The organism is Rhodococcus sp. 008, from assembly GCF_001682295.1.
Lineage (GTDB): Bacteria > Actinomycetota > Actinomycetes > Mycobacteriales > Mycobacteriaceae > Rhodococcus_F > Rhodococcus_F qingshengii.
In genome coordinates this window covers 3,203,529-3,318,871 of record NZ_CP012749.1, presented here as the reverse complement: position 1 = coordinate 3,318,871, position 115,343 = coordinate 3,203,529, and the positions used below count along the sequence as shown (strand labels likewise).

General features: G+C 62.9%; 93 protein-coding genes, 1 tRNA gene and 1 riboswitch (2 of these 95 cut by a window edge). Of the genes, 45 read left to right on the top strand and 49 right to left on the bottom strand.

What is annotated here, in order from left to right; all coding sequences use genetic code 11:
• Positions 1-660, bottom strand: partial view of an ABC transporter substrate-binding protein gene (locus AOT96_RS15435; protein ID WP_231917208.1) — the 5' portion only. It extends 423 nt beyond the left edge of the window; 660 of the gene's 1,083 nt are visible here — the first part of the coding sequence; its start codon is at positions 658-660; its stop codon lies off the left edge, out of view.
• A gap of 42 nt (positions 661-702) precedes the next feature.
• On the opposite strand from AOT96_RS15435, the gene AOT96_RS15430 reads away from it, so the two are divergent.
• Positions 703-1,215, top strand: coding sequence for a MarR family winged helix-turn-helix transcriptional regulator (locus tag AOT96_RS15430; protein WP_231917207.1), 513 nt, complete (start codon positions 703-705; stop codon positions 1,213-1,215).
• 73 nt (positions 1,216-1,288) lie between these two features.
• Here the strand turns inward: AOT96_RS15430 and AOT96_RS15425 are convergent, their stop codons facing one another.
• A complete protein-coding gene (locus tag AOT96_RS15425) occupies positions 1,289-2,857 on the bottom strand; it encodes a GMC oxidoreductase (RefSeq protein WP_007734403.1) in 1,569 nt (522 codons plus the stop codon).
• A 242-nt stretch (positions 2,858-3,099) separates the two neighbouring features.
• On the bottom strand, positions 3,100-4,356 hold the full coding sequence (gene purD / locus AOT96_RS15420) for a phosphoribosylamine--glycine ligase (RefSeq protein WP_007734401.1): 1,257 nt from the start codon (positions 4,354-4,356) through the stop codon (positions 3,100-3,102).
• A gap of 171 nt (positions 4,357-4,527) precedes the next feature.
• Here purD and AOT96_RS15415 point away from each other — a divergent pair, with 171 nt between their 5' ends.
• The 6 genes from AOT96_RS15415 to AOT96_RS15390 all read left to right on the top strand — a co-directional run bounded on the left by AOT96_RS15415 (position 4,528) and on the right by AOT96_RS15390 (position 10,933).
• Positions 4,528-6,150: an ABC transporter substrate-binding protein gene (locus AOT96_RS15415; RefSeq protein WP_054188023.1), complete on the top strand. Its 1,623-nt coding sequence runs from the start codon at positions 4,528-4,530 to the stop codon at positions 6,148-6,150.
• Positions 6,147-7,181, top strand: coding sequence for an ABC transporter permease (locus AOT96_RS15410; protein WP_083197708.1), 1,035 nt, complete (start codon positions 6,147-6,149; stop codon positions 7,179-7,181). The genes AOT96_RS15415 and AOT96_RS15410 overlap by 4 nt, the downstream gene beginning before the upstream one ends.
• A complete protein-coding gene (locus tag AOT96_RS15405; RefSeq protein WP_063314982.1) occupies positions 7,174-7,995 on the top strand; it encodes an ABC transporter permease in 822 nt (273 codons plus the stop codon). The genes AOT96_RS15410 and AOT96_RS15405 overlap by 8 nt, the downstream gene beginning before the upstream one ends.
• Complete coding sequence (locus AOT96_RS15400; protein WP_065351973.1) at positions 7,992-8,909, top strand: oligopeptide/dipeptide ABC transporter ATP-binding protein; 918 nt, start codon at positions 7,992-7,994, stop codon at positions 8,907-8,909. Before AOT96_RS15405 ends, AOT96_RS15400 begins: the two co-directional genes overlap by 4 nt.
• 1 nt (position 8,910) lies before the next feature.
• A complete protein-coding gene (locus tag AOT96_RS15395) occupies positions 8,911-9,558 on the top strand; it encodes an ABC transporter ATP-binding protein (protein WP_003945821.1) in 648 nt (215 codons plus the stop codon).
• Between the two features lie 70 nt (positions 9,559-9,628).
• A complete protein-coding gene (locus tag AOT96_RS15390; protein ID WP_065351972.1) occupies positions 9,629-10,933 on the top strand; it encodes an HNH endonuclease signature motif containing protein in 1,305 nt (434 codons plus the stop codon).
• A gap of 85 nt (positions 10,934-11,018) precedes the next feature.
• Here the strand turns inward: AOT96_RS15390 and AOT96_RS15385 are convergent, their stop codons facing one another.
• Positions 11,019-13,166, bottom strand: a complete 2,148-nt coding sequence (locus tag AOT96_RS15385) for a glycosyltransferase family 39 protein (protein WP_065351971.1) — start codon at positions 13,164-13,166, stop codon at positions 11,019-11,021.
• The gene (locus tag AOT96_RS15380; RefSeq protein WP_007734387.1) at positions 13,163-14,404 is read right to left on the bottom strand and encodes a glycosyltransferase; all 1,242 of its coding nucleotides are present in this window, start codon (positions 14,402-14,404) and stop codon (positions 13,163-13,165) included. The genes AOT96_RS15385 and AOT96_RS15380 overlap by 4 nt, the downstream gene beginning before the upstream one ends.
• An 87-nt stretch (positions 14,405-14,491) precedes the next feature.
• On the opposite strand from AOT96_RS15380, the gene AOT96_RS15375 reads away from it, so the two are divergent.
• The 3 genes from AOT96_RS15375 to AOT96_RS15365 all read left to right on the top strand — a co-directional run bounded on the left by AOT96_RS15375 (position 14,492) and on the right by AOT96_RS15365 (position 16,847).
• On the top strand, positions 14,492-14,920 hold the full coding sequence (locus AOT96_RS15375) for an HIT family protein (RefSeq protein WP_042449536.1): 429 nt from the start codon (positions 14,492-14,494) through the stop codon (positions 14,918-14,920).
• A gap of 238 nt (positions 14,921-15,158) precedes the next feature.
• Positions 15,159-15,794, top strand: coding sequence for a ScbR family autoregulator-binding transcription factor (locus AOT96_RS15370; protein ID WP_007734383.1), 636 nt, complete (start codon positions 15,159-15,161; stop codon positions 15,792-15,794).
• A 156-nt stretch (positions 15,795-15,950) separates the two neighbouring features.
• Positions 15,951-16,847: a serine hydrolase gene (locus AOT96_RS15365; protein WP_007734380.1), complete on the top strand. Its 897-nt coding sequence runs from the start codon at positions 15,951-15,953 to the stop codon at positions 16,845-16,847.
• A 71-nt stretch (positions 16,848-16,918) separates the two neighbouring features.
• On the opposite strand, the gene AOT96_RS15360 is transcribed toward AOT96_RS15365, so the two are convergent.
• The 7 genes from AOT96_RS15360 to AOT96_RS15330 all read right to left on the bottom strand — a co-directional run bounded on the left by AOT96_RS15360 (position 16,919) and on the right by AOT96_RS15330 (position 25,083).
• The gene (locus AOT96_RS15360) at positions 16,919-18,538 is read right to left on the bottom strand and encodes a PucR family transcriptional regulator (RefSeq protein ID WP_058039306.1); all 1,620 of its coding nucleotides are present in this window, start codon (positions 18,536-18,538) and stop codon (positions 16,919-16,921) included.
• A 47-nt stretch (positions 18,539-18,585) separates the two neighbouring features.
• A complete protein-coding gene (gene menC, locus AOT96_RS15355) occupies positions 18,586-19,701 on the bottom strand; it encodes an o-succinylbenzoate synthase (RefSeq protein ID WP_065351970.1) in 1,116 nt (371 codons plus the stop codon).
• Complete coding sequence (locus AOT96_RS15350; protein WP_042449804.1) at positions 19,698-20,570, bottom strand: GNAT family N-acetyltransferase; 873 nt, start codon at positions 20,568-20,570, stop codon at positions 19,698-19,700. The genes menC and AOT96_RS15350 overlap by 4 nt, the downstream gene beginning before the upstream one ends.
• Before the next feature lie 68 nt (positions 20,571-20,638).
• Positions 20,639-21,733 carry a M20 family metallopeptidase gene (locus tag AOT96_RS15345; protein ID WP_007734375.1) on the bottom strand — a complete coding sequence of 365 codons (1,095 nt, stop codon included), beginning with the start codon at positions 21,731-21,733 and terminating at the stop codon, positions 20,639-20,641.
• 143 nt (positions 21,734-21,876) lie between these two features.
• Entirely contained in the window at positions 21,877-22,734 is an 858-nt protein-coding gene (locus AOT96_RS15340) for a tryptophan 2,3-dioxygenase (RefSeq protein ID WP_007734374.1), read from the bottom strand.
• Between the two features lie 14 nt (positions 22,735-22,748).
• A complete protein-coding gene (locus AOT96_RS15335) occupies positions 22,749-24,029 on the bottom strand; it encodes an MFS transporter (RefSeq protein WP_037132270.1) in 1,281 nt (426 codons plus the stop codon).
• Between the two features lie 208 nt (positions 24,030-24,237).
• Entirely contained in the window at positions 24,238-25,083 is an 846-nt protein-coding gene (locus AOT96_RS15330; protein ID WP_007734371.1) for a M55 family metallopeptidase, read from the bottom strand.
• Positions 25,084-25,286: 203 nt separating this feature from the next.
• Here AOT96_RS15330 and AOT96_RS15325 point away from each other — a divergent pair, with 203 nt between their 5' ends.
• Both AOT96_RS15325 and AOT96_RS15320 read left to right on the top strand, forming a co-directional pair.
• Positions 25,287-26,762, top strand: coding sequence for an amidohydrolase family protein (locus AOT96_RS15325; RefSeq protein ID WP_007734370.1), 1,476 nt, complete (start codon positions 25,287-25,289; stop codon positions 26,760-26,762).
• 47 nt (positions 26,763-26,809) lie between these two features.
• Positions 26,810-28,120 carry an alanine racemase gene (locus AOT96_RS15320; protein WP_065351969.1) on the top strand — a complete coding sequence of 437 codons (1,311 nt, stop codon included), beginning with the start codon at positions 26,810-26,812 and terminating at the stop codon, positions 28,118-28,120.
• 24 nt (positions 28,121-28,144) lie between these two features.
• On the opposite strand, the gene AOT96_RS15315 is transcribed toward AOT96_RS15320, so the two are convergent.
• Positions 28,145-29,596, bottom strand: a complete 1,452-nt coding sequence (locus AOT96_RS15315) for a sensor histidine kinase (protein WP_003945873.1) — start codon at positions 29,594-29,596, stop codon at positions 28,145-28,147.
• Complete coding sequence (locus AOT96_RS15310; RefSeq protein ID WP_007734368.1) at positions 29,593-30,309, bottom strand: response regulator transcription factor; 717 nt, start codon at positions 30,307-30,309, stop codon at positions 29,593-29,595. The genes AOT96_RS15315 and AOT96_RS15310 overlap by 4 nt, the downstream gene beginning before the upstream one ends.
• Before the next feature lie 164 nt (positions 30,310-30,473).
• Here AOT96_RS15310 and AOT96_RS15305 point away from each other — a divergent pair, with 164 nt between their 5' ends.
• From AOT96_RS15305 to AOT96_RS15285, 5 genes are all read left to right on the top strand, one after another.
• Positions 30,474-30,974, top strand: coding sequence for a hypothetical protein (locus AOT96_RS15305; protein WP_063314994.1), 501 nt, complete (start codon positions 30,474-30,476; stop codon positions 30,972-30,974).
• A complete protein-coding gene (locus AOT96_RS15300; protein WP_042920408.1) occupies positions 30,961-32,232 on the top strand; it encodes a hypothetical protein in 1,272 nt (423 codons plus the stop codon). Before AOT96_RS15305 ends, AOT96_RS15300 begins: the two co-directional genes overlap by 14 nt.
• Positions 32,233-32,275: 43 nt before the next feature.
• A riboswitch (guanidine-III (ykkC-III) riboswitch) is annotated at positions 32,276-32,341 on the top strand.
• 14 nt (positions 32,342-32,355) lie between these two features.
• Positions 32,356-32,670 carry a DMT family transporter gene (locus AOT96_RS15295; protein ID WP_007734365.1) on the top strand — a complete coding sequence of 105 codons (315 nt, stop codon included), beginning with the start codon at positions 32,356-32,358 and terminating at the stop codon, positions 32,668-32,670.
• 47 nt (positions 32,671-32,717) lie between these two features.
• Positions 32,718-33,533, top strand: coding sequence for an ABC transporter (locus tag AOT96_RS15290; protein ID WP_065351968.1), 816 nt, complete (start codon positions 32,718-32,720; stop codon positions 33,531-33,533).
• 478 nt (positions 33,534-34,011) lie between these two features.
• Positions 34,012-34,809, top strand: a complete 798-nt coding sequence (locus AOT96_RS15285; protein WP_003945473.1) for a GAF and ANTAR domain-containing protein — start codon at positions 34,012-34,014, stop codon at positions 34,807-34,809.
• A gap of 70 nt (positions 34,810-34,879) precedes the next feature.
• Here the strand turns inward: AOT96_RS15285 and AOT96_RS15280 are convergent.
• Positions 34,880-34,951, bottom strand: a tRNA-Thr gene (locus AOT96_RS15280).
• Positions 34,952-35,073: 122 nt separating this feature from the next.
• On the opposite strand from AOT96_RS15280, the gene AOT96_RS15275 reads away from it, so the two are divergent.
• Entirely contained in the window at positions 35,074-36,501 is a 1,428-nt protein-coding gene (locus AOT96_RS15275) for a threonine/serine ThrE exporter family protein (RefSeq protein ID WP_007734361.1), read from the top strand.
• Positions 36,502-36,584: 83 nt separating this feature from the next.
• On the opposite strand, the gene AOT96_RS15270 is transcribed toward AOT96_RS15275, so the two are convergent.
• From AOT96_RS15270 to AOT96_RS15255, 4 genes are all read right to left on the bottom strand, one after another.
• Entirely contained in the window at positions 36,585-36,833 is a 249-nt protein-coding gene (locus AOT96_RS15270; RefSeq protein WP_003945538.1) for an MbtH family protein, read from the bottom strand.
• Positions 36,830-38,176, bottom strand: coding sequence for a lysine N(6)-hydroxylase/L-ornithine N(5)-oxygenase family protein (locus AOT96_RS15265; protein WP_042920410.1), 1,347 nt, complete (start codon positions 38,174-38,176; stop codon positions 36,830-36,832). Before AOT96_RS15265 ends, AOT96_RS15270 begins: the two co-directional genes overlap by 4 nt.
• A 150-nt stretch (positions 38,177-38,326) precedes the next feature.
• A complete protein-coding gene (locus AOT96_RS15260; protein ID WP_065351967.1) occupies positions 38,327-55,036 on the bottom strand; it encodes a non-ribosomal peptide synthetase in 16,710 nt (5,569 codons plus the stop codon).
• A gap of 85 nt (positions 55,037-55,121) precedes the next feature.
• The gene (locus tag AOT96_RS15255; RefSeq protein ID WP_065351966.1) at positions 55,122-55,706 is read right to left on the bottom strand and encodes a class I SAM-dependent methyltransferase; all 585 of its coding nucleotides are present in this window, start codon (positions 55,704-55,706) and stop codon (positions 55,122-55,124) included.
• 143 nt (positions 55,707-55,849) lie between these two features.
• On the opposite strand from AOT96_RS15255, the gene AOT96_RS15250 reads away from it, so the two are divergent.
• The 3 genes from AOT96_RS15250 (at position 55,850) to AOT96_RS15240 (ending at position 58,871) form a co-directional block, all read left to right on the top strand.
• Entirely contained in the window at positions 55,850-57,997 is a 2,148-nt protein-coding gene (locus tag AOT96_RS15250; RefSeq protein WP_073512094.1) for an MMPL family transporter, read from the top strand.
• A 103-nt stretch (positions 57,998-58,100) separates the two neighbouring features.
• Positions 58,101-58,511, top strand: a complete 411-nt coding sequence (locus AOT96_RS15245; protein ID WP_003945447.1) for a DUF302 domain-containing protein — start codon at positions 58,101-58,103, stop codon at positions 58,509-58,511.
• 90 nt (positions 58,512-58,601) lie between these two features.
• Entirely contained in the window at positions 58,602-58,871 is a 270-nt protein-coding gene (locus tag AOT96_RS15240) for a metal-sensitive transcriptional regulator (protein ID WP_007734349.1), read from the top strand.
• A gap of 59 nt (positions 58,872-58,930) precedes the next feature.
• Here the strand turns inward: AOT96_RS15240 and AOT96_RS15235 are convergent, their stop codons facing one another.
• Positions 58,931-59,734: an alpha/beta fold hydrolase gene (locus tag AOT96_RS15235; RefSeq protein ID WP_003945829.1), complete on the bottom strand. Its 804-nt coding sequence runs from the start codon at positions 59,732-59,734 to the stop codon at positions 58,931-58,933.
• 110 nt (positions 59,735-59,844) lie between these two features.
• On the opposite strand from AOT96_RS15235, the gene AOT96_RS15230 reads away from it, so the two are divergent.
• On the top strand, positions 59,845-60,780 hold the full coding sequence (locus AOT96_RS15230; protein ID WP_007734348.1) for a methionyl-tRNA formyltransferase: 936 nt from the start codon (positions 59,845-59,847) through the stop codon (positions 60,778-60,780).
• A gap of 44 nt (positions 60,781-60,824) precedes the next feature.
• Here AOT96_RS15230 and AOT96_RS15225 read toward each other — a convergent pair whose 3' ends face one another.
• Entirely contained in the window at positions 60,825-62,600 is a 1,776-nt protein-coding gene (locus tag AOT96_RS15225; RefSeq protein ID WP_065352855.1) for an ABC transporter ATP-binding protein, read from the bottom strand.
• Between the two features lie 23 nt (positions 62,601-62,623).
• On the bottom strand, positions 62,624-64,378 hold the full coding sequence (locus AOT96_RS15220; RefSeq protein ID WP_083197637.1) for an ABC transporter ATP-binding protein: 1,755 nt from the start codon (positions 64,376-64,378) through the stop codon (positions 62,624-62,626).
• Positions 64,379-64,534: 156 nt separating this feature from the next.
• Here AOT96_RS15220 and AOT96_RS35725 point away from each other — a divergent pair, with 156 nt between their 5' ends.
• Both AOT96_RS35725 and AOT96_RS15215 read left to right on the top strand, forming a co-directional pair.
• Positions 64,535-64,708 (top strand): hypothetical protein, encoded by a 174-nt coding sequence (locus AOT96_RS35725; protein ID WP_164490548.1) that lies wholly within the window; start codon positions 64,535-64,537, stop codon positions 64,706-64,708.
• 103 nt (positions 64,709-64,811) lie between these two features.
• Positions 64,812-66,275, top strand: coding sequence for an alpha,alpha-trehalose-phosphate synthase (UDP-forming) (locus AOT96_RS15215; RefSeq protein ID WP_085989962.1), 1,464 nt, complete (start codon positions 64,812-64,814; stop codon positions 66,273-66,275).
• Between the two features lie 88 nt (positions 66,276-66,363).
• Here the strand turns inward: AOT96_RS15215 and AOT96_RS15210 are convergent, their stop codons facing one another.
• The 12 genes from AOT96_RS15210 to AOT96_RS15155 form a co-directional block, all read right to left on the bottom strand.
• Positions 66,364-66,912, bottom strand: coding sequence for a hypothetical protein (locus tag AOT96_RS15210; RefSeq protein ID WP_007734345.1), 549 nt, complete (start codon positions 66,910-66,912; stop codon positions 66,364-66,366).
• Positions 66,909-67,727, bottom strand: coding sequence for a hypothetical protein (locus AOT96_RS34695; protein ID WP_083197636.1), 819 nt, complete (start codon positions 67,725-67,727; stop codon positions 66,909-66,911). Before AOT96_RS34695 ends, AOT96_RS15210 begins: the two co-directional genes overlap by 4 nt.
• Positions 67,727-69,121 (bottom strand): MCE family protein, encoded by a 1,395-nt coding sequence (locus AOT96_RS15200; RefSeq protein ID WP_065351964.1) that lies wholly within the window; start codon positions 69,119-69,121, stop codon positions 67,727-67,729. Before AOT96_RS15200 ends, AOT96_RS34695 begins: the two co-directional genes overlap by 1 nt.
• Positions 69,118-70,365, bottom strand: coding sequence for an MCE family protein (locus AOT96_RS15195; protein ID WP_007734342.1), 1,248 nt, complete (start codon positions 70,363-70,365; stop codon positions 69,118-69,120). Before AOT96_RS15195 ends, AOT96_RS15200 begins: the two co-directional genes overlap by 4 nt.
• Positions 70,365-71,669: an MCE family protein gene (locus AOT96_RS15190; RefSeq protein WP_007734341.1), complete on the bottom strand. Its 1,305-nt coding sequence runs from the start codon at positions 71,667-71,669 to the stop codon at positions 70,365-70,367. The genes AOT96_RS15195 and AOT96_RS15190 overlap by 1 nt, the downstream gene beginning before the upstream one ends.
• On the bottom strand, positions 71,666-72,724 hold the full coding sequence (locus tag AOT96_RS15185; protein ID WP_003945728.1) for an MCE family protein: 1,059 nt from the start codon (positions 72,722-72,724) through the stop codon (positions 71,666-71,668). Before AOT96_RS15185 ends, AOT96_RS15190 begins: the two co-directional genes overlap by 4 nt.
• On the bottom strand, positions 72,721-73,740 hold the full coding sequence (locus tag AOT96_RS15180) for an MCE family protein (RefSeq protein WP_007734337.1): 1,020 nt from the start codon (positions 73,738-73,740) through the stop codon (positions 72,721-72,723). Before AOT96_RS15180 ends, AOT96_RS15185 begins: the two co-directional genes overlap by 4 nt.
• Positions 73,740-74,924, bottom strand: a complete 1,185-nt coding sequence (locus AOT96_RS15175) for an MCE family protein (protein WP_003945815.1) — start codon at positions 74,922-74,924, stop codon at positions 73,740-73,742. The genes AOT96_RS15180 and AOT96_RS15175 overlap by 1 nt, the downstream gene beginning before the upstream one ends.
• Before the next feature lie 11 nt (positions 74,925-74,935).
• Complete coding sequence (locus AOT96_RS15170; RefSeq protein WP_065351963.1) at positions 74,936-75,787, bottom strand: MlaE family ABC transporter permease; 852 nt, start codon at positions 75,785-75,787, stop codon at positions 74,936-74,938.
• Between the two features lie 64 nt (positions 75,788-75,851).
• Positions 75,852-76,616 carry an MlaE family ABC transporter permease gene (locus AOT96_RS15165; protein ID WP_003945687.1) on the bottom strand — a complete coding sequence of 255 codons (765 nt, stop codon included), beginning with the start codon at positions 76,614-76,616 and terminating at the stop codon, positions 75,852-75,854.
• Positions 76,617-77,118: 502 nt separating this feature from the next.
• Positions 77,119-78,036 (bottom strand): 3-oxoacyl-ACP reductase, encoded by a 918-nt coding sequence (locus AOT96_RS15160; protein WP_065351962.1) that lies wholly within the window; start codon positions 78,034-78,036, stop codon positions 77,119-77,121.
• A gap of 109 nt (positions 78,037-78,145) precedes the next feature.
• On the bottom strand, positions 78,146-78,337 hold the full coding sequence (locus AOT96_RS15155; protein ID WP_007734330.1) for a ferredoxin: 192 nt from the start codon (positions 78,335-78,337) through the stop codon (positions 78,146-78,148).
• Positions 78,338-78,602: 265 nt separating this feature from the next.
• Between AOT96_RS15155 and AOT96_RS15150 the strand changes: the two genes are divergently transcribed.
• From AOT96_RS15150 to AOT96_RS15140, 3 genes are all read left to right on the top strand, one after another.
• Positions 78,603-79,784 (top strand): acyl-CoA dehydrogenase family protein, encoded by a 1,182-nt coding sequence (locus AOT96_RS15150; RefSeq protein ID WP_003945878.1) that lies wholly within the window; start codon positions 78,603-78,605, stop codon positions 79,782-79,784.
• 12 nt (positions 79,785-79,796) lie between these two features.
• A complete protein-coding gene (locus AOT96_RS15145) occupies positions 79,797-80,918 on the top strand; it encodes an acyl-CoA dehydrogenase family protein (protein WP_042920425.1) in 1,122 nt (373 codons plus the stop codon).
• Between the two features lie 61 nt (positions 80,919-80,979).
• Positions 80,980-82,611 carry a long-chain-fatty-acid--CoA ligase gene (locus AOT96_RS15140; RefSeq protein ID WP_065351961.1) on the top strand — a complete coding sequence of 544 codons (1,632 nt, stop codon included), beginning with the start codon at positions 80,980-80,982 and terminating at the stop codon, positions 82,609-82,611.
• A 9-nt stretch (positions 82,612-82,620) separates the two neighbouring features.
• Here the strand turns inward: AOT96_RS15140 and nagB are convergent, their stop codons facing one another.
• From nagB to AOT96_RS15095, 9 genes are read right to left on the bottom strand one after another with little or no spacing between them, the layout of a single operon-like run.
• Entirely contained in the window at positions 82,621-83,400 is a 780-nt protein-coding gene (nagB, locus tag AOT96_RS15135; protein ID WP_065351960.1) for a glucosamine-6-phosphate deaminase, read from the bottom strand.
• Positions 83,401-83,411: 11 nt separating this feature from the next.
• A complete protein-coding gene (locus tag AOT96_RS15130; RefSeq protein WP_065351959.1) occupies positions 83,412-84,593 on the bottom strand; it encodes an N-acetylglucosamine-6-phosphate deacetylase in 1,182 nt (393 codons plus the stop codon).
• Positions 84,593-85,285 carry an SGNH/GDSL hydrolase family protein gene (locus tag AOT96_RS15125; protein WP_007734318.1) on the bottom strand — a complete coding sequence of 231 codons (693 nt, stop codon included), beginning with the start codon at positions 85,283-85,285 and terminating at the stop codon, positions 84,593-84,595. Before AOT96_RS15125 ends, AOT96_RS15130 begins: the two co-directional genes overlap by 1 nt.
• A complete protein-coding gene (locus tag AOT96_RS15120; protein ID WP_007734316.1) occupies positions 85,282-85,989 on the bottom strand; it encodes an N-acetylmannosamine-6-phosphate 2-epimerase in 708 nt (235 codons plus the stop codon). The genes AOT96_RS15125 and AOT96_RS15120 overlap by 4 nt, the downstream gene beginning before the upstream one ends.
• Complete coding sequence (locus tag AOT96_RS15115) at positions 85,986-86,915, bottom strand: ROK family protein (RefSeq protein WP_007734314.1); 930 nt, start codon at positions 86,913-86,915, stop codon at positions 85,986-85,988. Before AOT96_RS15115 ends, AOT96_RS15120 begins: the two co-directional genes overlap by 4 nt.
• Position 86,916: 1 nt before the next feature.
• Positions 86,917-87,846 carry a dihydrodipicolinate synthase family protein gene (locus AOT96_RS15110; protein WP_054827935.1) on the bottom strand — a complete coding sequence of 310 codons (930 nt, stop codon included), beginning with the start codon at positions 87,844-87,846 and terminating at the stop codon, positions 86,917-86,919.
• A 46-nt stretch (positions 87,847-87,892) separates the two neighbouring features.
• Positions 87,893-88,951 carry a Gfo/Idh/MocA family protein gene (locus AOT96_RS15105; RefSeq protein WP_065351958.1) on the bottom strand — a complete coding sequence of 353 codons (1,059 nt, stop codon included), beginning with the start codon at positions 88,949-88,951 and terminating at the stop codon, positions 87,893-87,895.
• Positions 88,948-89,943 carry a Gfo/Idh/MocA family protein gene (locus AOT96_RS15100; protein WP_065351957.1) on the bottom strand — a complete coding sequence of 332 codons (996 nt, stop codon included), beginning with the start codon at positions 89,941-89,943 and terminating at the stop codon, positions 88,948-88,950. The genes AOT96_RS15105 and AOT96_RS15100 overlap by 4 nt, the downstream gene beginning before the upstream one ends.
• Positions 89,940-90,998 carry a Gfo/Idh/MocA family protein gene (locus AOT96_RS15095; protein ID WP_065351956.1) on the bottom strand — a complete coding sequence of 353 codons (1,059 nt, stop codon included), beginning with the start codon at positions 90,996-90,998 and terminating at the stop codon, positions 89,940-89,942. The genes AOT96_RS15100 and AOT96_RS15095 overlap by 4 nt, the downstream gene beginning before the upstream one ends.
• Before the next feature lie 274 nt (positions 90,999-91,272).
• On the opposite strand from AOT96_RS15095, the gene AOT96_RS15090 reads away from it, so the two are divergent.
• The 6 genes from AOT96_RS15090 to AOT96_RS35720 all read left to right on the top strand — a co-directional run bounded on the left by AOT96_RS15090 (position 91,273) and on the right by AOT96_RS35720 (position 97,815).
• Positions 91,273-92,898 (top strand): ABC transporter substrate-binding protein, encoded by a 1,626-nt coding sequence (locus tag AOT96_RS15090; protein WP_065352853.1) that lies wholly within the window; start codon positions 91,273-91,275, stop codon positions 92,896-92,898.
• Positions 92,899-92,941: 43 nt separating this feature from the next.
• Positions 92,942-93,901 (top strand): ABC transporter permease, encoded by a 960-nt coding sequence (locus tag AOT96_RS15085; protein ID WP_065351955.1) that lies wholly within the window; start codon positions 92,942-92,944, stop codon positions 93,899-93,901.
• The gene (locus tag AOT96_RS15080; RefSeq protein ID WP_065351954.1) at positions 93,901-95,979 is read left to right on the top strand and encodes a dipeptide/oligopeptide/nickel ABC transporter permease/ATP-binding protein; all 2,079 of its coding nucleotides are present in this window, start codon (positions 93,901-93,903) and stop codon (positions 95,977-95,979) included. The genes AOT96_RS15085 and AOT96_RS15080 overlap by 1 nt, the downstream gene beginning before the upstream one ends.
• Positions 95,976-96,794: an ABC transporter ATP-binding protein gene (locus AOT96_RS15075; protein ID WP_003945888.1), complete on the top strand. Its 819-nt coding sequence runs from the start codon at positions 95,976-95,978 to the stop codon at positions 96,792-96,794. Before AOT96_RS15080 ends, AOT96_RS15075 begins: the two co-directional genes overlap by 4 nt.
• A 60-nt stretch (positions 96,795-96,854) precedes the next feature.
• On the top strand, positions 96,855-97,592 hold the full coding sequence (locus tag AOT96_RS15070) for a FadR/GntR family transcriptional regulator (RefSeq protein ID WP_007734278.1): 738 nt from the start codon (positions 96,855-96,857) through the stop codon (positions 97,590-97,592).
• 67 nt (positions 97,593-97,659) lie between these two features.
• Positions 97,660-97,815, top strand: a complete 156-nt coding sequence (locus tag AOT96_RS35720; RefSeq protein WP_003945810.1) for a hypothetical protein — start codon at positions 97,660-97,662, stop codon at positions 97,813-97,815.
• 55 nt (positions 97,816-97,870) lie between these two features.
• On the opposite strand, the gene AOT96_RS15065 is transcribed toward AOT96_RS35720, so the two are convergent.
• Together AOT96_RS15065 and AOT96_RS15060 are read right to left on the bottom strand one after the other, a co-directional pair.
• The gene (locus AOT96_RS15065; RefSeq protein ID WP_007734277.1) at positions 97,871-98,986 is read right to left on the bottom strand and encodes an NAD(P)H-dependent flavin oxidoreductase; all 1,116 of its coding nucleotides are present in this window, start codon (positions 98,984-98,986) and stop codon (positions 97,871-97,873) included.
• A complete protein-coding gene (locus AOT96_RS15060) occupies positions 98,986-100,659 on the bottom strand; it encodes an acyl-CoA synthetase (protein WP_039973409.1) in 1,674 nt (557 codons plus the stop codon). The genes AOT96_RS15065 and AOT96_RS15060 overlap by 1 nt, the downstream gene beginning before the upstream one ends.
• Positions 100,660-100,738: 79 nt before the next feature.
• On the opposite strand from AOT96_RS15060, the gene AOT96_RS15055 reads away from it, so the two are divergent.
• On the top strand, positions 100,739-101,563 hold the full coding sequence (locus AOT96_RS15055; protein WP_007734275.1) for a crotonase/enoyl-CoA hydratase family protein: 825 nt from the start codon (positions 100,739-100,741) through the stop codon (positions 101,561-101,563).
• Positions 101,564-101,700: 137 nt separating this feature from the next.
• On the opposite strand, the gene AOT96_RS15050 is transcribed toward AOT96_RS15055, so the two are convergent.
• Complete coding sequence (locus tag AOT96_RS15050; RefSeq protein ID WP_065351953.1) at positions 101,701-102,675, bottom strand: hypothetical protein; 975 nt, start codon at positions 102,673-102,675, stop codon at positions 101,701-101,703.
• Between the two features lie 172 nt (positions 102,676-102,847).
• A complete protein-coding gene (locus tag AOT96_RS15045) occupies positions 102,848-103,885 on the bottom strand; it encodes an LLM class F420-dependent oxidoreductase (protein WP_019746980.1) in 1,038 nt (345 codons plus the stop codon).
• A 73-nt stretch (positions 103,886-103,958) separates the two neighbouring features.
• Between AOT96_RS15045 and AOT96_RS15040 the strand changes: the two genes are divergently transcribed.
• From AOT96_RS15040 to AOT96_RS15015, 6 genes are all read left to right on the top strand, one after another.
• The gene (locus tag AOT96_RS15040; RefSeq protein ID WP_019746979.1) at positions 103,959-104,936 is read left to right on the top strand and encodes a Zn-ribbon domain-containing OB-fold protein; all 978 of its coding nucleotides are present in this window, start codon (positions 103,959-103,961) and stop codon (positions 104,934-104,936) included.
• 10 nt (positions 104,937-104,946) lie between these two features.
• The gene (locus AOT96_RS15035) at positions 104,947-106,017 is read left to right on the top strand and encodes a thiolase domain-containing protein (RefSeq protein WP_003945801.1); all 1,071 of its coding nucleotides are present in this window, start codon (positions 104,947-104,949) and stop codon (positions 106,015-106,017) included.
• Positions 106,017-107,198: a thiolase domain-containing protein gene (locus tag AOT96_RS15030; RefSeq protein WP_007734272.1), complete on the top strand. Its 1,182-nt coding sequence runs from the start codon at positions 106,017-106,019 to the stop codon at positions 107,196-107,198. The genes AOT96_RS15035 and AOT96_RS15030 overlap by 1 nt, the downstream gene beginning before the upstream one ends.
• Positions 107,199-107,234: 36 nt before the next feature.
• A complete protein-coding gene (locus AOT96_RS15025) occupies positions 107,235-108,098 on the top strand; it encodes a TIGR03619 family F420-dependent LLM class oxidoreductase (RefSeq protein ID WP_019746978.1) in 864 nt (287 codons plus the stop codon).
• Positions 108,099-108,107: 9 nt separating this feature from the next.
• Positions 108,108-108,518 (top strand): nuclear transport factor 2 family protein, encoded by a 411-nt coding sequence (locus AOT96_RS15020; RefSeq protein WP_007734269.1) that lies wholly within the window; start codon positions 108,108-108,110, stop codon positions 108,516-108,518.
• Between the two features lie 173 nt (positions 108,519-108,691).
• Positions 108,692-109,072, top strand: a complete 381-nt coding sequence (locus AOT96_RS15015; protein ID WP_020906296.1) for a VOC family protein — start codon at positions 108,692-108,694, stop codon at positions 109,070-109,072.
• A gap of 194 nt (positions 109,073-109,266) precedes the next feature.
• On the opposite strand, the gene AOT96_RS15010 is transcribed toward AOT96_RS15015, so the two are convergent.
• Positions 109,267-110,517, bottom strand: a complete 1,251-nt coding sequence (locus AOT96_RS15010; protein ID WP_007734267.1) for a cytochrome P450 — start codon at positions 110,515-110,517, stop codon at positions 109,267-109,269.
• A 174-nt stretch (positions 110,518-110,691) separates the two neighbouring features.
• Here AOT96_RS15010 and AOT96_RS15005 point away from each other — a divergent pair, with 174 nt between their 5' ends.
• The 4 genes from AOT96_RS15005 (at position 110,692) to AOT96_RS14990 (ending at position 113,582) form a co-directional block, all read left to right on the top strand.
• Positions 110,692-111,855 (top strand): steroid 3-ketoacyl-CoA thiolase, encoded by a 1,164-nt coding sequence (locus AOT96_RS15005; protein ID WP_065351952.1) that lies wholly within the window; start codon positions 110,692-110,694, stop codon positions 111,853-111,855.
• A gap of 1 nt (position 111,856) precedes the next feature.
• Positions 111,857-112,345 (top strand): nitroreductase family deazaflavin-dependent oxidoreductase, encoded by a 489-nt coding sequence (locus AOT96_RS15000; protein ID WP_065351951.1) that lies wholly within the window; start codon positions 111,857-111,859, stop codon positions 112,343-112,345.
• Between the two features lie 57 nt (positions 112,346-112,402).
• Positions 112,403-112,816, top strand: a complete 414-nt coding sequence (locus tag AOT96_RS14995; protein ID WP_065351950.1) for a DNA-binding protein — start codon at positions 112,403-112,405, stop codon at positions 112,814-112,816.
• 94 nt (positions 112,817-112,910) lie between these two features.
• Positions 112,911-113,582 carry a GNAT family N-acetyltransferase gene (locus AOT96_RS14990; RefSeq protein WP_003945460.1) on the top strand — a complete coding sequence of 224 codons (672 nt, stop codon included), beginning with the start codon at positions 112,911-112,913 and terminating at the stop codon, positions 113,580-113,582.
• A 67-nt stretch (positions 113,583-113,649) separates the two neighbouring features.
• Here AOT96_RS14990 and AOT96_RS14985 read toward each other — a convergent pair whose 3' ends face one another.
• Positions 113,650-114,564, bottom strand: coding sequence for an SDR family oxidoreductase (locus AOT96_RS14985; RefSeq protein WP_065351949.1), 915 nt, complete (start codon positions 114,562-114,564; stop codon positions 113,650-113,652).
• Positions 114,565-114,666: 102 nt separating this feature from the next.
• Between AOT96_RS14985 and echA20 the strand changes: the two genes are divergently transcribed.
• Positions 114,667-115,343, top strand: partial view of a (7aS)-7a-methyl-1,5-dioxo-2,3,5,6,7,7a-hexahydro-1H-indene-carboxyl-CoA hydrolase gene (echA20, locus tag AOT96_RS14980; RefSeq protein ID WP_003945611.1) — the 5' portion only. 100 nt of this gene lie beyond the right edge of the window; 677 of the gene's 777 nt are visible here — the first part of the coding sequence; the start codon lies at positions 114,667-114,669; its stop codon lies beyond the right edge, outside the window.

Sequence of the window (115,343 nt, the reverse complement as noted above, 5' to 3'; positions counted from 1 at the left end):
CTGCTGCGTCTTACCTACCCCGTCGGCAACCAGCAGGAAGTCCTGCTTCCAGTAGACGCCGGTTCCCTGTGTTGCCACCGTGGGTGCGATGGCAGAAAGCTGGTCGTACAGCGAATCAGCGTCCTTTCCTGCAACATTCATCAAGATCAGGTCAGGATCGAGCGTGACGATCGCTTCGAAATTCGGTGTGAAGCGTCCACCTGCGTCAACGACATCACTTAGCTGAGTACGGAATTCGGGGTATGCAGACAACAAGTACGGAGGCACCAGGTCCGCACCGTCACCACGCGTCGAACCTGCGGGCACGACACCGAGCGACAGGAGAGCATCTGCTTGCCCGGTCGAGATGACGACAACCTTTTCGGGCTGCGATTCGATCGTGGTGTCCCCTTTGAAGTGTGAGACGGTACGAGGGAACTCGCCGTCCGACTTTCCGCTCCCCATTCCAACCGGGACTTCTCGCGGAGCGACAAACGCAGAGTCCGCCGGAGCCGACGCACTGATCTCGGCATCTGTGGGCGACGCGTCCTCGCTCGAGCAGCCACTGAGAGCTGCCACCAATGTCAGTGCGCCGATCAGCATTACACTGCGTGACTTCTTTCGAAAATTCATGATCGTGTCCCGTACGTCGTGAAGCATGACAGCTTCATCTTCCGTCATGGTTAGGTGACCCTACCCTTTGAAGAACTGTAAACTATATCTGTGTCAGATACAGTTCCAGGGCGTGGATCACACGAGGTCGATCGCTACTCCGATCGCGTGCCCACCGCGGAAGAAGCATCGAGATCACTCATCGCTGCGGCGTTCGAATTGCGTCGAGCGCTGCGGGAATACATGGATACGTCGGGTACCGACGCGACTCTGCCAGAGGCACAATCCGAAGTACTTCACGATGTCGCACACCATCCGGGCACTCGCATCGGGGCCGTGGCCGATCGCCTCTCCAGACGCCCGAACACCGTCAGCACGCTGGTGCGCATCCTCTCCGACAAAGACCTGATCGAGCGGCGACCCGATCCCACGGACGGCCGAGTGAGCACACTTTTCGTGAAGGACGAGCGAAGCGCGCGACGAGACCGTCGATCCGAACTACGCATCGGCGTTCTCGCCGAAGAATTGGCGGCCCTCGACGAGGGCGACCTCGACACATTGACCACTGCCGTCGGTATCCTCGACCGAGTCAATCGATCATTGCGAGATCACGCACCGCGGTGACACTCCGGGCATACAGAAGCGGTGCGGTGCAGCACCTGCCGCACCGCACCGCACCTGCTGACGAGTTACCGCCCTAGTTCATGTCGTTCGCAATGATGTTCTCGATATTCCGTTCGGCCAGAGCGGTGATGGTGACGAACGGATTGACTCCCACATTGCCCGGTACGAGGGATCCGTCCATGACGTACAGACCCGGGTACTCCGGCAGACGACCGTAGCCGTCGGTCGCCTTGCCGAGCACACAACCGCCGAGGGGGTGGTACGTCAACTGATCGCCCCACGTCTGCGTCGGGCCGAAGAGGTCGGTCCGGTAGATCGTGCCTTCCTTCTTGTTGATCTTGTCGAAGAGCTTCTTCGCCATGTCGATCGACGGCTGGTTCTGCGAGCGCTGCCAGTTCAATCCGACTTTGCCTGTTGCCGAGTTGAATTGGAACTGAGCACGTTGCGGATTCTTGGCAATCGCCAAGTACAGGCTGACCCACAGTTCGGTACCGGCCGGGAAGGGTGCGATTTCCGCAAAGACGGGAGCGGATGTGTCGGCCCAGTTGTCGATACCCATCACGGGGATCGCGGACTGCTTCGCACCGGTGGCGTCCCACATGTGATTGGCGCGGCCCACCATCACGTTGCCGTTGTGACCCCATTCCTGTCCAACTGCACCCGGCAAATTCGCCAGCTGCCCTTGCGCTTTCATCGCGACCAGGAGCTTGCTGGTCCCGATACTGCCGGCCGCGAAGAAGACCTTGTCCGCCGTCACTGTCTTGGTGCCGACGGTATTGCCCTGCTCGTTGATCTGGTTCATCACCACTTGATAGCCACCGCCGGTCGCGGCCGGGGCAACCGAGGTCACGACGTGCAGAGCTGAAATGGTGAGCTTGCCGGTGGCGGATGCCGCAGCGAGGTACGTCTTGTCCAGAGATTTCTTTCCGGCATTGTTGCCGTAGATGACCTCACTGACCAGAGCAGACTTGGTGACCTGGCCGGCAGCTTCCTGCTTCATGTAGTTGAAGTCGTAGACATTCGGCACGAACGTTGTTGTGTAACCGGATCTCTCAGCGGTCTTTCGCCCCGTCCGCGCGAACTTGTAGTACTCGGTCGATTCGAACCAGGCCGGGTCGATGTTGTTGACTCCGAGCGCAGCGTTCGCGCGCGGGAAATACGTCGAGTACATCTCGTTGGAATCGACACCGGGCAGGATCTCTTCGAAGTAGTTACGCTTGGGTGTGACGGCCATACCGCCGTTGACCAGCGACCCACCGCCGACCCCTCGGCCCTGGTAGACCTTGATCCCGCCGAAGTCCTCGGCGTCGAGAACACCGACGTAGCGGCTGATGTTCTTGTCCACCGAGCCGCCAGAGAAGTGTGAAACCGGTTGAACTGTACGGTCTCTGAGCCAGAAGGACCGACCGTCGGGCGAGAGCATCGGGCAGAAGATCTTGCCGTCGGACCCTGGTGTGGTCCACGACTTCCCCATCTCGACCATGTGCGTGTCGATACCGGCCTGTGTCAGGCGAAGTGCCGCAACGGCACCGCCGTATCCACTGCCGATCACGAGCGCGGGGACACGGTCACCGTCGTTCAATGCTCGTCTGGGCGCAGCGGCCGCCGTGGTCCACGAGGACGAGAGTGCGGCGGCCCCCACAGCTAATCCTGTTGCTGCCAAGAAGTTTCTACGCGAGAGCGTGGAATTGGTACGTGCGTGCCGTTCGTTGGATCCAGCGCGAATGCTCAAGTGTGCCCTTCTCTTTCCGTGACCCCCGCGCTGAGATATACCGGGAGAAACCGAACGAGAAGTCCATACTCGTGGGTAACTTCGAGGAACCGTTGATTTTCCATGAAAAGGGCCGATGAACAGAAAGTTCACCGGCCCTCCGAAAGAACGAGTCAGGGAATTGAGATGCGACCTTCGACGGCGCCGAGTCCGATGTCCTTGCGGAAATGACCGCCGGGAAGCTTGACGTCGGCGATCTTTGCGTAGGCGTCGTCGCGAGCTTCGGTCAGATCCTTGCCCACTCCGACAACACTCAGCACACGCCCGCCGGCCGAGACGACGGCACCGTCTTCACGCTTCTTGGTACCGGCGTGCAGGACTCCGTCGGCGTCGGCTCCGGTGATCACGTCGCCGGTGCGTGGGGTTGACGGGTAGTTCTCCGCGGCAATCACGACCGTGACAGCGGAACCGTCGCGCCACTGCAACGGACCGACCGAATCGAGTGTTCCGGTCGAGGCCGCATTGAGTAGACCGCCCAGCGGCGTTTCGAGGAGAGCAAGCACGGCCTGAGTTTCGGGGTCACCGAACCGGCAGTTGAATTCGACGACGGCCGGGCCGTCGACACCGATCGCCAGACCGGCGTAGAGAAGGCCGGAGAAACTGCTACCGCGCGCGACCAACTCGGCAGCGACAGGCTTGACGACGTCGTCGACGATCTGCGTGACCATCTCGTCGGGCAGCCACGGCAATGGGGTGTACGCGCCCATGCCGCCGGTGTTGGGTCCGGAGTCTCCGTCGCCTACTCGCTTGTGGTCCTGAGCCGGGAGCAGCGGGATCACAGTTTCGCCGTCGACGAGGCAGAAGAGCGAAACTTCCGGACCGTCGAGGAAGGACTCGAGGAGAACCGGGTGTCCGGTCTCGAGCAGTTCTGCGGCATGATCGCGCGCGGCGAGACGATCCGTCGTGACGACTACGCCCTTACCCGCGGCCAGTCCGTCGTCCTTGACCACCCAGTTGGGACCGAAGCGGTCGAGTGCTTCGTCGAGCTTGGCCGGATTGTCGACGATCTCGCTGTGAGCGGTCTTGACGCCGGCGACAGCCATCACGTCCTTGGCGAAAGCCTTCGATCCCTCGATGCGGGCGGCGTCGGCCGAAGGCCCGAAGCAGGCGATACCTGCTGCGCGCACCGCGTCTGCGACACCGAGGACCAGCGGAACCTCGGGTCCGATGACGACGAGGTCGGCTTCGACCTTCTGGGCCAGCGCGGTAACCGCGTCACCCGAAGCGACGTCGATGGGGTGCTGCTCGGCGATTTTTGCGATCCCGGCATTGCCAGGCGCGCAGATCAGGGCCGTGACACCTGGATCGCGAGCAAGAGAGAGAAGGAGGGCATGTTCACGGGCTCCGGAGCCGATTACTAGTACGCGCACGGTGAACAGACTACGGCCTGCGATAACAGGGCTCTCGGAGTGCCACTGGCGGGGCCAAGGTCCCAGCGTTCGGCCTTTGTGCGAAATATCCGTTTCGAGATGAGATCATATGAATACCTGAATAGGTGAACAGATGTTTTCGTACACCTGTCCACCAAGGAAAGGACACCCGTGAAACTCCACAAACCAGGCGTTCTGACGCTCACCGCAACCGCCGCAATCGGCGCACTTCTGATCACGTCGTGCAGTAGCCCGACTGGCACCGACTCCTCGGGCAACAGCGACGGCCTGGTCTTGGCCGACGGCTACGAGCTGGGCGGCTACAACCCGGTCGCAGGCTTCGGCGCTGCCGGTGAGGCCAAGATGTACGACGGCCTCGTCCGGCTCACCGGAGGGACCGGCATGCCGGGATTCGAGCCGTCTCTGGCCGCGGAGATGCCCACTGCCAATGCCGACGCGACAGTCTGGACGGTCAAACTCCGCGACGGCGTCACCTTCTCCGACGGATCGACCTTCGACGCCGACGACGTGGTTGCCACGTACAAGGCGATCCTCGATCCGGCTTCCGCCTCCGAAGCGCGGTCGTCGTACGACATGATCAGCGACGTCGTGGCCGTCGACGACAGCACAGTCGAGTTTCGTCTCGCCTACTCGTATGCGCCCCTGCTGACGAAGATGCTGATCGGCATGGTCCCGTCGGAATCCCTCGCGACACCCGGACTTGCCGCCGAATCGCCGTTGAACACCGCGCCTGTCGGTACGGGTCCGTACACACTCGTCGATCTCTCACCGGATCGAGCGGTCTTCGAGGCGAACGAGAACTACTGGGACGGTGCACCGGAGATCAAGAAGCTCACTCTCCTCTACGTTCCGGACGACAACACCCGCGCCCAACGTATGGTGTCCGGCGAGATCGACGGAACCAATCTCCCTCCACTGCTTGCCAATACGTTCTCGGGCAAAGACAACATGTCGGTGACTGCCCATCAGTCAGCGGACTGGCGCGGTCTCTCACTTCCGACGAACAATCCCGTGGCAGGCGACAAAGCCGTACGGATGGCGCTCAACCTCGCCGCCGATCGCCAGTCGATGATCGACAACGTCCTGGGCGGCCACGGCCGCGTCGCCGCCACTCCGATCCCCGAGGTCTACGGCGATTCGTACAACCCGAACGCAACCTTCGCCTACGACCCGGCCGAGGCCGAGCGAATTCTCACCGAAGCGGGCTGGATCGAAGGTGCCGACGGAATCCGTTCGAAAGACGGTCAGCGGGCGCAGTTCACGATCATGTACAACTCCGTCGACACCGTTCGACGTGATCTCGCTCAGGCATTTGCCTCCGATGCTCTCGCTGTCGGCATCGAGGTGGATCTCGAAGCGCTCTCCTGGGACCGCATAGACCCTCGAATCAACCAGGATTCGACGCTTCTCGGTGGTGGAGACGAACCTTTCGATCCAGACACACAGGCGTACGACGCGCTGAACTCGAAGTACATAGCGCCCGGGGTCGGCAGCATCTACGACAACGCCAGCGACTACTCCAATCCAGCAGTCGACGCAGGCCTGGAAGTAGGACGCCGCAGCCTGGATCAGGCAACGCGTGACGCCGCGTATCGCGACGTGCAGCAGGCGTACGTCGAGGATCCCGGATTTGTCATCCTCGTATTCCTCGACCATACGTACGTTTCGAAGGATTCCGACTGGCAGATGTCCGGACCTGTACTCGAGCCACACTCACACGGTGTGACCTGGGGCCCGTGGTGGTCACTGCAGACGTGGGCCAGAGGGCAATGACAGCGGTCGACGTTCGGGTAGACGCGCGGCAATCGCTCGACCACCGTGGCAACTCCCGCCGAAAGGCCATCCTCACGATGGTCGGTCGGCGGGCGTTGTTCATCGTGCCGGTGATCGCCGTGGTGTCCGCGGGACTCTTTGCCGCCGCCGCGGTCTCACCGTTCGATCCACTTGTCGGCTACCTGGGCACGCGATACATGACGACCAGCGACGCGGACAAAGCGTTGATCGCCGATCAGATGGGTTTCGACAACCCCTGGTACAGCACGTACTGGAATTGGCTCCAGGGCGTGTTCACCGGTGATCTCGGGATCTCCAGATCGTTCAATCAGCCTGTTTCCCAAGTTATCTCCGAGCGTCTGCCATGGACCCTGCTGCTGGTCGGTATCTCACTCCTCATCGCGATTCTCGCCTCGCTGACACTCGGTGTTCTCGCCGGAATACGCAGTGGAGGATTCTTGGACAAGACCGTGTCCGGGCTGAGCGTCGTGGTCCAAGGACTTCCGCCGTTTGTCTTGTCGCTGGGTGCCATCGCGCTCTTCGCGTTGACTCTCGGCTGGCTCCCGGTCGCCGGGTTGACCGACGGGGGTGCCGATCCCACACCGGGACAGGTGATCCGGCACTTGGTCCTACCGGTGACGGTCCTTTCCATCTCGCAGATGCCGTGGCTCCTACTCGCGGTCCGAGAATCCGTCGTGGGTTCGAAAAGTGAGGGATTTGTCGCGGGCGCCGTAGCACGCGGAATCCCGGCGCCGACCATCACGAAACGCCACATACTGCCGACCTCACTGGCGCCTTTCGTGAACATCGTCGGCGTGCGACTGCCCGAGCTGATAGTCGGGGCAGTGCTGGTGGAAGAGGTCTTCAGTTGGCCAGGGATCGCCGGCGCCATCGTCTCGTCAGCCCGTGACCTCGACATGGCACTGCTCGCGTTCCTCACCGTCGGTACGACATTGACGGTCATGCTCGGCTCACTGATTGCCGACGTCCTCGTTGCAGTACTCGACCCGAGAGTGAGTACCGATGGCTGAACGACGCTTCAAGATCGCCGTCGGCGTGCTGATCCTCGTGGCGCTGTACGCGGCGTTGGTCCCATGGTTGGCCGACGTCGACGACCGAGTCACAGACTTCTCGGCAGCTCGCCTGGCTCCGTCGTTCGATCACCCGTTCGGAACTGACTCGGCGGGCCGAGATCTATTCGTGCGCATAGCTGCAGGCATCAGAACCTCACTTCTGATCGCACTCGCCTGCGCGCTGCTCGCCACGGTGATCGGCGTCGCCGTCGGCACTACGGCCGGACTGGTCGGTGGCTGGGTGGACAGGTTCGTCATGCGCGGCACCGATGCCGTCAACGCACTCCCCCACCTGTTGCTCGGCATCGTCATCGTCGCGATGTTCCGTGGAAGCATTGCCGCCATCGTGCTTTCGATCGCACTGACCCACTGGACCCAAGTGGCCCGGATCATCCGCTCCGAGATCTTGAGTCTGCGCGAGCGTCCCTACATCGACGCCGCCATTCTCGCGGGAGCAAGTCGACGTCACGTGATCATGCGCCACCTCGTGCCGGCGACGGCGCCACAGGCTTGGATCGCAGTCGTTCTCCTGCTGCCCCACGCCGTCTGGCACGAATCGACGTTGTCCTTCCTGGGATTCGGCCTTCCCCCGCACAAGCCCAGTCTCGGGACGCTTCTCGAAGAGGCACGCAGTTCTCTGCTCCTCGGCGGTTGGTGGACGCTGGTATTCCCCGCCGCAGTTCTCGTGATCGCCACCGTCGCAGTTGCCGTCGCCGGTTCGGCCCTGCGGTCGATGCTCACGCCCCCTCGACCTTCGGAGTTGCGACTGTGAACCACGGCCTGCGCATCGAATCTCTCACCGTCAGGATCCCTCTACTCGGAGGATCGGTAGTTCACGCTGCGAGCGACATCGACCTCGACGTTCCAGCCGGCACGGTGACCGCACTTGTCGGGGAATCGGGGTGTGGCAAGTCGATCATCGCCACCTCGGTCATGAACATGTTGCCGCCGAATGCTTCTCGAACCGGAACGGTCACCGTCGGAACACCGGACCTCGAGATCGACGTCTTCTCCGGCACCGCGTTCCGTGGGCGGCACGTGGCTCTCGTTCCACAATCCGCCGCAACACATCTCACCCCTGTCCGCACTGCGCGATCGCAACTACAGGAGACGATCGACGCACTCGGCAGCGATCACACTTGCGATGCCTTGGCACTTCGCGTCGGACTCGAACCGTCGGCCCTGGACTGCTACCCGCACGAACTGTCGGGCGGCATGGCGCAACGCGTGGCCATTGCCGGTGCGCTGGCCGGGAATCCGTCGGTGATCGTCGCAGACGAACCCACCGCCAACCTCGACCGCGAACTCACCGACCACGTCGTGGGATTACTTCGAGAGTGCGCGGACGCCGGAGCGGCGGTCCTGCTCATCACCCATGACCTGGCATCCCTCACCCGCAGCGGTGTCGCTGATCGACTTGCCGTCATGTACGCATCACGCATCATGGAGACCGGTCCGGCCGCGCTGGTGTTCAAAGATCCGCTTCACGATTACACCCGAGACCTTCTCGGCGCCTTACCTTCCAGAGGTTTGACTCCCATGCCGGGATCGCCACCGCAACTCACCGATCTCCCCGAGGAGTGCGTCTATCACCTACGACGCCCGGAGTCGAAACAATCCGGTGGCCCGACCGAACTGGTCACGTTGGGTGACCGCACGTACCGAACGCTGCGGAAGGTGGGCTGACATGAGTCTGCAAGCTCTGGGAATCACCAGCGGTTACCGTCGCAACCGGCCAGTTCTCGAGAACGTCTCGCTCGAGATTCCGTCGGGAAAGCTGATCGGCCTGACCGGGCCTTCGGGCACCGGAAAATCAACACTTGCAAGGATTCTCGCTTCGCTGGATGCACCGTGGTCAGGCGAAGTGCGGATCGACGGATCACCCGTTGTGGGTACCAAATTCTCGGTACCCGCGGCACTACGCGGCACGGTGTCCATGCTGTTTCAGTCACCTCGCGCATCGACCGACCCTCGGCAGACGCTCGCCTCGATCATCGGCCAACCCGGTGACATTGCCAGTAGGTCAATCGATGTGGCCGCGCTGGCAGCAGAAGTGGGCCTCACTCCCGATCTCTTGTCGCGCAGACCACACCAGGTGAGCGACGGCCAACTACAGCGCGCCTGCCTGGCGAGATCGCTGGCGCAACAACCGAAATACCTCATCTGTGACGAGGCGACGGCGATGCTCGACGCCGCCACGACGGCCGCGCTCATTCGGTTGATCGAGAGTCGCGCCGCCGAAACCGGCGTCGGTGTATTACTCATCAGCCATGATCGCGAATTACTCGGCGCCTGCTGCGACGTGGTCCACGACCTCGACAGTATCAGCGCTTAGCCCCTGCGAAATCGACCCTTGACCCGAACGTATGTTCGAGTATGATTTGGGCAGGGGATCGGGGGATTCAATGAGTGTCTTGTTGTCGGATGTGGTGTCTGGTTCTGCGGTGGAGTTACGCGGACGCCTGTGGCGGTTGACTGCTGCCGAGTTGCGCGCTGCTGCTGTCGAGGCGAGTGCGGAGATTCTGCGCCTGGAAGCCGTTCGAGTGGCTGTGGTCGACGAACTCTCGTTGCGCCCGGATGATCAGGTGATCGCCAGCCGCGGGACGGGTGCGTGGTTGGCGGCCAACACCATGCTGCAGGTTCGGGACGGGAAGAAGATCGCCGCATTGGGTGCGGCTTTGCGGCCGTTTCCGGCGGTGGCTGCTCGGTTCGATGGCGGGGACTGCTCCTTCGATCATGCCGTGTTGATCGTGGCGTTCTGCGAGTCACCACCGAAGGGCATGCCAGACGCCGCGCTCCCTCGCTGTATCGACCTACTGCTTGCGGCTGCGTCGGGTGTGGAGGCGACGACGACGAAGGTGCGGAACGTGATCGCGACCTTGGAGCGGTTGTTCGAATCGGATGAGATTCCACCCGCCGAAGATGTCGACCGGAACGAGTTGCGGATCGCGTCGACATTGAACGGTCGGGTGGTGGTGCGTGGGGATTTCGACGCCCTCACCGGTGAAATGTTGTTGTCGGCGTTGTCGAATCTGACGATGCCCACCCCGGCACCCGATGGAACCCCGGATGCTCGGTCGACGGCGAAGCGCACGGCGGACGGGTTCACCGAACTGATCCGCCGTTACCTGGACTGCGCGAAAACCGGTACCGATGGTGGCCAACGCCCGCACGTGAACGTGCACATCAACGCGCGTGATCTCGCTGAGCACCGTGACTGCGCCGCAACACCCTCCACTGCTGATGGTGAAGAGTCTCAGTCGGATCTCGATGTCGGGCACATGCCCTGGCTCGGACCACTGTCCGTGTCGCAGACCAGACTCCTCGGCTGTGATTGTTTCCTGTCCACCGTCCTGCTCGACAGTCACGGCGCGCCGTTGGATGCGCAACCAGGAAAACGATTGGTCACCGCCGAACAGCGAGTGGCGTTGATCGCCCGGGACAGAGGCTGCGCGTTCCCCGGCTGCACATGTGTACCGGCCTGGACTGATGCGCACCATATCCGGCACTGGGCGAACGGCGGCCCGACGGTGATGAACAACCTGGTCCTGCTGTGCCGTTCGCACCACCGGCTGATGCACCGCAAATCCGGGTTCGTCGGGAAATGGGAAATCCGCATCGGCGCCGACAACAAACCCTGGTTCATCCCACCACCCTCGATCGACCCCGGCCAGCAACCGCGGCCGGCGAACACCACCTTCAAAACCTGAGGACGAACCTCAGGCATACAACTTCACGCCAGGTCCGCATCGGAGGAAGCACCTCCGATGCGGACCTGGCGTGCGTTCATTATGGTCAGCCTGCAACCGTCAAGTCGTAGAGGGTTACTCCGTCCACCGTTGTGGCGGTGAAGTTTTCGGTCACCCACGTCGAGATAGCGGTAGCGGTGCCTTCGGCGTTCATACCGCCACCCATCCCACCGCCGGCGATGAAGAAGTGAATCTTGCCCTCTGCCACGTACTGCTGGAACTGCGCGAGCGTCGGCGACGGATCGCTCCCGTTGAACCCTCCGATAGCCATGACCGGTGACTGCGTCGCAAGCTGATAACCCGATGCGCTGTTGGACCCGATTGCCGCGGCTACCCACGTGAACTGGTCGGAGTTCTCTTCGAGTGTGGACACAACAGCGGCTCCCGGCGTGCTGCCCTGCAGTAGACCACCGGCACCGCCTCCCATTGCGCCCCGCGTTCCGTCGGTGGTCGGCGTGGTACCGCCCGGAACTGTTGCACCACCGGGCATCTGACCCATTCCTACAGGGGGCGTGCCCGGCATTCCGGTCCCAGCCCCGTCAGTCCGACGGTTACCGCCATCAGCCGTGCCACCGAATCCACCGAAGCCTCCGCGGCCACCGCCGGGCCCACCCATTCCACCTTCGACGCTCGGTCCGGCCGAAACTATGGAACCGGTATGCGGAGTGTTGATCGTGTCGATCGCGTATGCAGTCGGACCTGCCAGACCGGTGAAGATCGCTGCGAGAATCACTGCCACAGCCAATCGACCTCGCGTCACTGCCGGAATCAGCACTGCCACGGCACTGACGATGCCGACCACCAGAATGGTCCAGCGAAGCCACGGTACGAACGTAGGCGAGCGTCCGAGCAGTACCCACGCCATCGCGACGGTTGCGGCCAAGGACACCGCCAGAATGATGCGAACCCAGAGGACGTCACGATGACGCCACGCCACTACCGATCCTGAACCGATCAGTGCGGCGATCGCCGGCGCCAGCGCAACGGTGTAGTAGGCGTGGAAGATTCCCGCCATGAAACTGAAGGTCAGTCCGGTCACCAACAGCCAGAGCCCCCAGACGATGAATGACGCACGCTGTGTGTCAGCGCGGGGTGCCTTGCCTCGCAGCACGATTCCAGCCACCAGAAGTATCAGTGCAGCAGGAATCAACCAGGCGATCTGTCCGCCCTGGGCCGATTCGAACAGTCGGGTAATGCCGGTACTCCCCCACATACCACCGCCGGCCCCACCACCTGGTGCCATACCTCCCCCGGCCATACCACCTGCGGCCTCGCCCATGCCGGGGAAACCGCCCGCAGCAGCGCCGGCCGCAGCATCACCAGCACCGCGCATTCCGCCGCCGCCGACGCTTCCGGTCTCGTTGCCGCTCAAGCGTCCGAGCCCGTTGTAGCCGAGCGTCAGTTCGAGAATCGAATTGTTCTGTGAACCACCGATCCACGGACGCGAGTCGGCCGGCCACAGTTCGACGATTGCCAACCACCCTCCGGCGGAGACGATCAGTCCGCCCAGTGCCGCGAACAGTTGGAGTACGCGCTTACCCAGTTTCGGCGGTCCGGCGATCAGATAGGTGAGCGCCAGCGGTGGAACCACCAACATGACCTGTAATTGCTTTGTCAGGAAACCGAATCCGCAGAAGATACCGACCAACACGAGCCAGCGGGTGCGGCCGTCCTGCACGGCGCGCATCATCGCCCACACTGCTGCGATCATCAGGAGCACCAGCAGAGCATCCGGGTTGTTGAACCGGAACATCAGCGCCGCTACGGGTGTGAGCGCAAGTACCAGGCCCGCGAGGAGGCCGGCGGCCGCACCGAAATACCGTCGAACCGTTCCCCACAACAGTGCAACCGATCCGACCCCGAGGAGTGCCTGCGGCACCAACATCGCCCAGGAATTGAGTCCGAAGATGCGAACCGACAGCGACATCAACCACAGGGACATGGGCGGCTTGTCGACGGTGATCGAGTTTGCAGCGTCCGAGGAGCCGAAGAAGAAAGCCTTCCACGACACCGAACCTGCCTGTACCGCAGCGGCATAGAACGAGTTGGCCCATCCGGACGCACCCAGGCCCCAGATGTAGGCGACTCCGGTGCCCACCAACAACACTCCCAGTGCCCACGGTTCCCAGCGCACCTGACGTTGCGGTTCCGGCGCCGGCAGCGGCGCGGCGAGTGTCTCTGCAGTGGCGGTCATCGATTGGCTCCTACGGATTGTGCGGTGCGAAACACCCAGCGCAGTGCGATGAATCGACTGACTGTGGCAACAAGATTGGCGATGACGAGTACGGCAAGCTCCACGTGCTTGGAAGCGTCGGGCGCCATGACGTCGAGCACGAACAACGATCCGCTGGTGAGCAGTAGACCGAACCCGAACACGAGCAGGCCCTGCATCTGGTGACGAGCGGATCCTTCCGACCCTCGGATCCCGAAGGTGAAGGCCCGGTTGGCGGCGGTGTTGAATACCGCGGTCACCAGCAATGCGACGGCGTTGGCCCACTGCGCACCCATGATCGAGTGCAGAGCGAGGTAGAGCAGCGCGTACGCGAGCGTCGAAATGACTCCCACCACGGCAAAGCGTGAGAGCTGCCCGACCATTCCTCGTGGAACTCCGGGAACCAACGGTTCACGTCCGAAACTTGCCCTGAGCTCGGCCAATGGAAGGGAACCGGTAGACAGTGCTCGCCCGACACGGACCACACCTTTGAGGTCGGCAACTGCCGTGGCGATGATGTCCACCCGACTGTCCGGGTCGTCCACCCAGTCGACAGGGACCTCGTGAATCCGCATGCCCGCTCGCTCGGCCAGCACCAGCAATTCGGTATCGAAGAACCACCCGGTGTCCTCCACCAGCGGAAGTAGTTGCCGTGCAACATCGACGCGCATGGCTTTGAATCCGCACTGGGCGTCGGAGAAGCGAGCATGCAGTGCGCTTCGGAGGATGAGGTTGTAGCTACGTGAGATGAACTCACGCTTGGGGCCGCGCACCACGCGGGACGATCGTGCCAGCCGGGAACCGATGGCGATGTCCGAGTGTCCGGAGAGCAACGGAGCAATCAACGGCATCAGGGCGTTGAGGTCGGTCGAGAGGTCGACGTCCATGTACGCGACCACGTCGGCATCGGAGTCGCTCCATACCTGCCGCAATGCTCGACCACGACCCTTCGCATCCAGGTGGACGACCCGGACGTCGTCGAATTCTTCGGCGAGGGAACGGGCGAGTGCCAACGTGCCGTCGACACTGGCGTTGTCCGCGATGGTAATTCGTGCAGAGAATGGCACCTGCGTGCGTAAATGCCGGCGCAGGCGCCGCACGCACGTCTCGAGGCCTGCCTCTTCGTTGTATACCGGGACGACCACGTCCAGCACTACAGTCGTCGCGGAGACCTCCTCTGCGTCCGTGCTGCCCGCGGTCTGCATGGCTTCTGTCGTCATGCGTCCTAGATTTGTCGGGCCGGCTCCGACGAACCTGCGTCCAGCCTGGGAGTTTCCTGGCAACCGGACGCGGGCTAATCTCGGGGTATGCCTTCAGTCTTCAGTGCCATCATCAACGGGGATCTACCAGGACGTTTCGTGTGGGAGGACGAGGACGTCGTCGCGTTCTTGACCATCGCGCCGGTAACGCAGGGCCACGTGCTTGTGGTTCCGCGAGCCGAGGTCGATCAGTGGCAGGACGTGGATCCTGAACTCTTTGCCAAGGTCACCGCTGTTGCCCGCAACCTCGGCCAAGCCGTGCGGAAGGCGTTCGACGCGCCTCGGTCGGGTCTCCTCATCGCAGGTCTGGAAGTTCCGCATCTTCACGTTCATGTTTTCCCCGCATACGACATGGGGAACTTCGACATCAGTGGCGCCGACACCTCGCCGTCACCCGAATCTCTCGACGAGGCACAGACCAAACTCAAGTCGGCGCTACGCGACCTCGGCTTCGAGGCAACTGTCTCGACTCGTTGATCGCATACCTTCGACCGAATTTCGCTGGCCGATAACTGGACTCCCCGCCGCAGCCTCCAACGGAGGTTGCGGCGGTCGCATTTGTCGCTCCTACCGACCGTGACCTGCGATTGCACACCGAACAGTCCGTTTCGCGCTGTCGCGCGAGCACGAGATTCGCTGCTACCGTGGGTCGCTGGTCCGGGACCTAGGGCCCTAAAACTGGTTCACGTGTTAACAGTCGGAGGACAAGGGAGCAATGCAGGAACGTGCCAAGATCAGTCGCCGACAGATTCTTCAAGGTGCTGCTGATCGGTTCGAAGTCACGGGGTACGGCAGCACGAGCATGAATGACATCGTGTCCGCGGCGCAGATGACCAAGGGCGCGGTCTATTTTCACTTCTCGTCCAAAGACGAACTGGCTCAGGCGGTGATCGAAGAACAGCACCAGATCTCGATCAGTGCCTTCACCGCAGTTGCAGCCACAGGCGCACCGGCACTGGAACAGCTCGTCATGGTGTGCCACGAGATGGGCCGCCAACTCGTCGCAGAGCCTATTGTTCGTGCGGGAATCCGACTTACCCTCGAGTTGGCCTCTGCCGACGGTTCGCAAGGCCCGTACGTCGCGTGGATCCGCGAGCTTCGAAAACTGGCCGAGGCCGCGAAGCTCGAAGGCGACATCCGCGACGATGTGGAGCCGGAATCGGTGGGTCGCGTGGTGATCTCGGCATTCACCGGCGTTCAACTGGTTTCGAACGTTCTCACCAGACGAAGCGATTTGAACGACCGTATCGACGAATTGTTCACCCTCCTGTTGGCAGGCGTGGTCTCCGACAAGCGACGCAGCGCCGTCGCCGAACTGGTCGGATGTCGCCTCGAAACTTATGCGTCCTGATCCGGAGAACACCCCGACGCCCGGATGATTCGGCGCAACAGCACCGAACCGTGCGCCAACCTTCGTCGATTCGTACAAGACCCCCCGTCGTCGACTCACTATCGTCAGATCCACGAATAACCCAGATACATGGATACCGACGAAAGGGCTTCTCGAATGACCGAAACCGCCACGTACGTTGAGAGCGCACAGCAGGAGATCGCTGCTGTACTCGCCGAAGCGAAGACCGATGCCTACGTCCACGCACGCGACATCGATTCCGGCGAAGAGTTCGGCTACGGCGCGGACGAAGGTGTCATCCTCGCCTCCGTTTTCAAGATTCCTGTTGTGCTTCAGTACGCCCGTGAAGTAGCGGCAGGCACCCTTGATCCGACCGAGCACGCCACGGTGACCGCCGAGTTCCGCTCCGGCGGCATCGGTATCGGCGGCTGCGCCGACGACGTGACTGCAAGCTGGCGAGACCTCGCTCTGCTCATGATGAGCTTCAGCGACAACGCCGCCACGGATTTCTTGTACGAGCGTCTCGGACTCGACAACATCGTCGCAACGCTGCGCGGGCTCGGTTTGGAGAAGACCAACTTGGTCCGTGACTGCCGAGGCCTCTTCAAGACGGTCTACGACGACCTCGGCGTCGACAAGGGCACCTTGCTGGAAATGCCCCCCATCGAAATTCTTCGGACAATTTCCGTCATGGATCCCGCCCGCTCCAATTCCAGTACTCCTCGTGAGATCACAATGTTGCTGGCTGCAATCTGGAGGGACGAAGCCGGCCCCGCATCGGCTTGTGAAGAGGTCCGAACCATCATGAGCAAGCAGGTCTGGCCGCACCGCCTTTCGTCCGGTTTCCCCGACGAGGTCACTGTCGCCGCCAAGACCGGAACGCTGGGACTGGTACGAAACGAAGCCGGCGTCGTGGCGTACCCGGACGGCAAGCGTTACGCCGTCGGTGTCTTCACCAAGTCCCACGAGCTCACCCACCGCGCCCCGAAGATCGACGCCTCCATCGGAACCGTCGGCCGCATCGCTGTCGAAGCACTTCGCAACAACAGCTGATCCGAACCCACTGACAAAGAATGCGGGTCGCGCTGAGAAATCAGTGCGACCCGCATTTTTCGGCTTTCGAGCTAGCGTGGACCGCGCAGACGAAGATGCACCATCAACCGGAAGCGGACGTTGGGGTCGTCGAGATCCAACGCGGCCATACCCTTCAACTTGCTGAGGCGATACCGAAAGGTGTTGGGGTGCACGTGCAATGACGCCGCGGCGTCACCGACATCACCGAACGCGTTGAGCCACGCATCGAGAGTGTCCACGAACGAGGTCGCATGAGCGGCGTCGTGGCTGGCGATCGCCTCGATCGGTCCGAGGTCCGAGAACCCTTCGGCTGCAGCTTCCGACGCGATCTCCAACAGGATGGCATCGACGTGGACGCTACTGAAGGTGGCGACGCTGCCCGACGCTCGTCCCGCCAACAACACTTCGAGGGCATGTTCGGCGTCGCGCTTCGATCGGCTCAGCTGCGCCGGTCTGGTCACGACCCGGCCGATCCCGATGATCGTGTCGCCGGACGCTCCGGTGCGGTCCAGGAAGTCCGAGGCCACACGGAACGCCTGCAACTCGGCTTCGGCCGGGGAATGCCCTCGTACAGACAGCACCGCGTAGCCGGTTCCGTTGACCAAGGCTGCCGCCGACTGCGAGTGGACGGCGCCGAGGTGCATGGCCAGAGCGTCGGTCAGTCGCACCACGTGGGCGGCATCGTCCGGCTTCGACGATCCCTCGAAAGACCTACGACCCAAAGCCATCACGAGTGCGGGGCCGGTCCCGAGACCGAGGCGATTCATCGCGTCGACCGCACCTGACCCACCGTCGAGAAGGGTTGCGATCAGGTCTGCGCGCAGTCGGCGCTCGGCGTCGGCACCGCCGCGCAACCGCAACATCTGCAGCGCGATCAACCCGGCAGAATCGCGCAACGCACGCATACGGTCGTCGGACATCGGCTCACCGGTTGCCACCCACATGGAGCCGAGGAACTCGTCGCCGGCTCTGATGGACACGGCGATACGACCCATTTTGGTACCGAGGGTCTCGGCCGAGACCCACACCGGATCGTCGCTGCGATAGAGCCGGTCGAAGACCCCGGCCTCTTCGAGCACTCGAATGTACTGGTCAGGAACTTGCCGCTCCAGAACGGTCGCGATACGTGGACCGTCTCCTTCTTCCTGGCGGCCGGAGAAGGCGATGACCCGTGAGCTTCGGTCCTCGATCGTGATCGGCGCATCGAGAAGTGCGCTGACAGCGTTGGCGAAGGCGAACAGATCGCCGGCCGGGCCACCTCCGCGTGAGTGGATGTGCCCGACTTCGTTTCGGGCCGAGAGCACCGAATGAAGCAGGCTTGTCAGCTGAACCCACGAGACTCCACGCGCCAAGGCCAACAGCACGACGCCCGAGGCGATGACGGATTCGCGGTCCGCATCGCTGACCTCGGCGGTCACTCGCGCGACCACCACGCGTACTCCGCGCTCGGCCAGGCCGGCCACGGACTCCGCGATACGTTCGCCTCCGGTGACGCCGACGAGCAGCACCATGGAGTCCGGTGTCGAGGGTGAGTCGTCGTCGGGGTCGTGAATGACCACCGAGGCGATCTCCTGGACCGCCTCCGGGTCGCCGACAACCGGATTCAGCACCGTAGTTCCCACGTCTTCGAGAAGCCGCACCAAACTGATGCGAGGTCGTACGGTGCCCACGTCTATCACTCCTTCGTCCGGTGAACGAAGTGTGTCATAGTGATTCGTCAAAGCCGATCCATGCCGATCCATTCGACCGACGTGGTAATTACTTCGAGCAGGTCGGGGATCGGTTCGACGCCGATACCCGGTCCTTCCGGAACCTTCACGTAACCGTTGTCGAGTACGAACGGCTCGGTGATGTCTTCGGCGAAGTACCGGTCGGAAGCCGATGTATCGCCTGGTAGGACAAATCCGGGGAGCGCGGCAAGCGCGACGTTGGCGGCCCTGCCGATTCCGGTCTCGAGCATTCCGCCGCACCACACGGCAATTCCGTTGGCCTTGCAGACGTCGTGGATACGACGCGATTCCAGATAACCGCCCACACGTCCCGGTTTGATGTTCACCACGCTGCACGCACCGATTGCCAGCGCGTCGGCGGTGACCTTCGCGGAGGTGATCGACTCGTCGAGGCAGACCGGCGTCCGCATCATCTCGGCCAGCCTGGCGTGGCCGCGCAGTTCCTCTTCGGGAAGCGGCTGCTCGATCAGCAGGAGGTCGAAGTCGTCGAGCCGCTGGAGATGGCGGGCGTCAGCCAGGGTGTACGCGGTGTTCGCGTCGACCTGGAGGAGTACGTCGTCGCCGAACCTCTCGCGGACTGCGCGAACCGGCTCGATGTCCCAGCCCGGTTCGATCTTCAGTTTGATGCGCAGGTATCCGGCATCGAGGAACCCGCCTACCTCCTCTAGCAGCTCATCGATCGAATTCTTGATACCCACCGAGACACCCGCGGGTACGCGATCGACCACCGCGCCCAGGTACGAAGACATGCTCGTCCCGGCAGCCCGTAACTCGGCGTCGAGAAATGCGGTTTCCAGTGCCGCTTTGGCCATGGGGTGCCCGGCGAACTGTTCCATCGTCGCGCTCAGTGCGTGCACGTCGGGATCGGTGAGTTGACCCAGAGACGGAATCAGGAACCTACGAAGGACTTCGGCGGCGCCGTCCGTGTATTCGGAGCAGTAGCGAGGCTCGGACATCGCCACGCACTCGCCCCAGCCCTCCGACTCCGAGGTGACTACCTTGACGAACAACACGTCCTTGGTGGTCTCGGTGCCGAACGAGGTACGGAACGGCGCTTTCAACGGCATTGCCGCCCGGCGTAATTCAACTCCGTCGATCTTCACGATGTAACCTCCGCTGTTGTCCTGCCTGCCTGTGTTCCCGGCGCACGGTCCAGCACGTACTTTCCGGTTCTGGTAACTGCGAGAACCACTCCGTTCTCGGCGAGCACACCACCGAGAGTCTCGCGGACTGCCAGGCGCCAGTCGTTCGCCGCCGCCGGGTCCGACTTACGCAGTGTGTACACGTCATTCGGTGTAGCCACCGTGACGAATCGATTTTTGGTCGACTTCAACACGGGCAGGCCGGCTTCGGAGACGGACAGCAGTTCGCTCGCCCCCAAGGACTCGGGAGTCGGGACTTCTCCCGAACCGGCGACGACGTCGGCAACCTTGCTACTACCGATTTCCCAGTCGATCAGCAATCGGTCGCTGTCTGCGCCGCCGTTGAGACTGTCGTTCATCGGCGCGTAGAAACGCGGCAGATACTGGATCGGGAACGCACCGAGTTTCGAGACGTTGAAGTAGGCATTGCGTGCGACGAGCGGGTCGAAAGTCCACCGCACGTGGAGAATTCCCCGTTCCAGTGCCCACGCTCGCTGGAACAGTTTCAACGCGAGGCCGATGTGCCCGTTCTGCACGTTCGGGAGGATCCCCGTGATGTGTGAATGCAAAGAACGATGTTGCGGTTCCTCGAAGAATGCAACCGAGCCGCCGATCAAGTCTCCACCACGAAACGCGCCGGCGACGTAGTTACCGGAGTGTGCGAGCGCTTTCATCATGTCCCGATGGACGGGAGGGTTACCGCTCTCCGGCTGCCATACCTTCTCGAACAGACCGAATACCTGTTCCAACTCGGCATGCCCGGTGACGGTTTCGATAGTCACACATGCAAGCAGGGCGGCCTGCTCGGCCTGGCTGATTGCTTGCCGCATCCGTGAAGGCGATACACCTCCGAATGGTTGAACGGTCTTGCGTTGGACATTGTTCGGCGACGTCATAGTCACAGTCCTCCCTCCAGGATTCGAGTCACCAGACCGGCCAACAAGGTGGCGCGCGGGATCATCTGATCTATCTCTACGTGTTCTGTCGCTGCGTGGGCGCCACCGCCGACGGCACCGAGGCCGTCCAACGTGGGAGTTCCTACTGCGGCAGTGAAATTTCCGTCCGATGCACCGCCGACGGCGCAGTCGCGCAGCATCCCCAAACCGCTCTCACTGCTGACCTGGTGAGCGAGAAAGTACAGCTTCTCCGAAGACGCTGATTCCAGTGGCCCACGGTTGGGTCCTCCGGATACCGAAATTCGGCTTTCGGCCAGCGCCGGTGTCAGTGCACGGATCGAACGGTCGATGCGTTCCTGTTCCTTCGCGGACCACATTCGAACGTCACACCACAGTTGTGCTTGCGCTGCAACGGTATTGGTGGTCGTGCCGCCACTGATCACGGACGGAACCACCGACGTTCCCGCCGCCGGGTCCGCGAGCTCCACCACGGCCTGAATCTGGTGTGCGAGCTCCACTACAGCGTTCACACCTCGTTCGGGTTCCAGTCCGGCGTGTGCAGCGCGTCCCTCGATGTCGACGCAGTACAGCGACATACCCTTGCGCGCGGTCTTCACTGCGCCGTCGGCTGCGGCTTCGAGGACCAGCACCGCGTCGACCTGACGTGCTTGCTCCTCGATCAGTGCGCGCGAGGTCGGGGAGCCGATTTCCTCGTCGGAATTGAGGAGCACGACCACCCCGTCGAGCGACGGAAGCGATGCGAGCGCGTGGAAGAGCTGGACGATGCCGGCCTTCATGTCGAAGACTCCGGGTCCGGTGGCGATGTTGTCGGTGACAGACCAGGGCAACTCCGCGAGCGTTCCGAGCGGCCAGACGGTGTCGAAATGGCCCAGGAGCATCACCTTCGGCTCCGCGCCGAACGACCAACGCAAGTGCTGGCGCCCGTCGATGCGGATACGTTCGGGGGTGCTTCCGAGGTGGCGTTCGCCGATTTCGGCCACCACGTCCGCACATGCATCGACTGCGCCGAGATCGGAACTGGGCGACTCGGCGGTTACCAACGCCGCCAGGTCTGCCACCATTGATTTCTTGTCCACTCCGACGCTCTCCTGTCACCGACTTGCAACTTCGCAGTCAAGCTTGGTCGAAGCGACCCTGTCGGATCTTGTCCAAGACTCCTGTCCTTCGGGCTCGGATTCGTCGTGTGTCACGAACAGCTGGGTGTCATCAAGCAGGTGTGTCAGGTACCGATCTCTGTTCGGGCGGCAAACAGCTCGGGAAAGAAGCTCAACTCCAGCGCACGTTGCAGGAAGCCGGCACCACCACTCGAACCGCCGGTCCCCTTCTTCATGCCGATCACCCGCAGCACGGTCCGAAGGTGCCGGAACCGCCACAGCTGAAAGCTCTCCTCGAGGTCGACCAACTCCTCGAACGCCTCGTACGCCGTCCAGTGCTGTTCGACGTTCTCGTAGATTACTTTGACCAGCGGAATCAGTTCGTCGTTTCGCACGTAGGGCGCGCTGACGTCTCGTTCGAGAGCCGACGCCGGAACGTCGTACCCCTGCCTGGACAGGTACCGCCAGAACTCGTCGTACAGTGTCGGCTCCCCGAGCAGGGTCTCCAACAATCGATGGGCGGACGGATCCGATTCGAACACCTTCAGCATGCCCGCGTTCTTGTTTCCGAGCACGAATTCCACGGCGCGGTACTGGTACGACTGGAACCCCGATGAGTTGCCGAGAACGCCCCTGAACTCCGCATACTCCGCCGGCGTCAGTGTCGCCAACACCGACCACTGCTCGGTCAAGGTGGCCTGAATATGTTTGACACGTGCGATCCGCTTGAACGCAACCCGAATATCGTCGGCAGCGATCGCTGCTCTGGCCGCCCGAATCTCGTGGAGAAACAGCTTGAGCCACAACTCGCTGGTCTGGTGCTGAATGATGAACAAGAGTTCGTCGTGGTGTTCCGGCTCGCTCACCGGGTGCTGCGAATCCAGGAGGGTGTCGAGTCCGAGGTAGGCCCCGTAACTCATCTTCCCGGAAAAATCGGTGACGACGTCGTCTTCGATCTTTCGTGTGCCGTCCGTTGCCGACATCTTCGGTCTCCTTGTCAGAATTTCGCCGGGGTCTGAGGAACGATCATGGCCACCAATGCGGCAGCGCTCGTCGCTCCGACCAGGACTCCGAATGCAGCCATGTACGAGAACTGGTCCACCATCCATCCCATCACGAGCGGGGTGATGAAACCGGCGAACTGACCACAACCGTTGATCAAACCCATTCCGGAACCGAGGAATTCGGCCGGAAGTGCCCGCAACGGCATCGCGAAGATCGACATCGAACACAGACCGCTGATGCCTAGAGCCAACGTCTCGTAGAACGTGAACATCGCGACGGTGTCAGCGGTGGTCATCAGGAACAAAAGGACTGCCGACGTGGCCATACACGGAACCAGAAGGATCCTGGCCCGGTCGTGGAAGTACTTGTCCACCAACCGCCCGCCCACAATCGTGGCCAGCGCCGTGACGATGAAGGGGATTGCGGCAAAGATTCCCGTGTCGATCAGCGAGAGTCCCTTGTCGTTGAGCAGATAACTCGGCACCCAGGTCATCAGCCCGTACGCGGACATGTTGGCCAGGCAGAACAGAATCGCGAACTTCCACACCGACGCGGACTTGAACACCGCGGCGCGAGAGTGCTCGCTCGCCAGAGGTTGCAAGGCTGCCTCGGGATCTTCCGAGATTTCCGTGTCCAGCGGTGCGGGCAGCACCAACCACACCACCGTGCCGATCACTGCGCCGACGATCGCCACCAGCCAGAACGCGTCACGCCACCCCACGGCCATGAGGACCGGCGCGATGATCAGCGGTGCGATGCCGGGGCCGAGGTTGTTGGCGCCGAGCATGAAACCCATCGCGGTCGCCCTGGTTTTCGGACGCGTCCGCTCAGCCAAAGCCTTGAACGACGCCGCTGGAAAGAGCCCCTGGCTGATGCCGAACATCGCACGCATGACCATCAGCGAGACGAGACCCCACGCGAACCCTGTCAACGCTGTGAACACCGACCACAGGATCAAAGCAACGATCAACAGGGGCCTGGGTCCGAAGCGGTCGGCCAACATTCCGCCGGGGACCTGCCCGAGCATGTAGAAGATCGCGAATACCGAGACCACGCCACCCAACTGCGTACTGCTGAGCGAGAATTCGTCGCCGATCATCGGAAGCGCAAGCCCGATCATGACGCGATCCACCATGTCGATCAACCAGATGGTACTGAGCAGCCCCACCGTAACGGTGGTCGTACGACGAATCGACCTGTTGTCCATCATATTTCGAACCGGACCGTCGCTCGCCCGCGACGGTCCTTCCACTGTGACGCGTTCCGCCTTCATCAAACCTCCCGAATTGTCTTGTGCCGCATGGACTGGAACATTGAAAAGACTGATGAAGTGTGACAGCGAACACGTCTACCGCATTGGTCCGTTTCACCAATAGCCGAAGCAACGTTTGGTCGGTCGGAACATGTTCTGCCCCAAGAGATGACAAATGCCGCCGGCGCACACGGCGTCGGCGGCATTTCGCGATGGAGTCGCTACTTCACTACGTGCGATTGGCGACTGCCACGATCGTCGAGACGCCTGCGGCTGCAAGCCGGGCATTGACAGTGATCAGACCGAGAATGTCGTCGACGCTGCCGAGTGTGTGCGAAATCGTACGATCCGAAATCCGTCGCGAGCCGGGAACAGCCTCGGCGAGTTCAGCTCCCGTGGTGGTGGGGTGAACGATCTCGAGGGTCCATTCGTCACGCAGCTCGACCGGCTTCAGTGTGTCGGCCTTACGCACTGCGCGCTCGGCTCCTGCTCGGATCTGCTCGCACGCCAGCGACGGCGGCAGCGAATTGGTTGCCGACCATCCATGTGCCTTCTTGACCTCGACGGTCTCGGTTGTCGGCGAGGCCGCGTCGACCAAGCCGCAGATGATGTCGTCACCCGTCACCAGGCCGACGGGAACGCCCTGGGTGGCAGCGTAGAGGGTGTTGACGTCGGTCTCCGAGACGGACTTGCCGTCGAGGCGGACGTCGGCGAACAAGCTCGAGAACGTGTGCGCCAGGACGCCGGGCCCACCGGCTGGTGCGTGATAGCCGACAAACAGAGCGACGTCGTGATCGGACGTCAGTCCCTCCGCCATGCACTGCATCTTCGGTGTTCCGAAGATCAGACGCGCCCGTGGATCCAGGTCGGCGTGAAGCAGATTGTCCATCGTTCCGTGGCTGTCGTTGACCAGGACGCTCGTCGCACCGGCGTCGAACGCACCGGCGATCGCGGCATTGGTCTCGGCGGTCATGAGCATCTGCGCACGGTGGTAGCCGCCACCGCCGCGGATCGTCTGATCGAGCGTCGCGATACCCGCGATACCCTCCATGTCCACCGAAATATAGACGTGCATTCCTGTCCTCCATCGATCTCAATCGGCTGAATTGATAACTTCGCTTTCACCTTCACACTCGAGCGCATCCGTTTCTTGTCCGCTCGAACGGTGAGTCGGCCTCCATTTGGGACGTTCACACCAGAATCCGATACCCGAGCCGTGAAACCATCGGGACATTCGCCGGGCCAGGCGGTTCGACCAACGACAGGAGTGCAGCGCTGATGCAGGTCCACGACATCGTGTTCACCGGCGGCCGCGTCGTCGATCCCGCATCGGGGACCGACGAGGTTCGGGGCATCGCGATCACCGACGGCAAGGTCTCGGCGTGGGGTCGCGACGCGATCGAAGCCCGGCAGACGATCGACGTGACCGGTCAGGTCATCTGCCCCGGATTCATCGACCTGCACAGCCACGGACAGGAAATCGCCGAGCAGCGACTTCAGGCATTGGACGGAGTCACGACGGCCCTCGAACTGGAAGCCGGCGTCATTCCTGTTGCAAAGGCATATGCCCGGGCCGGCGCCGAGGGCCGCCCGATCAACTACGGCTACGCGACGTCGTGGGCGCACGCCCGAATGATCGAACTCTCAGGGGCCGATCCCGACGGCGACATCAGAACGCTCCTGCACCATCTCGGTTCCCCGAGCTGGCAGGGCGAGCCCACCGCCTCTCAGCGCGCCCACATTCTCGAACTCCTCGAAAACGATCTGGCCGCAGGCGCTCTCGGCATCGGCGTGGTGGTCGGGTACGCGCCGAAATCCGATCCGGTGGAGTACCTACAGGTGGCGGATCTCGCGGCCCGAGCCGGTGTTCCCACCTATACCCATGCGCGCCCGCTCATCTCGGCCGATCCGTCGAGCCCGGTGGATGGTGCCGTCGAAATCGCCCGTGCAGCAGCTGAAACCGGCGCACACATGCACTACTGCCACGTCAACAGCACCTCGGGAATGCACGTCGACCACGCGCTGTCGGTGGTGGCACAGGTTCAGGCAGCCGGATCGCGCGTCACGACGGAGGCGTATCCGTACGGTTCCGGGTCGACGGCCGTCGGAGCTGCGTTTCTCGATCCCGACAAGCTGCACCTGATGAATCTGACACCACGGTCGCTGACATTCGTACCCACCGGTGAACGTATCGCGGACCGCAAGCAGCTGGAACATCTTCGGGCCACCGACCCCGGTGGGTTGGTGCTGGTGGAGTTCCTCGACGAGAACGACACCGTGCAGCGCGAATTCCTCGAACGGGCGATGACTTTCGATCGCGCCGCCATCGCGAGCGACGCGATGCCACTGACCTGGCCCGGCCGTTCGCCTGCCGACTCATTGCAGTGGCCACTGCCGAAGAAGGCACTCGGCCACCCCCGCGGCGCCGGCACCTACGCACGTGCGATTCGTACGCTGTACCGCGAGCGTCGGCTGCTGTCGCTGTCGGAGATCATCGCGCGCTGCTCGTTGATCCCAGCGCAGATTCTGGAGGAGTCGGTTCCCTCGATGGCGACGAAAGGCCGGATCAGCCCCGGTAGCGACGCGGACATCCTCGTTTTCGACCCCGAGCGAATCACCGACAACGCCACGTACATCGACGGCACCCGCCCCTCCACCGGTATCAGCCGCGTGCTGGTCGGCGGAGTACCCGTCGTCGAAGACGGTGTCGTGGTCCAGGACGCGTTGCCTGGTCGCCCGGTACGCCGCTCGTAGCCGGATCTCATTCTGACCTGCATAGTTCTGACAGAAAGTCACCACACATGAACACATCGTCTGCAATCAACGGCACAATCGATGCCATGACGGATTTCGCGAACCCCCCGATCGGTTGGCAGCACAAGGCCTTCGGCACCGACCTCGAAGGTCGCGACGGTTCCGACCTCGAGCCGCTGGGGATCTCGGCACTCGACGGCAACCTCCTGCTACCCGTGATGACACTCAACCGTGCAGCGATCGCGCACAATGTCGACCTCATGGCGCAGTTCTGCTCCGACCACGATGTGGATCTGGCGCCTCACGCGAAGACCACGATGAGCCCCGAACTGGTTCGACGGCAACTCGACGCCGGGGCTTGGGCGATGACGGCGGCAACCGTTGCGCAGGCACGCATTCTGCGTGAGTTCGGTGTGGACACCATCATCATCGCCAGCCAGGTTCTCGATCCCGCCGGTATTCGGTGGATCTGCGACGCCCAGGCCACCGACCCCGATTTCTTCGTCACCACCCTCGTGGACTCGGTCGAGAGCGTCCGCCTGATGGAACAGTTGATCGCGAAAGTCTCACCGGCCAGCCGTATCCGGGTTCTCGTCGAACTCGGCTACGACAGCGGACGCGCGGGCGCTCGCACTGTCGAGCAAGCACTCGACGTCGCACGCGCAGCATCGCAGGCATCTTCGTTGATACTCACCGGAGTCGAGGGGTTCGAGGGCATGATGCCCGGAGCCTCGGTAGCAGCCCGCCGTATCTCCGTCGATTCGTATCTCAAATCCGCGCGGGTTTTCACGGAAATCTGTGTGGCCGAGAACCTGTTCGAGAACAACTCCGCGAAGGCTCCCCAGCCACTGGTCACTTTCGGCGGCAGTGCGTTTCACGATCTCGTTGTGCGCGAACTGGCCGGACGGTGGGCACTCGACAACGGTGTACGCATCGTGCTGCGCAGCGGTTGCTATATCACCCATGATCACGGTCTCTATGCCGAAACTTCGCCGTGGGCTGACGGTCCGCGAACTCTGCAGGGAGCCGCAGAGGTCTGGGGTGTAGTGCTCTCCATACCTGAACCCGGACGGGTGATCCTGGGCTTCGGCCGCCGCGATGTCGGTTCCGACGCAGGCTTTCCCATCGTCCTGTGGCGCCGACGCGACGGATCCAACCGATCAGCACGAGAGCTGACGATCACCGCACTCAACGACCAGCACGCGTACGTCGACGTTCCGGCTGACTTCGACGTGAAGGTCGGCGATCTGCTCGGTTGCGGAATCTCGCATCCCTGCACCACATTCGACAAGTGGTCACTGATTCCCGAGGTCGATTCGGATTACCGCGTCGTCGGTACGGTGCACACCTACTTCTGAGGGGCCGGTTGCGGTAATCCGGCGTCAGTCGTCCTTCGGGTCACGCGGCAATTCGACGCGGAACGTCGTCCCCTGCCCGAGGGAGGTCTCGACGCTGACGGTTCCGTCGTGCGCTGCAACCAAAGCCGAAACGATGGACAGGCCGAGACCGGCGCCCCCGGTCTCACGGGTGCGAGAGGTGTCGGCGCGGTAGAAACGCTCGAAGATCCGCGCGGCATCCTCGTCACTCAAACCCTGACCGGTATCCGAAACCTCGACCACCGCGGAGTTCTCGGTCGTACCGACACGAACGGTGACCTGCGCATCCGGCGGCGTGTGTTTGATCGCGTTGCCCACCAGATTGGCAACTACCTGACGCAGTCTGGCCTCGTCACCATGCACTTCGGGCAGGCCTGGGCCGCCGGTCATCTGAAGTTCGACAGTTCGATCCGGTGCGATCGCTCGTGCCGCCTGTACCGAATCCGCCGCAACTGCAAGCAGATCCACAGGCTTGTTCTCGAGTGGACGCTGTTCGTCGAGTCTTGCCAGCATGAGCAGATCTTCGACCAGAAGTCCCATCCTCGACGCCTCGCCCTCGATCCGGTTCATCAGCGTTTCCGTATCAGTCATGGCGCCTTGGCGATACAACTCGGCGAACCCACGAATAGTCGTCAAGGGTGTGCGCAACTCGTGGCTCGCGTCGCCGACAAACCTACGCATCTTCTCCTCGGAACGCCGGGCCGATTCCTCCGAAGCCTCGGTCGCGGCAAATGCGTGCTGAATCTGCGCGAGCATTCCGTTGAGCGCCACGGACAGTCGACCGACCTCGGTGCGGTCATCGCGCTCCGGAACACGTCGATGAAGGTCGCCGGCGGCAATGGCAGCGGCAGTTTCCTCCACCTCGACAAGCGGACGGAGGCTCCGACGAACCACGAAATACGCTGCGCCGCCGAGGATCAGCAGGACAACGAGGCCGATGCCGAGTTGCAGGCCGACCAAGTCGTCGACGGTCTGCTCGTTATCCGTCAGTCGCACACCGATAGTCGTGGTCGTGCCGTCGCGGACCGTCGTGAGAACCCGCCAGTTCACGTCCGAACCGTCGCTCGATCCGACGGTGATCGGGCCGTTGGTGGAATCTTTCGACAGGTCGGGTTCGGTCGTCGTCGACTTGTCGTTCAGAATGATCACCCGTCCGTCCGGGGTCACGGTCCGAACGAAGAAGGGGCTGGGTGGGCGGGTGCCCGGGCCGACGTCACTGGGCGGCTGCAGGTCTCTGCTGTGCGGCTTTGCCCAACCGTCGACCGCTTCGTACAGCGTTTTGTCGGTTCGCTGGGTCAGTGAATTCTCGAGAGCAGAAGTGACCGCTACACCCGACGCCAACAGACCCAGCGCGGCCAACACCAGCAAGGCCGCAACCAGGGTGAAGCGCAGCGGCAGTGAATGGAGACGGAAACGACCCCGCTTCGGAAGCTGATCGTTTTCCGCGGCGGCGATCATTGCCGCGGTTCACGCATCACGTAGCCGACCCCACGCAATGTGTGAATCAGCGGTGTCTCCCCCGTGTCCACCTTGCGCCGCAGGTAGGAAACGTAGGACTCGACAACTCCGACCTCCCCACCGAAGTCGTAATTCCAGACGTGGTCGAGAATCCGCGGTTTGCTGAGAACCGTCCCGGCGTTGACCATGAAGTATCGGAGCAGTGTGAACTCGGTGGGCGAGAGTGCAACCAACTCGCCCTTCTTCCAGACCTCGCGGGTGTCGTCGTCGAGTTCGATGTCGGCGAACTTCACCCGCGGCGACTGCTCCGGCGCGACACCGCGACCGGCGCGGCGCAGGATGACCCGCAACCGCGTCACGACTTCTTCGAGGCTGAACGGCTTGGTCACGTAGTCGTCCGCGCCGAGGGTCAGGCCGCTGATCTTGTCGTCGAGCGAATCCTTCGCCGTCAGAAACAGGACCGGCGCGTCCACACCGTCGGCGCGCAGGCGTCGAAGCAGACCGAAGCCGTCCATCCCGGGCATCATGACGTCGAGAACGATCGCGTCGGGACGGAATGTCCGTGCGACGTCCAGGCCTTGGGCGCCGCTCGAAGCAGTTGCCACCTCGAAACCCTGGAATCGGAGGCTCACGGAGAGCAACTCCACGATGGTGGGTTCGTCGTCGACAACGAGGATGCGGGCTTCGGGGGTCTTGTCGGTCACGAGAACCATCTTCTCCCCTGCCACTGGATTCCCGCTGTATGTTCCCTGGGAGCTTCCTGTGAACGGCCGAGTGCATGTGATGGACTAGGTACAGGTGAAAAGCCGGGTGCAGGTGAAAAGCCGGGTGCAGCTGAAAAGCTGGGGTGCAGGCCCACGAATCGGAAGGATGCGGCATGTCACTACCCCCACTGTGGAACATGGAGTGCTTGACCTGGCGTATTCCTCTGTTCACCAACAACTCCGATACCGGCGAGGATCCCGGCTTCGCGCCACCGGAGTCTTGGGCACAGGCCCTCGCAGGTGTTGCCCAAGATCTGCGTTGCCTGCGATTCGGACCTGAAGTTGTTGTCGACCGTTTGATCTGGGAATTTTCGATCAACAGCGACTACAACGTCACGATCGGCTGGCAAGGCACACGTGACATCAGCGGATTCAGCTACTTCAACGCACTGTCGATGGAGACTGCATTCGCGGACGCTGCGGTGTGGGTCGCCGACGCAGTTCAGACAAATTTGGCCGGCTACGACTTCGTTCAGTGGCCGAGTCGAGGACGCCATCTGCTGGTTCCTCGACTTCGAGACGGGGAACCGGTGTGGATTGATCCGCACGGCGATGTGACGATAAGTCGTATAGGCGAGTTGTGCAAAAATTCGACGAATTATGCAGCAACGTAGCCCAGTTCAAATCGCTCAGCTCTACGGTCCTGTGGCGTCCGCGCTGGTCGGCGGTGTGGTGGCCGCGTACGCAGTGGCCGAGTCCCGAGTTGACGACTTCTCCTTCTCCGACGCCGGCGTTATCTCGGTGGTGATCACGCCGCAGTGGGCGGGAGCAACTGCCGCGGTGGTTGCGGCCGTCGGCGTAGCGCTACTGCATCGCTGGGGACGTGGCGGTCTCGCGAGTGTCTTCGCTGTAGTCGGCGCCCTCGCCATCGCGCTACCTGCATTCGTCCCCGTCTCCGCCCAGATTTCGGTGACTCTGAACGCAATCGGAGCAGGCGCTTTCCTCGCGGCAGCGGCATTTCCGACGAAGGGTCACCGCGGAGCACAAACCGCTCTCGGACTCGGCGTAACCACGACGACCCTGTACTTCGGCGCAGCGGACTTATGGCGCGATCGCGTCCCCAGGTGGTCGCTCACACTTCCGGGCGATTCCTACCCCGTGCCGTCCACGGTTCCCGTCTGGATTCTGCTCGCCGCAACTCTTCTCGTGGGTGGAGTCGCCGCACTCGCACGACCGAATCAGGAGCCGGGCGACATCGACGCACGCCTGGTGAAGCTGGGAGTTGTTCTGCCCCTGGTATTCACGGCTCTCTATGTGTGGTTGGGCTCGACGACATCACCTGGGTCATGGGTGATCGCGGTGGTATCGGCGGTTGCCGTTACCGTCGCACTGGCTTGGCGGTTGCCGCCACACGACGGTCGTTTCGTACTCGTCGGACTGGCAGTCAGCGCGGTTTCGGTCAGCTCGATTTCCTTTCCATCCGACTGGACCTGGGCGATGCCCGCGGGAGCTGCTGCCCTGGCGTTGGGCGTCGTCGTCGGCTGGAGAAGACCGATGCCGCAACTCGGGCTGGGACTCCTTGCCGTGACTGCACTCTCGGGATTGCTGGATGCCGCCCCGACCACGGTTGCCTACGTCCTCATCCTCCCGCTTGCGCTGGGACTGGCCGTCACGTCATGCATGCCTGTTGCCGTCGAAGCAGTCTCGAGCGGGGCGATGCTGCCCGTCGCTTTCACGTTGTTCTCGGTTTCACCGACCTTCTTGGACCCGGGCTCGCGGGAATTCGGGTGGTCTACCGGTGTGCTCGTCGAACACGGACCGGCCGCCGTGAACACGCCGATTCCTCTGACTGTTCTCGCTGCGACGGCGACGATCGTGGTGTCCGTGTCGACCATCCATCTGAAGAGAGTTCGAACGGCGGTGGTGACCTAAATCGCCAGCTGATCGGGGCGGAACGCAGAATTCTGTTGCTATGGTTGGGTGGTCAACGACGACATCCGGACGAGCGCACCGTACCCGGCCAGCGAAAAGACGGTGCCTTGGGAGTTGTTCACCATGGCATGGATCGTGCTCGTCATTTCCGGACTTTTCGAAGCTGTCTGGGCTACCGCACTCGGTAAGTCCGACGGATTCAGCAAGATGTCGCCCACCATCGTCTTCGTCCTCGGCCTGATCGTCAGTATGGCCGGCCTCGCGTATGCAATGCGTACCCTTCCCATCGGGACTTCCTACGCGATCTGGGTCGGCATCGGCGCCGCCCTGACTGTGGGATATGCGATGATCACCGGCGCGGAGTCCACGTCGATCGTCAAGATACTGCTGATCCTGGGCATCGTCGGCTGTGTCGTTGGTCTGAAGGTCCTTCACTGACCGGCGATCCTGGTGAGTGTTTGTGTGTTACCGGTTACAGTTAACGCATGAAACTGCTGGAGATGCTCACGCTTCCCCTACGCGCGGGCATTGCAGCCGCAGAGATCAGTTTGGGAATCGCCGAGCTGACGGTCACGACAGTTCGTATCGCCGTCGGTAATACCGGCGCGGTGACGGCGGGTGCTGCCGGCTTGGCAAGCCCCCGCGGACCCATGCAGATGATCCAGCAGTTGTCATCACTCACCGCTGACGATCGGCCCATCGGGCAGGCCTTGGCCCCCGGTGGGCCACTCGATCGACTTCTCTCTCCCGGCGGTCCGGTCGACAAACTGACTGCACCCGACGGCACTCTCGAACGACTACTCGCTCCCGGCGGACCACTCGAAAGACTTCTTGCCCCCGGCGGACCGCTGGATAGGGTGCTCGCCGAGAACGGCGCATTGGAACGCTTGCTCGCGCCGGACGGTCTCCTCGACCGAATGATGGCGGAGGACGGTCCGCTTGAACGCCTGACAGCGCAAGACGGTGCCGTCGAACGCCTGACTGCCAAGGACGGTGTCATCGATCGCGCACTGGCCGAGAACGGCATCCTCGAAACACTCCTGGCAGAGAACGGCGCCTTCGAACGGCTCATCGCCGAAGGCGGCCCGCTTGACCAGATCGTTGCACTGTCCGACACCTTGACTTCCCTCGCCCCCAACCTCGAGCGGATGAGCGCGAGCATCGAGATCCTTCAGGAAACCGTCGGAATCCTCAGCGCTGCAGTCGGTCCACTCGGAGAACTTGCCGGCAAACTTCCCAATCGGTGGCTCAAGAGCAAGAGCGACCGCCCAGGGCCGGACCTTCCGATCGAATCGGCATAACAAACGGTTACTCGCCGATTACGCGGTCAGTTGTTGATCACGATGTTGAGGTTGATGATGATTCCGCCGAAAGTCAGGATCGTGTTGGCCAAGCCAACGGTCATTCCACTGTTCAGAGCCGCGATCAGTCCGTTCATCGTCGTATCCCCTTCACTGTCTACGGGTTACGCGTACAAGATTGTGCGCTGGCGCTGACAATAGGCCAAGTTCGTGACCTGCGCGCCATTGCGGAGAAAACTTGTACCCCGGTCGCAGTTTCCACGTTAACTGTTGCAGGACAACATAATTCCAAGATCGGCGCACTACCCGCTAACGGCCGAATCAAACATCACGATTGGGCATACGCAGTCCACTTCACATAACCGTCCGCCCCATCAGACACTTGTCCACCGAAACAGAGTGCACAACAGTTAGTCCGGTGCAACAATGAGACGAATCGGACATGCCTGCGACGTGATGGGGAAGGGTGGTTGAGACAATGACGGCGCCGCGCATCGCCAGAGGACACCGCGGCCCTACCGGGGGCCGAAATTCCGCGTCGCAGGACAGCCTGGACGCCGCCTCGGACGCCCTGCAATCGCTGTACGCGCACCTCGATCCACATGCCCAGGCCGAGCAATTTCTCGAACAAGTCTGCAGGCATGCCGTCGATCTCATCGCCGACGCCGACATGGCCGGAATTACCATCGGCGGTTCGGACACGACATTCCGAACCGTAGCCGCCACCCACCAACTTGTTCGCACCGTCGACTCGATCCAATTCCGACTGGACTACGGACCGAGTGTGACGTCGTCACGCACGGGAACCGTTGTCCGCGCACATGCCAGCGAAGCCCACAGCCGGTGGCCTCAATTCGCAAGCGCGGCAAAGGCAGTCGGCGCCGTCAGCTTCTTGTCCATGCCACTGCCTGGCCGGGAACGCCCGCTCGGAACCCTCAATCTCTACAGCCACGACCTCCGAGGTTTCACCGGCGCCGACGTGGCATTGCTCCAACTGTTCGCCGTGACCTCGGCCTACGCGCTGCACAGCTCGCAGCGCCTCGACATCGCCAGAAAGCACGCAATGGACCTCGAGCGAGCACTCGAATCGCGAGGCGTCATCGAACAGGCCAAGGGCATCATCATGGGCACCCACCACGTCGACGCCGACCGAGCCTTCCGCATTCTCATCCAGGACTCGCAGCGCAGCAACGTCAAACTGCGAGTGATCGCCCAGCAGTACATCGACGGCGCGATCGACCCGCGCCAGGCTACGAACAAGCCCGAGACCAACTGAACCGGGCGCCTATCGGCACCTCAGCAAATACAGAGGCACCCACCACATTGGTGAGTGCCTCCTCTTTCGGAGCCTCCTGTCGGGATTGAACCGACGACCTTTCGCTTACAAGGCGAGTGCTCTACCACTGAGCTAAGGAGGCGAAGACCGACGCGTTGCCGCGACTGACTTTGCGGAGCCATCATATCCAAGCCGTCACGGTGGCCGCGCGCGGGTCACGTTAGATAGCGTGGGCCCCATGCGCAACTCCCACTCCGCCCCCTGATGGCGAAATTCACCGAAGTACTCACACGCCTGACGGGAAACCGGCAAGCCACCGTCGACACGGTCACGTCGGCTCCCGCACCGCTTCAACCGATCGACCTGACAGACGACGCCGTCGTCGCAGAGGTCCTGGACCTCGCGGTTCGGGTGGGCGAAGTCCTCCTCGCATCCGGAACCGCGGCCATGGACACCGCTGAGCAGGTGCAGTTCATCGCCGCCACGTACGGCCTTGCCCAGTGTGACGTCGACGTCACTTACAACTCGATTGTGCTCTCTGCCTATCGCGGCCCGACGCGACCGCCGGCGAGCACGATGCGCATCGTCCACTACCGCTCGATGGACTTCACGCGGCTGGCGGCCGTCGACCGTCTGACACGTCGTATCCGCCGTGAGGCGATCACACCGGACCAAGCGCACGACGCGCTCACAGCCATCACGACGGCGCCGCACCCGTACAACCGGTGGACCGCGACCATGGCCTGGGCGGCGATGGCGGCTTCGGTCTCCGTCCTGCTCGGCGGCGGGTTCCTCGTTGCCACAGTCGCGTTTCTGACGACGATGGTCATCGATCGAGTCAACCGCGTACTGAACCGGTTCGGGTTGCCGTTCTTCTTCCAGCAGGTTGTCGGTGGTCTCATCGCCGCTGCGCCTGCCGCCACGCTCTATACATTTCAGGACCAGCTGGGGATCAGTATCCGGCCGTCGTTGGTCATCGCGGCCGGAGTGGTCGTCCTGCTGTCCGGGCTGTCGTTGGTGGGCTCGGTCCAGGACGCGATCATGGGTGCACCCATTACAGCTGTCGCGCGATTCTTCGAAGTGGTGATGATGACGGGCGGCATCATCGCGGGCGTCGCAATCTCGTTGCGAATGACCGGGATGTTGGGTTCGACGCTTCCACCGATCAATGTGGAAGTCTCCACCATCACGCAGTTGCCGATCCTCATGCTCTCCGGTGCGTGTGCGTCGGTGTTCTACGCGCTCGCCTGCTACGCCGAGCGGCGTGCACTCACCGCGGCGTTCCTGGGCGGTGCGGCAGGCAGTGGTGTGTCGATCTTCGTGCAGACACTCGACGTCGGTCCCGTGATCGCCGCCGCAATCGCCGCAACCGTGGTCGGTCTTGCCGGTGGTCTGATGGCTCGCCGCGCACTGACGCCTCCGCTGGTTGTCGCGGTCGCAGGCATCACTCCGCTGCTCCCCGGTCTGTCGCTGTACCGAGGCCTGTACGCGCTGCTCAACGACCAGGTACTGATCGGGTTGACTGCCTTGCTGTCGGCGTTCGGTATCGGCTGTGCCCTGGCCGCGGGCGTCACGCTCGGCGAATGGGGAGCGCGCACGCTGCGTCGTCCACGGATTCTGATGCGCGTGGACTCGCTACGTCGCCCGATGGTCCGCAAGCGCAGGCGTCGAGTTCCCGTCACCGAGAAGTAGGCGTCGTTCAAGCAGAAAGAGCTGGGCACCTGACGGTGCCCAGCTCTTTTCTGTTCACTCGGGGGTTCCGAGCGGTGAGAGAATCAGCTCTCGACTGCGTGCTTTCCACCGGCAGCCTGATCGGCTTCCATGGCCTCACGCAGGCTCTTCGGACGCATGTCGGTCCAGTTGGCCTCGACGTATTCGAGGCACGCCTTGCGGCTGTCTTCACCGAACACCACTCGCCAGCCGGCGGGGACCTCGGAAAACGTGGGCCACAGCGAGTGCTGGTCCTCGTCGTTCACCAGCACGTAGAAGCGGCCGTCTTCGTCATCGAAAGGGTTAGTGCTCATCTCGCCTCACTCGTTACGTACGTGTCTTGTGCGCCCAGACTAGCAAGCGCACCAGTTCGGTTCTGGTGGCTCAGCACCGACGCCAGAATCTCCCCCGCCCGCACTGCCACGTTCGACAGCAGCGACGACGTCAATCCGTGAGTCTGTTCTGTCCCACCCTGCAGATAGATACCGCCTGTCACGTCCTCCGTTACAGCCAGTCGATAATCCCGACTGACGTTACGCGGAACGGACGAATCCGGCACGAGTTCACCCAACAAATCGTCCAGAGGTGCCGGGGTGAAACCCGTGGCCAGAATGAGTGCGTCGCACGCCAGCGTGTCGGTCAAGCCGTCGAGATTGCTACGGACAGCCAGTTCGATGCCGGATTCGGTCTCCACGGCACTCGTGATCTCCGAGGCCCGACGCATGAACAGTCGCCGCGGCCCACGAACCATCTCCTGATACTCGGTGGCATACAGCTTGTTGATCAGTTCGATGTCGACGACCGAGTAATTGGTACTGCGGTGCAGATCGAGCAGTCGGCGTCGTTCCGCGGCGTCTGCACCGTGCAGCTGATCGACGGCTTCGGGATCGAAGATGCGGTTCGCGTACGGGCTGTCGTCTGCCGGGCTGTAGCCGTAGCGGGCAAAAACACTGTGAACTTCGGCGTTCGGGTAGTTCGCGTGCAGGTAGTCCACGATCTCCGCGGCACTCTGGCCGGCGCCGAGAACGACGAACCGGTTGTGTACGGGCTCCGGCATTGCTTCGAGATGGAAGAGGAACTGGTGATTGTGGAAGCACCGCGACGAAGGCGTCGCCCACTCCGGGATCCGCTCTTTCAGTCCGGCTCCGACAACGATGTTGCGCGCGATCACCGTTTCACCGTCGGCGGTGCGAACCGCAAAGCGATCGACAACGCCGTCGGAGTTCTTGATGCCCTCGACCCCGTCGACGGTTGTACCGAACTGCACGTCCGCGTCGACTCGTCGAGCTGCCCAGCACAGGTAGTCGTTGAATTCGTGGCGCGTGGGGAAGAAGGTCTGGTGGTTGACGAAGTCGACCAGTCGACCCTGCTCGAACAGATACGAGAAGAAGCTGTATCCGCTCCGTGGATTCCGGAACGTCACCAGGTCCTTCGGAAACGCGATCTGCATGGTGGCACCGTCGAGCAGCATCCCGGGATGCCACGCGAACTGAGACTGCTTTTCGAAGAACCGCGCGTTCACCCGATCAACGGCCGCACAATTTGCATTGTGTTCTTCGACAGCAATGGCCAACGCGAGGTTGGCCGGACCGAACCCGACGCCGACGATGTCGACAATGGCAGGTTCGGCGCTGGAGTCTCTTGGTGATTCACTCATTACAGGTAGTCCATCCCCGACGGAACGACCTGGTACGGCCGCCAATCGATGTCCCGAAGTAAGTAGCAAAGGCTACCCTTAATGAGGTGAGGGTATCAACACTGTGAGCCCCCGTATAGCGGTCGACCCCACGGAGCGATGCGACGTATGTCATAGTTTCGCCCCCTCGCTCGCGTCATCCCCTTCGGCGGCAACTGCAGCCTCGATCACGTCGACCAACTGACCTGCCCATACGCGGACTGCACCCGCATCGACGCGGTCGGCACGGAACCCGAGAGTTGCAAAGACAGGCCCATCGCCCACCGGCTCGTAAAAACTCAACGTCACATCCGCATCGGGCACTCCCACCGGAATCGGTACGAGAGAACCGAAGTCGCCGAGCCCGTCCAAATCGGCCTGTTGATGATGGATCACCATCACCTGAGGCCTCATGGACGCCGGATTACCCAGCGCCTGCTCGACATACACATATGAGACGTCCTGATTGCTCAGCGCTTCCAGATTGTTTTCCCGGATGCGAGCCAGCAATTCTGCAAACGTCGGACTACCGGACGTATCCGTGCGCAGGAGAACAACATTGAAGAACGATCCGATCATCGGTTCGAGACGGGGATCCGACCTGCCCGCAACCAATGAACCGATGGGGAGATCAGTACCCGCGCCGGCCTTCGTGAGAACGCTGGCCAGTGCGGCCTGCAGGACCATGAACATGCTCGTGCCGGTGCGCGCAGCCAGCGCGTCGATTCCGGCGTGCAGACCCGCGTCGATGTCGACGGCGATCACGTCACCTCGAGGCTCCGAGTCACCTTCCGGCAACGGAAGATTCACACTGGTCGGTATTCCGTCGAGCGCATCCCGCCAATATGCAAGTTGCTTCGACGCTCGGCTGTCGACGTCTCGGGGGTCTCCCAACAGCTCCTCCGACCACACGGTGTAATCGGCGTACGTCAATGCAAGCTCGTCCCAAACCGGTTGATCTCCCTGCGACCGGGCTGCATAAGCAGAGACCAGATCTCCCAGCAGCGGCACTACGGACCACTCGTCGACGGCGATGTAGTGCATGACGAGAAGCAGTGTCCTAGAGCCGTCTTCACCGAGCACCAGATGAACCCGCAACGGTGATTGCTCACGCAGATCCATCGGAAGTTGAGCCAGTTCGAACACCACTCGACCCACATCGCCGGCGCCGACATCGACCACATCGACAGTCGGACGCACCGATTCTCTTGCCACGACGACGCCGTCGACCTCGACGAAGGTGGTCCGCAGGGGTTCGTGCCGCGAAGTCACATCGTCCAAGGCGTGCCCGAGAATCTCCGGATCGATCTTCGATTTCAGGGTCAGCGCCAGAGCGTGGCTTGCTTGCGGTTGCGCGCCGGACGCGCGGAACAACTCCCATTGACGACGTTGCGGCGCAGACAGACCCATCGTCTCGGGACGTTTCACCGCCGGCGCCAGGATCGGACGCCCACCTTCCGAACGCGCGACGACGGCCGCCAACTCCGCAACACTCGGCGCGTCGAATACGTCTCGAATACTGACGTCCACGCCGAACGCTTCACGAATGCGACCGACCAGTTTCATCGAAGCCATCGAATGGCCGCCGAGTTCGAAGAAACTGTCGTGGACTCCGACGCTCGGTAACTGCAGGATTTCCGCGAATGCAGCCGCAACCGTGGACTCCACTGCCGTGCGAGGAGCAACATCACCCGCCAGCTCCGACCAGTCCGGAGTGGGCAACGACTTGCGGTCGAGCTTTCCGTTGGGCGTCAACGGCAGCGGACCGTCAAGGGCGACAACCATGGTCGGAACCATGTAGTCGGGCAACGACAGTGCCGCGAGGTTCCGCACTGCCGTCGTGTCGACGACGACACCGGGTTCCGGTGACACGTAACCGACCAGGCGCGTGATTTCGCCCTGCCGATCCGCGACGACCGTTGCCTGCTTCACCGAAGGATGGGCACTGAGAGCTCCGATGATTTCGCCCAACTCGATTCGGAAACCGCGGATCTTGACCTGATCGTCGACGCGGCCGAGGAAGTCGATGTTCCCGTCAGTGCGCCACCGCGCGCGGTCCCCGGTGCGATACATGCGATCGCCCGCGGTGAAGGGATCGGCGATGAATCTCTGCGCCGTCAGATCGAATCGGCCCAGATAGCCTCTCGCCAGGCCGCGTCCCGCGATGTACAGCTCGCCGGATACTCCCGGCGGAACCGGACGCAGTTGATCGTCGAGCACGTACGCCTGTTCGTTGGGGTCAGGGATTCCGATGGGCACGGGACCGTTCCAACCGGGTTCTGCCTGCCACAGTGTGTTGTTCACCGTGGCTTCGGTGAGTCCGTACGCGGCAAGCAAATTCAGCCGCTCCGCCCATCGCCCGATCAGCTCCGGTGGCACCGTCTCGGTTCCGACCAACACGGTGCAGCCCTGCGGCACTTCACATCCTGCCGGCAGAGCGGCCAGCAACGAGGGAGGGATGATCGCGTGGGTGACACGATTGCTCGTCATGAAATCGGTCAGCGCCGGACCGGCAACTCGTGCATTCTGCGGCACGATCACCAGGGTGCTGCTCGTGCACAGTGCCATCGCCAGCTCGAATACCGCGACGTCGAAGCCGACCGAAGCGAACTGCATCACCACTGAACCCGGTACCAGTCGCATCCGAACCTCGGCTGTGGCAACAAGACTCGGAATACCGTCATGGGAGAGGACGGCTCCCTTCGGCTTGCCGGTCGATCCCGAGGTGTAGATGACATAGGCAGCGTGGCTGACGCCAACTGGTGGCCGGGGAGTTTCGACGATCACTGCCTCGTCCAGTTCCGCACGGATCAGCGGATCGTCCAGGAGGATTCGCTCGACGCCGACCACATCCTCGATCCGCGAGCTTTCCTCCGCAGTGGACAGAAGTACCGAGGCGCGGGAATCGGTGAGCATGTATGTGATTCGCTCGCTCGGGTGACTCAAATCCAGGGGTAGATACGCGGCCCCCAGCTTGAGCACGGCGAGGACCGACGCGACCATTTCCACCGAGCGCGGGACGGCAAGCCCCACCACGTCTTCGACCGACACTCCGCGGCGATACAGCACGCCGGCGATCCGATCACACTGCTCGGAGAGTTCGCGGTACGTGGCCTGCCCCGCCTCGTCGCGCACCGCAATCGCCTCGGGCGTAGCAACGACTCCACGCGCGAAAGCGTCGTAGAACGTCTCTTCCGGCACGTCGACGGCGGTGTCGTTGAACGAGGTGACAACTTGCTCGAGTTCGCCTGGCAAGAAGATGTCGATGTCGCCGATCTCGATGTCGGCCGATTCCACGACTGCCGCGATCACCGATTCCAATCGGTTCGAAATCCGCTGTGCTGTTTCGCGATCGAAGAGGTCGCTGCCGTATTCGAGTCGGACGTCGATGCAGCCTTCGTCGCCGAGGTACTCGGTGAAGTTGAACACCAGATCGAACTTGGCTGTGTACTCCTCGAGTTCGAACGGATCCCCTCCCATCTCCTCCCGGCTGTGATAGCCGACCATGACCTGGAACAGCGGATTACGTGCCAAAGTACGCGACGGATTGAGGCGCTCCACCACCGTTTCGAAGGGAACGTCAGCGTTGGCGAAGGCCTCGAGATCTCCCTCGCGAACGCGATCCACCAACTCCCGGAACGTCGGGTTGCCCGACGTATCCGTGCGCAGCACAATCGTATTGACGAAGAAGCCGACCAGTTCGTCGAGTCCCTGCTCACTACGTCCGGCGACGGGAGCGCCGAGGGGAAGGTCCTCACCCGCTCCGAGCGCAGTCAGCAACGCCGCCGACGCCGCGTGCAGGACCATGAACATCGAACTCCGGCTCTCGCGCGCCAGATCTCGCAGTGCGGCAGTTGTGTCCACACCCAACCGTGTCACCACTGCGCCACCGGAGAAACTCGGTCTGGCCGGTCGGCTCCGGTCGGTGGGAAGCAGCAGTTCTTCGGGGGCTCCGTCCAAACTCTTCGCCCAGAAGTCCAACTGCGTGCTCAGGATGCTCGACGGATCGTCGGCGCTGCCGAGTAATTCCCGTTGCCACAGGGTGTAATCCGCGTACTGAACCGGTAGCGGTTCGAAAATTGGATCTTCGCCCTGGATCCGAGAGGAGTAGGCCGACATCAGATCGCGCAGGAATGGCCGATCGGACCATTCGTCCGTAGTGATGTGATGCAGGACGATCACGACCACTACGGCACCGTCCACCTCGGCACCGTCCACCCGGATCAGACGTGCGCGGATCGGAATCTCGTCAGACAGGTCGAACGGACGACCCACTGCCACGGCAATTTCACCGGCGACACCGGATTCGTCTCGATGAACTGTCTCGACCGGAATCGTCGCCGATTCGAGAATTATCTGCTCCGGCGATCCGTCCACCAACCGGAACACCGTACGCAGGGATTCGTGTCGTTCCACGACGTCGCCGAGCGCCGCGGCGAAGACGTCCGCGTCCAGTGCGCCGTCCAAACGGAGCACGATCGGGAAATTGTAGGCCGCGGAGTTCTCCTCCATCTGTCCGATCAGCCACAATCGCTGTTGAGCGGCAGAAAGAGGAAGGTGGTCCGGCCGCGGCTTCGCTACCAGTACCGGTCGCGTCGCTCCCTGCTCGGCCACAATACGTTCCGCAAGTTCCGCCACCGTCGGCGCTTCGAAGAGATCACGCATGGTCAGACTGTTCGGAATGGCGATCCGAGCTCGACTGATCAGCTTGGTGGCCAGAAGCGAGTGCCCACCGAGGTCGAAGAAGTTGTCGTCGACCCCGATATCGCCCACATCGAGTACGTCGGAGAAGAGGTCGCAGAGGACCTCTTCCGTGTGGTTACGCGGTGCGATCGACTCCCCACTCCGCTCCCCCAGCACCGAATCAGCGGTGGGCAGTGCCTTGACGTCGAGCTTGCCGTTGACGGTCATCGGTAGCGTCTCCACCTCGATCACCACGGCCGGAACCATGTAGTCGGGCAGGAGAACTCGCGCCTGCGCGCGGTAGTCGTGCCCGGCGCCGAGTCGCACGGGCGTCACGTAGCCGACGAGCCTCTTGACTCCACCTGCCCCGACGTCGACCACCACTGCCGCTTGCCGCACATGTTCGTCGGATTCGAGAACGGAGACGATTTCGCTCGGCTCGATGCGGTGACCTCTGATCTTCACCTGATCGTCGGTGCGGCCGAGGAAGTCCAGGTTGCCGTCACCGCGTCGCCGCACGAGATCCCCGGTGCGGTACATACGTTCTCCGGTCCCAGCCGGATCTGCGACGAAGCGCTCGGACGTGAGCGCGAAGCGTCCGAGGTAGCCGCGAGCCAAACCGGCTCCGGCAATGTACAGTTCGCCGGCAACTCCATCGGGGACCGGACGCAGCCAGCCGTCGAGAATATGCGCGGCGGTGTTCCAGATCGGTTTGCCGACGGTCGGGGTGTCACTGTCGGACGTTCCGCCACCGAGCGTGTTGATCGTGTATTCCGTCGGACCGTAGAGGTTGTAGCCCACGGTTCCCTCGGTGTCGCGCAGCCTGTTCCACACCGAATCCGGAACGGCTTCACCGCCGAGCAGGACCAACGGCGGGCGGTGGTGTCCCACACCGTCGTCGAGAAGCCCGCTGTCGATCAGGTGCGTCGCGTAGGTCGGTGTCACGTTGACGACGTCGATGTCCAGTGCGTCGCAGTATGCAACGAGTGCCTCGGCATCACGACGCAGATCTTCGTCGCAAATGTGCACCTCGTGGCCTTCCACGAGCCACAGAAGTTCCTCCCACGACATGTCGAAGGCGAAGGACACGGTGTGCGCGATCCGCAGGCGCCGGCCCGCCGCGGCGATCACGGGTTCGAAAATCGCCTCGCGGTGGTTGAACTGCATGTTCGTCAAGCCGCGGTAACCGGTGACCACGCCCTTGGGCTTGCCGGTCGAACCGGAGGTGTAGATGACGTACGCGGGGTGGTCGAGTCGATGCGGTGCCCCCGGGGCGAATGCTCCGAGTTCCGACGCGGAGAGCGCCCGCGCCGAGATCGTCAGTCTCCTTGCTGCTGTATCGGGTTCGTCGATCACGATAGTGCGGACGTCGGCACCTTCGAACCTCCCTGAGGCCGAAACGGTTGTCAGCAACACGACAGGATCCGCGTCGTCGATCATCACGGCCAACCGTTCGGCCGGATGGTCGAGTTCGAGGGGTAGGTAGGCAGCACCCGTGCGCAATACCGCGAAGAGCGCGACGACCATGTCCACCGAACGTGGTAGGCCAAGAGCGACAATCTTTTCCGGGCCGGCGCCGCAATTGATCAGCAACCGCGCCATCCGGTTGATCTCGCCGTCGAGATCGGCGTAGGTCATCCGGCGCTTCCCGAACACGAGTGCCGTGTCGTTCGGTTGCGCCGACGCGACTTCTTCGAACAGGTCGGCAATGGTGCGCTCCGGCAACTCCCGGATCTGCGTCTGCTGCGCTACTGCGGGAACCGGAGACGCAACAACCGATCCCGCCATGTCCTGCGACCAACTCTGCAGCAGGTCGACGAAGTGACGCAGTAGGTCCTCGGCCCGGCGCGCGGTCACCAGATGCGGATGGAACTCGAACTTGACGTTGACGGTGGCACCCGGTGTGACCACGACGGTCAGCGGATAGTGCGTGTGATCGATACTGTCGCTTCCACTCACGTCGTGAGCGGCGTTGAGCGCGTGGACTTGCCTCTCGTCCACGAAGTTCTGCAAGACCATCAGCACGTCGAAGAGTTGACGATGCTCGGAAACACGCTGGATCGATGCCAAACCGAGGTAGTCGAAAGGCATCAGCGAAAGTCGATCCGCCTGTGTCCGACGAAGAAGTTCCTCGACGCTCTCGTTCGGATCCAGTTGCAGCCGAACGGGAACGGTGTTGAGGAACATTCCCACCACGGTGTCGATTCCCGGTACCTCCGGTGGCCGTCCGGCAACCGTGGAGCCGAAGACGACGTCCTGTCGACCGGTGGCCGACGCCAGCACGAGGGCCAGCGCTGCATTCAGTACCGTGTTGAACGTGACGCCGGACGCGGCAGCGCGCTCACGCAACGCACGCGAAAGCGTTTCCGACAGAACCGCATCGCGGCGATCCGGAAGCTGAACTTCGACGCCGGGCATCGGCTCGGCAACAAGCGTCGGCTCCTCGAGTCCTGCGAGCGCTCCGCGCCACCCCTCGTCGGCGGCTGCACCGTCGCGATCGGCCAACCAGGCGAGGTATGTCTCGAACGACCCCTCGGGTTCGCCGAATGCGCTGTCGTCGCCGCCGGTATCGTAAAGCGCCAGAAGCTGACTGACGACAAGGCCGTTGGACCAGCCGTCCCACAGCAGGAACTGCCTGTTGATCACCAGACGATCCTGGCCGCCGGGCAGATGCAGCACACTCATACGCCACAGCGGCGGCGCGGTCAGGTCGAATGGCGTCACTCGGTCTTGGGCGGCGACGGCCTCGGCACGCTCACGAGCAACCGAGTCGTCGAGTTCACGGAGATCGTGGACGACGACCGGAACATCGAGTCCAGCGCTGAAGAACTGCACCGGCTCGTTCAGCCCTTCGCTCACGAAACCCGCTCGCAACGTGGGATTTCGTCGTTGAAGTGTCCGGGCGGCCGCAGCCAACCTGTCGACATCGAGGGTGTGCCCGAAGTCCATCGAGAACTGTGCCGTGTAGATGTCCCCACCACTGCTGCTGTCGCTGCTGCCCGCGTAGCCGGCTTGGAAGTACAGGCCTTCCTGCAACGGTGAGAGTGGGAGGATGCTGCTGACACCTGCCGGACTCGCATCGGCTATCGCGTCGATCTCGGTCTGACTCAGGTCGAGCAACGTCACATCGGACGGGGTCAGAATGGGAGGCCCGGCGTGACGCGCGGCCGCAGCCGCCAGATCGCCGAGGGCCGAAACCCAGCCGTCGGAGAGTGACTGCGCGTCCTCCTCGGACAAATCTTCACTTGCCCAGGCAAACTCGGCGCGGAGCCCCGAATCCACGCTGACGACATTCACGATCAGTCGGTACGGGCCTCCCATGTCTGCGTCGGGATCGGTGGACAAGGCTTCGGATTCCGCTGCCAAGGACCATGCTGTCGATCCTGCTGTCGTCGTACGTCCGAGATAGTTGAACAGGATCTGAGATTCGGAGCGCCCCGCCAATGTCGATGCCGTGCGGGCATTCACGTATCGCAGCATCCCGTAGCCGATACCGCCGTCCGGAGCCGCCCGCAGGCTCTCCTTCACCTCGCGTAGCGTGTCCACCGGGTCGATTCCGCCGTGCAGTCGCATCGGGGCAATCGTGGTGAACCAGCCGACTGTTCGTGACAGATCGATGCCCGCCACCAACTCCTCGCGGCCGTGCCGTTCGAGATCGACCAGCAATTCGTGCTCACTGCGGCCGGTGGAGCGGCGCCAGCGATCGACGGACATCGTCAGCGCTGCCAACAGAACATCCGTTCCCTCGGCACCCACCATTGCCGCAACCGATCCAAGTGCTGCCTCGGAGATTGCTCCGTCCACCGTGACCGTGCGCCTCGAGCCTCCGGATACGACGGCATCGCCCGCGGCGTCGGGGATCAACTGCGCGCCCGGAGCGGTCACGGTCAGCCAGTGATCGAGTTCGGCGAATCGATGAGCACTGTATGCGTGTTCGGCCACCGTACGGGAGAAGGTACGCAGCGAAGTTCCGACGGCATCCAGTGCGGCGGGCTCTCCGGCTTCGACTGCCACCCAGGCCATCGCGAGATCCTCGAGCACGGTTCCCCAGGAAACCCCGTCCACGACCAGGTGGTGCGCGACTATCGCGAGTCGGCCCAGACTCTCAGCGCCGCAATCGAACCAGACCACCGAGACCATCCGCCCTGCAGACGGATCCAATCGACTGGTCGCAGTTTCAGAGTGCTCAGTGACGAGTCTTCGCAACTCGGAGTCATCCAGTCCCCGAGCATCAACGCGTTCGACCAGGTTCGCTGCCCGGACACTACCGGGTTCCTCGATCCGCGCCGACCACATCCCGCGGTCATGTCGGATCAAGGTTTGGCGAAGTCCGTCGTGGTGATCGAGCACGGCCTGCAATGCACTGGTGATCGAACCGAGAGATGTTGCCGGAGAGTGGATCAGAACTGCCTGGTTGAAGCGGTCGGTACCACCCGTCCATTCGGACAAGCGGTGAACCACCGGCAGCGGAACCAGCTCACCCACGCCGATGTCGGCCGTGACGGTGGCATCCGAGGTGGCGACATCACCCACCGCTGCAGCGATCGCAGCGGGAGTGCGCAATTCGAAGATCTGACGCGGGGTCAGCACTACCGAATCACGACGAGCCAGGTTGACCAGTCGGATCGCCAGGATACTGTCGCCGCCGAGAGTGAAGAAATCGTCGCGCACCCCGACACGGGGCAGTCCGAGAACCGTCGCGAAATGCCCGGCGAGGAGGTCTGCAACGCCCGAGGAAACCACTCCCGTCAAGTCGCCCACCTGTGCCGCAAAATCCGGTGCAGGTAGTGCTTTTCGGTCGAGCTTGCCACTCGGGCTCAGCGGCAGCGACTCGAGCCGCACGAAGGCACTTGGCACCATGAACTCCGGTAGCACTGACAACAACTGAGCTCGAACCGCAACATCATCAGCATCTCCGACCAGGTAGGCGACCACCTGTGCGCGGTTGCTCGGACCGTCGGTTCGGACGATCACGGCACTTGCCGTGACTCCGGGGCACAGCGCCAATTGCGCTTCGATTTCGCCGAGTTCGATTCGGAATCCACGAACCTTCACCTGCTCGTCGGCACGGCCGAGGTACTCGAGAACGCCGTCGGCATTCCACCGCACGATGTCACCGGTCCGGTACATCCGCGAGCCGCCGTCGCTGTACGGATTCGCCACGAATCGTTCGGAGGTCAATCCCCCACGTCCGTGGTAACCACGCGCCAGTTGTGGCCCTGCCAGATAGAGCTCACCGGTGGCACCGGCCGGGACGTTCTGCAGGTAGGGATCGAGAACCAACAGGCCGGTGTTGGCGGCAGGTGCGCCGATCGGGACGCTGACGGCGTCTGCCGGAGTTTCCTGCACCGACGGCTGCCAACTGACGTCGACGGCGGCCTCGGTGGGGCCGTAGAGGTTGTCCACCAGAGTATTCGGCAGGATCTCGGAGACCTTGCGTGCAACGTGAACGGGCAGTGCCTCACCGCTGCAGTTGACGATCTCGAGCGAAGAGCACAGTGCTGCTTTCGGCTCCGCGAGAAACACGTCGAGCATCGACGGAACAAAATGCACTCGGGTCACGGAATGTTCGACGATGACGTCGGCCAGATAGCCAGGGTCCTTGTGCCCGTCCGGCTCGGCCATCACGAGAGTTGCCCCCACCAGGAACGGCCAGAAGAATTCGGGAACGGAGACGTCGAAGCTCGACGGGGTCTTCTGCAGCATCCGGTCGGAGACGTCCATCGGACGTATCTGCTGTGCCCAGAGCAATCGGTTGACCACACCCTCGTGGTTGACCACAACGCCTTTGGGGCGACCGGTCGAACCCGAAGTGTAGATCATGTACGCGGCATCCGCGGGCGATCCTGGGACACTCAGCGGATCGGCGGGGAACTGCGCCGACTCCGATACCGTCACCCGCGGAACCGAACCCGAATCGAGTGAAGAGTCTTCCGACACCACGACGCACACAGGATCGGCGTCACCCAGCATGTACGTCAGCCGCTCCGCCGGGTAGCCGGTGTCGAGGGGAACGTATGCTCCCCCGGCCTTTCCGATGCCGAGAATCGCGACCATCAGATCAGGAGAGCGAGGCAAGGCAACCGCTACCAACGATTCGCGTCCGACGCCACGTTCGCGCAGCAGATGCGCAAAACGATCAGCGCGAGAGTGAAGTTCGGCGTAGGTCAACGACTCTTCACGGAAGATCACTGCGGTGGCTTCGGGCGTACGCCCGGCTTGATCCTTCAGCAGCTCGGTCAGCGTTGCGCGCGGCCGATCCAAGGCCGTGCCGACGCTCCCCGGCTGTGCGGGTGCCAGCGCGATCCGGCCGATGACCTGATCGAGATCGCGCGAGAGCTCGGTGAGTACGACTGCGAGAGTTTCGGCCAGCGACGCAGCGGCGTCGCCGTCCACCTGAGCAGCGTCGTACTTGAGCTCCAACGCCAATCGATCGCCGGGGACGACGATCAGGGTCAACGGGTAGGCCGGTCGCTCGTCGAATCGAATTCCCGTCAGTCGCACCGAGTTCGTCGGATCAGCGATTGCCGTGTCACCGAGTGGATAGTTCTCGAACACGACCAGTGATTCGAAGTTCTGCTCCAGTCCGCCGGTCCGCCGCAGTTCCGGTAGCCCCAGGTACTGATGGTCGAGTAGTTCCGATTGTTCCCTCTGCCAACGAGAAAGTGCTTGCGCGGCTGTCTCTGCCGGATCGAACCGCAACCGAGCCGGCACGGTGTTGATGAACAAGCCCACCATGGACTCGATGCCGGGCAGGTCTCCACCGCGTCCCGATACGGTCGATCCGAACAGCACGTCTGTTCGGCCGGTCATTCGGCCGAGCACCAGCCCCCAGGCGCCGTGCACGAGCGTGCTCAGCGTCAGGCCATGGGAGCGTCCGTTGATCGCCAGTGCGCGAGTATCATTGTCGGACAGCTCGACTCGGGTGGCACAGACTCCGCTGCTGCCCGCGCTCGGCGCGGGAAGTTCGACCGCGGGCCCGGGAGAGTTCAGCGCTTCCCTCCACACCGCTGCCGAGGCCTCGTGATCGTGGCGGGCCAACCATTCGAGATAGCTGCGGTACGGCGCCGGAGTCGGGAGCACCACGCCGGAGTCGCCAACGCTGTACGACGCCATCAACTCTCGCAGCATCACCGGAACCGACCATCCGTCTGCGACCGCATGATGAATCGACTGCAGCAGAAGGTACTTCTCCGAAGAGGCACGGACAAGCGTGTAACGGACGAGCGACGGTTGCGCCAGGTCGAACCCGCGCGCGCGGTCGGCGGAAAGCAGTTCATCGACATCGGCGCCGGCCACCTCGACTACCGCCATCTCCACGACAGCGCTCGGGTGCACCACCTGCACGACCCGGCCGTCACCCAGGACCGAGAATCCGGTGCGCAGCGCCTCATGCCGATCGACGACGGATTGCAGCGCGCGGTGCAACGCCGCACTGTCCACGGCTCCGGTCAGTTCCACAACCTGTTGCACGACATACTGATCCGCCCCCGGATCGGCAAACGCCGAATGGAAGTAGATCCCTTCCTGCAGCGGAGTGAGTGGGAGAATCTCTTCAGCCTTCGGCAACCCGTCCACGTCTGCCTGAGCGAGCGCCACCAGAGGGTAGTCCGAGGGTGTGGCTCCGCCGAAGGCTGCGAGCCCGGACACGGCCTCGAGCGAGTCCAGCCACAGCCGCGCAAACCTGTCGATGTCGCTACGCAGGAAGATGTTCGACGCCCAGGTCAGGGTGGCTCGCAGGCGTGGTCCACCGGCGGCGTCCTCGGCTACGACGTCGACAGACAACGCGTGACCCATCGGCATGGACGGATCGGCAGCACCGTCCATCGACACCGGGAACCAGTCCCCCTCCGCTGCGGCAGTGCGTCCCAGATAGTTGAGCACCACCTCCGGCGCTGCGAAACTACGCAACTGATCCGAGCCGCCGAGGTATCGCAATGCTCCGTACCCGAAGCCGGCGTTCGGGACCCGTCGAAGTTGCTCCTTGACGCTCTTGAGAACCCCCGCCAACTCGCCGCTCGCGTCGAGATCCGGAGCGGCTGTGCCGATCTCGAGCGCCACCGGGAACACTGTGGTGAACCATCCGACGGTACGAGTCAGGTCGACGTGCGCATCGCCGTCACCGCGAACGATGTCCTCGTCGCGTCCGTGCCCCTCCAGATCGATCGTCACCGATCCGGCACCGCTCCAACGGGTCAGCGCCACGGCAAGTGCGGTGACCAGCACTTCGCTCACATCGGCTCCGAACGCCCGTGGGACACTGCCCAACAGCTGATCTGCAAGTTCTGGAGGTAGGGTGATCGACCGCGCCGCAGCGGTGCGCGCGAGGTCAACTGCCGGGTCGAGTGCCCGACGGCCGAGAGATGCCCGTTGTGCGGACGTCACCGAGTCCCAGAACTCGATTTCCGAGTCCAGTCGCCCGGCTCCGACCGCCTCCGAGACGAGTTCGGCGTACCTTCGCACCGACGTGCCGACCGGAGCGAGTGCGGGTTCGTCGCCATTCATCGCTGCGATGCCGGCGCGCGCGAGGTCCTCGAGGATGATGCGCCACGAGACGCCGTCGACCACCGCGTGGTGGATGACCAGCAACAGCCGTCCGGGACCGGTCACAGGGCGGAACAGAACAGCGCTGACCATCGTGCAGTCGGCTGGATTCAGACGGCCGACAGCTCGCTCGGTCTCGGCGACGATCAACGGTCCGCATTCTTCGAGCGGTGCCGGTGTTGCACGGGTCTCGAAGACCACAGCCACTTCGTTTGTCTCCGGGACGAGCAGTCTTCCTTCGGGCGTCAACGTCGCACGAAGTGCATCGTGGCGCGCCACCAGGGCGTCGAGCGCCGCCTGGACATGCTCGGACGTCAAGGCTGACGGCGTCTGAATCAGCGCTCGCTGGTGGAAGGTTCGTACTGCGTCCGACACTCCGAGAACCCTGGCGGCAATCGGCGTCGTGGCTACGTGGCCGATCGGTTGGTCCGCGTGGTCGACGATCTCAGCCACTCGGGAGGACTGGGCACGCGCCATAGCCTCGGCGGTGCGCAGTTGGAACACCTCGCGAGGACTGATCGACAAACCGGCAGCACGAGCCGCGGTCACGAGTGAGATCGCGACGATGCTGTCGCCGCCCAGTGCAAAGAAGTCGTCGGTAACGCCGACCGAATCGAGGCCGACTGCCGACGCGATCAACGTGCAGAACTGTTGTTCGACTTCGTTTCTCGCAGCGACATGTGCACTCAGTTCGGCGAGATCGGGCTCGGGTAGCGCGCGACGGTCGAGTTTGCCGTTTGCCGTGAGCGGAAACTTGTCGAGGACGGTGACGGTGGTCGGGACCATGTAGTCGGGCAGCTTGCTCGCAGCCCACTCGCGAAGCTCACGTGAGTCGATCGCGAGGTTCGTCCCCGACGCTGCGCTCACGTAGGCGGCGAGATACTTTGCACCTGTTGGTGCTTGGCGCACCAGAACTGCCACGTGACGCACTGCGGGGTGCGAAATCACGGCGGCTTCGACATCCTCGAGTTCCAGGCGCATGCCGCGGATCTTCACCTGATTGTCCGTGCGTCCGAGGAAGTCGAGGGTGCCGTCGGCGGTCCATCTGGCCAAGTCACCGGTGCGATACATGCGGGATCCGGCCAGATCACCTGAGACGAAGGGATCCGCGACAAAACGAGATGCGGTCAGTGCCGAAGCACCCACGTATCCGCGTCCCAGCAGGAAGCCCGCGGCGTAGAGTTCGCCGCCGGTGCCGATCGGAACCGGCTGCAGGTCGCCGTCCAACACGTACAGACGAGTGTTGGGGTTCGGGCGACCGATGGATGTGGCGATTCGTTCCGCGTCCTCGCGGTAGATCACATGGGAGACACCGATGGTCGCTTCGGCCGGGCCGTAGCCGTGATACAGCGTCGTGGACAGTTGGGCACGGAACCGGTCGAAGAGTTCAGGCGTGAGAACCTCACCGCCGCACCACACGTGCTTCAACGAATCGAGCTGATCGGTCCCGTTCGCCAGATCCAGAAGGATGTCGAGCATCGACGAGACCAGGTAGACGAAAGTGACCGATTCTCCGGCGATCAGGTCGAGCAGGTATTGCGGGTCGCGTTCCCCCTCGGGCTTCGCGATCACCAATCGACCGCCGGAGACGAGTGGGAGCAGGATCTCGTTGATCGAGATGTCGAACGAGAGTGGGGCTTTGAACAGTGAGGCATCGCCGGACCCGAACCCGAGAATCCGCTCCCGCTGCCACAGCAACCTTGCGCAGATTGCCTCGTGGCGGATCATGGCGCCCTTCGGACGTCCGGTCGAACCGGACGTGAAGATGACGTATGCGAGTTGGGCACCGTGACTACGAATGTCGGAGGTCATTGTCTCGGACAGGTCCGAGGGCCCGTCCTCGTACGCCCACGCGGAGAGATCGACCGGAACGGAGTCGTCTACACCGTCCGAGGTGAGCACCAGTGTGGCGCCCGCGTCGGCAAGTACCGATTCGCGGCGTTCGGCAGGCCATGACGGATCCAGCGGCACGAAGGCACCACCGGCACACATGACGGCCAACAACCCCACCACCATCTCGGCGGATCTCGGAAGGCCGATCGCCACAACGGTTTCGGGTGCGACACCGCGCGAGATCAAATGCGCGGCGAGCTGCGATACCCGACTTTCGAGCTCGCCGTAGGTCAGCCGGATATCGCCGTCGACCACGGCGACGGCGCCCCGATCGGCAGAGAAGCTGCTGCGCAACAAATCCGGCACCGTCGTCACGGGTTGCGGTTCTGCGGTGTCGTTCCACCCGTGGAGCACGAGTTCACGCTCCGCGAGCGACATGGGGTCGAGTGCCGAGATCGGAAGCTGCGGCTCGGCTACGAATCGATCGAGGAACTGTTCGATTCTCGCGGTGTGATCGGCCAACTCCCTGTCGAATCCGGCCGGGGCGCGGACGTCGATCTCGATCGGCTCCCCGTCCTGACCACCGCGCACACTCAGATCCAGGTCACTGACTCGACCGGTTACCGAATTACGCACGCGCACCGGGCATCCGCCGAAGGTGAGTGTGTGTTCGAACATCATCGAGTTGATGCCGGGGCCGAAGACCTGACGGTCGGGATCGATCGCCCGAATGTCGCGAGCAAGATCCTCACCTCGGTACCGCCCGTGCTTGAGAATCGAGACCAGGGCGGTGTCGAGACGAGTTGCCAACTGGCCGATGCTTTCCGAGCGTTCTACCCGAATACTCAGCGGCAAAATCGTCGACGCCATCGAAGGAGTGCGACGCATGTCGCGCCCCACCCGAGCGGCCATCGGTACCGAGACGACAACGTCGTGCTGTCCCGTGGTTCGTGCGATGTACGCGATCAGCGCAGCCATGGGGAGACGAGTTCGTCGAATCCCGGCGTCGGCCGCATAGCGATAGAGCTGTGCCGCGCGATCAGCGTCGAGCGTGAGCATCGCTGAGATCGGCGGCAGCGAATCATCCACCTGCCCATGCAGAATCCGCGTCGCTTCCGGTCCGGATTCAACGCGCTCGGCCCAGTACTGACGGTCGGTCTGGAATCGCGGAGAGTTCCGGTAATCCAGATCGGCTGCAACCACGGCGTCGAGTGACCACTGCGGCGCGGCAGTCCCGAGATTCGGATCGTCGTATCGCTCGGCGACGTCGGCGACGATGAGCGAGATGCCGTACCCGTCGATCACGCTGTGGTGATAGCGCTGATACCAGATGACTCGGTCGTCAGCGGTCAGCAGAAGCACCTGGCGGAACAGCAGATCGTCCGGACCGAAGACCCGAGCCATGTCGGTGTCCATCCACGACTGCGCAGTCGAATCGGGATCCGCCTCGGCCCGAAGGTCGAGAATTTCCACGTCCCAGCGCGCATCCGGAATCGGCACCTGGATCAGCTGGTTGTCGGCATCGACCTCGAAGTGCACGAACAGCGCTTCGACGCGTCCGACGCTGGCCTCGATCGCCGCTGCCGCGCGCTCGATGTCGATCGTGCCGTCGACCTCGACGACAAGTCCGATGTTGTAGACCGGACTGCTCGGATCGACGTTCTGAGCAACCCACACCTCACGCTGAGCGGCCGTCGCCGGGAGCGCTGCGTCCAGATCGGCACCGCCCGATACCGCCGGGTGAGCTACCTGAGAGTGGTCAGACATCAAGAATCCGATCATCGTCGTTCATGCTCATCGAACGACGAACACCCTCGCAAGTTTAGGGTAGGCTACCCAGGAACGTGAAGGTGCGCTCCCGCCCTGGTCAGACCTGTTCCCACGGACCGAATTCGAGCAAAACGTCAATTGCCGTCTTACCGTCCTGCGGCCGAACGACATGTTCGAGGGCATAGACCCTCGATCCCTCCGCAGCGCGAGCGAGATCGGAAATACCGGGCAGAATGGTCGGTTCGGGTGGACCGCCCACACCACGATGGAAGTTCTCGATGGAATGCCCCAAATAGAGGACCCGTCCGCCGGGCGTCAGCCACTCCCCGACGCGCTTCAAGGTTGCGGCCAGATGGTCGACCTTGAGGTGAAGAAAGCTGACCAACACCAGGTCGACCAGCCCTTCCGGCTGCCACTCGGTCGCGTCGCCGACCTGCCAGTCGACAGCCTTGTCCCCGTCACTCGCCCGTGCCAGATCGATCGCCACCGACGAGTAGTCGACCGCAGTCACCGACCAACCTTGCCCAGCCATCCACCGCGCGTGACGGCCGTCGCCGCAGGCCAGATCGATCGCGGTGCCTGGTCTCAGATCGGAAATTCTTGTTGCGACGGTTCCCGCCGGGTCGACTCCCCATGGCTCCGTCACCGCTCGGTATCGCTCGTCCCAGTCGCGTGCGTCCATGATTGCTCTCCCATATCCGTTTCACCGTTTCAGATCGGACGGTGCCCCCAGCAGCATAGAGAACCCTCGAATGTGACAGATCGATACCCCTGGGGGTATACAGGTGACGGACAGGAATACCCCCACCCGTATCAGGAGTGAAGATGTCAGCGACCAGAACAGTCACCGCGGACCCACCCACCCGAGCCGACGGCATACTTGCGCGTCTCGGTCGATCGATGGCGACTCACACCCGCCTCGTCGTCGGCGTCTGGTTGATCGCGTTGATCGCACTCGGCGCCGCAGCACCCAGCGTCTTCACCTCTCTGGCCGGCGCGGGTTGGCAGGCAAACGGATCCGAATCCGTGCAAGTTCGCGAGTTGGCCGAGCAGCATTTCGGTGGAAATTCCTCCGCCGCAGTACAGGTGGTCGTTCACTCGGATTCTCTACCCATCACGGATCCGTCGATGCAGCAAACCCTGGCCGCGGCAACGGAAATCTTTTCCGCGGACCCTCGCTTCGGCGAAGTGATCGCCCCGCAGCCCGGTATGACCATCAGCCCGGACGGACATACCGGCATCATGGTCGCGGGCGCCAACGCGAGTACCGACGAGATGGTCAGCGCGGTAGACGAACTCGGCAAGAAGCTCACGGGCTTGTCCACCGACACGATCGAGGTGTACCCGACGGGTGCGTCGGCGTTGTGGAGCGATTTCAACAAGGCCAATCACGAAGCCATGATCAAAGCCGAAATGATGTCGTGGCCCGTCACTCTCGCGATCATGGTGTTGGCCTTCGGCTCCCTGGTTGCCGCGGGTCTACCACTACTGCTGACGCTTGCGGGCCTGGTCGCTTCGGCGGGCGGGCTTGTAATCCTCAACGAGATCACGCCGATTTCCGTGTGGGCCATGAACTTCGCGATGATGTTCGCTCTCGCGCTGGGCATCGACTACGCACTCTTCCTCGTCGCCAGGTTCCGGGATGCATTGCGAGCCGATCCGGATCCAAGGGCCGCCGTGGCTCAAACCATGGACACCGCCGGCAAGGCTGTGGTCCTTTCCGGCCTCACAGTTCTGGTCAGTTTGTCTGCGGTTCTCATCGTTCCAGCCCCGGCCGTACGCACGATGGCTGTCGGAATCATGCTCGCTGTGATCTTCGTTCTCGCCGCAACACTCACCCTGTTGCCTGCCGTGCTCGGCAGGATCGGCGCGAAGGTCAACGGCGGTTCTCTACCGTATGCAAAGCGCCAGCAGCACCGCTCCCCGATGTTCGCAGGTTGGGCATCATTGCTGCACAAGCACCCGTGGCCATTCGGCTTCGGCGCCTTACTCATCCTGATCGCACTCGTTGTTCCGGTCTTCGGACTGAAGGTGGCAATGCCCTCCATCGCCGTGGTTCCCGAGGACGCCCCGGTTCGCCAGGGCTATGAACTGGTGCAGCAGCAATTCGGGGACGGCGCCCCGGGGATGTTGCAGATCGTCACGTCCGCCGACGATGCAGCCGACACCTCACGTATTGCCATGAGCGTTGACGGCGTGGCCATGGTCACCCCAGCGCAACAAGCTGCCGACGGGTCCGATCTTGTTATGCTGCAAGCAGTTCCCACCGTCGACCCGTCAGATCCTGCGATGGAAACCATCCTTGCCGACCTTCGGTCGCAACTGCCGGAATCGGCGCTCGTCGGCGGCGCTCCGGCCGAAAATCTCGACCTTCAGCAGGCACTCGACGACTACCTTCCCATCGTCGTGGTCGTGATTCTGACGCTCGGATTCCTGTTGCTGCTGATCGCCCTCCAGGCGCCTTTGATCGCCTTGATCGGCACGCTGGTCAGCCTGCTGTCCACTGGGGCCGCATTCGGAATCGCGAAGCTGATCTTCCAGGACGGTCACGGAGCAGGCCTACTCGGCTTCACCCCCCAGGGTTTCCTCAACGGGTGGGGTCCGGTCTTCTTCTTCGCCATGATCTTTGCGATCGCGATGGACTACACCGTATTCCTGCTTTCGAGTGCCAAGGAGCACTACGAACGCACAGGCGACCCCGCGATCGCACACATCGACGGCCTCGCGCATTCGGGTCGGGTCATTGCGGCGGCAGCAGCGGTGATGGTTGCGGTCTTCTTCACTTTTGCGCTCGCAGATCCCTTGCCACCCAAGGAAATGGGCATCATTCTCGGCGTAGCTGTCCTCCTGGACGCAGTGCTCGTCCGCTTGGTGCTGCTGCCCGTTCTCCTACGCCTCACCGGCCGGGCAGCCTGGTGGGCGCCGGCATGGCTGCGTCGCGTCCTGCCGAACATCAGCTTCTCGCATGGCTGATCGTGTACCCGACATCACTGTCCTACTGATACCCCCAGGGGTATGATGGGGACAAGAGAAATCAAAGCCGGCGACAGTGACAGCCCACGACGAGGAGTGCGCAATGACAACACCCACAGAACCGATAGCGATCGCAACCAAGGTCACCGGAACCTTCGACGACGTCGTCACCCGCACGCGTGGCGCTCTCGCCGAGCAGGGCTTCGGCATCCTGACCGAGATCGACATGCAGGCAACACTCAAGGCGAAGCTGGACGAGGACATGGAAAAGTACCTGATCCTGGGTGCCTGTAACCCGCCGTTGGCCCATCGGGCAGTTTCGGTGGATCGTCAGATCGGCCTCCTGCTGCCGTGCAACGTCGTCGTCCGCGAAGATACGACTACCGAGAATTCGTTCTTCGTCGAAGCGATGAACCCTGCTCTCATGGTTCAGGTTTCCGGCGAACCCGGCCTCGAGTCCGTGGCAGCCGACGCAGCCGTCAAGTTGCGCGCGGCCGTCGACTCGCTGATCTGACACCGCAGTCGGATCAAACACTGAATCAAGCAGTGACATGCCCCCAGGGGTACCCTTGACCGCAGCACGAACACTCGAGAAGGGGCCACCATGACCGGCGACGAAGAGAGCATTGCGCTCGTATTGAACAGACTGCGTCGTGCCCACGGCCAACTTGCCGGGGTCATCTCGATGATCGAGAACGGCCGCGACTGCAAGGACGTCGTCACGCAACTCGCCGCCGTGTCCAAGGCGCTGGACCGAGCAGGGTTCAAGATCGTCGCTTCCGGGCTGCGTGAATGCCTGAGCGGTGACAGCGCGGAAGGTCAGGAACCGATGACCGAGGCCGAACTCGAGAAGCTGTTCCTGGCACTGGCCTGAAACATGAGAAGGGCCTGACCTGCAGTTAGCAGGTCAGGCCCTTTCTCGCGTGCGGAAAACTACTTCGCCAGGAAGTCGATCAGCACCTTGTTCACGGCCTCCGGACGCTCGAGGTAGCCGTAGTGCCCGGCGTCGGGAATCTCTTCGTACGACGCCGTCGCGATGCAGTCCGCCACCTCGCGGGAGAGGTAGGGCGGGATCATGCGGTCGTCGGCGAAAGCGACGGACAGGCACGGGCGCATGATCGACTTGTACGCACCCCGTCGATCGAAGGCGCGGTCCATACCGAGCTGTGCGCGAACACCCGGTGACGTTGCGCCGCCGGTGAACTCGAAGATATCCATCCAGTCGCGCGCCGAGTGATCGTCTGCCAGCGTGGCCGGCGAAAGATTCATCACCGCGGTCACTGCGGCACGGTACTTGGCCGGCAGAGCGACGCCACTGTCGAACAACTGGCGCTCGCCCTCGGTCAGGACCTGCTGGAAATGATCCATCCGGGCGTGGCCGGCGAGGAACACTGCTTTGCGAACCAGATCGGGCCTGGCGAGCGTCAGTTCCTGCGCCACCCGGGCGCCCATCGAGGTGCCGATGACATGGGCCGGACCGCCACCGAGGTGCTCGATCAGTCCGGCGGTGTCTGCGACCATGTCGGGCATCGTGATGCCGCCGAGGCTCTCGCCGGACGGTGCGATTCCGCGGTTGTCGAAGGTGCAGACTCGGTAGCCGGCGGCCACCAGCGCCGGGGTCTGGTGCAGATCCCAGACGCGGCCGGGGCTGCCGGTCCCCATGATGAGCACCACCAGATCTCCATCACCCTTGACCTGGTAATTGATGGGGATTCCGTTGATTGTGGCGACCGTCATGTCAGCCTTCCTCCTCGTACGTGTGATCAACAATTTTGGTTGGATAGCCTAAGCTGATGGGCGGTCGTGTGACCGCAACCCCAGCCCATGCTCGTCCAGGAGGACCCCCGTTGAGAGTCGCTACGCTCGGATACCAAACCTGGGGCCACCGTACCCTGCAGGCCTTGATCGACTCCGATCACGAGGTCGTGCTGGCAATCACACACCCGAAGAGCGAACACGTCTACGAACAGATGTGGGCGGACTCGGTTGCAGATCTGGCGGCCGAGAACGGTGTACCCGTTCACGTGGCGAACAAGCCTGACGACGCCTTCAAAGCCGCGCTGGCCGAAGCAGCTCCCGACATCATCGTCGCCAACAACTGGCGTACCTGGTTGCCTGCGGAGGTCTTCGACGCACCCAAGTACGGCACCCTCAACATCCACGATTCGCTGCTGCCCAAGTACACGGGATTCTCCCCGCTCATCTGGGCTCTGATCAACGGCGAAGAAGAAGTCGGGCTCACGGCGCACCTGATGGACGAGGAACTCGATGCGGGCGACATCGTGCTGCAGCGTTCGACGACGGTCGGCCCGACCGACACCGTCACCGATCTGTTCCACCGCACGATCGACATGATCGGCCCCATCACACTCGACGCCCTGGATCTGATCGCGTCCGGCCGTACCGACTGGACGCCGCAGGACCGATCGCAGGCCACGTTCTTCCACAAGCGCGCACCGCAGGACAGCCACGTCGACTGGTCCTGGCCCGCCGAGGTCATCGAGCGTTTCGTCCGGGCACAGTCCGATCCGTACCCCAACGCTTTCGCCGAGTTCAAGGGCCAGCGCATCCGCATCCTGAAGGCGTCCGTCTCACGCGGGCACTACGGCGGAACCCCCGGCCGAGTGTTCATCCAGGAAGACGACGGCATGGTGATCGTCGCGGGCCCCGACGCGTGGTCGGGCAAGAACAAGGGACTGCGGATCGAGCGCGTCCGACTCGACGACGGCAGCGAGTACACCGCCGCCGAGTTCTTCCCCCACGGCGGCGGGTACCTCACCTGATCGCCGGATCAGACCCCCTCAGTACAAAACCCAGTACAAACCCCTCAGTCGCGACCTTCCCAGGCCGCCCACAGTTGTGCGTAACGCCCGCCCGCGGACACCAGTTCGCGGTGCGGGCCTTCTTCTACGATCTGTCCGTGTTCGAGCACGATCACTCGGTCGGCGCCCGCAGCCTGCGTAAGCCGGTGTGCGACAACCAGAGTGGTGCGGCCCTCCGTAGCGGCGTCGGCAGTCGCTTCCAGTTCCCGCGCTCCGGCGCTGCCCGCCTCCGCTGTTGCCTCGTCCAGTACGGCGACGGCGGGATCGGCCAACACCAGTCTCGCCAAAGCCAACTGCTGCGCCTGCGCCGCTGTCATCTCGTGCCCGCCTTCGCCGACGACGGTCAGCATTCCCTCGTCGAGAGCCTCCACCCACTCGTACGCGCCGACCGTACGCAGTGCCGCGGCAACGTCCTCGTCCGAGGATTCGGGAGCCGCCAATCTCAGATCCTCGATCAGAGGTCCGGCAAAGACATGAACCTCCTGACTCACGATCGCGATGTGGCGTCGTAGGTCATCGAGGTCGGCAAGCGGGACACCGCCGATCGACACCCGGCCCGACGTCGGAGTGATCGAACCGGCAGCGATCGCCGCGAGCGTCGTCTTTCCGGCTCCGGTCGAACCGACGAGCGCCACGCGCTCCCCTGCACGCAGTGTGAGGCTCACTCCGTGGAGAACCTCATGACCACCGTCGTAGCTGTGCCGAATGTCATCCAGACGCAGCGAACCGTCGGCCGGAACGGAACCTGCATCCGTCGAAGGCTCCGTTTCCTCGATCTCGACGACGCCGACCAGTCGCGCGAGGCTTACGCCGGCCGACTGCACTTCGTCGAAGGTGTAGAGCAGTGAGCCGATCGGGTTGAACAGGCGATGGAACAGCAGGGCAGCAGTCGTCGTCTGGCCGACTGTCACGACGTCCTCACGGACCAGCAGGAATCCGACGACGAGAATCATGGACAGGCCCACGAATTCGGCGCGGTTACCTCGACCGGCGAACCTCGTGAACAGGCCGAACACTCCGACTGCCAGATCGCGCGCTTTTGCCGACGCCGCATCGATCTGCCCGAGGTGTTCCTTCTCGAGGCTGTACGCGCGGACCGTCTTCGCACCCTGGAGACTGCTGATCAGCGCTTGTGAACGAGCGCCCATCGCTACCCGCTCGGCTGCGTAAACAGGAGCCGAGCGTGGCAGGTACCACTTGAGCGCCAGCGCGTACATCGGCAGCGCGACCATTCCGGCCAGACCGAGTCGCCAGTCGAGTCCGAGCATGGTCACCATGCTCAGAGCCACGAGCAGAACCGCCGCGATCATGCCGGGAACCACGTCGGACACGGCCTTGGCGATCACCGACACGTCGTCGCCGACACGCGAGAGCAGATCGCCCTTACCGACCTTCTCGACGGTCTGGATCGGCAGTCGCAGTGCCCGGTCCACGGTCCGCTCTCGCAGATCCGCCAGGATCGTCTCACCGAGCCGCTTGATCAGATAGGCAGCCACACCGGTGAACACACCGCCCACGATTGCGGCAGCGGCGATGATCACGACCACCCCGACGATCGTCGACGTGGGCGCGTTGTCCCGGACCCGGTCGACCAGGACGCCGAAGACGTAAATCGGCACCAAGGCCATCGCCGACGCCGAAGCCGCGACGATCAGGACCAGCAGGCTCTGCATCCGGTGTTCGGTCAGCGCCGCCCGCAACCACTTCCAGGTCTGGCGACCACTCGCGATCGGCAACAACTCGCGCTCTGTCACCTTCTCTGCGTTCTCCCCGGCCGGCATTTCGGTTGTCGTGTCCGTGGCCGTCACCGCAGCACCGCTCCTCGGTAGTTCGCGTCGCCGCGAGAGAGTTCGGAATGTGTGCCCGTCGAGGCGATCACTCCGTCGTTCAACACGATCACCCGATCCGTCACGGCCAGCAAGGCGGGGCTGCTGGTGATCAATACCGTCGTGTGGATGCCACTGGCACCCTCGTGCCGCAGTTCTGCGATTCCTTCGGCGATCGATGCCTCGGTAACCGCGTCCACCGCCGTCGTCGGATCGTGCAGGACCATCACGGGTGCCTGTGCCACCAAGGCGCGCGCGAGGGCGACGCGTTGCCGCTGGCCTCCCGACAAACTGGCGCCCCGATCGGTCACTTCGAGGTCGAGACCGTCCGGATGTGCGTCGACGACATCCGCCGCTGCCGACGCCACCAGAGCACTCTGGATGTCGAGAGCAGCGGCATCACCGGCGCCCGCGGTGACGTTCGACGCAAGCGACCCGGAAAACAGATCGGTGATGTGCGGCTCCACCAGCACCGTCCGACGTGCCAATCGCAAGTCCATGTCGGACAGGCTGATTCCGCCAACCCTCACCACTCCGCGATACGCGTCCTGCGCCAGCTGACCGGACAGGACCGCGACAAGAGCGTCGGCGTCCTGCGGCTGGTAAGCCACGACGCCCAGCAGTTCTCCGGCAGGCAGATGCAGGTCGATGCCCTTGAGTGACTTGTACTCGACTCTGTCGAGAGTCAGGTCGGTGCCTTCGAGTTCGGTCTGCGAACCCGCGCCACGCAGTGGCTCCGCGTCCAAGACCAGTGCCAGTCGATCCGACGACGCTCGCGCCACCGCGAAGTATCCGGGAATGGACGCAAGCAATCCGAGCGGTTCGATGATGAACTGCGCAAGCCCCACCACGGTGATCAGTTCACCGACCGTGATCCGGCCCTGCAACGCGAAGTATCCCGCGAAGCCCGCAACACCGACCGCGAGCAACGCACTGATGGTCGCGGCAACGCCGGTGTAGATACCGGTCGCCTTGGCCGTGCCGATCGTCGATGCGAGCGCTTGACGGCTGACCGTGCGGTAGCGCGCCGACGCGGTCTTCTCGCCGCCGATACCGCGCAGCGGACGCAATCCGCTGACCAGATCCGTAGCCATCGCCGACGCCCGAGCGATCGACGCCTGCTGACCGGTGGCCCTCGACGTGATGAGAGGCGCCGCCAATTGCAGCAGACCGAGAATGACCGGCGTTCCGATCAGAACGGCCAGCCCCAGCCAGAGGTCGATCCACACCAACGCCACCGCCGACGCCACCGCAGCTGTCAGGGCCGCAGCGGCGCGCGGGACGATGTCCGCGATCCACGAAGTCTGCTCGGCATCGGATGTCGAGACTGTCAGCAATTCACCCGAACGCAGATCGGTGCGCACCCCACGCGGATCGAGGACGCGGTGCGCCACCTCGAGCCGGAGGCGATGAGCCTCCTGCTGCATCGCGGTGACGATGAAGCGTGCGCCGAAGCGCCACGCGGCCGTCAGAACGAGAAACAGAGCCGCGAGACCGACGATGGAGACGATCAGGGCCGTGGTGTCCGAAGTCTCCACCGCACGGTCGATGATCACACCGATGGAGATCGGCACCGCCGTCTCGGTCAGTTGGTGCAGACAGACCAGAACCGTGCCGATGGCGAGCGGACCACGGTTACGGACGAGGACACGTCGCAAAATCGCAGCACCGCTGTGATTGCCACTATCCGGCTCGTCCGAGTCGACGGTCACACTCGAGGGGGTCGAACTCATGGAACTCCAAGCATCGATGGAAGCGATAAAGTTGAGTACAGAGATAAGTAAGTCGACCCTAATACATGAGCAACTAGCGTCGACACGCCCAGTTCTCATAGAGTCGCGAGTAAGAACCATTGCTTGCGCCGTGCAGGCAAGCACGAGAGGAACATGATGGCTGAGAACACGACCGTCGAAACCGAGATCGCGGACGAGGACCTCGAGCCCGTAGCGGACGAAACTGCTCGTCAGGCACAGCGCGTCGTCGCTGCCTACGCGGAAGATGCCGACGAGTGCAGGATGCTGCTCTCGATGCTCGGTATCTCCCCCGCCGCCAAGCTCGACTGAATCTTTCCCTCACCGACCGAGAAGGAACCACGTGCCTGTCAGTCCGGATTCGACCAGTTCAACCCTTTCTGACAGCGCACCTGCTTCTTCGACCGGTGACGCAGTGTCCGGGCAGGCTGAGTTCGTTGTCGTAGCGAACCGCCTGCCCGTCGACTTGGAACGGCTTCCCGACGGCACCACCCGCTGGAAGCGAAGCCCCGGCGGACTGGTCACCGCTCTCGAGCCGATCCTGCGCAGCAATCAGGGCGCGTGGGTGGGCTGGGCTGGGGTGGCGGACGCCGAGCTCGACCCCATCGTCGAAGACGGACTCGAGCTCTACCCCGTGCCGCTGAGCGCCGAGGAGATCAACGAGTACTACGAAGGATTCTCCAACGCCACCCTCTGGCCGCTCTATCACGACGTCATCGTCAAACCCGAGTACCACCGCGAATGGTGGAACGCCTACGTCGAGGTGAACCGGCGATTCGCCGAAGCCACCTCCAAGGCAGCGGCACAGGGCGCGACAGTCTGGATCCAGGACTACCAGCTGCAGTTGGTACCGAAGATGCTGCGGATGCTGCGCCCCGACCTGACCATCGGCTTCTTCCTGCACATTCCGTTTCCCCCGGTCGAGCTGTTCATGCAGATGCCGTGGCGCACCGAGATCGTCGAAGGCCTCCTCGGCGCCGACCTCATCGGCTTCCACCTTCCGGGTGGCGCACAGAACTTCCTGTACCTGGCCAGACGCCTTGCCGGGCAACAGACTTCACGTGGAACCGTCGGCGTCCGCTCCAAACTCGGTGTGGTGCAAGTAGGTTTCCGTAGCGTCCGCGTCGGCGCCTTCCCTATCTCCATCGACTCCGGCAAGCTCGACGAGCTCTCGCGCACCAAGGCAATTCGAGACCGCGCCAAGCAGATTCGCAAAGAACTCGGAAACCCCAAGCACATCATGCTGGGCGTCGACCGCCTCGACTACACCAAAGGCATCGACGTCAGGCTCGCTGCGCTCCACGAACTTCTCATGGAGAAGCGCATCGATCCCGCCGACACCGTCATGGTGCAGTTGGCGACCCCGAGCCGCGAACGCGTCGAAAGCTACGTACAGATGCGCGGAGACATCGAGCAGAAGGTCTCCCGGATCAACGGCGAGTTCAGCGAAGTCGGCCGCCCCGTCGTCCATTACATCCATCGGCCGATCCCACGCGACGAACTGGTCGCGTTCTTCGTCGCCGCCGATCTCATGCTCGTCACGCCGCTGCGTGACGGCATGAACCTCGTCGCGAAGGAATACGTCGCCTGCCGCAGTGATCTGGGTGGCGCATTGCTGCTCAGCGAATTCACCGGTGCCGCAGCAGAACTCCGCCAGGCATTCCTGTGCAATCCTCACGACCTCGACGACGTCAAGGATTCGATGGAGAAGGCCCTCAATCAACCGCGCGAGGACGGCCGGCGCCACATGCGTGCGCTACGTCGTCAGGTCCTGACGCACGACGTCGACCGCTGGGCGCGCTCGTTCCTCGACGCGCTCGCACACGGCGGTGCCGCAGGCCCGGCGCTGATCGCCCCGGCCGAAGCACAAGACCACTGAGGACAGTGCACAAAGGCTGGGGCCGCGGAGAGTGAATCTCCGCGGCCCCAGCCTCTTTCGTACCTGGCTCCAGCCTTCGTGTGTTTGATCAGAAGGGTTGGACGTTGTTCACGAGCCAACGTCCGTCCTGCTTCTCCAGACTCATCTTCACGCGACTGCCACTGGCAACGGCTTCGGGCGATTCCGAAGACGTGGTGATCTGATTGAGGAACAGCATCGTCGTCGCGCTGTCCGCCTCCGCGTCGAGAACCGCGGCGCCCTGGACGACGACCTGAACGGTCAGCGACTTTTCCTTGGCTCCCGGAATGATCACCGATTCGATCAGGTTGGTGAACGTGCCTTGAAAATCGCCCGTCAAACCGTCTGTGGCTGCATGCAACTGCTGGTCGACGTTGTTGTAGTCGTACTGGAACATCGCTACCGCCTGATCGGAAGAGGCCTGTGCCACTTCGTCTCTGGTCTGATCGATCGCTGCGGTGTCACGCGTTCCGTCCGGACCGAAGTAGAGATACGCCGACACTGCCGCCAACGCGATGGCCACTGCACTGATGACGCACAGGATGATGGCGAGCGGTGAGGCGCGCTTCGGCTTCGGCGACACTTGCTTGGACGTCTCGGGGTTCACTTCTGGGGTCATGGCACAAACTCCACATTCGAGGCAAGCAACTGCCCGTCGACGTCGCACATGGTGATTCGGAGTCGGTAGTTGCGTTCGGCGGGCGCTTCGTCGCCGTTCTTCTGCATCGCGCGCACCGCGACAAGAGAAGTCCCGCAATCACCGTCCGACTTCTCGAACCCGGCTTCGAGCACCTCGCCGTCGGTTTGAACTCCGGCCTGCCCGAGGACGTTGACAAACGAATCCTTGCGTCCGTCGAACTGCGACTTGAACTCGTCGGTGGTGCCGGCGAGAAACTTGTCGAGGTCGGCAGCCGCCGTATCCGCGTGCAGTGTCGTCAGATTCAGTGCGGTGGTCCGGGCACCGGCCACGTAGCGGGCTCGGTCCTCGTCGGCATTGGATGCCTTGTTCCGGTCGACGAGGAGAATCACCGTCAGGGCTGCGAGAGCGATGGCGATCACCGAAGCGATTGCGATCCCGACTACCAGCCCGGTCTTGGGCTTCGAACGAACAGGGGTGTCCACAGCAGTTTCTGCGGGGGTTTCGGCGGCGCCGGTCGGCTCAGCCTCGGTCGTGACCTGATCACCGCTGACAACCTTCTCAGGTGGAGTATCGGGCTTGCCCAAAGCAACTGGGGCCGCCGCCTTCTGCTCAGCCACCTTCTGCTCAGCCGCCTTCTGCTCAGCCGCCTTCTGCTCGGCTGGCTTCTGTTCGGCCGACTTCTTTTCGGTGGGCACTACTACCGCGGCAGCGTCTGCATCCGCACCCGTGGGTCCGGCGCTGCGGGACGCGCGACGGCGCACCCGCTGCCCGGCCTGTGGATCTTCGTCTGTCATCAACCCTGCTGACCCTTCATGAACTGTTCGAGACTGACGTCGCCGCCACCGAGGTTCGGTTGCGAGTACGTCCTTCCGTCCGGCCCGATGTACGTGCCTGTAATCGGATCGTACCGACGAGCCGAGACCGAAGGCGTCGACGTGTACGAGCTCGGGGTCGCGGTAATCGGTTCCGGAGGCCCGGATTGCGGGTTCGTGCCCATCGGTACGTAGCCGGAACGGCACTGTTCGACCGTCGGCGCACGACGTCCCGGATACTCCTCGCAGGGAAGGTTTCTCGCGCCGCGCACGGCGATCGGCGAATCCTGGGCAACCTGGCAGAAGAGATCCGACGGCGTCTCGATCGGTGATTCGTCCTTCGGACTGCGCCACTGCTCTGCGGGCAGGAATCCTGTAGTGCACGGCGGCGGGTCGTTGACCTCCATGTGGAAGTCCACCAGTGCACCATCCGCAGCCGGGCCGGAGCCTGCCACCGTGACCAGCGCCGCGGCCAGCGGCGGGTAGATGACCAGAATCTGCTCGATCGCGTTGTTGTAGATCACGCCGACCTGTCCGACGGACACGAGGTTCGCCAGAAGAATCGGCAATGTCGGCTGCATGTCTTGCAGAAGAGCATTCGCCTCCGCCGCTGCCGCCGGCCCCTTCTGGATGACGGCACGCAGATCAGGGTCGCTGGCTCGGAGCTGATCGGTGAACGTCACCAGATTGCTTGTCCAGGAACGGATGGCGTCGCTGCTGACCACCTGGGTGTCCAGGAGTGGACCGGCCTGCTCGATCAGGGTCTTGGTCGCGTCGGAGTTGTTGTTCGCCTCCTCGACGAACAGCCGAGCCGAGTCGATCAGCTTCTGCAGATCCGGGCCGGCACCGTTGAACGCCTTGAAGGATTCGTCGATGACAGTCTTGAGCTTGGTGTCGGAAATGCTCTGCAGCAACACATCTGCCTGATCGAGCATCGCGCCGACATCCTGCGGAATGCTGGTTCGGTCTTCGGGAATCACCGATCCGTTTTCCAGATGCCCGTCGACCACGATCGCTCCGGAGCTGTCGGTGTGCGGAATCAGATCGACGAACTGCTCGCCGATCGCCGACACACTCTTGACCGCAGCGTCGACGTCCGAGGGCACCTTGACGCCGCTCTCGAGAGACAGACGCGCATTCACGCCCGTTTCCGACAACTCCACCGCGTTCACGACGCCGATGGTCTGACCGCGGTAGGTGACGTTCGAGTTCTTGTACAGCCCACCGGTGGCGGGCAATTCGACGGTGACGTCGTATCGGCCGATACCGACCATAGCGGGAACACGCACGTACTGAGTGGCCATCACGATCAAACCGACGACCGTCAAGACGGCGAAGATGGTGAGCTGGATACGGACGAACTTTGTGAGCATCATGGTGCCGGTGCCCCCTGAGGAAGTCCTGGAATGTTGATCGGCGGAAGTCCCGGAATCTGAATGGTATTCGGATCCGCTGCCGGGGCCTGCGCAGCGGGAGCCTGTCCGGCGGGAGCTTGTGCCGGCGGTGCGGCAGGCTTGAGCGGATCGCTCAACGGGTTGCCTGTCTGTCCGGCGAGCCCCGCCTGCTTACCCAACACGCCTTCTGGTCCGGAGAGTGTTCCGGCCAACGGAGTTCCGGTGAGGAAGTTCGCGTCGAGTCGGGGCAGCGAGATGTCGATGGTCATCGCCAGGTTGGCATAGTCACCGCGGATGACGTTGTCGATTCCGTTCTGTGGGAACGGGAACGTCAAGAGGACTCCGAGAACCTGAGTGAGAGCGTTACCCGAATCCGCCAAGGCCTTCAGAGTCGGCGAAAGAGCCCGAACGTTGGTCGCGAAATCGTCGCCGCTCTCCTGGATGACGCGACTGGCCACCTCGCTGAGACCACCGAGGGAGGTCAACGCGTTGGTGATGTCCTGACGCTGAGCGACAAGAATCTCGAGTGCCGGCGGAATACCTTCGAGCGCTTTGTTCAAGGTGTCGTGCTGTGCCTGGACGGTCGAGGACAGTCGATCGAGTCCTTCCATCGCCGAAACGATGTCGCCTCGTTGCTTGTCCAGACTTCCGACCAGCTGATCGAGCTGAGGCAGGAGGTCTCGAACGGAATCTTCACGCCCACCGAGAGCAGCGTTGAGTTCCTTCGTGATGTCCTGAACCTGAGCGAGACCGCCGCCGTTGAGAACAACCGACAGCGACGACAGCGTCTGTTCCGTCGTCGGGTAAGCGCCCGCTCGCTCGATCGGAATCAGGTCACCGGCTTCGAGTCGGCCCTCGGGCTCTTCTCCAACCGGCGGCGCCAACTCGATGTGCTGAGAGCCGAGCAAGCTGGTCTGACCGATTTTTGCCGTCGCGTTGGCCGGCAACTGAACCTCGGGATTCAGCGACACCGTCACCAGAGCGTGCCAGCCTTGAACCTCGATGTTCGAAACGCTTCCCACTGCCACGTCATCCACCCGGACGGGCGAATTCTGCGACAGCGTAGTCACGTTCGGCATCTCGATCTGAACCTCGTATGCGCCTTCGCCCCGGCCTTGAGTGCCTGGCATCGGCACCGAGTTGAGACCGTTCCATTCACAACCGCTGGCGCCGAGAGCCACTGCCGTGGCCAACACGGCAACCGTGGTCTTGCGAGCTACCCGCATCAGTTCCCTCCGCCCATGTTGAAGAGTTCGGCGAGATCCTTGGGAACACTCGTCATGGGAGCACCTGACATCGGTCCTGCGACGGTTTCCGGCTGATTCTGACTTGCCGCTTCCAATCCCGGCTCGGTGTAGACGATCTGATCCGGGAAAGCCTGCACGCCCGCGACCGGGTTGAACAGGAATCCGGGGTAGTTGCCGATCATCGTGCTGAGCACCGGCCCGAGGTACTGCTTACACAGGTCGGCACTGTTCTGGGAGTTACCACTCTCGATACCTTCGATGGAACCACAGATCCACTGGATCGGATTCTTGAAGTTACTCAGTGCAATTGCGCCGGTCATACTGCCCTGAGCCGGCTTGTAGATCTGATAGAAGTTGGCAAGCGACGTCGGTCCGGAGTGCAGAACCTGCTCGATCTCCGGGCGCTTGTCAGTCAGTACCTGAGTGGCATCGGCGAGACGCGCAACCGATTCGCTCAGTCCCTCGCTGTTGTCCTTGACGAACCGCTGGACGTCGCCGACGGCCAGGTCGAGATCACTGAGGGCGGTACCCAACTCGTCGGAGCTGCTTGCGAGAACGCTTGTCACCGAAGCGAGGTGACCGCTGAACTGCACGATCTGCTCGTTACTCGAGGACAACGCAGTGACAAATGCCTGCAGGTTCCGAATGGTGGAGAACAAATCGGTCCGGCCTTCGGACAGCGTGTGCATCGTGGCCGAGAGTTCGCGCAGCGTCGACCGAATCGACTCACCGTTACCGTCGAGGTTCGTTCCCACGGTGTCGATGAATCGACCGAGGGAACCCTGATCGTCCAGACCCTCCGGTCCGAGTGCGTCCGACAGTTTGGTCAGTTCGGTCTTGATCTCGTCCCACTCCACCGGAACGGCGGTGCGCTCGATCGGGATCTCGCCGCCGTTGGGCATCTGTTCCCCGCCGGAGTACACGGGGGTCAATTGCACGAAGCGTGCGGACACGAGGCTTTGAGCAACGATGAGCGCCTTGGCATCTGCCGGAACGTCGACGCTCGAATCGATCTTCATCTCGACGTAGGTGTCCCGATCACGCGGTTCGATCTTGGTCACCTTGCCGACGTTGACACCGAGCACTCGCACGACGTCGCCCTCGTAGAGACCGGTGGTCGAGACGAAGTGCGCAGAGATCTTGGTCTTGCCCAGGCCTGGGATGAAGAGGTAGGCCGCACCGGCGACGAGCAGCGCGACCAGCACACCCGCTCCGATCAGCACCCACTTCTTGCGTGGGTTGGTGGAGCCCTGTGGATCCTGTGAAGTCATGGTCTCGGTCATTCTCCCGGCCCCCTGATCGTCGGTGGAATACCGGGGAAGAAGTCTTCCAGGTCGCCCGGAACCTGCTCGGGCGCGACGCTGGTGTCCACCAGGGTCTTCCACCAGTTGCTCGGCAGAATGTTGATGATGAAGGCGTCGAAGAACGGGCCGCTGGCCACGGTCTCACCGAGCGCGGTGATGTACGGTCCGAGTCCGTCGAGCGCTCCCGCGATGTTGTCCTTGTTCTGCTGGAGAACCTCGGCGACCGAATTCAGCTTCTCGAGGGTCGGCCCCATCTGAGCCTCGTTCTCCTGCACCAGCGCTGACAGTTGACGTGAGACTGCGCCGGTGTTGACGATCAGTTCGCTGATCGCGTCACGCCGCAAGCTCAGTTCGGCAAACAGCTTGTTGCCGTCGACCAGCAACGAATCGATCTGACCGCTTCTGTCGGAGAGGATCTTGGTGACATCTTCGGCCCGCGAGAGCAATTGGAGCAGGCTCTCGTCGCGTGAGTTGATGCTCTGCGAAAGCCGCGTCATTCCGTCCAACGCGGTGCGCAGTTCGGGCGGAGTATCGGCCAGCGTGTCCGAGATCGCGTTGAGCGAATCGTTGATCTGTTCCGTGTCGAGTTCGGACACCGTTGTCCCGAGGTCACCCAGAGCGTCGTTGAGCGAGTACGGGGAGTTGGTGCGTTCGACCGGAATCGGCGTGTCCGTCCGCAACAGTCCGGATCCTTCCGGCCGTACCGCCAACGACTTTCGCCCGAGAACCGTGTTGGTCTTGATATCAGCCGCTGTCTGCTCGCCCAGGGCGACACCGTCCTGAACGGTGAAGGTGACCAACACCTTCTGGTCGTCGAGTTCGACGTCGCTGACCTTGCCGACCTTCACGCCGGCCATGGTCACGTCGTCGCCGGTGACCAGGCCGCCGGCATCTTGGAAGTACGCCGAGTAGCGAATGCCACCGTTGATGAACTGGAGTTGATCGTATTGAAGCGCGGCACCGACGGTTGCCACCGCCAGGACGAGACCGATGACACCGATCTGTACCGGATTACGTTCACGGGTTGGGGTCATGAGACTTTTGCGCACCTTCCCGTGTCCTGAACTGCCGTGGGCAAGATGATCGTCGTCCCGTCGGGTCCGGAGAACTTGAAAGTGTTGGCGCACAGATAGAACTGGAAGAACGCTCCGTACGTGCCCACTCGGATCAGCTTCCGGTAGTCGGACGGCAGACGATCGAGAGCGGTGTTGATGTCGTCCTTGCCCAGGTCCAGCTGCGTCATCGTTCGGTTGGTCTCCCCGATCAGCGTCTGGATGTCCGGACGTGTCGCCTGCAGCAACGACGCGAGATCTCCCGTGGCACCGGCGATCTCGGTGATCGAATTACCGATCGGGCCACTGTCCTTCGCCAATCCACTGACCAACTGCTGGAGCTGATCGATCGTGGTGGAGAACTGATCGCCCTTGTCGTTGATGGTGCCGAGTACGTCGTTGAGATTGGTGATGACGTCCCCGATCAGCTGGTCTCGGTCCGCCAACGTGCTGGTGAACGAACTGGTGTTTCCCAGCAACGAAACCAGCGTTCCGCCCTGGCCCTGGAGTACCTGCAGCAGGGCCCCGGAGAGGTCGTTGACCTGCTGCGGGTCGAGCGAACGAAGCAGCGGCTTGAATCCGCCGAGCAGCAGATCCAGATCGAGAGCGGGCGACGTCTGATCGACCGGAATGGATCCTCCCGACGGAAGCGTCTCGGTGGAACCGGCGCCCTCGAGCAGTTCCATGTAGCGATCGCCCACCAGGTTCTCGTAGCGCACAGTCGCTTTGGTGCTCTTCATCAGCGAGTACTTGGTGTCGACGTCGAACTCGACCTCGGCCTGGTTGGAGTCACCGATGGACACTCCGGTGACCGACCCGACCGGAACACCGGCGATGCGGACCTTGTCGCCGGACTTGAGTCCCGAGACGTCCGAGAAGGTGGCGTGAAATCCGTTGCTGCTGCTGAAGCGCACCTGACTGAAGACGATCGCCAGTCCGGCGAAGATGACCGCCATGACGACGGTGAAAATCAGCAGCTTGACCGTGGTCGGTCTCATCACTTCCCGTCTTCCTGCTCGTAGGAGTCACCGAAGAGATACTGGAAAATGGTCGGCACGGTAACGCGCAGTTCGGTGTTGGGAACGAAGGGCACGTTGCCGGTGTTGGTGACTGCGAACGGTGCATGCCCGTCGACCTTCGGATCGAATTCGGGCAGACCATAACAATTGGGTCCGCCGGAGGCCGCGACCTTGGGGAGAGATTGCGGATTCTGGTACGCCTCGGCGCCGTACATGAAGCTCGCACTCAGCATCAGCGCCGCTTTGTCCCCGGTGCCTGCCAGTGGCTCGAACTTGATCCGACCGTCGTTCAACCCGACGATGAAGCACGTCAGACCCGACGAGTACTTGTCGAGCAGGGTCGTCGTCGCGGTCAGAGTGTCGAGGGCGGTGGTCAGGTTCTGCTCGTTGTCGGTCAACAACGCGTTGCCGGTGTCCGCGAGGCCGGTGACGTTGAGCAACAGCAAGTCGAGGTTTGCCTGCTCGGCCACGATCGATCCGCTTGTCGCGGTGGCATTGTCGAGGATGCGCATCAGATCCGGTGCCACGTCGGCGTACAGATTGGTGACATCGGCGGCGCCGACCAAGTCTTCCTGGAGCTGCGGTAGAACCGGATTCATCTTCTTCAGATAGGTGTCACCGAGCTCGAGAACCTCACCCAGCGACTCGCCGCGCCCGTTGAGTGCGGTGGAGATCGCGCCGAGTGTGGCGTTGAGCTTTTCCGGTTCGATCTTCGCGAGCACGTCCGAAAGATGTTCGAAGACACTGTTGAACTCGACGGTGACGCTGTCCGAAGCGATGACAGCACCCTCCTGGATCGGTTGGGTCGACGGATCGTCGGGAATCACGATGTTGACGTACTTCGCACCGAACACCGTGGTGGTCTTGATCTCCACCCGGGCGTTCGACGGAATCTTCGACATCTGGCCCGGATCCATCGCCAACTTCAGGTTTGCCTGGTCCCCGACGAGTGAGATCGACTCGACGCGGCCGACCTGCACTCCGCGCAACTTCACCTTGGCATTGGGTTCCATGACGAGGCCGGCACGCGTGGACGTCACGGTGATGGGCGTGCTCTTGGTGAACCCACCCGAGAACATGGTGAGAGCAACGGCGACGATCGCCACGAGTCCGAGGACCAGGCCGGCTGCGGCCAACTTCTTGTGCCATCTGGGTACGGTCATCGCTTGCCCGCCTATCCCGACAGGTTGAAGTTGCCGGACCCGCCGTAGATGGCGAGTGAGATGAGCAGGGTGACCGTGACGACCGCGATCAACGAGGCGCGCACTGCGTTACCCACCGCGACACCGACGCCGACCGGGCCACCGGTTGCGTTGAAGCCGTAGTAGGTGTGGATGAGCATGACGGCCAGCGCCATGACTATCGCCTGGGCGAACGACCACAGTATGTCCGTGGGTATCAGGAAGGTCGTGAAGTAGTGGTCGTACACGCCGCCGGACTGGTTGTAGAGGAACACCGTCGCAAAGCGGCTGGCGACGAACGACGCGATCACCGCCAGTGAGTACAGCGGGATGATCGCGATCATGCCGGCCATGACGCGGGTGCTGACCAGATACGGAATCGACGGGATCGCCATCGTCTCCAGCGCGTCGATCTCTTCGGAGACGCGCATCGCACCGAGCTGCGCGGTGGAGCCGGCGCCGATGGTCGCGGCGAGGCCGATTCCGGCGATGACCGGCGCTGCGATGCGAACGTTGATGAAGGCGGCGAAGAAGCCCGTCAGTGCTTCGACGCCGATGTTGCCCAGCGAGCTGTAGCCCTGAACGGCGATGGTGCCACCGGTGAACAGTGTCAGGAATCCGACGATCACGACGGTGCCACCGATGACGGCGAGCGCACCGGTGCCCATGCTGATCTCGGCGATCAGTCGCAGAGTTTCACGTGGATAGCGCATCAGCGCCTTGGGAGCGTGACCGAGAGCCTTCGCGAAGAACAGCGCTTGCTCACCGATGCTGTCGATACTGCGAGAGATCGAACCGATCTGTCGACGTGTGCGCGGGAAGCGTCCCGCTGCGGCCAACGCCATCAGATCTCCTCCCGTCTGTCGTTTGTCGTTCTGTCCACTTCGATCTCTCCGACTGCCGTGGGCCTCATCCGGCCGTCAACTTGATACCGATGGTCGTGATGAGCACGTTGACGACGAAGAGCGCCATGAACGCGAACACGACGGTCTGGTTGACCGCGTCACCGACGCTCTTGGCGCCGCCTTTGACGTTGAGTCCGAGGTAGGCCGCAACCAGGCCGGCGATCATGCCGAACAGCCCTGCTTTGACCATGGAGAGCATGAGCTCACCGAATCCGGTGAGCAGTGTGATGCCGTTGACGAACGCGCCGGGGTTCACGTCCTGGATGAACACGGAGAAGACGAAACCGCCGAGGATGCCGATGGTGCAGACCAGTCCGTTGAGGAGCAGCGCCACACCTGTCGACGCGAGCACTCGGGGAACGACCAACCGGTGGATGGGATTGATCCCGAGCACCTTCATGGCGTCGATCTCTTCGCGGATGGTTCGGGCCGAAAGATCCGCGCAGATGGCGGTTGCGCCGGCGCCGGCGACGATCAGCACGGTGACGATGGGGCCGACCTGCGTGACGGTGCCGAGGGCAGCTCCGGCACCACTGAGGTCGGCTGCACCGATCTCGCGCAAGAGAATGTTGATGGTGAAGCTGACCAGCACAGTGAACGGGATTGCGACCAGCACCGTCGGCACCATCGAGACTCGGGCCACGAACCAGGCCTGATCGATGAACTCTTGCCGCTGGAAAGGGCGGGAGAAGACTGCCCTCAAGGTTTGGGCGGACATCTGAAAGAAGCCACCGACCGCTCGTAATGGCACCTCGACGAGGTCTACCATTCGCCCTCCTCGTCCTTGGTTGCCGCAGTACTGTCTGTTCTCATAGTCCAGCCCCCGACAGCTTGTGACTCAGGTCATATTAACTAGAACGTGTTCACCTGTCAAAAACAAGTGTCCAACTCTAAGGAGTAGCCTCACGGCGCCGATCCGAAACCGGAAGATCGGAGACATGGGAAGTATCCCTTTTCGATGCGATTTTCGCCGAAATATCCTGGAAATTAATACTTTTGAATGATCGGCGCCTTTCGGCGCCAGGTTCGAAATTCAGCCATGCGAGAGCCTTGACTGGGCACGCCGATCGAATATCGCATCGTTCGCAGGAATGCAAAATTGGAACACAGTCCAGTTTTTTCGAGACCGTTGGTCTCGTTACAGAACGCAGGCAAACTGCCGCGCCCACCGACTCGTGAACACGCTATTTCTACCAGGAAGTGGACACGTAGACCGTCTGAGTGTGAACAACGGTTCTACGTGTCGCGCACCCGAGAATCAGCGCCGTCGATCAGCCCAACGCGCGCAGGGCCGCCGATGCCGAGAACATCTTTGCCGGGTCACGGTCAGCGAAGTATTCACCCATCACCGCGGACAGCGTTTCCGGCGACCAAGAATCTCCCTCGGCGTCGAACCGCTGCTCGACGACGGGCGCCGCCATCAGCGCAACCATCGGTCCGTACACCACGAATACCTGACCGTTGACGGCGTCGGCCGCCGGTGACGCCAGGTACGAGACGAGCGATGCCACATGCTCGGGCGAGAGCGGATCGATGCCGTCGGCCGGCGCGTCACCGAACACACCTTCGGTCATCGACGTCCGTGCCCGCGGGCAGATCGCGTTGGCCCGAACGCCGTAGCGCGAGAGCCCACGTGCGGCCGACAACGTCAGCGCCGTGATTCCGGCTTTTGCAGCGCCGTAGTTGGGCTGCCCTTCCGGTCCGAGAAGGCCCGCCTCCGAAGAAGTGTTGACGATGCGCCCGTACACCGGCGCCCCGGCTTCCTTGGATTTCGCCCGCCAGTAGGCAGCGGCGTTGCGGCACAGGAGGAAATGGCCGCGAAGATGAACTTCGAGTACCAGATCCCAGTCTTCGTCGGACATGTTGAACAGCATCCGGTCGCGTACGACGCCGGCATTGTTGACGACGATGTCGACACTGCCGAACTGCCCCTGCGCTGCTTCCATCAGTGCGTCGGCGGTAGAACGCTCACCGACGTTGCCTGCCACGAATTCGACCTTGGCGCCGAGACCACGGATTTCCTCGAGCGTCGCTTCGACGGCCTCGTTCGGGGCCAGATCGTTGACGACCAACGAAGCACCGGCCTTCGCCAGACCGATGGCCTCGAACTTTCCGAGCCCCGATCCGGCACCGGTCACGATGGCGACCTTGCCTTCGAGACTGGTTTCTGGGCTGTTCACAGCATTCATCGAAGCGCTCTCCCGGTTCTCTGCGGTCGTGTGTCGAGTTAGCCGGCTCGATTGCCGTGACCCACGAGTTCGCAACTTTAGAACGTGTTCTTGTTTTGGGCAACCATCGTCACGGATGTTCGGTCAGTGCCGCGCGCGGGCACTGAGCGATCGCGGAACGGACATCCTCCCAGCGATCCTCCGGTGGGCGCACAGAACTGATCACGAGCTCCTCGTTGTCGTCGAGGTCGAAAATATCGGGCGCGATCCCGACGCACACACCGTTTGCCTCGCAACGGTCCAGATCAACCCTGACCTCCATGGCGATTCCTCTTCTCTACTCACAACTGCTCACACGAACACGGATACGAAACGAGTGCCGCAGGGCTGTGCCGCACACCGTTCCTGGCGATAACACTAGAACCTGTTTCAGTCGTGTGCAATGATTCGAAAAAGTACCGAGAACGGACGTCGAACGATCCGCCGGAGACGGCGAGGGCGCCCCTTGTCGCCGATGAACGCATCGATAGAACCTGTGTCAATCGAATGGTTGACGCTTTGATTCGTATCTCTATGGAGAGGTAACCATGCACATCACCTACACCCCTGAGCAGCAACAGCTCCAGGAGGAGTTGCGTGCCTACTTCGCACAACTGATGACTCCCGAGCGGCGTGAAGCGCTCGCCGCCACGACGGGTGAGTACGGCGAAGGCAATGTGTACCGCGAAGTCGTCGCGCAGATGGGCCAGGACGGCTGGCTCACCCTGGGTTGGCCGAAAGAGTACGGCGGACAGGAACGCTCCGCGATGGACCAGCTGATCTTCACCGACGAAGCCGCCATCGCCGGTGCACCGGTGCCGTTCCTGACGATCAATTCGGTAGCGCCGACAATCATGCATTTCGGTACGGACGAGCAGAAGGCCTTCTTCCTGCCCAAGATCTCTCGCGGTGAGCTCCACTTCGCGATCGGCTACTCCGAGCCCGAGGCCGGCACCGACCTGGCCTCTCTGCGCACGTCGGCGGTCCGTGACGGTGACGATTACGTCATCAACGGGCAGAAGATGTGGACCAGCCTGATCCAGTACGCCGATTACGTGTGGTTGGCGTGCCGCACCGATCCGGAAGCCAAGAAGCACAAGGGAATCAGCATGCTGATCGTCCCCACCACGGCAGAAGGCTTCTCCTACACACCGGTTCACACCATGGCCGGCCCCGACACCAGCGCCACCTACTACCAGGACGTGCGGGTCCCGGCGTCGTCGATCGTGGGTCAGGAACACGGCGGCTGGGCACTGATCACCAATCAGCTCAACCACGAGCGCGTTGCCCTCACCTCGGCCGGACCGATTCTGACCGCGCAGCGTGAGGTCCGCGAGTGGGCACAGAACACCAAGCTGCCCGACGGCCGACGCATGATCGACCAGGAATGGGTGCAGATCAATCTGGCTCGCGTGCATGCCAAAGCCGAGTACCTGAAGTTGATGAACTGGGAAATCGCCTCCGCAACCGATCACGCTCCCGGCCCCGAAGCTGCGTCCGCCAACAAGGTGTTCGGTACCGAATTCGCCACCGAGGCTTACCGCTTGCTGATGGAAATCCTCGGATCCTCCGCCACGATCAGGCAGAACTCCCCCGGCGCCCTTCTGCGCGGCCGCATCGAACGTATGCATCGTTCTTCGCTGATCCTGACGTTCGGCGGCGGTACCAACGAAGTGCAACGCGACATCATCGGAATGACAGCTCTGCGGCTTCCCGCATCGAAGCGATAAGGACCCACGATCATGGAATTCACCCTTACCGAGGCCCAGCAGGACCTGTCCGGCCTGACACGATCCGTAGTCACCGAACTGGTCACCAACGATCGCCTTCGTGAACTCGACGCCGCGGAAGACCGCTTCGACGCCATCTTGTGGAACGCTCTGGCCTCGGCCGGCGTCCTCGGTGCGGCCCTTCCGGAGTCGGTCGGCGGAGACGGATTCGGGGTCCTCGAGCAGTGCAGCATCCTGGCCGAACTCGGACGCGGTGTTGCAGCCGTTCCGTTCCTGACGTCCATCGTCGGGTCCGCCGCAGCGATAGCGGAATTCGGCTCGGACCAACAGCGAGACGAATGGGCGAGCGCTGCCGCCGCCGGCGAGAAGGTACTCACCGCGGCCCTCGCCGAGGAATACAACGACGACCCGGCCCACCCCGTCACGCGTGCCGAGAAAACCGCCGAAGGTTGGCGCATCGACGGAGCCAAGATCACCGTCGACAGTGCACCGCTCGCAGATCTGTTCCTCGTCCCCGCCATCACCGAGGACGGCGTCGCGGTCTTCCTCGTCGAACCGTCGGACGCGGGCGTGAGCATTACCAGGCAATCGACCACAGATTTCTCGAGCGCGGGTCTCGTCGAATTCGATTCGGTGCAGATCCCGGCCGATCGTGTTCTCGGCTCGGTTGCCCAGGGATCGGACATCGCGGCGTGGATCGTCGAGCGAATTCAGCTCGGTTCGACCGCCTACCAGTACGGAGTGCTCGATCAAGCGTTGAAGCTGACCGCCGAATATGCCACCGAGCGTGTGCAGTTCGGTCGACCGATCGGTAGTTTCCAGGCAGTGGCCCAGCGCCTCGCAGACGGATACATCGACGTCAAGGGTGTTCGTCTGACTCTGTGGGCTGCCGCGTGGCGTCTGAGCGAAGGACTTCCTTCCGACGGCGCTGTACAGACGGCCAAGTTCTGGGCTGCAGATGCGGGACACCGTGTCGGGCACACCGCTGTTCACGTTCACGGCGGTGTCGGTCTGGACGAGGACCATCCAGTTCACCGCTACTTCCTCGCGGCCAAGCATCACGAGTTCCTGCTCGGCAACGCAACGGATCAGCTTCGCGCGCTCGGCAAGGTACTTGCCGCAGTCCCTGCCTGAGTGCGTCCCACCGAGTGGAAATCCATGACCTGGTCCGAGACGAATCGATGATGATGCAGCTATGAGTCAGAGCCCCACTGTTTCCGATCTACTCCTCGGAGTCAGCGAGATCGACGACCGCGGTATCCGTTTCGAGGACCAGGTCATCACCTGGCGCGAGCACGTTCAAGGCTCGTTCGATCGAGCAGCGCTGCTGGACACGCTGCTCGATCGAACGCGCCCCAGGCATTTCGGACTTCTGATGGAGAACGTCCCCGAGTTCTCGCTGCTGCTCGGAGCGGCATCGTTCTCGGGTTCGGTCGCCGCCGGGCTGAACACGACCAGGCGCGGCCCGGCATTGGTGCGAGACATTGCGCTCTCCGACTGCCAGGTCATCTTCACCGAGAACAACCAGGCACATCTACTCGACGACGTCGATCTCGGCGACGTCCGGGTGATCAACGTGGATTCTCCGGCCTGGGCGGAATTGTTGGCGCCCTTCGCCGATACGCCGGCCTACGCGTCGACGGCGCAGCCCGACGATCTGTTGATGCTCATCTTCACTTCCGGAACCAGCGGTGATCCCAAAGCGGTTCGGTGCACGCACCACAAGTTGGCCTCTCCCGGCGTCATGCTTGCCGATCGTTTCGGGCTCGGCGCCGACGACGTCGTCTACATGGCGATGCCCATGTTCCATTCCAACGCGATGATGGCGGCGTGGACGGTCGCGCTGCACGCTCGTGCGGGAATTGCCATGCGACGCAAGTTCTCCGCTTCGGGTTTTCTACCCGACGTTCACAAGTACGGAATCACGTACTCCAACTACGTCGGAAAGCCGTTGTCCTTCATCGCTTCCACCCCCGAGGTGCCGAACGAGCGGGACAACACCTTGAAGATCATGTACGGCAACGAGGGTTCGGCGCCCGCCGTCGCCACCTTCGTCCGGCGCTTCGACGCTCGCGTCATCGACGGGTTCGGTTCCACCGAGGGCGGCATTTCGATCTCCGCGGCACCGGTTCCCCGGCCAGGCGCCCTCGGACTGCTCCCGGACGGCGTCAAGATCCTCGATCCCGAGACCGGAGCGCCATGCCCGCCTGCAGTCTTCGATGCCGACGGCCGGATCACCAACGCCGACGAGGCAACTGGTGAACTGGTCAATGTCACCGGCCCAGGCACATTCGCCGGGTACTACAAGAACCCGGAAGCCGACGCCGAGCGAATGCGCAACGGCCAGTACTGGAGTGGCGATCTGGCGTACACCGACGTCGACGGTTACGTCTACTTCGCGGGACGCAGTTCCGGTTGGCTGCGAGTGGACGGCGAGAACATCGGTGCCGCACCCATCGAACGCTCCCTGGTCGGTTACCCGGGCTTCGCGCAGGTGTCCGTGTACGCAGTCCCCGACAGCGACGTCGGCGACCGCGTCATGGCGTCGGTGATTCCGGTCGGCGATGTCGACAACTTCGACCCGGCAGCCGTAGCCGAATACATCGATTCCCGGCCGGAACTCGGGCCGAAGCAGAAGCCGACCTTGATCCGAGTGTGCAGTGAGTTCCCGAGAACGGCGACGTTCAAGGTGGTCACTCGAACGCAGAGCGCCGAACGCTGGAACACCTCCGATCCGGTGTGGATCCGTCGGCGTGGGGAATCCGACTTCCAATTACTCACTCCCGAAATGGCACTCGGACTCGAGAAAACGCGAGAGCCCGTCTAGTCCGATGTCTCAGTAGTGCTGAGCAAGCGGTTTGTGCGCCGACACCGTCTTGTAGAACTCGGTGAGCCGAAGCTGTGACGCCGCTGCCTCGTCGATCACCACTGTCGCGTGTGGATGCAGTTGGAGGACCGATGCCGGGCACACCGCGGCCAGCGGCCCCTCGACGGCAGCGGCAATCGCAGCGGCCTTGTGCTCGCCGGTCGCGATCATCACCAGATGCTTTGCTTCGCAGATAGTTCCGAGGCCCTGGGTGATCACGTGCCGTGGTACGTCGTCCGGACTCTCGAAGAATCGGGCGTTGTCGGTTCGAGTCTGTTCCGTCAGCGTCTTGACCCTGGTCCTCGAATTCAGTGAGGACGTCGGTTCGTTGAAACCGATATGACCGTTGCCGCCGATGCCCAGAAGTTGAACGTCCACCGGACCATTCGACGCAATCGCCCGGTCGTAGGCCGCCGCGGCGGCAAATGGATCCGGCGCGGTTCCGTCGGGGCTGAATACCCTTGCCGTGTCCAGGTCCAGGTGATTCACCAGCTCGGTGCGGATCACCTGGGCATACGACTCCGGATGGCCTTCCGGCAGGCCGACGTATTCGTCCAACAGGAACGCCTGCACGCCGGCAAAACTCAACCCTTCCTCGCGGTGACGGCGCGCGAGTTCGCGGTACACCGAGAGCGGTGAAGATCCTGTCGCCAGGCCCAAAGTCCGTGCACCTGAATGCACCGCGTGTTCGAAGACGTCGGCAACAACGGTGCCGGCCGCCTCCGCACTGTCGACAATGACAATTTCCATCGGTTGATTCCTCAGCTTTCGGTGTAGTTCATGAGCCAGTTCCCAGCGGCCATGACGGCGCGCGTTTCGAGTTCTGGACCGGTGACGATCAGATCGGCCCGGCAACCCGGCACGAGATCGCCGACTATTCCGGCCAGCCCCATCAGCGCAGCAGGCGTTGCCGTCGCTGCGATGACAGCCGAAAGCAGATCGACGCCCGCGTGATTGACGGCTCTGCGGACAATGTCCATCAACCGACTCGTCCCGCCGGCAATGGCCGTGTCCCCCTGGCCGGCCAGCCGCGCCACGCCACCGACCACGTCGACGTCGAGAGGTCCGAGTGGGTAGCGTCCGTCGGGCATTCCCGCCGCAGCCATCGCGTCGGAGACCAACGCGATCTGATGCGGACCGACCAGATCGAACACCGTCGCCACCGTCTCGTCGGCGAGATGTACTCCGTCCCCGATCAACTCGACCACCATCTGTCCTTTCGCGGCCGCGGCAAGACACGCCGCCACTGCGCCGGGAGCGCGATGATGCATCGGAGCCATACCGTTGAACAGGTGAGTGGCACTGAGCGGTGCATGCGCCGAGTGTGCGATCGAACGTGTCGCAATCGGGTTGGACGCATCGGTGTGTCCGATACTCACGACGGCCCGGTGACGCTCCAGCAATGAGGCAAGTTCGCCGAAGTGTGCTGTCTCCGGAGCGATCGTCATCGAGCGGATGTGCCCGCGGCCGGCTTCGAGCAGCGACTCGAGCAGAGCCGGGTCGCCGTCGAGAATGCTGTCGGGATCCTGGGCGCCACAACGGAGTACCGACAGGAATGGACCTTCCAGGTGAATTCCGGCCAGCGTGCCCTCGTCCACCAGTCCTGCCAGGAGCTCGATGCGACTGCGCAGGATCTGCGGCGGCGCGGAGACGAGCGAGCCGATCACCGAGGTCGTGCCGTTCGTCCGGTGGTGATCGGCAGCCACGGTGGATCCGAACTCGTCTGCCTCGGGGAAACCGAATCCGCCGGCGCCGTGGCAGTGAACGTCCACCAACCCCGGGATGATCGTTGTCCCCGCAGCTGCCCGTTCGGGTAACGGGTCGGTTCGCTGCGACGCGGGCCCGGCCCACACCACACGATCACCGGAAATCTCGACGACACCGTCCGGAAGCAGTTGCCCACCGGTCACCAGTTGTCCACGAAGAATTTGTCCACGATGCATCACGACATCACCTGCGGTACAACGGGAACTTCGGTATCCGCGATCGACAACTCACGGAGCACGGCGTCCGCGAGCACGTAGTGCCCTTGTTCGTTCGGATGGAATGCGTCAGCCAGGAGAGCCGGCGGTGGACCATCGGGAGAATGGGCCGTCCACTGCGCGTAGTGGTCGACGAACACAACGCGCGTCGAGGCGGCAACCTGCCGCACGACCTCGACGTACTGAACCAATCCCGCTCTGGTGGGCGCATTCTCGACGTCGATCGGTGGCGGCGTCTGCAGGATCGGCACCGCACCGATCGCTCGCGTCCGGAAAATCATGTCCGAGAGGTCGTCTCGAAACCGCTCCAGTTCTTCTTCGCCATCCAATGCGTCATTCGTACCGAGCATGATCAACACCACCGAGGGTTCGAACACTTCGATGCGGTGCGCGAAACCCGCACGCACATCGGAGGATCGATTGCCGCTCACCCCGGTGTTGACAAGGACGTGGTTGAACAAGGAAAGTTCACCACGGACGCGCTCGGCGCAGTGTTCGACGTAACTTCGATGACCGTCGGTGTGCGTCAATCCTTGAGTGATGCTGTCGCCGGTGAAGACCCACCGTATCGGCGTCGAGGAGTCGCCGAGCAAAGTCTCCAGCCGAATCCGTTCAGCGGTCCTGGATTTCAGAGCCTTCGACGTCGGGGTCACACCCTCGACCTTTCGGCGCCCGATACTGCCGCTGCGAACTTCGACGTGATGAACGCCGGATCCGTGATTGCGGTTCCGACAACCACCGAGTCTGCACCCAGGGCGATGGCGCGTGCCGCATCCTCCGGGCTGTGGTATCGCCCCTCGGCAATGAGGACTGCATCTGGAAGTGCCTGCCGCAGTTCCGAGATCAGCTCCAGGTCCGGGCCGGCCAGCCGTCGGCTGTTCTCGGTGTATCCCGCCAGTGTGCTGGAGATGATGTCGGCGCCCGACGCGGCGGCAGCGACGCCGTCCTCGAGTGTTCCACAGTCGGCCATGACGAGGCCGCCGCGATCATGGACCGCGTCGACGGTGTCGGCAAAGGTCAGCCCGTCCGGACGAGGTCGCAGCGTGGCGTCGGCAGCCACGATCTGCGCACCCGAATCCACGACTTCGAGGGCTGATTCCCTTGTCGGCGTGATGAACACGCCCTCCGAGCCGATCTTCGTCAAACCGATCACCGGTACCTTCACTGCCGACACGACTGCTGCGACATCCGGGGTTCCGCCCACACCGCCGCAGCGGATAGCCACCGCTCCCCCGTCGACCGCAGCGCGGGCCATCCTCTCGATGGTCCCGGTGTCGCGCAGGGCATGGCCGTGTCCGGCCTGACAGGACACGATCAGCTTCCCGCTGATGATCGTGAGCAATTCTTCGACAGTCACGGTGTTACCTCGATTCGTGTTGCGGCGGCCAGGAGCGCAGCGCCGACGAGCGGCGCATCGGTCCCCAAACGGGCAGGAAGAATGGCGGTTTCGGCAATGGGGCCCATCGCTTCCACCCGGAAAGCGGACGTCAGCGGAGACAGGAGGTCGGCTCCGATCTGGGCTGCGCCGCCGCCGATGACGATCACCTCGGGATCGAATGCAGTCGCGATGCCGGCCAGGACGCGGCCCAGCAGAGTACCGGCGTCGGAGACCACGGCACGGGCGATCGGATCGCCCGAGTGCATGAGCGCCACCACTGCCTGTAACGGTTGAGTGGGCACACCCGCCCGCGCTGCGTACTCGGCTGCCATCGCCGGGCCAGACGCGACTGCCTCGAGGTGATCGGTTCTGCCGCAACCGCAACCTATCGCCCCGGAGACCGGAACCAACAGATGCGCGAGCTCGCCGGCTGTTCCGTGGGCACCGTGGTACAGCTGACCGCCCACGGTCAACGCGCCACCGATTCCGGTACCGATCGAGACGAACAGTGCAGAGGTTCGACCGCGACCGGCGCCGATCATGTTCTCGCCGTGAGCCATCGCGCGCACGTCGTTGTCCACCGTCACTGGTAGGCCTGAGTGTGCCTCGAGTTCTCCGCGAACCTCGGCGCCACTCCATCCAGACAGAATGTCGGAGGCGAAGACGACGCGGCCACGCACCCGATCGATGATTCCCGGTGCACCGACTCCGATTCCGGCTACCGTGTGATTCGCCCTCAGACGGTCGATCAACGCGGTAGCGGTCCCGAGAACGGCTTCCCTACCCGCCGTCGGTGTTGCCGCACGAACGGTGTCGATCACGTCTCCGTCGGACGTCACCACCGCGGCAGCCACTTTGGTGCCGCCGATGTCGATGCCGATCCATCGCTTCTGCCCAGATGTCATGTCAGAGGAGCCCCGCCTGTTCCAGAACGACCTTGATCGTTGCGGTCTCGGACTCGTCGAGCGAGAGCATCGGGGCGCACATCGTGTTGCCGGTGATGACGCCGCGCAGGGCCAGAGCCGTCTTGAATGCGCCCAGACCCGCGGCACCGGCACTGACGCGACCCGGTGTCGGTGCCTCGACGATGGAGAACAGATCGGTGAGTCGATCCTGCTCGGCCTTCGCCGCCGCCCAGTCTCCTGCCTGCGCAGCGCGCCACAGTCGCACGTAGCCGTGCGGGTCCACGTTCGCCAAGCCGGGCACAGCGCCCGAAGCACCCATCAGCAGGCATCCGTCGACGACTACCTCGTGCCCGGTGAAGACAGCGAAGTTTTCGAGCCCGGCCGACTGACGGAGCAACATACGGAAACTGACGTCGTCGCCGCTCGAATCCTTCACGCCGGCGATGACTCCCTCGCGACCGAGCTCGACCAGCATTGCCGGGCTGAGCTTGCTGTGGACACGAACCGGGACGTCGTAGGCGAACAACGGAAGATCCACTGCGGCGTGGATGGAGCGGAAATGCGTTGCCGTCTCGACTGCATCGGTGATCGCGTAGAACGGCGCCGTCGCGACGATGGCATCCGCGCCCGCTTCACGCGCCTGCTCGGCAACGGCGATGACCCGGTTGGTGGTCATGTCGTTCACTCCGACGAGGACCGGTACCTGGCCGCCGACGTGACCGATGGCCGTCTGCACCACCTGGGCGCGCTGAGCGTCGGTGAGGTAACCGACCTCACCCGAGGAACCGAGGACGAACAAGCCGTCGACTCCGGCTTCGATCTGCAGTGAGAGCAGGCGTTCGAGCGACGTGGTGTCGATCTCGCCCTCGAGCGTCAATGGTGTGACGATCGGCGGGACGATTCCGCTGAAGGTGGTGGTTTCCGTGCTCATGGGGTCTCCATATGTTGGTTGTCGGATTGAGTTGTGGGTGCGGCTGTCAGGGAGAAACGGAGACCGGCTGACCGCTCGAGGCGGACAGATAGGCAGCGTCGATCACGCGCATCGACGCGCGGGCGTCTGCCACGGTGTAGTCGGGTTCGGTCCGTGTGGGGAGTCGATCGAGCACGTGAGAGAGAAAGCTCGACACCGCGTTGTCGGAACCGAAGCCGCCGATGGGTAGTGCGGTCACGTCTCCCGAGGCGACGAAGTGGGTCACGGCAGGTTTGTCGTCGTCGGAACTCGCGTATCCGTGGGAGCCGAGGACCCGAACCGTCGCGGTATTCGCGCCGAAACCCGGTGCTGCGGGGATTCTTCCGACGGTCACCGTCGCGGTGACGCCGTTTTCCAGGGCGAGCGAGATCAACGCCGTGTCTTCGACGCCGAACTGCTGGTGGGCCCCGCCGTACAGTGTGCTCGTCTCGGCGTACACCTCGGTGACGTCCAGGCCGGTGAGGTATCTGAGGTAGTCGGCGGCGTAACCGGCGAAGTTCACTACTTCTCCCCCGCCGGAAAGCGCGGGATCCACCACCAGTTCGGGACGCTCGACGGACGTCGCGAAATGTGTTCCGCTTGCGAGGAACTCGATGTCCACGTGGCGCGGCAGTCCGAGATTTCCGGCGTCGATCCAGCGGCGCAGTCGCCGGAGCGCAGGTGAATGAGTGCGGTTCACCACCGTACAGATTCGCCCGTTCGACCGTGCCGCTTCCTCGACCGCCGCGGCCTCCGACTCGTCGATACCCACCGGCTTGTCCACCAGGACGTCGAGTCCGGCGTTCAATGCGGAAATCGCAAGCCGTGCATGCCTGGTCGGCTCACTGCAGATGATCGCCAGGTCTATCCGTTCGGGGTCGAGCAGCTCGCCGAGTTCGTCGATCCACTCGATGTCTGCGGCCTTTGCCATCGCGATTCCGTCCTCACGAATCCAATCGGGGACCGAGGATTCGTCGGAGGCCCCGACCAGGCTCACTCGAGGATCGGAACGCAACAGGTCTGCATAGGAGCCGGCATGCCTGACGCCGCTGACAAATCCGACGCGGATCGAACCGGTGCCGGTCATTGGTTTTCTCCGATCGAGACAGCGCGGCCGGTGTCGAGCGATTGCTGGGCAGCGATGGCAGTCGCGAGAGCTGCACGCACCTGCCAGTTCTCGACTATCGGGCTCGCGGAACCGTCGAGAGTGGCGATCCAGTGACGCATCTGATGCGACATCGCGTCCTCGATCGACGACGGCGGCGCGTTGGTCGTGTCCGTCATCAGTCCCGGGTCGTCGCCGGTGTCGTGCGCGAGCGTGCCGGAAGTCCCCGACACCACGATCCGGCGTACCATCTTTCCCGATTGTGGTAGCGCGTAGGCCAATTCGATGAGAGCCAGCGATCCGTCCTCGAAGCGAACGGTCAGATGGAAGCTGTCGTGCACGGGCATCCCCGCCGCGAAGGTGGGGAAACTACGAGCGAACACACGGGTCGGACGACGACCGATCAGCCACGTCACCAGATCGAGTGCGTGGGTTCCGTTGTGAACGGGGTGACCACCCGAACGTTCCTTGTCGTGTTGCCAGCCTCGCCAGCCCCCTGGCCAGACATGGCCGGTGTACCAACTGAGATGGATCAACCGGGGGTCGCCGATGGCACCTTGTGCAACCGAGTTTCCGATCGAGGTGATCGACGGCTGGAATCGTACGGTCTGTCCGACCATCAGTGAGGTGCCGCCACCTTCGGTGGCCTCGACCATGGCGTCGAAGTCCGCGACTGTCAGCGCGGCCGGCTTCTCCACGTGCACATGCTTTCCCGCGCGGCCCGCGGCTATCGTCACGGGTGCGTGGTCGGGAGTGGCCCCGACGACGTTGACCGCCTGCACGCTCGGGTCGGCGAGAATCTTCGCCAGATCGGTACTGGCCTTCGCGCCCGGCGCCAACGCCGCAACCGATGCGGCCCGGTCCAAGTCACTGCCGAATACGTAGGCGACTTCGACCGACGGGATGCGCGCCAAGGCGCTGACGTGGTCCCGCGCGATTCCGCCACTTCCGATGACGGCTACACGCACCGTCACTTGGCACTTCCCGAGAGCGCTGCCGGTTCGCCGCCACCGAGTCGCACCTGTTCGGCGACGACGAGTGCGCGTTCACGTGCGTACGTCAACGGCGAGTCGGGATCAGCCTTGCCGTCGAGAACTGCTGCCATCTCGTCGATTTCGTGACGAATCGCAGCCTGCATCCACAGCGAGGATCCTCCGTTGCCCGAGTTGTACTTCTGCGTCCTGCTCGCAGCGTCGATCAACGATTGGTTCTCGGCGTCGACGTCGAAGATCGGCCACGACTCTACGACCTGTCCCCCGCGCAGTCGGCTGACCCGGCCGGTGTGGAAGTCCGCGTGGACCGAACCTTCGGTGGCATCGACGGTCAGCTGCCACGACGAAGTGTGTGACCGCGTCGAAATGGTGTGTCTGCCGATCGCGCCGCCGGCGAACGACACCACTGTGTTGCGGAAGCCGTCGTCCGCGGTGGCGATGCTCGACACGGCAGTCACCTCGCCGCCGAGCCAGCACATCAGGTCCAGTTCGTGAATCTCGTGAGTCAGTTCTCCACCCGTTCGGCTCTTGTCGAGCTTCCACCACTGTGGATCTGCGCCGTCGGTGTCGATCCAGCGTGAGCGAGACGTTTCGATCGCAGCGACCTCGCCGAGCTCCCCCGACGTCAGCAGGTCCGCCAGCCGTCGTACACCCGGCATCATCCGCATGATGTGCCCGACCATCAACGGCGAACCGCTCGCGTCGGCGCTCGCGATCATGTTCTGCGCATCGACCAGTTCGACGGCGAGTGGCTTCTCGACAAAAACTGCCTTGCCGTGTTCGAGCGCCGCGATGGCAGGTTCGGCGTGCGCGTGATTGGGCGTCGCGACGACAACGAGGGCCAACTCCGGGTGAGCGGCCACCGCGTCGTGATCGTCTGTCGGGGTTGCCGAGAACTCTGCGGCGACGTCCTTGGCCCGCTCGAAGTCACGGTCGCACAGCATCGTCAGTTCGAAACGTGGATGGGCAGCCAGCTCGCGAGCGAGGGAACTACCGAAGAATCCGCAACCGACCACACCGACTTTGTATCGGGTCATGAAGTCTCCAAAGATTGGATGAGGGATGTCCTATGTTATACGGCCAGCGTCATCGCTCGTCAATTCGACGCCGGTAACACAGTCTTCATCTATGCAGGTGAGCGCACTATTTTTGGCTCGAATCCGGCGAAACGTCGAAGTTCGGCGCCGCCAGTTCCGAAGATTCTCTAGACGCTTTCTGATCCACAATGTAAGTTACGCAACATCGGACGTCGAACATAGGACATCCCCTATCCACTCCCTTGATGTCCCGCTCCCCGCCTTGGAGGCCGCCTTGAAGAACGAACGACCGCTGAGCTCCGCGTTCACCCGCCGAGACCTGTTCCGGTACACCGGGCTACTGGGAGCTGCAGCAGGTATCACCGCGACTCTCGCGGCCTGTGGCGGCGGGCCGTCGTCGACCTCGGTTGTCGGCGGTTCCGCGAGCACCGGCGATCTGACCACCGCCATCGGATACGGCAACGACCAGAGCTTCGACCCGATGCAGACTGCATCCGGTTTCCTCATGGCAGCGGTCAACCACGTCTACGAGGGACTGCTCGAAAACGATCCAGGCACCGGTGAGACGTATGCGGCGCTCGCACAGGCCGTCCCGACCGACGCCACCGCCTCGAGCTGGACCATGAAAATCCGCGAGGGAGCAACCTGGCACGACGGCACCCCGGTCACTTCGGACGACGTCGTCTTCACCTTCGATCGCATCCTCGATCCACAGCAGAACGTACTGATCCGCTCCTTCTTCTCCTCCTGGCTGCAGTCCGTCACCAAGGTCGACGACCAAACGGTGACCCTGAACTTCAACTACCCGTTCAGCGCTGCCGCACAGCGTCTCTCGATCGCCAAGATCATGCCCAAGCACGTCTTCGACGGCCACTGGGACGAGGCCAAGTCCGGAGCGCTGGTCGTCGGTTCCGGTCCGTACAAGCTCAAGAGCCACACCCCCAAGAGCAACACAGCTTTCGAGGCCTTCGAGGCGTACAACGGGCCGCGTCCGGCCAACTTCGCGACCATGAACTGGCTCTCCATCGTCGACACCTCCTCACGCATCGCGCGCGTCTCGGGCAACAATGCCGGTGCACAACTCGCCGACAACATCCCCGTCGCCAACGTCCCCACTCTGACCTCCGGTGGGCGCACCGTCGAGGGCAACCCGGGCATGAACCTCATGTACCTGCTCTTCGACACGACTCAGGCACCGTTCGACGACGTTCGTGTTCGCCAGGCGATGTTCTATGCGATCAACACCCCGAAGATGATCGAGATCGCCCTCGGCGGCAAGGCAGCACCGGCCACGAGCTACCTGTACGAGCGCAACCCCGACTACGCGCGAGCGTCCACCGTCTACTCGTACGATCCGGACAAGGCCCGCTCACTCCTTGCTGCCGCCGGCGTCAGTGGCCTCGACCTGACACTGCTCTCCACCAACGTCAGCTGGCTGAGCGACTGCTTGCCGACCATCAAAGAGTCGTGGGACGCAGTCGGATTCAACACGACGCTCGAACCGCAGGACACCAGCGCCATGGTGAGCAAGCTCAACAGTGGCCAGAAGTTCCAGATCGCCGCCGGTACGTCCAACCCGCAGGCATTCGGCAGCGACGTCGACCTTCTCGTCCGCTACACGTACAGCAAGGGCGGCTTGTGGACGAAGACCTACGCCAAGTGGGACGACACCCCCGAAGCGCAGAAGATCTACGCCACCATGGACGAAGCCACCCGCGAGACCGACCCGGCAAAGCGCAGCACCCTCGTGCAGTCGTACCTGAACCAGATCGCCGAAAATGCTGTCTACTACCCGGTTCTCCATCAGGAGCTCCTGACTGCGTGGGATCCGAAAAAGATCGCCGACGTCACTCCGCTGCCGTACCCCGGCGTCAACCTGCTTCAGGCGAAGCCGGCCTGATACCCGCCCGCTCGGCCGTTTCCCACAACTGAGAGATCCCCCGATGGCAAGAGTCCTCCCCATGCTGATCAGGCGATTACTGATACTGATCCCCCTGATCCTCGGCATCATCGCGTTCGTCTTCATCGTGATGCAGTTCGCGCCCACCGATCCCGCAACCGCGGCGTTCAACGGTGGCAACCCGACTGCGGAACAGTTGCAGCAGTTCAAGGAAGAGAACGGACTGCTCGATCCGCTTCCGCTGCAATACGTTCACTTCGTGACCGATCTGGTCAGCGGCAACATGGGTGACAGTCTGATTTCCGGTACCCCGGTGTTGGATTCGATCTCCACCGCTCTGCCACTGACCATTCAGCTCACGGTTCTCGGACTGGTGATCGCCATCGTGCTCTCGCCGATCTTCGGCGTCACCAGCGCACTGTTCCGCGATCGTTGGCCGGATCAGGTCATCCGAGTGATCTCCCTCGGTGGTGTGGCGGCACCGTCATTCTGGTTGGCACTGCTGATGATTCAGTATCTGGCTGTTCAACTCGGATGGTTCCCCACCGGTGGCTACGTCAATCCGAGCGACTCCGTCAGCGACTGGCTCTGGTACATGGCGCTCCCGGCACTGTCCCTGTCACTGCCCGTCGCAGCACAACTCACCCGCATCATCCGCACGTCGATGGTCGAGGAGTTGGACAAAGACTACGTCCGGACCGCGATCGGCAGCGGCCTGCCCTATCACGTGGTGATCGGACGGAATGTGTTGCGTAACGCGCTGATCAACCCGCTCACCGTCCTGGGCCTCCGTGTCGGTTACCTCCTCGGTGGCGCTGTGGTCATCGAGCAGATCTTCGGCCTGCCCGGCATGGGTCAGCTCATGATCAACGGCGTCACCAACGGTGACCCCGCAGTCGTTCAGGGAGTTGTCATCGTCATCGCGGTCGGCTTCGTCGTCGTCAACCTCGCCGTCGACATCCTCTACCTGCTCGTCAATCCACGACTTCGGAGCGCAGCATGATGAGAAGAAAACTCACCGAGAAGCTTTCGCGACCCGGCATCACCTTTTCTCGCTTCCCCCTCTCGGCCTGGCTGTCGATGGCGGTTCTCGCGATCATCGTGCTCGCCTGCCTCTTCGCGCCGCTGATCACGCAGTACACCCCACTCGAACAGGCGGTAGGTACCGCGGGCCCCAGCGCCGACCACTGGTTCGGTCAGGACAGCCTCGGCCGAGATCTGTTCAGCCGCTTGCTCTACGGCGGACGCTGGTCGCTGACCATCGGTCTCGGTTCCACCTTCCTCGCACTGTGCGCCGGCGCTCTCATCGGATCGGTGGCCGCAACGAGCCGAAAAGGCGTCGACGAGACCATCATGCGAGTGCTCGACGTGGTCATGGCGTTCCCGGGCATTGCGCTCGCTGCCGTACTCGTCGCGGCCTTCGGTGGTTCGATCCCGGTTCTGATCGTCACTATCGCGTTCCTCTACACACCGATGGTGGCTCGCGTCGTTCGCGCGAACGTTCTCGCTCAGTATGGTGAGGACTACGTCGCGGCCGAAAAGGTCATCGGCGCAAGAACTTCACACATCGTAGTCAAGCACGTCGTAGCCAACTGTGCTGCGCCCGTTCTCGTCTTCTGCACTGTCATGGTCGCCGACGCCATCGTGCTCGAGGCCAGCCTGTCGTTCATCGGAGCAGGTGTGCGTCCCCCGGACCCGTCGTGGGGATCGGTGATCGCCGACGGCAAGAACATGGTCCTTCTCGGTGGTTGGTGGGCAACGGTGTTCCCCGGTCTGCTGATTCTTCTGACGGTGCTATCCCTCAACGTGCTCGCCGAGGGCCTGACGGACGCGATGGCCGATCCGAGTCTGAAGAAGACCAAGAAGACGCCCTCCGCACTCCAAGCAGCGCAGACCGCCGCAGCGGAGGAGACCTCCAACGAACTCATTCTGGAGGACGAAGCCGCATCGGTCGCCAACACTCCGGAGTTGATCGACGACTTCGCCGACCCGAGCGTCGTGAAAGATGTCCTGAAACCGGCCGCCGAGCCGACTCCTCTCGAAACTCACCTGAAGATCCTGGCGGAAACCGAGCGATCTCGGTCCGATCGTCTTGTGTACGAGGGTGATGCCGCACCACTCCTCGAGGTCCGCAATCTCACGATCCGGTTCCCGGAACGCTACGGAGACACGGCGATCGTCGACAACGTGAGCTTCACCGTCCGCCCGAACGAGACGATGGCGCTCGTCGGCGAGTCCGGTTGCGGAAAGTCGCTCACGTCGCTGGCGATCATGGGTCTGCTACCCAAGACGGCAGTGGTGACCGGCGAGATCCTGTTCGACGGAGTCAACGTCCTCGAGCTGAACAACCGGGAGCGAAACAAGCTACGCGGACACGACATGGCCATGATCTACCAGGATGCGCTGAGTTCACTGAACCCGGCGATGCTGATACGCGCGCAGTTCAAGCAGCTCACCAAGCGCGGCGGTACCCGCACAGCCGAGGAACTGCTCGAACTCGTCGGACTCGATCCGGTGCGCACTCTCGCCAGCTACCCACACGAGCTTTCCGGTGGTCAGCGCCAGCGCGTTCTGATCGCCATGTCGCTCACCCGCAGTCCACGGTTGATCGTCGCGGACGAGCCCACCACCGCCCTCGACGTCACCGTCCAGGCCCAGGTCGTGGACTTGCTCAACGATCTTCGGAAAAAGCTGGGATTTGCAATGGTCTTCGTCAGCCACGACCTGGCACTCGTAGCCTCCCTGGCCCACAAGATCACGGTGATGTACGCCGGTCAGGTCGTCGAGTCGGCGCCCACGAGTGATCTGCTCGTCGATCCCCGCCACGAATACACCCAGGGCCTTCTCGGTGCCGTTCTCTCTATCGAGGACGAAGCGCCGCGACTGCATCAGATTCAGGGAACTGTTCCCTCGCCCGGAAACTTCGCGGCGGGTGACCGTTTCGCCGAGCGTTCCACTCGCCCGGACTCCGACCCCCTCCGTAAGCCGGAGATGGTCCGGGTCGATGGGACCGAGCATTGGTTCGCCAACCAGTCCGCGACTCCCGTACGTACAGAATCGGAATTGGAGAGCGTGCGATGACTACAGCTGAAGCACCCATCCTGGAACTGAAGAACATTCACGTCGTCCACAAGACCCGTTCGGGATCACTGTTCAAACCCGGCACGGTTCACGCGGTCAACGATGTCAGTATCGACGTACGACGAGGGACGACGATCGGCATCGTGGGCGAGTCGGGTTGTGGCAAGTCCACTCTGGCCAAAGTCATGGTCGGACTGCAGAAACCGACGTCGGGCGACGTGGTCTTTCGCGGCCGAAGCGCTCTGACCCGGTCGGCCGGCGTGCGCAAGGAGTTCGGCCGGGCGATTTCGATCGTCTTCCAGGATCCGGCTACCGCGCTCAATCCCCGAATGACGGTGGCCGACATCCTCACCGATCCACTCGACGTCCACGGCATCGGCAACCGCGCGAGCCGGACCGCCCGAGTTCGCGAGCTGGTCGGTTTGGTCGGACTCCCCCAATCTGCGCTCGAAGTCATCCCGAGCCAGATCTCCGGCGGTCAGCGGCAACGTGTCGCGATCGCGCGTGCACTCGCGCTCGAACCTGACGTCATCGTGGCCGACGAGCCGACGTCGGCGCTCGACGTCTCGGTGCGAGCGCAGATCCTGAATCTGCTCAGCGACATCAAGGCTCGGTTGGGGCTCGGCATGGTGTTCATCTCGCACGACATACAGACGGTGCGGTACGTCTCCGACACCATCGTCGTCATGAACGCCGGGCGGATCGTCGAGCAGGGAACGGCCCAGGAAGTATTCGACAGCCCGTCCGATGCGTACACGGCCAAACTGCTGGGTGCGGCGCCCAGCCTCCTGCAACGCACCGTTGACGTGGGTTGACCAATGGAGCGGATGACCGGACATAGGATGAAGGACGTTCGTATCAGAAAAGGGGAATCGATGTCTGTCCGGAGTGGCACACAGGGCGCTCGTTTCAGCGCGCAAAACCGCATGCGCGCACTTCAGACGGACATCATGAACTTGATCCTCGAACGCAGGCTCTCCCCCGGCGACCCGATGCCCACCGAGGCCGAACTGTCCGAGGAATTGGGTATCGGCCGAAACACGCTCCGGGAGGCGCTCAAGGTTCTGCAGGCCTTGGGTGTCGTCGAGATCCGTCACGGCTTCGGAATGTTCGTCGCCCCTAGCAACTTCGACGCTCTCGCCGACGGCCTGACCTTCCGTGGCCGGTTGTCCTTGCAGGGCACCGGGCACGAGGCGATGGAACTGGTCGACATTCGTCAGGCACTCGAGACCGGACTGATCGGTGCGGCGATGGCCGAGATGACGTCGGCCGACCACGCCGACCTCGACGAACTCGTCACCGGCATGGAGGTCCGTGCCGCAGCCGGGAAGAACTTCTCCGACATCGACGCGACCTTCCACTCCCGCCTGTACTCCCCGCTGGACAACCAGGTCCTCGCTCAATTGATGGACGTCTTCTGGCAGGTGTACAGCGAGATCCAGCAGGCCATCGGGCATTCGGATACGCCACTGATCGACATCGCGTCGAAGCACCGTGCGATTCTCGACGCGATCCGTACGGGTGATGCAGTCGAGGCGGCGCACACTCTCGATGTGCACTTCGGTGGCCTGCGCGAGCGGATCGCCAGTCTCCATGCGTCGGAAGCGCAGTAATTTCGAAACACGTGATTTTGCTCCGCTGGCTCACCATCGCGCCCGTTCTTCCGGCAAAATTACGGGTATGAAGAACCCGAACCTGACGCCTTCGCGCGTTCTCGCAGTTGTCCTCGCTGCCGCCCTGGTCATTTTCGTGATCGCACGCCGCCGCGACGACGGCGCCCTCAGTCGCGGAGAATGGTTGTCGGACACCGTCGGACCGGACGACCTCGCCGGCTGAAACGACGTGTGCCCTCGGCCGAAACTCGGCCGAGGGCACACGCACGTGTCATCTACTACTTCATCGAATCCAGTCGGGTTCGCGCGTCCTCGAACCCGGACACCAGCTCTGCCATGACCTCGGCGACCGGGCGGATCTCGTTCATCCGTCCCACGATCTGACCGACGGGCATTGCCACAACTTCCGGGTTCTCCGATGCAGCGATTCTCTGATGAGCGTCGCTGACCAGAAGGTTCTGCAGCGGCATCGGCAAGGGCGCCGGTGCTCCCGGGTTCGACCAGGCTTCCGTCCACTTGGTCTTGAGCAACCGAGCGGGCTTACCCGAGTAGATGCGCGAACGAACGGTGTCGGCCGACGTCGCGCCCAACAGTGCACGCTGAATAGCGGACGGGCCATCGCCCGATGCACTGCCGAGTTTGTATTCGGACGTGGTGAGCCAGTACGAGCCCATCCACACTCCGGACGCACCGAGTGCAAGTGCGGCAGCCACCTGACGGCCGCTGCCTATACCGCCGGCAGCCAGTACGGCAGCTGAATCACCCAGTGCATCAACGATTTCCGGAACGAGAACCATCGACGCAATTTCGCCGGTGTGACCGCCGGCCTCGTAGCCCTGCGCGATCACGATGTCGACACCGTTCTCGACGTGACGACGCGCATGCTCGACGGCGCCGGCCAGCGCTGCTACCGGTACGCCCTTCTCGTGCGCCTGATCGATGACGTCCTTCGGCGGTGATCCCAGCGCATTCGCAATCAACGCAATCCGGTGTCCCAGAGCAACATCGACGTGTGACCGCGCCACCGAGTGAAGCCATCCCAGTACGCCGGTCGCATGCTCGACGTCGTCGGAAAGCGGCGGCACACCGAGCTCGTCGAGCGTGCGGTTGACGAAGGCGCGGTGCTCCTCCGGAATCAGCTTGTCGAGATCGACGGCGCCGCCCTCGGTCGGCACCTTGGCCGGCATGACGATGTCGACGCCGTACGGCTTACCGTCGGTGTTCTCGTCCATCCACGTCAGTGCGGCTTCGAGCTCTTCCGGGTCGTTGAACCGGACGCAACCGAGCACGCCCAGACCTCCCGCGCGGCTGATCGCGGCCGCGACGTGCTCGGAAGGAGTGAATCCGAAAATCGGGTATTCGATGCCGAACTTGTCGGCGAGATCCGAACGCATCAGGCTTCCACGCTTTCGTTTGCGGACGCCACAGGAGCGCCGTTTCCGTTGTGATCATCGGCCTCGCGCGATTCCGTTTCGGCCTTCGCCCAGCGGTAGTCGGGCTTGCCTGCCGGGTTGCGCTTGATCTGGTCCACGAACCACACGCTGCGCGGAACCTTGTATCCGGCAATCTCTTTGCGTGCTGCGGTGGCGATGTCGTGCAGCGTCGGCGACGTGCCTTCGCGTACCTGGACCACTGCGGCAACGCGCTGACCGAAGCGCTCGTCGGGGATACCGACCACCAGGACGTCGAAGATGTCCGGGTGCGCCTTCAAAGCGCCCTCGACCTCTTCCGGGTACACCTTCTCGCCGCCGCTGTTGATCGACACCGAACCGCGGCCGAGCATCGTGACCGTGCCGTCGGCTTCGACCTGCGCATAGTCGCCGGGGATCGAGTAGCGAACGCCGTTGATGGTGCGGAAGGTTTCGGCCGTCTTGACCTCGTCCTTGTAGTAGCCGAGCGGGATGTTGCCCTTGCGAGCGAGCATGCCGCGCTTGCCCGATCCGGGTTCGACCTCGTTGCCGTCGTCGTCGAGAACCGTTGTGGAGGCGTCGATCTTGACCGTCGGACCGCCAGTGTGCTTCTGACCCTTGCTCAGCACGGCCAGTCCGCCGAAGCCGGTCTCGGATGCTCCGATGGAGTCGGTCAGCAGGCGGTTGGGCAACAGTTCGAGGAACTGCTCCTGGATACTCGGCGAGAAGAGTGCAGCACTGCTGGCCATCACGTAGAGCGTCGAAAGATCGTACGGCTCACCGGTCTCCGGGTTTCCGGCGATGAGTGCGTCGAGCATCGGACGGCCCATCGCGTCACCCGTGATGAAGATCAGGTTGACCTTGTGCTTGTCGATGTTCTGCCACACCTCGTGGGCGTCGAATTCCGGGTGCATCAAACAGGTTCCACCGCCGAAGAGGCTGTGGAATACCGCCGACTGCGAACCGCCGTGAATCATCGGAGGGATCGGGTAGCGGATCATGCTCGGGTTGGCTGCGCCGACCTTCGCCATCTCGTACTCGTCCTCGACCGGAACTCCGGTGACGAAGTTGATGCCTCCGCCGAGAACACGCCACCAGTCCTCGTGACGCCACATGACGCCCTTGGGACTTCCGGTGGTGCCGCCGGTGTAGAGCATGAAGATGTCGTCGTTGCTGCGCTCTTCGAAATCACGCTCACCCGAACTCTGCGCGAGTGCGTCCTCGTAGCCGATGCCGAAAGCACTGAAGTCCAGATCGGTGCCGTCCTCGACCACGATGACGGACTTGACCTTGGGAGTGTTCGGCAGGACGTTCGCGACCTTGTCCGAGTAGCGGCGCTCGTGAATGAGCGCAACCATGTCGGAGTTGTCGAAGATGTACTGCAACTCGTTCTCGACGTACCGGTAGTTGATGTTCACCATCACGGCCCGGATCTTGAAGACCGCGACCATGGCCTCGATCGCCTCGATGACGTTCCGGCAGTAGATGCCGACCTTGTCACCCGGCTGAACGCCATGTTCACGCAGGTAGTGACCGAGGCGGTTTGCTCGGTCCTCCAACTGTGCATAAGTCATCTCGCGGTTGTCCGAGACCAGCGCAACGCGGTCCGGAACGAGGTCGATTGCGTGCTCTACGAAGTCTGCGATGTTAAGGGCCACGAGTTCAAAGTAGAACGTGTTACCGTTTCTGGCAAGACCCAATTTGAGAGCCAGCTCACAGACCCGCCAGGAGCCATCAGTGTCCACTTCGACGACCGAAAAATCAGACATTTCGGAAACCGCGCCGCATTGCCTCGTGGAGAAGCGTGGCCACGTTCTCATCGTGACCATGAATCGCCCCGAGCGTAAGAACGCCATCACCGGCGAGATGATGGCGATCATGGTCGACGCCTGGGATCAGGTCGACAACGACCCCGAAATCCGTGTCGCCATCCTCACCGGTGCGGGCGGCGACTTCTGCGCCGGCGCCGACCTCAAGAACATGTCCGCCAAGCCGCCGGGAGATTCCTTCGCGGGCGGTGGCGTCGACATGTCCAAGATCGAAGGCCTCCTCAAGGGCCGTCGGTTGACCAAGCCACTGATCGCCGCCGTCGAGGGTGCAGCTATCGCCGGCGGAACCGAAATCCTGCAGGGCACCGACATCCGCGTCGCGGGTGAGAGCGCCAAGTTCGGCGTCTCCGAAGCCAAGTGGGGGCTCTTCCCGCTCGGCGGTTCCGCAGTGCGTCTGGTGCGACAGATTCCGTACACGATCGCGGCGGACATCCTGCTCACCGGTCGTCACATCAAGGCTCCGGAGGCCAAGGAGATCGGGCTCATCGGCCACGTGGTCCCGGACGGCCAAGCCCTCGACAAGGCGCTGGAGCTCGCGGACCTGATCAGTGCAAACGGCCCTCTCGCCGTGCAGGCGATTCTCAAGACCATCCGCGACACCGAGGGCATGCACGAGGAAGAGGCCTTCCAGATCGACGCACAGCTGGGTATGAAGGTGTTCATGAGCGCCGACGCCAAGGAGGGCCCGCGGGCTTTCGGTGAGAAGCGGGCGCCCCAGTTCAAGGGTGTCTGACCCACCCCTGTCTGAGCCACCCCCGTCTGACCGACCCCCGCCTGAGCCCCCTTTCCTGTCCGCTCTCGGTCCCACCCACCCCCTTTTCGAGCGAACGTACCTTTCGGCGCCTTCAGTGCGCCGAAAGGCACTTTCGCTCAGCCGGTTTCGTCCAATTTCACCCATCTCGACCTCGCGAACACCTGCGGCCGGGAACGTGACTGCGCCAATCTGTAGTGCGCACGCAGGTCCTCGATCACGCGATCAGGGTCCGTTCGCAGTGCACTGGGCACCGTCGGCAACACGATGATTCCCGCATTCTGCATACGCGTCCGACGCTCCACCGTGCGCTTGTAGTCCGTCGGCGCGGCATGCCATTCCAAGGAGTCGATGTCCCACGCGAAGGCAACCGAATCGATCCATCCGTCCGGAACTGCGATGAAGTCCCCGTTGGCATCCCGGATCTCATGGTTGAACAACATTTCCGGCAGCCCGCTCCGCTGCCACAATTTTCGCGCGTGAACCTCCGGAACCGAGTGGACGTTCGCGTTCACTTCGCGCAACACGACCCGAGGTAGCGCGGAACCCCGACTGCTACCCGCTTCGAGTTCCTTCGCAAGTTCGCGCACCGAGACATCGCCGCGCTGAACAGCCTCAGCGATGAGTGCCCGTGTGGGATCGAGCGCCTTGTACCGCCTCGCAGCGTCGAGTAACGCTCGCGGCAGCGGAGCACAGCGCAGACCGTTCCGAATCTCCGGCTCGGGCAGTCGAACAGTGCGCTCCACCGTGACGAACCCAACCGATTGAACTCGACGGTCGATGGGGATGAGCACCTGCACATCCCCCGAGTGCGTTCGATATCCGTACTCCGACATGGCTGATCGCCCCGTCAGCAGGGAATCGTCACCGCTCAACATGAGCGCAGCGATCGAGCGTTGACGTGGCGTCGGTTGACCGTTTCTGAGCAGAATGACCCCCGGCAATATGCGCTGCCACGGTCCACCTACCCGACACCGGGTGTGCACTGCGGAGTTGGACACGCCCAATCGCGCCAACTCCGCCGTTCGGATCACTCCGCTTCGACTGACGCGGTAAATCGCGTCCAGATCATCGCCCCACGTTCCTCGCCGCATGGTTGCAGCATGACTCGAGCATCAGCGCGGGCCCCGGCGGCGAACTGGGGTTTCGGTGCGCCTGTGGATAACTTTGGGCGAGCGAAAGGTACGTTCAGCGCCTCAGATGCGCTGAACGTGCCGTTCGCTCGAAAAAAGGGGGGGTACCGCTCGAAAAAAGGGCGGGCCTCGCTCAACCACCCACCGCAGCTGCAAGCTCACGCACATGGTCGGCGTCGCGGCAGGTCACCAGCAGCATCGTGACTCCGGCTTCCTCCCAACGCTTCACGTCTGCGCGCACCTCGTCGACGTTGCCGATGATCATGGTCTCGGTGACCATCTCGTCGGGGACGACGGCAGCAGCTTCGTCCTTGCGGCCCGACATGAAGAGGCGACCGATCTCGTCGACCTCCTTCTCGTAGCCCATCCGCTTGTAGACCTGCGCGTGAAAGTTCAACTCCGGGGCGCCCATTCCGCCGACGTAGAGGGCGGTCATCGGCTTGAGAGCGGCGATGGCAGCGGCGCGATCGTCAGTCACGATGACCTGGCACGTGGCGGCCACCTCGAAGTCTTCGCGACTGCGACGGGCCCCGGCGCGCGCGAACCCTTCGTCGAGCCACTTGTTGTACATCGGGGCCAGGCGCGGGGTGTAGTAGATCGCCAGCCAGCCGTCGGCGATTTCACCGGCGAGCGCGACGTTCTTCGGCCCTTCGGCGCCGAGCCAGATCGGGATGTCCGCACGCAGCGGGTGCGTAATGGGCTTGAGCGGCTTGCCAAGTCCCGAACTGCCCGGTCCCGCATACGGCAGAGGGTAGTGGGGGCCGGGGCTGGTGACGGGCGCTTCACGGGCGAGGACCTGGCGCACGATCGAGACGTATTCGCGGGTGCGCGCGAGCGGCTTCTCGAATGGCTGGCCGTACCAACCTTCGACGACCTGCGGTCCGGATACGCCGAGCCCGAGGATCGTTCGCCCACCGTTGAGGTGATCGAGAGTGAGCGCGTGCATGGCACAGCTGGTCGGTGTTCGCGCCGAAATCTGTACGACGGAGGTGCCGAGACGGACGTTCTCGGTGCGCGATCCCCACCAGGCGAGCGGGGTGAACGCGTCCGAGCCCCACGACTCCGCCGCGAAGACCGCGTCGAATCCCGCGCCTTCCGCGGCCTCGATCAGTTCCGGGGCGTTTGCCGGCGGCTGCGCGCCCCAGTATCCGAGTTGCAACCCAAGCTTCATCGCAGGCCTCCACATTGCCGGTGATCAGAAGTGACTCTTGCCACAATCTCTAGAACCTGTTCTACTCGATCTTGTGACCATCGGAAAGAGCGGGGTGGCCGACAAGCCCCTGAGCGCACCATTGAATCTCCATTTCGACTACACCAGATCGACGGGACCGACCATCGGCGCGTTCGTGACTGCCCTGCGTGATCGCAAGGTGATCGGCGCACGTGGGTCGAACGGTCGTGTCTTCGTGCCGCCACCGGAATTCGATCCGGATACGGCCGAACCACTGACCGACTTCGTCGGAGTCTCCGACGGCGGAACGGTCGTGAGTTGGACGTGGATGCCCGAACCCATCGAGGGTCAACCCCTGACGAAGCCTTTCGCGTGGGCCCTGATCAAGCTCGACGGCGCGGACACGTCCATGCTCCACGCAGTCGACGTCGACTCCCCCGACGACATCAGCACCGGCCTGCGGGTTCGTGCTCGCTGGGCGTCGGAGCGGATCGGGCAGATCAAGGACATCGAGTGCTTCGAACCAGGTGAGAGCGAAAATGGAATCGCGACAGTCGATTCCAGCGCCGATCCTGTCACCATGATCACGACGCCTGTCGACCTGCACTTCATGCATTCCGCTTCGGCCGAGGAGAGTTTCTACCTCCGTGGTCTCGCAGAAGGCAAGCTGATCGGTGGTCGCAGCGGACCCGAAGACAAGATCTACATCCCACCGCGCGGCGCGAATCCCACCAACGGGAAGCCGACGAGCGAGCAGATCGAACTGCCGGACAAGGGAATTGTCACCACCTTCTGCATCGTCAACGTCCCGTTCCTCGGGCAGCGAATCAAACCGCCCTACGTGGCCGCCTACGTGCTTCTCGACGGGGCCGACATTCCGTTCCTGCACTTGATTCTCGAATGTGATGCCGCGGACGTACGCATGGGCATGCGCGTCGAAGCCAAGTGGAAGCCTCGCGAAGAGTGGGGTTACACCCTCGAGAACATCGAATACTTCCGGCCGACAGGTGAACCCGACGCCGAGTACTCCACCTTCCAACACCACCTGTGAGGCTCCTGAAATGACTTCTGCAGACATCGCAGTCGTGGGCTTTGCTCAGGCACCCCACGTCCGCGAAACCAACGGCACCACCAACGGCGTCGAGATGCTCGTCCCGTGCTTCCAGCAGCTCTACAGCGATCTGGGAATCACCAAGTCAGACATCGGCTTCTGGTGCTCCGGATCTTCCGACTACCTGGCCGGACGAGCGTTCTCCTTCATCTCGGCCATCGACTCCATCGGAGCGGTCCCGCCGATCAACGAATCTCACGTCGAGATGGACGCTGCGTGGGCCTTCTACGAAGCGTGGATCAAGATCTTGACCGGCGAGGTCGAGACCGCGCTGGTGTACGGATTCGGCAAGTCCTCCGCCGGGCACCTGCGCAAGATCCTGTCCATGCAGCTCGATCCGTACCTCGTCACTCCGCTGTGGCCCGATTCGGTCTCGATCGCCGGACTTCAAGCCCGACTCGGACTCGACGCGGGTAAGTGGACGCAAGAGGACATGGCGGAGGTTGCCGCTCGTAGCCGTCGTCACGCGCTGAGTAATCCGAAGGCTCAGCTCGCAGGCGAGGTCGACATCGAGGCCCTTCTCGCCAGCCCCTTCCTCGCAGATCCGTTGCGCGCACACGATTGTGCGCCCATCACCGACGGCGCGGCAGCAATCGTCCTGGCCTCGGGTAACCGCGCCCGCGATCTCTGCGAGCGGCCGGCGTGGATCACCGGACTCGAGCATCGCATCGACTCCCCCAACCTGGGTGCACGTGACCTGACCACCTCACCGTCCACTACGTCCGCAGCCAAGGCGGCAACGGGCGGCGAGGTCGGCAACATCGACGTCGCCGAACTGCACGCACCGTTCACTCACCAGGAATTGATCTTGAAGGAAGCGATCGGCCTGACCGACGCCACCACGATCAATCCGTCCGGCGGTCCGCTCAGCGGCAACCCACTGTTCGCCGGTGGTCTGGAACGAATCGGCCACGCCGCCAAGGCAATCTTCGACGGCCAGGCGAATCGCGCTCTGGCCCATGCAACAAGCGGCCCTGTGCTGCAGCAGAACCTGGTAGCAGTCTTGGAGGGACGGAACTGATGGCCGGAACGCCTCAACTCGCGGCCGTGCTCGGCACCGGCCAAACTCACTACGTCGCAAAGCGTCACGATGTCTCGATGGCGGGCTTGGTTCGTGAAGCCATCGACGCCGCGATGCTCGACGCCAACGTCGGCTGGGACGACATCGACGCCGTCGTCATCGGAAAGGCCCCCGACCTGTTCGAGGGTTCGATGATGCCCGAACTCGCCATGTCGGATGCTCTGGGCGCAAACGGAAAGCCGTTGCTGCGTGTTCACACTGCCGGATCGGTGGGCGGTTCGACGGCTATCGTCGCCTCCAGCCTGGTCAAATCCGGTGTCCACAAGCGGGTTCTGACGGTTTCCTGGGAGAAGCAGTCCGAGTCGAACGCCATGTGGGCGCTGTCCGTACCGGTTCCGTTCAACATGCCCGTCGGCGCCGGTGCCGGTGGATACTTCGCGCCGCACGTCCGTTCGTACATTCGTCGATCGGGCGCACCGGAGCACATCGGCTACCTCGTCGCTGTGAAGGATCGACTCAACGGCAGCCTCAATCCGTATGCGCACTTGCGGCAGCCGGACATCACTCTCGAATCGGTACAGGCATCTCAGATGCTCTGGGATCCGATCCGCTACGACGAGACCTGCCCGTCCTCGGATGGCGCGTGCGCTCTGGTGATCGGCAACGAGGAAGCGGCCGCACAGGTCGAGGCCGAGGGTCGTTCGGTCGCGTGGATCCACGCGACGGCGATGCGCACCGAGCCGACCTTCTATGCCGGACGCGATCAGGTCAATCCGCAGGCCGGCCGTGACGCTGCAGCAGCACTGTGGAAGTCAGCGGGAATCACCGATCCGCTCAACGAGATCGACTGCGCCGAAATCTATGTCCCGTTCTCGTGGTTCGAGCCGATGTGGCTCGAGAACCTCGGCTTCGCGGAGGAAGGCCAGGGCTGGAAGCTCACCGAGGCGGGTGAAACCGCGATCGGCGGCAAGCTCCCGGTCAATGCCTCGGGCGGTGTTCTCTCCTCCAACCCGATCGGCGCCTCGGGCATGATCCGTTTTGCCGAGTCGGCGATGCAGGTCATGCACCGCGCCGGCGATCACCAGGTAGCCGATGCTCGCAAGGCTCTCGGCCATGCCTACGGCGGTGGCTCGCAGTACTTCTCGATGTGGGTCGTCGGCTCCGAACGTCCCACCACGTAAGCAGCAGCACACACGCCGATCAGGAAGAGGCCGAAGATGAAGTACACCGTCGGGGTTGCCATGAACCCCTTGGACCAGTTAGCCGGTATCGCCAAAACTGCCGAGGAATGCGGCTTTTCGTCGATCGCTCTCCCCGATTCACTGTTCTTCATGGAAACGCAGGCGGCGGATTACCCGTACACCCCGGACGGGTCTCGGATGTGGAATGCCGAGACCCCCTGGGTCGATCCGCTCATCGCCGCGGCTGCAATGGGCGCGGTGACCGAGAAGATCGAGTTCTACACCCAGGTGCTCAAGCTGGGTAGCCGCAATCCCGTCCTGCTCGCGCGGCAGGTCGGTTCCGTGGCCGCATTGACGAACAACCGTTTCGGCTTCGGCGTCGGAATCGGTTGGGCTCCGGAAGAGTTCGAGTGGTGCGGCGCTCCGTACAAGCGTCGGGGCGCACGTGTGGACGAGATGATCGACGTCCTCAAACTGATCCTCGGCGGCGGCATGGTCGAGTATCACGGTGAGTTCTTCGATTTCGATCGCCTGCAGATGAGCCCGGCCCCCACCAAGCCGGTTCCGTTCTACGTCGGCGGCCACACCGAGGTCGCACTCAAGCGTGCTGCGCGAGTCGGCGACGGTTGGACCTCGGCGATGATCAAGTTCGACGACCTGGTGGGTGTGATCGCACGACTACGCGAACTGCGCGCCGAGTACGGCCGCGAGAACGAGCCATTCGAAATCCAGACGGTGTGCATCGACCGTTTCGGCAAGGACGGTTACGCAGAGCTCGAAGATGCCGGCGTCACGGACATCATCACCGTGCCTTGGGTTTTCGACGGAATCGGATTCGATGCCCCGCTGGAGGCAAAGCAGGATTCGATGCGCAAATTCGCCGAGCAGTACATCAACTGAGGAGCCGCGATGACCGACGAACACCCCGCCCGCGTCGCGGGTAACGCTTCGCGCGCCGCAGCGAGTGGCAAGAACAAGGAAGCCTGGCTGGACCTCTTCGCCGAGGACGGTTGGGTGGAAGATCCGGTCGGGCCTTCGGGCTTCGATCCCGAAGGCAAAGGCCATCACGGGCGCGAAGCGATCTCCAAGTTCTACGACATGACGATCGCGAACGCGGACAAGCTCGAATTTCTGATCGACGATTCCCTGGTGTGCGGCAACGAGAACGTCAACATCGGCAAGATCCGAACCACCATCGGCGGCTCGATCATCGACGCCGAGGGCGTGTTCGTCTACCGGGTGAACGACGACGGCAAGATCGCGTCGCTTCGAGCATTCTGGGAAGTGGACCGTGCGATGAAGACGGCACGCAAAGCCTGAGAACCCACAGTACGAGCGCGGCCCCGGTCATCGACCGGGGCCGCGCTCGTCGTATTCGAATCAGCCTGTCGTACTTGCACCGAGAACCTCGAAATGGTTTCCTGGTTCCCAACGTCGCGTGTCGATGACGGACTGCGTCAGGCATGGAGGCGTCGTACCGCAAGGGGTCACTCATGACCATTTCGTTCAATCACACCATCATCGCCGCAAAAGACCGACAAGAGTCTGCGTGGTTCTTCACTCACATGTTCGGTCTTCCAGGCCCAGTCGAAGCCGGCTACTTTCTCGGCGTTGAACTCGAGCACGGCGTGACGTTGGACTTCGCACAGGTGGAAGAAGGCGCCGAGGTTGCGTCTCAGCACTATGCCTTCCTCGTCTCCGAGGATGACTTCGACGGCATCTACCAGCGGATACAGGCGTTGAAACTGGATCACTGGGCCGATCCGCGCCAGTCGAGTACCGGCTTCAACACCAACGACGGTGGGCGTGGGGTCTACTTCCTCGACCCGTCGGGACATTTCCTGGAAGCCATCACCAAACCGTACGGCGGCTGAATTGGAGATTGAACTACAAACGGCGGCGCCTACGGGAGATGAGGGATCCCGCAGACGCCGCCGCAGTTCCAGGTTGCCAACAAGTGGCTTCCCGGAACGTCTACTGTAGTTCTGCGTGTTCGAGAGTGCAGAGGCAACTCCCGAAAACCTACACAGAACCTACTCGCCGGTTACCAGGTCAGTATATGTCCGGATCAGTGTTTGACCGGGCAGCCCGATGTCTTGTAATCAACCTGAAACTCTTTGATGCCGTTGAGCCAGCCCGAGCGAAGGCGTCGGGGATCCCCGAGCCTGGTGATGTCGGGTAGGTGATCGGCGATCGCATTGAAGATCAGATCGATTTCCAGACGGGCCAAGTTGGCGCCGATGCAGTAGTGCGCACCGGTGCCGCCGAATCCGAGGTGCGGATTGGGGTCACGCATGATGTCGAACTTCGTCGGGTTCTCGAAGACGTCCTCGTCGAAGTTGGCCGACGCGTACATCATCACGACGCGATCGCCCTTCTTTATCTTCTGTCCGCCGAGTTCGGTGTCTTCGAGCGCGGTGCGCTGGAAGGAAGTCACCGGGGTCGCCCAACGAACGATCTCGTCGGCCGCCGTCTTGGGGCGTTCCTTCTTGTACAGCTCCCACTGGTCGGGATTGTCGAGGAAGGCAACCATGCCGTGTGTGATGGCATTGCGAGTGGTCTCGTTACCCGCGACCGCAAGCAGGATCACGAAGAAGCCGAATTCCTCTGGGGAGAGCTCATTTCCGTCGATGTCAGCTTCGATGAGCTTGGTGACGATGTCATCGGCGGGACACTTCTTGCGCTGATCCGCCATCTGGTACGCGTATCCCAGAATCTCCATCGACGCTGCCTGCGGGTCGATGTCGAACTCGGGATCGTCGTACGACGTCATCTGGTTGGACCAGTCGAAGAGCTTCATTCGATCTTCCTGCGGCACACCGAGAAGCTCGGCGATTGCCTGCAGCGGAAGTTCGGACGCGACCTGAACCACGAAGTCACCGGCACCGCCGGCAGCCGCGGTCGTGACGATCTTTTCGGCACGCTCGGTCAGTTCCTCGCGCAGGCTGTTGATGGCGCGCGGGGTGAATCCACGAGATACCAGCTTGCGCAGCTTGGTGTGCTCCGGAGCGTCCTTGTTGATGAGAATGAATCGCTGCATCTCGACGTTCTCACGCGGGATGTCGTCGGCGAAGCGAGGAATCGCAGTGTTCTCGTGGGTCGAGAAGATGTCGCTTCGCTGCGAAACTTCCTTGACCTCTTCATGACGGGTGACCACCCAGAAGCCCTCGTCCTGGAATCCACCGATTTCCGGGGGCTGCGGATTCCACCACACGGGGGCCGTCTTCCGGAGTTCGGCGAACTCCTCGAACGGCATGCGTTCCGCGTAGATGTCGGGGTCCGTGAAGTCGATTCCCTCGGGGAATGCGGGCTGTGCCACTGATGTCTCCTGCCCTAAGCCTTTTCATCACAGGGGTGATGGGGATCCGTGATGTGTAACACGTTCTACTCTCATTGAAACACAAGCCTGCTTACTAGGAAAGGAAACGTCGGCAGGTCTTGCTTCCCGCAGAGAACCTGTTCTACTTTTTCATTACAAGGAAAGGAGCCCGCTGTGGGCACACCAGTAATCGTCGAGGCTGTCCGTTCACCGATCGGCAAGCGCGGAGGTTGGCTCGCCGGTCTGCACGCCGCCGAGATCCTCGGAGCTGCACAAAAGGGAGTTCTCGACCGGTCGGGAATCGACCCGTTGCTGATCGAGCAGGTGATCGGCGGCTGCGTCACCCAGGCCGGCGCTCAGTCCAACAACATCACGCGCACGGCCTGGCTGCACGCCGGACTTCCGTGGCAGACCGGCGCAACCACCGTGGACTGCCAGTGCGGTTCGGCCCAGCAGGCGAACCATCTGATCGCCGGTCTGATCGCCACCGGCGCCATCGACGCCGGTATCGCCTGCGGCATCGAAGCCATGAGCCAGGTTCCCCTCGGCGCCAACGTCGGCGATCAGGCCGGGCCGCGCCGACCCGCGACGTGGGACATCGACATGCCCAACCAATTCGAAGCTGCAGAACGCATCGCGCGTCGACGCGGACTGACCCGCGACGACATCGAAGCCCTCGGCGTCCGCTCGCAGGCGCTGGCCAAGCAGGCTTGGGAGGAAGGACGTTTCGACCGCGAGGTTCTCGAACTCTCGGCACCCCAGGTCGACAAGGAAGGAAACCTCACGGGCGAGACCAAGGTCGTCAATCGCGATCAGGGCCTGCGCGATACGACGGCGGAGTCCCTTGCCCGACTGAAGCCCGTCCTCGAAGGCGGGATTCACACGGCCGGAACGTCTTCCCAGATCTCCGACGGCGCGGCCGCAGTCCTGCTCATGGACGAGGACAAGGCTCGCGCGCTCGGATTGAAGCCGCGAGCCCGCATCATCGCCCAGGCGCTGGTCGGCTCGGAACCGGAATTCCACCTCGACGGACCGGTGCAGGCAACCAGCCGTGTCCTGGAGAAGAGCGGAATGAAGATCGGCGATCTCGATCTGTTCGAGATCAACGAAGCATTCGCATCCGTCGCACTGTCCTGGGCTCAGGTTCACGAACCTGACTTCGACAACGTCAATGTCAACGGCGGCGCGCTCGCTCTCGGCCATCCGGTCGGCAGCACGGGATCTCGCCTGATCACCACCGCACTGCACGAACTCGAGCGTCGCAACGGCTCGACGGCTCTGATCACGATGTGCGCCGGCGGCGCACTGGCCACCGGAACCATCATCGAGCGTATCTGAGATGACTACTCCCCCAGCCAAACCCAAGGGACTCGACGCTCCGGCGACGGTCAAGATCATCAAGTGGATGTCGAAGGCGAACGTCGCGATGTATCGCGCCACCGACGGGCGGCTGGGTAGCAAGTGGCGGGTCGGCAGCGCGTTCCCTCGCGGGCTGCCGATCTGCCTGCTGACCACCACCGGTCGCAAATCCGGCGAGGAGCGGATCAGCCCGCTGCTGTTCCTCGAGGACGGCGAGAACGTGATTCTGGTGGCGTCGCAAGGCGGTCTTCCGAAGAACCCGATGTGGTACCTCAACATCAAGGCAGACCCGGTGGTGACGGTGCAGATCAAGTCTCGGATCCGCTCGATGAAAGCCCGCGTCGCGGCCGAGGACGAGCGCGCTCGGCTGTGGCCGATGTTGAGGGCGATGTATCCGGATTTCGACAACTATCAGGCCTGGACCGACCGGGTCATTCCCGTCATCGTGTGCGAGCCACTGAAGAATTAAACGGACTGTTTACAACAAAACGTTTACATCGACCCGGGTTCGTGCCACCCTGGGTTCATGACCGATGACCAGTTCAGACCGATCGATTCCGGCCGCGAACGCCCACATCGCGAGTACGCCGGACTCTTTCGAATCAGCGAGCGCCACGGCGCGACCCCAAGCCAGCGCGCGCGGCAATCTCATCCGGAGATGCTCGAGCCCTACGGCGCGGTGCGCGTCGTGGCTCGTCTTGCGGGTGGCACCGACACACCGCAGCCGAACGAACCCGAGGTCGACGATGCCGACGTCATGGCTGCGTTGACTCTGATCCCCAAGGCCCGAGCCGAAATGGAACAGCTGGAAGCACTGTTCCTCGGGATTGCCCGCGAACGGGGCATGACCTGGCAGGACATCGCTTTCGGACTGGGACTCGGAAGCACTCAAGCCGCCCGCCAGCGCTACGAACGGCTCGTTCGCCGCACCGGAGGCTGAACGCGTGCCATAACCGGCGAGTTGGAGCACTATTGACTCGTACGGTCCGCACGGCGTTTCGACAGAGCCTCGAACACAGCAAGGAGTCGCATATATGACGACGCATATTCAAGATCAAATCCTGGACCGACGCGAGATCACCTCAGCCCTCGTGCGTGCGCTGGAGCGTCGCCACGAGGTGCTGGACGCAGTGGTCGACAGCAAGGACCACCAGGAGGCACTGACCACCGTCGCGGAACTCCTCGGCACGTCGGAAGCAAATGCCGAAGCAGTTCTGAGCCTCAAGTTCAGCGCACTGACCAAGGCAGCGCGCGATCGCATCCAGGGCGAGCTGGAGAATCTCGACGCCACTCTCGAATGGACGACGCTCGATCGTCCCGCGAGCAGCGGGCAGAACTTCACCCTGCGTCCGTTCAGCGACAGCGCAGAAGACAAGGCACTGTTCACGATTCGCTCGGCCGAGCAGCTCGGCGAAGACGGCAAGCCGTGGAGCGAGGATCGGATCGAAGCCGAGCGCGTCGGCGGTCTCGGTCGGATCGACGACGAGAGCGCTGCCTGGTTCGTCGCCGAGGACGTCTCCGGTGACGGCCCGAAGAGCGTCGGCCTGGTATTCGGCGAACTCGACGGCCAAGAGGTGAACGTGGCGATCTGGATCGCGCCGGAATCTCGCAAGAAGGGCTACGGCACCGCCTGCGTGAAGCATTCGCGGCGCGAACTCGCAGCTGAGTTCCCCGGCACCGTGTTGGTGGTTCGGGCGCCCGCGTAGGCGGCACGCCGCCTGTGAGTGGTTGAGGAGTTCCTGCACTCCTTAACCACTCACAGGGCCGGAGGCCCTACGCCCCGTACACCGGCGTCGGAATCTCCGCCTTCTCCAACAGCGTTGCCACGACGGGCCCGATCTCCTTCGGGTCCCAGCGATCTCCCTTGTCCTCGCTCGGGCCGTGACGCCAGCCCTCCGCGACGGTGATCTTTCCGCCCTCTACCTCGAACACCCGGCCCGTGACGTCCTTGGACTCGGCGCTACCGAGCCAGACGACCAGCGGCGAGATGTTCTCGGGAGCCATGGCGTCGAAGCCCTCTTCCGGAGCTGCCATCGCTTCTGCCATCGCCCCGCCCGCGCCGACAGTCATGCGTGTGCGCGCAGCAGGCGCGATCGCGTTGACACTGACTCCGTAATTCTTGAGCTCGGCGGCGGCCTGGATGGTCATCTCGGCGATGCCGGCCTTGGCCGCGGCGTAGTTGCCCTGGCCGATCGAACCCTGCAGTCCTGCACCCGAACTGGTGTTGATGATGCGTGCGTCGACGGTCTTGCCTGCCTTGGCCTCGGCGCGCCAGTAGGCAGCTGCGTGACGGAGCGGCGCGAAGTGCCCCTTGAGGTGCACGCGAATCACCGCGTCCCACTCGCCTTCGCTCATGCCGACCAGCATGCGGTCCCGCAGGAAGCCTGCGTTGTTCACGAGTACGTCCAGGCCACCGAAGGTGTCGATCGCGGTCTTGATCAGATTCTCGGCGCCCGCCCAGTCGGCGATGTCGTCTCCGTTGACCACTGCTTGGCCACCGGCGGCGATGATCTCCGCGACAACCTGCTCGGCCGGACTCTCACCGGTCGCGGAACCGTCGGCACCCGCACCGATGTCGTTGACGACGACCTTGGCGCCCTCGGCAGCAAATGCCAATGCATGCGCACGTCCGATACCGCGGCCAGCCCCGGTGATGATGACTACGCGTCCGTCGACCAATCCACTCATATTTGTCTCCTAATGCACTCTGCTCGGGCTTGTCGGCTCCGCTTGTGTGCTAACTTACCAAGCAATCGCTTGGTTTGGTACACAGACGTAAGGAATCCCGATATGGGCATCAGCACCTCCTCCGACGGAACCGGCATCACCACGGTCACCATCGACTACGCGCCGGTCAATGCAATCCCGTCCAAGGGATGGTTCGAGCTTGCCGACGCCATCCTCGACGCGGGCAAGGATCTCAACACTCACGTAGTGATCCTGCGAGCCGAGGGACGCGGATTCAACGCCGGCGTCGACATCAAGGAGATGCAGGCCACCGAGGGATTCGACGCGCTGGTCGCCGCCAACCGCGGTTGCGCCGCGGCCTTCGCGGCCGTCTACGACTGTGCTGTACCCGTCGTCGTGGCCGTCAACGGATTCTGTGTCGGCGGCGGCATCGGACTCGTCGGCAACGCGGACGTGATCGTCGCTTCCGACGACGCGATCTTCTCCCTCCCCGAGGTCGACCGCGGCGCACTCGGCGCTGCCACACACCTCTCGAGGCTGGTGCCACAGCACATGATGCGCACGCTCTACTACACCGCACAGAGCGTCGACGCGCACACACTCAAGCAGTTCGGCAGCGTCTACGACGTGGTCCCGCGCGAGAAGCTCGACGAGTGCGCTCGCGAGATCGCCGCGAAGATCGCCGCCAAGGACACCCGCATCATCCGGTGCGCCAAGGAAGCCATCAACGGCATCGACCCGGTGGACGTCAAGGGCAGCTACCGCCTCGAGCAGGGCTA

Excerpts from the sequence above, each read along its gene's own strand:
- AOT96_RS15130 (WP_065351959.1), bottom strand. The coding sequence starts at position 84,593 with ATGCATCGTGGACAAATTCTTCGTGGACAACTGGTGACCGGTGGGCAA.
- AOT96_RS15300 (WP_042920408.1), top strand. The coding sequence starts at position 30,961 with ATGCAGCAACGTAGCCCAGTTCAAATCGCTCAGCTCTACGGTCCTGTG.
- AOT96_RS15245 (WP_003945447.1), top strand. The coding sequence starts at position 58,101 with ATGACAACACCCACAGAACCGATAGCGATCGCAACCAAGGTCACCGGA.
- AOT96_RS15395 (WP_003945821.1), top strand. The coding sequence starts at position 8,911 with ATGAGTCTGCAAGCTCTGGGAATCACCAGCGGTTACCGTCGCAACCGG.
- AOT96_RS15295 (WP_007734365.1), top strand. The coding sequence starts at position 32,356 with ATGGCATGGATCGTGCTCGTCATTTCCGGACTTTTCGAAGCTGTCTGG.
- AOT96_RS15030 (WP_007734272.1), top strand. The coding sequence starts at position 106,017 with ATGGCCGGAACGCCTCAACTCGCGGCCGTGCTCGGCACCGGCCAAACT.
- AOT96_RS15315 (WP_003945873.1), bottom strand. The coding sequence starts at position 29,596 with ATGATCGCCGCCGCGGAAAACGATCAGCTTCCGAAGCGGGGTCGTTTC.
- AOT96_RS14990 (WP_003945460.1), top strand. The coding sequence starts at position 112,911 with ATGACGACGCATATTCAAGATCAAATCCTGGACCGACGCGAGATCACC.
- nagB (WP_065351960.1), bottom strand. The coding sequence starts at position 83,400 with ATGGAAATTGTCATTGTCGACAGTGCGGAGGCGGCCGGCACCGTTGTT.
- AOT96_RS15045 (WP_019746980.1), bottom strand. The coding sequence starts at position 103,885 with ATGAAGCTTGGGTTGCAACTCGGATACTGGGGCGCGCAGCCGCCGGCA.
- AOT96_RS15070 (WP_007734278.1), top strand. The coding sequence starts at position 96,855 with ATGTCTGTCCGGAGTGGCACACAGGGCGCTCGTTTCAGCGCGCAAAAC.
- AOT96_RS15290 (WP_065351968.1), top strand. The coding sequence starts at position 32,718 with ATGAAACTGCTGGAGATGCTCACGCTTCCCCTACGCGCGGGCATTGCA.
- AOT96_RS15305 (WP_063314994.1), top strand. The coding sequence starts at position 30,474 with ATGTCACTACCCCCACTGTGGAACATGGAGTGCTTGACCTGGCGTATT.
- AOT96_RS15195 (WP_007734342.1), bottom strand. The coding sequence starts at position 70,365 with ATGCGGGTAGCTCGCAAGACCACGGTTGCCGTGTTGGCCACGGCAGTG.
- AOT96_RS15285 (WP_003945473.1), top strand. The coding sequence starts at position 34,012 with ATGACGGCGCCGCGCATCGCCAGAGGACACCGCGGCCCTACCGGGGGC.
- AOT96_RS15340 (WP_007734374.1), bottom strand. The coding sequence starts at position 22,734 with ATGTCGGCAACGGACGGCACACGAAAGATCGAAGACGACGTCGTCACC.
- AOT96_RS15335 (WP_037132270.1), bottom strand. The coding sequence starts at position 24,029 with ATGAAGGCGGAACGCGTCACAGTGGAAGGACCGTCGCGGGCGAGCGAC.
- AOT96_RS15105 (WP_065351958.1), bottom strand. The coding sequence starts at position 88,951 with ATGACCGGCACCGGTTCGATCCGCGTCGGATTTGTCAGCGGCGTCAGG.
- AOT96_RS15390 (WP_065351972.1), top strand. The coding sequence starts at position 9,629 with ATGAGTGTCTTGTTGTCGGATGTGGTGTCTGGTTCTGCGGTGGAGTTA.
- AOT96_RS15410 (WP_083197708.1), top strand. The coding sequence starts at position 6,147 with ATGACAGCGGTCGACGTTCGGGTAGACGCGCGGCAATCGCTCGACCAC.
- AOT96_RS15085 (WP_065351955.1), top strand. The coding sequence starts at position 92,942 with ATGGCAAGAGTCCTCCCCATGCTGATCAGGCGATTACTGATACTGATC.
- AOT96_RS15050 (WP_065351953.1), bottom strand. The coding sequence starts at position 102,675 with ATGCGGCGAGGAACGTGGGGCGATGATCTGGACGCGATTTACCGCGTC.
- AOT96_RS15170 (WP_065351963.1), bottom strand. The coding sequence starts at position 75,787 with ATGGCGTTGGCCGCAGCGGGACGCTTCCCGCGCACACGTCGACAGATC.
- AOT96_RS35725 (WP_164490548.1), top strand. The coding sequence starts at position 64,535 with ATGGCTGAGAACACGACCGTCGAAACCGAGATCGCGGACGAGGACCTC.
- AOT96_RS15165 (WP_003945687.1), bottom strand. The coding sequence starts at position 76,616 with ATGGTAGACCTCGTCGAGGTGCCATTACGAGCGGTCGGTGGCTTCTTT.
- AOT96_RS15380 (WP_007734387.1), bottom strand. The coding sequence starts at position 14,404 with ATGACGACAGAAGCCATGCAGACCGCGGGCAGCACGGACGCAGAGGAG.
- AOT96_RS15155 (WP_007734330.1), bottom strand. The coding sequence starts at position 78,337 with ATGGAGGTCAGGGTTGATCTGGACCGTTGCGAGGCAAACGGTGTGTGC.
- AOT96_RS15330 (WP_007734371.1), bottom strand. The coding sequence starts at position 25,083 with ATGCACGTCTATATTTCGGTGGACATGGAGGGTATCGCGGGTATCGCG.
- AOT96_RS15025 (WP_019746978.1), top strand. The coding sequence starts at position 107,235 with ATGAAGTACACCGTCGGGGTTGCCATGAACCCCTTGGACCAGTTAGCC.
- AOT96_RS15260 (WP_065351967.1), bottom strand. The coding sequence starts at position 55,036 with ATGATCGGATTCTTGATGTCTGACCACTCTCAGGTAGCTCACCCGGCG.
- AOT96_RS15065 (WP_007734277.1), bottom strand. The coding sequence starts at position 98,986 with ATGCGTTCGGATCTCGCCGACAAGTTCGGCATCGAATACCCGATTTTC.
- AOT96_RS15080 (WP_065351954.1), top strand. The coding sequence starts at position 93,901 with ATGAGAAGAAAACTCACCGAGAAGCTTTCGCGACCCGGCATCACCTTT.
- AOT96_RS15200 (WP_065351964.1), bottom strand. The coding sequence starts at position 69,121 with ATGATGCTCACAAAGTTCGTCCGTATCCAGCTCACCATCTTCGCCGTC.
- AOT96_RS15350 (WP_042449804.1), bottom strand. The coding sequence starts at position 20,570 with ATGCGGCAAGCAATCAGCCAGGCCGAGCAGGCCGCCCTGCTTGCATGT.
- AOT96_RS35720 (WP_003945810.1), top strand. The coding sequence starts at position 97,660 with ATGAAGAACCCGAACCTGACGCCTTCGCGCGTTCTCGCAGTTGTCCTC.
- AOT96_RS15240 (WP_007734349.1), top strand. The coding sequence starts at position 58,602 with ATGACCGGCGACGAAGAGAGCATTGCGCTCGTATTGAACAGACTGCGT.
- AOT96_RS15370 (WP_007734383.1), top strand. The coding sequence starts at position 15,159 with ATGCAGGAACGTGCCAAGATCAGTCGCCGACAGATTCTTCAAGGTGCT.
- AOT96_RS15405 (WP_063314982.1), top strand. The coding sequence starts at position 7,174 with ATGGCTGAACGACGCTTCAAGATCGCCGTCGGCGTGCTGATCCTCGTG.
- AOT96_RS15095 (WP_065351956.1), bottom strand. The coding sequence starts at position 90,998 with ATGACCCGATACAAAGTCGGTGTGGTCGGTTGCGGATTCTTCGGTAGT.
- AOT96_RS15180 (WP_007734337.1), bottom strand. The coding sequence starts at position 73,740 with ATGAGACCGACCACGGTCAAGCTGCTGATTTTCACCGTCGTCATGGCG.
- AOT96_RS15220 (WP_083197637.1), bottom strand. The coding sequence starts at position 64,378 with ATGAGTTCGACCCCCTCGAGTGTGACCGTCGACTCGGACGAGCCGGAT.
- AOT96_RS15365 (WP_007734380.1), top strand. The coding sequence starts at position 15,951 with ATGACCGAAACCGCCACGTACGTTGAGAGCGCACAGCAGGAGATCGCT.
- AOT96_RS15175 (WP_003945815.1), bottom strand. The coding sequence starts at position 74,924 with ATGACCGTACCCAGATGGCACAAGAAGTTGGCCGCAGCCGGCCTGGTC.
- AOT96_RS15150 (WP_003945878.1), top strand. The coding sequence starts at position 78,603 with ATGCACATCACCTACACCCCTGAGCAGCAACAGCTCCAGGAGGAGTTG.
- AOT96_RS15385 (WP_065351971.1), bottom strand. The coding sequence starts at position 13,166 with ATGACCGCCACTGCAGAGACACTCGCCGCGCCGCTGCCGGCGCCGGAA.
- AOT96_RS15115 (WP_007734314.1), bottom strand. The coding sequence starts at position 86,915 with ATGACATCTGGGCAGAAGCGATGGATCGGCATCGACATCGGCGGCACC.
- AOT96_RS15185 (WP_003945728.1), bottom strand. The coding sequence starts at position 72,724 with ATGACCCCAACCCGTGAACGTAATCCGGTACAGATCGGTGTCATCGGT.
- AOT96_RS15270 (WP_003945538.1), bottom strand. The coding sequence starts at position 36,833 with ATGAGCACTAACCCTTTCGATGACGAAGACGGCCGCTTCTACGTGCTG.
- AOT96_RS15140 (WP_065351961.1), top strand. The coding sequence starts at position 80,980 with ATGAGTCAGAGCCCCACTGTTTCCGATCTACTCCTCGGAGTCAGCGAG.
- AOT96_RS15015 (WP_020906296.1), top strand. The coding sequence starts at position 108,692 with ATGACCATTTCGTTCAATCACACCATCATCGCCGCAAAAGACCGACAA.
- AOT96_RS14985 (WP_065351949.1), bottom strand. The coding sequence starts at position 114,564 with ATGAGTGGATTGGTCGACGGACGCGTAGTCATCATCACCGGGGCTGGC.
- AOT96_RS15375 (WP_042449536.1), top strand. The coding sequence starts at position 14,492 with ATGCCTTCAGTCTTCAGTGCCATCATCAACGGGGATCTACCAGGACGT.
- AOT96_RS15020 (WP_007734269.1), top strand. The coding sequence starts at position 108,108 with ATGACCGACGAACACCCCGCCCGCGTCGCGGGTAACGCTTCGCGCGCC.
- AOT96_RS15250 (WP_073512094.1), top strand. The coding sequence starts at position 55,850 with ATGTCAGCGACCAGAACAGTCACCGCGGACCCACCCACCCGAGCCGAC.
- AOT96_RS15235 (WP_003945829.1), bottom strand. The coding sequence starts at position 59,734 with ATGACGGTCGCCACAATCAACGGAATCCCCATCAATTACCAGGTCAAG.
- AOT96_RS15325 (WP_007734370.1), top strand. The coding sequence starts at position 25,287 with ATGCAGGTCCACGACATCGTGTTCACCGGCGGCCGCGTCGTCGATCCC.
- AOT96_RS15275 (WP_007734361.1), top strand. The coding sequence starts at position 35,074 with ATGGCGAAATTCACCGAAGTACTCACACGCCTGACGGGAAACCGGCAA.
- AOT96_RS15310 (WP_007734368.1), bottom strand. The coding sequence starts at position 30,309 with ATGGTTCTCGTGACCGACAAGACCCCCGAAGCCCGCATCCTCGTTGTC.
- AOT96_RS15320 (WP_065351969.1), top strand. The coding sequence starts at position 26,810 with ATGAACACATCGTCTGCAATCAACGGCACAATCGATGCCATGACGGAT.
- AOT96_RS15000 (WP_065351951.1), top strand. The coding sequence starts at position 111,857 with ATGACTACTCCCCCAGCCAAACCCAAGGGACTCGACGCTCCGGCGACG.
- AOT96_RS15225 (WP_065352855.1), bottom strand. The coding sequence starts at position 62,600 with ATGCCGGCCGGGGAGAACGCAGAGAAGGTGACAGAGCGCGAGTTGTTG.
- AOT96_RS15160 (WP_065351962.1), bottom strand. The coding sequence starts at position 78,036 with ATGAATGCTGTGAACAGCCCAGAAACCAGTCTCGAAGGCAAGGTCGCC.
- AOT96_RS34695 (WP_083197636.1), bottom strand. The coding sequence starts at position 67,727 with ATGACAGACGAAGATCCACAGGCCGGGCAGCGGGTGCGCCGTCGCGCG.
- AOT96_RS15110 (WP_054827935.1), bottom strand. The coding sequence starts at position 87,846 with ATGAGCACGGAAACCACCACCTTCAGCGGAATCGTCCCGCCGATCGTC.
- AOT96_RS15255 (WP_065351966.1), bottom strand. The coding sequence starts at position 55,706 with ATGGACGCACGCGACTGGGACGAGCGATACCGAGCGGTGACGGAGCCA.
- AOT96_RS15190 (WP_007734341.1), bottom strand. The coding sequence starts at position 71,669 with ATGACCGAGACCATGACTTCACAGGATCCACAGGGCTCCACCAACCCA.
- AOT96_RS15265 (WP_042920410.1), bottom strand. The coding sequence starts at position 38,176 with ATGAGTGAATCACCAAGAGACTCCAGCGCCGAACCTGCCATTGTCGAC.
- AOT96_RS15210 (WP_007734345.1), bottom strand. The coding sequence starts at position 66,912 with ATGACCCCAGAAGTGAACCCCGAGACGTCCAAGCAAGTGTCGCCGAAG.
- AOT96_RS15145 (WP_042920425.1), top strand. The coding sequence starts at position 79,797 with ATGGAATTCACCCTTACCGAGGCCCAGCAGGACCTGTCCGGCCTGACA.
- AOT96_RS15075 (WP_003945888.1), top strand. The coding sequence starts at position 95,976 with ATGACTACAGCTGAAGCACCCATCCTGGAACTGAAGAACATTCACGTC.
- AOT96_RS14995 (WP_065351950.1), top strand. The coding sequence starts at position 112,403 with ATGACCGATGACCAGTTCAGACCGATCGATTCCGGCCGCGAACGCCCA.
- AOT96_RS15035 (WP_003945801.1), top strand. The coding sequence starts at position 104,947 with ATGACTTCTGCAGACATCGCAGTCGTGGGCTTTGCTCAGGCACCCCAC.